Annotated in this window: 98 protein-coding genes and 2 pseudogenes (2 of these 100 running past the window's edge); 44 read left to right on the forward strand and 56 right to left on the reverse strand. The window is 72.4% G+C overall.

The genetic code is table 11. The annotated features are described in order from the left end of the window. Positions 1–1,299, forward strand: the 3' portion of a protein-coding gene (locus O7604_RS20350) for an FAD-dependent monooxygenase (protein ID WP_281577412.1). Its footprint begins 477 nt before the window's first position; only the last 1,299 of its 1,776 coding nucleotides appear in the window; its start codon lies off the left edge, out of view; it ends in the stop codon at positions 1,297–1,299. 137 nt (positions 1,300–1,436) lie between these two features. Here O7604_RS20350 and hemG read toward each other — a convergent pair. From hemG to O7604_RS20375, 5 genes and pseudogenes are all read right to left on the reverse strand, one after another. Continuing rightward, positions 1,437–2,975, reverse strand: a pseudogene (hemG, locus tag O7604_RS20355) (protoporphyrinogen oxidase); the annotation flags it as partial. Positions 2,976–3,014: 39 nt separating this feature from the next. Further along, entirely contained in the window at positions 3,015–4,121 is a 1,107-nt protein-coding gene (locus O7604_RS20360) for a ParB/RepB/Spo0J family partition protein (RefSeq protein WP_332367319.1), read from the reverse strand. Positions 4,122–4,203: 82 nt separating this feature from the next. Beyond that, entirely contained in the window at positions 4,204–5,685 is a 1,482-nt protein-coding gene (locus tag O7604_RS20365; RefSeq protein WP_281577415.1) for an FAD-dependent monooxygenase, read from the reverse strand. After that, positions 5,682–7,163: an FAD-dependent monooxygenase gene (locus O7604_RS20370; RefSeq protein WP_281577416.1), complete on the reverse strand. Its 1,482-nt coding sequence runs from the start codon at positions 7,161–7,163 to the stop codon at positions 5,682–5,684. Before O7604_RS20370 ends, O7604_RS20365 begins: the two co-directional genes overlap by 4 nt. Continuing rightward, on the reverse strand, positions 7,153–7,353 hold the full coding sequence (locus tag O7604_RS20375) for a hypothetical protein (RefSeq protein ID WP_281577417.1): 201 nt from the start codon (positions 7,351–7,353) through the stop codon (positions 7,153–7,155). Before O7604_RS20375 ends, O7604_RS20370 begins: the two co-directional genes overlap by 11 nt. Before the next feature lie 26 nt (positions 7,354–7,379). Here O7604_RS20375 and O7604_RS20380 point away from each other — a divergent pair, with 26 nt between their 5' ends. Together O7604_RS20380 and O7604_RS20385 are read left to right on the forward strand one after the other, a co-directional pair. Beyond that, a complete protein-coding gene (locus tag O7604_RS20380) occupies positions 7,380–8,108 on the forward strand; it encodes an SDR family oxidoreductase (protein ID WP_281577418.1) in 729 nt (242 codons plus the stop codon). A 50-nt stretch (positions 8,109–8,158) separates the two neighbouring features. Further along, positions 8,159–9,028 carry an NmrA/HSCARG family protein gene (locus tag O7604_RS20385; RefSeq protein WP_269705334.1) on the forward strand — a complete coding sequence of 290 codons (870 nt, stop codon included), beginning with the start codon at positions 8,159–8,161 and terminating at the stop codon, positions 9,026–9,028. Between the two features lie 62 nt (positions 9,029–9,090). Here the strand turns inward: O7604_RS20385 and O7604_RS20390 are convergent, their stop codons facing one another. The 3 genes from O7604_RS20390 to O7604_RS20400 all read right to left on the reverse strand — a co-directional run bounded on the left by O7604_RS20390 (position 9,091) and on the right by O7604_RS20400 (position 10,929). Then, a complete protein-coding gene (locus tag O7604_RS20390; RefSeq protein WP_269705335.1) occupies positions 9,091–9,708 on the reverse strand; it encodes a DsbA family protein in 618 nt (205 codons plus the stop codon). 62 nt (positions 9,709–9,770) lie between these two features. Beyond that, complete coding sequence (locus O7604_RS20395; RefSeq protein WP_269705336.1) at positions 9,771–10,100, reverse strand: TcmI family type II polyketide cyclase; 330 nt, start codon at positions 10,098–10,100, stop codon at positions 9,771–9,773. A gap of 43 nt (positions 10,101–10,143) precedes the next feature. Continuing rightward, entirely contained in the window at positions 10,144–10,929 is a 786-nt protein-coding gene (locus tag O7604_RS20400; RefSeq protein WP_269705338.1) for an SDR family NAD(P)-dependent oxidoreductase, read from the reverse strand. A gap of 195 nt (positions 10,930–11,124) precedes the next feature. Between O7604_RS20400 and O7604_RS20405 the strand changes: the two genes are divergently transcribed. The 6 genes from O7604_RS20405 to O7604_RS20430 are packed head-to-tail and all read left to right on the forward strand — an operon-like array spanning position 11,125 to position 18,412. Then, complete coding sequence (locus O7604_RS20405) at positions 11,125–12,162, forward strand: methyltransferase (protein ID WP_269705339.1); 1,038 nt, start codon at positions 11,125–11,127, stop codon at positions 12,160–12,162. Between the two features lie 54 nt (positions 12,163–12,216). After that, positions 12,217–13,728, forward strand: a complete 1,512-nt coding sequence (locus O7604_RS20410) for an FAD-dependent monooxygenase (RefSeq protein ID WP_269705340.1) — start codon at positions 12,217–12,219, stop codon at positions 13,726–13,728. Positions 13,729–13,754: 26 nt separating this feature from the next. Continuing rightward, positions 13,755–14,714 carry an aromatase/cyclase gene (locus O7604_RS20415; protein ID WP_269705341.1) on the forward strand — a complete coding sequence of 320 codons (960 nt, stop codon included), beginning with the start codon at positions 13,755–13,757 and terminating at the stop codon, positions 14,712–14,714. Beyond that, a complete protein-coding gene (locus O7604_RS20420) occupies positions 14,711–16,147 on the forward strand; it encodes an FAD-dependent monooxygenase (RefSeq protein WP_269705342.1) in 1,437 nt (478 codons plus the stop codon). Before O7604_RS20415 ends, O7604_RS20420 begins: the two co-directional genes overlap by 4 nt. Continuing rightward, entirely contained in the window at positions 16,134–17,612 is a 1,479-nt protein-coding gene (locus O7604_RS20425; protein WP_269705343.1) for an FAD-dependent monooxygenase, read from the forward strand. The genes O7604_RS20420 and O7604_RS20425 overlap by 14 nt, the downstream gene beginning before the upstream one ends. A gap of 56 nt (positions 17,613–17,668) precedes the next feature. After that, positions 17,669–18,412, forward strand: coding sequence for an antibiotic biosynthesis monooxygenase (locus O7604_RS20430; protein WP_269705344.1), 744 nt, complete (start codon positions 17,669–17,671; stop codon positions 18,410–18,412). 68 nt (positions 18,413–18,480) lie between these two features. On the opposite strand, the gene O7604_RS20435 is transcribed toward O7604_RS20430, so the two are convergent. The 5 genes from O7604_RS20435 to O7604_RS20455 all read right to left on the reverse strand — a co-directional run bounded on the left by O7604_RS20435 (position 18,481) and on the right by O7604_RS20455 (position 24,539). Next, positions 18,481–20,370: a hypothetical protein gene (locus tag O7604_RS20435; RefSeq protein WP_269705345.1), complete on the reverse strand. Its 1,890-nt coding sequence runs from the start codon at positions 20,368–20,370 to the stop codon at positions 18,481–18,483. After that, on the reverse strand, positions 20,345–20,701 hold the full coding sequence (locus O7604_RS20440; RefSeq protein ID WP_269705346.1) for a 4Fe-4S dicluster-binding protein: 357 nt from the start codon (positions 20,699–20,701) through the stop codon (positions 20,345–20,347). The genes O7604_RS20435 and O7604_RS20440 overlap by 26 nt, the downstream gene beginning before the upstream one ends. Positions 20,702–20,775: 74 nt before the next feature. Continuing rightward, on the reverse strand, positions 20,776–21,570 hold the full coding sequence (locus O7604_RS20445) for a DUF3050 domain-containing protein (RefSeq protein WP_269705347.1): 795 nt from the start codon (positions 21,568–21,570) through the stop codon (positions 20,776–20,778). 36 nt (positions 21,571–21,606) lie between these two features. Continuing rightward, entirely contained in the window at positions 21,607–23,106 is a 1,500-nt protein-coding gene (locus O7604_RS20450; RefSeq protein ID WP_348650994.1) for a glutamine synthetase family protein, read from the reverse strand. Further along, positions 23,103–24,539: an amidase family protein gene (locus O7604_RS20455; RefSeq protein ID WP_269705349.1), complete on the reverse strand. Its 1,437-nt coding sequence runs from the start codon at positions 24,537–24,539 to the stop codon at positions 23,103–23,105. Before O7604_RS20455 ends, O7604_RS20450 begins: the two co-directional genes overlap by 4 nt. A 192-nt stretch (positions 24,540–24,731) precedes the next feature. On the opposite strand from O7604_RS20455, the gene purB reads away from it, so the two are divergent. Both purB and O7604_RS20465 read left to right on the forward strand, forming a co-directional pair. Beyond that, the gene (gene purB, locus O7604_RS20460; protein ID WP_269705350.1) at positions 24,732–26,018 is read left to right on the forward strand and encodes an adenylosuccinate lyase; all 1,287 of its coding nucleotides are present in this window, start codon (positions 24,732–24,734) and stop codon (positions 26,016–26,018) included. Then, positions 26,002–26,403, forward strand: a complete 402-nt coding sequence (locus O7604_RS20465) for a GNAT family N-acetyltransferase (protein ID WP_269705351.1) — start codon at positions 26,002–26,004, stop codon at positions 26,401–26,403. Before purB ends, O7604_RS20465 begins: the two co-directional genes overlap by 17 nt. Before the next feature lie 110 nt (positions 26,404–26,513). Here the strand turns inward: O7604_RS20465 and O7604_RS20470 are convergent, their stop codons facing one another. From O7604_RS20470 to O7604_RS20480, 3 genes are all read right to left on the reverse strand, one after another. Then, entirely contained in the window at positions 26,514–28,280 is a 1,767-nt protein-coding gene (locus O7604_RS20470) for an ABC transporter ATP-binding protein (RefSeq protein WP_281577420.1), read from the reverse strand. Between the two features lie 158 nt (positions 28,281–28,438). After that, positions 28,439–28,621: a hypothetical protein gene (locus tag O7604_RS20475; RefSeq protein WP_281577421.1), complete on the reverse strand. Its 183-nt coding sequence runs from the start codon at positions 28,619–28,621 to the stop codon at positions 28,439–28,441. Between the two features lie 61 nt (positions 28,622–28,682). After that, complete coding sequence (locus O7604_RS20480) at positions 28,683–29,012, reverse strand: non-heme iron oxygenase ferredoxin subunit (RefSeq protein WP_269705354.1); 330 nt, start codon at positions 29,010–29,012, stop codon at positions 28,683–28,685. 243 nt (positions 29,013–29,255) lie between these two features. Here O7604_RS20480 and O7604_RS20485 point away from each other — a divergent pair, with 243 nt between their 5' ends. After that, the gene (locus O7604_RS20485) at positions 29,256–29,666 is read left to right on the forward strand and encodes a VOC family protein (protein WP_269705355.1); all 411 of its coding nucleotides are present in this window, start codon (positions 29,256–29,258) and stop codon (positions 29,664–29,666) included. A gap of 82 nt (positions 29,667–29,748) precedes the next feature. Next, positions 29,749–30,549 carry a VOC family protein gene (locus O7604_RS20490; protein WP_281577422.1) on the forward strand — a complete coding sequence of 267 codons (801 nt, stop codon included), beginning with the start codon at positions 29,749–29,751 and terminating at the stop codon, positions 30,547–30,549. A gap of 80 nt (positions 30,550–30,629) precedes the next feature. Here the strand turns inward: O7604_RS20490 and O7604_RS20495 are convergent, their stop codons facing one another. The 3 genes from O7604_RS20495 to O7604_RS20505 form a co-directional block, all read right to left on the reverse strand. After that, a complete protein-coding gene (locus O7604_RS20495; RefSeq protein WP_332367321.1) occupies positions 30,630–32,180 on the reverse strand; it encodes an alpha/beta hydrolase in 1,551 nt (516 codons plus the stop codon). A 520-nt stretch (positions 32,181–32,700) separates the two neighbouring features. Beyond that, on the reverse strand, positions 32,701–33,822 hold the full coding sequence (locus tag O7604_RS20500) for a nucleotide disphospho-sugar-binding domain-containing protein (RefSeq protein ID WP_281577423.1): 1,122 nt from the start codon (positions 33,820–33,822) through the stop codon (positions 32,701–32,703). After that, positions 33,819–34,826, reverse strand: a complete 1,008-nt coding sequence (locus O7604_RS20505; protein ID WP_348651008.1) for a methyltransferase — start codon at positions 34,824–34,826, stop codon at positions 33,819–33,821. The genes O7604_RS20500 and O7604_RS20505 overlap by 4 nt, the downstream gene beginning before the upstream one ends. Positions 34,827–35,203: 377 nt before the next feature. On the opposite strand from O7604_RS20505, the gene O7604_RS20510 reads away from it, so the two are divergent. From O7604_RS20510 to O7604_RS20535, 6 genes are all read left to right on the forward strand, one after another. Then, on the forward strand, positions 35,204–36,136 hold the full coding sequence (locus O7604_RS20510) for a putative sugar O-methyltransferase (RefSeq protein WP_269705360.1): 933 nt from the start codon (positions 35,204–35,206) through the stop codon (positions 36,134–36,136). A 47-nt stretch (positions 36,137–36,183) separates the two neighbouring features. Further along, positions 36,184–37,185 carry an NAD-dependent epimerase/dehydratase gene (locus tag O7604_RS20515; RefSeq protein WP_269705361.1) on the forward strand — a complete coding sequence of 334 codons (1,002 nt, stop codon included), beginning with the start codon at positions 36,184–36,186 and terminating at the stop codon, positions 37,183–37,185. Position 37,186: 1 nt separating this feature from the next. Beyond that, positions 37,187–37,897: a class I SAM-dependent methyltransferase gene (locus O7604_RS20520; RefSeq protein WP_281577425.1), complete on the forward strand. Its 711-nt coding sequence runs from the start codon at positions 37,187–37,189 to the stop codon at positions 37,895–37,897. After that, a complete protein-coding gene (locus O7604_RS20525) occupies positions 37,894–39,003 on the forward strand; it encodes a DegT/DnrJ/EryC1/StrS family aminotransferase (RefSeq protein ID WP_281577426.1) in 1,110 nt (369 codons plus the stop codon). The genes O7604_RS20520 and O7604_RS20525 overlap by 4 nt, the downstream gene beginning before the upstream one ends. Before the next feature lie 23 nt (positions 39,004–39,026). Continuing rightward, complete coding sequence (gene rfbC / locus O7604_RS20530; RefSeq protein ID WP_281577427.1) at positions 39,027–39,638, forward strand: dTDP-4-dehydrorhamnose 3,5-epimerase; 612 nt, start codon at positions 39,027–39,029, stop codon at positions 39,636–39,638. A 158-nt stretch (positions 39,639–39,796) separates the two neighbouring features. Beyond that, positions 39,797–40,810 (forward strand): Gfo/Idh/MocA family oxidoreductase, encoded by a 1,014-nt coding sequence (locus O7604_RS20535; protein ID WP_269705365.1) that lies wholly within the window; start codon positions 39,797–39,799, stop codon positions 40,808–40,810. A gap of 54 nt (positions 40,811–40,864) precedes the next feature. On the opposite strand, the gene O7604_RS20540 is transcribed toward O7604_RS20535, so the two are convergent. The 3 genes from O7604_RS20540 to O7604_RS20550 form a co-directional block, all read right to left on the reverse strand. Then, positions 40,865–41,599, reverse strand: coding sequence for a hypothetical protein (locus tag O7604_RS20540; protein ID WP_281577428.1), 735 nt, complete (start codon positions 41,597–41,599; stop codon positions 40,865–40,867). Between the two features lie 74 nt (positions 41,600–41,673). Continuing rightward, positions 41,674–42,717 carry a nucleotide disphospho-sugar-binding domain-containing protein gene (locus O7604_RS20545; protein WP_281579991.1) on the reverse strand — a complete coding sequence of 348 codons (1,044 nt, stop codon included), beginning with the start codon at positions 42,715–42,717 and terminating at the stop codon, positions 41,674–41,676. Positions 42,718–42,918: 201 nt separating this feature from the next. Then, entirely contained in the window at positions 42,919–44,139 is a 1,221-nt protein-coding gene (locus tag O7604_RS20550) for a DegT/DnrJ/EryC1/StrS family aminotransferase (RefSeq protein WP_281577429.1), read from the reverse strand. Positions 44,140–44,334: 195 nt separating this feature from the next. On the opposite strand from O7604_RS20550, the gene rfbB reads away from it, so the two are divergent. The 6 genes and pseudogenes from rfbB (at position 44,335) to O7604_RS20580 (ending at position 50,327) form a co-directional block, all read left to right on the forward strand. Next, entirely contained in the window at positions 44,335–45,408 is a 1,074-nt protein-coding gene (gene rfbB / locus O7604_RS20555; protein ID WP_281577430.1) for a dTDP-glucose 4,6-dehydratase, read from the forward strand. Then, on the forward strand, positions 45,405–46,676 hold the full coding sequence (locus tag O7604_RS20560) for a beta-ketoacyl-[acyl-carrier-protein] synthase family protein (RefSeq protein WP_281577431.1): 1,272 nt from the start codon (positions 45,405–45,407) through the stop codon (positions 46,674–46,676). The genes rfbB and O7604_RS20560 overlap by 4 nt, the downstream gene beginning before the upstream one ends. Then, a pseudogene (locus tag O7604_RS20565) lies at positions 46,673–47,987 on the forward strand (ketosynthase chain-length factor). The gene O7604_RS20560 and the pseudogene O7604_RS20565 overlap by 4 nt, the downstream one beginning before the upstream one ends. After that, on the forward strand, positions 47,968–48,213 hold the full coding sequence (locus O7604_RS20570) for an acyl carrier protein (RefSeq protein WP_269707073.1): 246 nt from the start codon (positions 47,968–47,970) through the stop codon (positions 48,211–48,213). The pseudogene O7604_RS20565 and the gene O7604_RS20570 overlap by 20 nt, the downstream one beginning before the upstream one ends. 71 nt (positions 48,214–48,284) lie before the next feature. Then, entirely contained in the window at positions 48,285–49,232 is a 948-nt protein-coding gene (locus O7604_RS20575; protein WP_348651009.1) for an acyltransferase domain-containing protein, read from the forward strand. 117 nt (positions 49,233–49,349) lie between these two features. Continuing rightward, on the forward strand, positions 49,350–50,327 hold the full coding sequence (locus O7604_RS20580; RefSeq protein WP_281577434.1) for an LnmK family bifunctional acyltransferase/decarboxylase: 978 nt from the start codon (positions 49,350–49,352) through the stop codon (positions 50,325–50,327). Between the two features lie 28 nt (positions 50,328–50,355). On the opposite strand, the gene O7604_RS20585 is transcribed toward O7604_RS20580, so the two are convergent. Next, positions 50,356–50,571: an acyl carrier protein gene (locus O7604_RS20585; RefSeq protein ID WP_348651010.1), complete on the reverse strand. Its 216-nt coding sequence runs from the start codon at positions 50,569–50,571 to the stop codon at positions 50,356–50,358. 240 nt (positions 50,572–50,811) lie between these two features. Between O7604_RS20585 and O7604_RS20590 the strand changes: the two genes are divergently transcribed. The 3 genes from O7604_RS20590 (at position 50,812) to rfbA (ending at position 53,707) form a co-directional block, all read left to right on the forward strand. Continuing rightward, on the forward strand, positions 50,812–51,267 hold the full coding sequence (locus O7604_RS20590; RefSeq protein ID WP_269705374.1) for a helix-turn-helix transcriptional regulator: 456 nt from the start codon (positions 50,812–50,814) through the stop codon (positions 51,265–51,267). A gap of 78 nt (positions 51,268–51,345) precedes the next feature. Further along, positions 51,346–52,770 (forward strand): carboxyl transferase domain-containing protein, encoded by a 1,425-nt coding sequence (locus O7604_RS20595; protein WP_281577436.1) that lies wholly within the window; start codon positions 51,346–51,348, stop codon positions 52,768–52,770. A gap of 64 nt (positions 52,771–52,834) precedes the next feature. Continuing rightward, positions 52,835–53,707, forward strand: a complete 873-nt coding sequence (gene rfbA / locus O7604_RS20600; protein ID WP_269705376.1) for a glucose-1-phosphate thymidylyltransferase RfbA — start codon at positions 52,835–52,837, stop codon at positions 53,705–53,707. Between the two features lie 60 nt (positions 53,708–53,767). On the opposite strand, the gene O7604_RS20605 is transcribed toward rfbA, so the two are convergent. From O7604_RS20605 to O7604_RS20650, 10 genes are all read right to left on the reverse strand, one after another. Then, entirely contained in the window at positions 53,768–55,201 is a 1,434-nt protein-coding gene (locus O7604_RS20605) for a multicopper oxidase family protein (protein ID WP_281577437.1), read from the reverse strand. A 187-nt stretch (positions 55,202–55,388) separates the two neighbouring features. Beyond that, positions 55,389–56,129, reverse strand: coding sequence for a phytanoyl-CoA dioxygenase family protein (locus O7604_RS20610; RefSeq protein ID WP_281577438.1), 741 nt, complete (start codon positions 56,127–56,129; stop codon positions 55,389–55,391). Beyond that, positions 56,126–57,160, reverse strand: coding sequence for a GntG family PLP-dependent aldolase (locus tag O7604_RS20615; RefSeq protein WP_281577439.1), 1,035 nt, complete (start codon positions 57,158–57,160; stop codon positions 56,126–56,128). Before O7604_RS20615 ends, O7604_RS20610 begins: the two co-directional genes overlap by 4 nt. Continuing rightward, the gene (locus O7604_RS20620; RefSeq protein ID WP_281577440.1) at positions 57,157–58,599 is read right to left on the reverse strand and encodes an aldehyde dehydrogenase family protein; all 1,443 of its coding nucleotides are present in this window, start codon (positions 58,597–58,599) and stop codon (positions 57,157–57,159) included. The genes O7604_RS20615 and O7604_RS20620 overlap by 4 nt, the downstream gene beginning before the upstream one ends. Continuing rightward, positions 58,596–59,636 (reverse strand): hypothetical protein, encoded by a 1,041-nt coding sequence (locus tag O7604_RS20625; protein ID WP_281577441.1) that lies wholly within the window; start codon positions 59,634–59,636, stop codon positions 58,596–58,598. The genes O7604_RS20620 and O7604_RS20625 overlap by 4 nt, the downstream gene beginning before the upstream one ends. Beyond that, a complete protein-coding gene (locus O7604_RS20630) occupies positions 59,566–61,416 on the reverse strand; it encodes an asparagine synthetase B (protein ID WP_281577442.1) in 1,851 nt (616 codons plus the stop codon). The genes O7604_RS20625 and O7604_RS20630 overlap by 71 nt, the downstream gene beginning before the upstream one ends. Further along, positions 61,416–62,402, reverse strand: a complete 987-nt coding sequence (locus tag O7604_RS20635; protein ID WP_281577443.1) for an alpha/beta hydrolase-fold protein — start codon at positions 62,400–62,402, stop codon at positions 61,416–61,418. Before O7604_RS20635 ends, O7604_RS20630 begins: the two co-directional genes overlap by 1 nt. Continuing rightward, positions 62,399–63,754, reverse strand: a complete 1,356-nt coding sequence (locus O7604_RS20640) for an MBL fold metallo-hydrolase (RefSeq protein ID WP_281577444.1) — start codon at positions 63,752–63,754, stop codon at positions 62,399–62,401. The genes O7604_RS20635 and O7604_RS20640 overlap by 4 nt, the downstream gene beginning before the upstream one ends. A gap of 1 nt (position 63,755) precedes the next feature. Next, on the reverse strand, positions 63,756–65,084 hold the full coding sequence (locus O7604_RS20645; RefSeq protein ID WP_281577445.1) for an SUMF1/EgtB/PvdO family nonheme iron enzyme: 1,329 nt from the start codon (positions 65,082–65,084) through the stop codon (positions 63,756–63,758). Positions 65,085–65,505: 421 nt separating this feature from the next. Beyond that, positions 65,506–66,729 carry an MFS transporter gene (locus O7604_RS20650; protein ID WP_281577446.1) on the reverse strand — a complete coding sequence of 408 codons (1,224 nt, stop codon included), beginning with the start codon at positions 66,727–66,729 and terminating at the stop codon, positions 65,506–65,508. Positions 66,730–66,821: 92 nt separating this feature from the next. On the opposite strand from O7604_RS20650, the gene O7604_RS20655 reads away from it, so the two are divergent. The 3 genes from O7604_RS20655 to ahcY all read left to right on the forward strand — a co-directional run bounded on the left by O7604_RS20655 (position 66,822) and on the right by ahcY (position 71,069). Next, on the forward strand, positions 66,822–68,099 hold the full coding sequence (locus O7604_RS20655; protein ID WP_269705388.1) for an ATP-grasp domain-containing protein: 1,278 nt from the start codon (positions 66,822–66,824) through the stop codon (positions 68,097–68,099). A 340-nt stretch (positions 68,100–68,439) separates the two neighbouring features. Next, on the forward strand, positions 68,440–69,627 hold the full coding sequence (gene metK / locus O7604_RS20660) for a methionine adenosyltransferase (RefSeq protein WP_281577447.1): 1,188 nt from the start codon (positions 68,440–68,442) through the stop codon (positions 69,625–69,627). Beyond that, positions 69,582–71,069, forward strand: a complete 1,488-nt coding sequence (gene ahcY / locus O7604_RS20665) for an adenosylhomocysteinase (RefSeq protein ID WP_281579992.1) — start codon at positions 69,582–69,584, stop codon at positions 71,067–71,069. The genes metK and ahcY overlap by 46 nt, the downstream gene beginning before the upstream one ends. Before the next feature lie 29 nt (positions 71,070–71,098). Here ahcY and O7604_RS20670 read toward each other — a convergent pair whose 3' ends face one another. Beyond that, entirely contained in the window at positions 71,099–72,010 is a 912-nt protein-coding gene (locus tag O7604_RS20670) for a helix-turn-helix transcriptional regulator (RefSeq protein WP_281577448.1), read from the reverse strand. A 165-nt stretch (positions 72,011–72,175) separates the two neighbouring features. Between O7604_RS20670 and O7604_RS20675 the strand changes: the two genes are divergently transcribed. The 4 genes from O7604_RS20675 (at position 72,176) to O7604_RS20690 (ending at position 75,250) form a co-directional block, all read left to right on the forward strand. Then, positions 72,176–73,033, forward strand: coding sequence for an SDR family NAD(P)-dependent oxidoreductase (locus tag O7604_RS20675; RefSeq protein WP_281577449.1), 858 nt, complete (start codon positions 72,176–72,178; stop codon positions 73,031–73,033). A gap of 104 nt (positions 73,034–73,137) precedes the next feature. After that, entirely contained in the window at positions 73,138–74,085 is a 948-nt protein-coding gene (locus O7604_RS20680; protein WP_281577450.1) for a hypothetical protein, read from the forward strand. 7 nt (positions 74,086–74,092) lie between these two features. Then, entirely contained in the window at positions 74,093–74,575 is a 483-nt protein-coding gene (locus O7604_RS20685; protein WP_281577451.1) for an HAD domain-containing protein, read from the forward strand. 42 nt (positions 74,576–74,617) lie between these two features. Further along, the gene (locus O7604_RS20690) at positions 74,618–75,250 is read left to right on the forward strand and encodes a M23 family metallopeptidase (protein ID WP_269705394.1); all 633 of its coding nucleotides are present in this window, start codon (positions 74,618–74,620) and stop codon (positions 75,248–75,250) included. Between the two features lie 7 nt (positions 75,251–75,257). On the opposite strand, the gene O7604_RS20695 is transcribed toward O7604_RS20690, so the two are convergent. Further along, a complete protein-coding gene (locus tag O7604_RS20695; protein ID WP_269705395.1) occupies positions 75,258–75,671 on the reverse strand; it encodes a DUF4260 domain-containing protein in 414 nt (137 codons plus the stop codon). A gap of 140 nt (positions 75,672–75,811) precedes the next feature. Here O7604_RS20695 and O7604_RS20700 point away from each other — a divergent pair, with 140 nt between their 5' ends. From O7604_RS20700 to O7604_RS20715, 4 genes are all read left to right on the forward strand, one after another. Next, entirely contained in the window at positions 75,812–76,351 is a 540-nt protein-coding gene (locus tag O7604_RS20700) for a DUF1697 domain-containing protein (RefSeq protein WP_281577452.1), read from the forward strand. 32 nt (positions 76,352–76,383) lie between these two features. Further along, positions 76,384–79,476, forward strand: a complete 3,093-nt coding sequence (locus O7604_RS20705) for a BTAD domain-containing putative transcriptional regulator (protein ID WP_281577453.1) — start codon at positions 76,384–76,386, stop codon at positions 79,474–79,476. A gap of 116 nt (positions 79,477–79,592) precedes the next feature. Then, positions 79,593–81,287, forward strand: a complete 1,695-nt coding sequence (locus tag O7604_RS20710) for a bifunctional 3-(3-hydroxy-phenyl)propionate/3-hydroxycinnamic acid hydroxylase (RefSeq protein ID WP_281577454.1) — start codon at positions 79,593–79,595, stop codon at positions 81,285–81,287. 21 nt (positions 81,288–81,308) lie between these two features. Beyond that, positions 81,309–83,510: a hypothetical protein gene (locus O7604_RS20715; protein WP_281577455.1), complete on the forward strand. Its 2,202-nt coding sequence runs from the start codon at positions 81,309–81,311 to the stop codon at positions 83,508–83,510. A 37-nt stretch (positions 83,511–83,547) separates the two neighbouring features. Here the strand turns inward: O7604_RS20715 and O7604_RS20720 are convergent, their stop codons facing one another. Continuing rightward, entirely contained in the window at positions 83,548–86,307 is a 2,760-nt protein-coding gene (locus tag O7604_RS20720) for a matrixin family metalloprotease (protein WP_281577456.1), read from the reverse strand. A gap of 164 nt (positions 86,308–86,471) precedes the next feature. On the opposite strand from O7604_RS20720, the gene O7604_RS20725 reads away from it, so the two are divergent. The 3 genes from O7604_RS20725 (at position 86,472) to O7604_RS20735 (ending at position 90,512) form a co-directional block, all read left to right on the forward strand. Beyond that, positions 86,472–88,505 carry a hypothetical protein gene (locus O7604_RS20725; protein WP_281577457.1) on the forward strand — a complete coding sequence of 678 codons (2,034 nt, stop codon included), beginning with the start codon at positions 86,472–86,474 and terminating at the stop codon, positions 88,503–88,505. Positions 88,506–88,579: 74 nt separating this feature from the next. Continuing rightward, positions 88,580–89,815, forward strand: a complete 1,236-nt coding sequence (locus tag O7604_RS20730) for a low temperature requirement protein A (protein WP_281577458.1) — start codon at positions 88,580–88,582, stop codon at positions 89,813–89,815. A 121-nt stretch (positions 89,816–89,936) separates the two neighbouring features. Further along, on the forward strand, positions 89,937–90,512 hold the full coding sequence (locus O7604_RS20735; protein WP_281577459.1) for a hypothetical protein: 576 nt from the start codon (positions 89,937–89,939) through the stop codon (positions 90,510–90,512). On the opposite strand, the gene O7604_RS20740 is transcribed toward O7604_RS20735, so the two are convergent. Then, positions 90,422–91,117 (reverse strand): TetR/AcrR family transcriptional regulator, encoded by a 696-nt coding sequence (locus tag O7604_RS20740; protein WP_281577460.1) that lies wholly within the window; start codon positions 91,115–91,117, stop codon positions 90,422–90,424. The two genes, O7604_RS20735 and O7604_RS20740, sit on opposite strands and share 91 nt — an antisense overlap. 232 nt (positions 91,118–91,349) lie before the next feature. Here O7604_RS20740 and O7604_RS20745 point away from each other — a divergent pair, with 232 nt between their 5' ends. Further along, positions 91,350–92,090, forward strand: a complete 741-nt coding sequence (locus O7604_RS20745) for an alpha/beta hydrolase (RefSeq protein WP_281577461.1) — start codon at positions 91,350–91,352, stop codon at positions 92,088–92,090. Positions 92,091–92,168: 78 nt separating this feature from the next. On the opposite strand, the gene O7604_RS20750 is transcribed toward O7604_RS20745, so the two are convergent. From O7604_RS20750 to O7604_RS20805, 12 genes are read right to left on the reverse strand one after another with little or no spacing between them, the layout of a single operon-like run. Next, complete coding sequence (locus tag O7604_RS20750) at positions 92,169–93,323, reverse strand: pyridoxal-dependent decarboxylase, exosortase A system-associated (RefSeq protein ID WP_281577462.1); 1,155 nt, start codon at positions 93,321–93,323, stop codon at positions 92,169–92,171. Beyond that, positions 93,323–94,564 (reverse strand): ATP-grasp domain-containing protein, encoded by a 1,242-nt coding sequence (locus tag O7604_RS20755; RefSeq protein WP_281577463.1) that lies wholly within the window; start codon positions 94,562–94,564, stop codon positions 93,323–93,325. Before O7604_RS20755 ends, O7604_RS20750 begins: the two co-directional genes overlap by 1 nt. A 17-nt stretch (positions 94,565–94,581) precedes the next feature. Further along, entirely contained in the window at positions 94,582–95,508 is a 927-nt protein-coding gene (locus tag O7604_RS20760) for a 3-oxoacyl-[acyl-carrier-protein] synthase III C-terminal domain-containing protein (RefSeq protein ID WP_269705406.1), read from the reverse strand. Further along, complete coding sequence (locus O7604_RS20765; RefSeq protein WP_281577464.1) at positions 95,495–96,472, reverse strand: transglutaminase domain-containing protein; 978 nt, start codon at positions 96,470–96,472, stop codon at positions 95,495–95,497. Before O7604_RS20765 ends, O7604_RS20760 begins: the two co-directional genes overlap by 14 nt. Next, positions 96,469–97,974 carry an AMP-binding protein gene (locus O7604_RS20770; RefSeq protein ID WP_281577465.1) on the reverse strand — a complete coding sequence of 502 codons (1,506 nt, stop codon included), beginning with the start codon at positions 97,972–97,974 and terminating at the stop codon, positions 96,469–96,471. Before O7604_RS20770 ends, O7604_RS20765 begins: the two co-directional genes overlap by 4 nt. Next, positions 97,971–98,912 (reverse strand): 3-oxoacyl-[acyl-carrier-protein] synthase III C-terminal domain-containing protein, encoded by a 942-nt coding sequence (locus O7604_RS20775; protein ID WP_281577466.1) that lies wholly within the window; start codon positions 98,910–98,912, stop codon positions 97,971–97,973. Before O7604_RS20775 ends, O7604_RS20770 begins: the two co-directional genes overlap by 4 nt. Beyond that, positions 98,906–100,444 (reverse strand): AMP-binding protein, encoded by a 1,539-nt coding sequence (locus tag O7604_RS20780; protein WP_281577467.1) that lies wholly within the window; start codon positions 100,442–100,444, stop codon positions 98,906–98,908. Before O7604_RS20780 ends, O7604_RS20775 begins: the two co-directional genes overlap by 7 nt. Positions 100,445–100,454: 10 nt before the next feature. Beyond that, entirely contained in the window at positions 100,455–101,816 is a 1,362-nt protein-coding gene (locus O7604_RS20785) for an MATE family efflux transporter (protein WP_281577468.1), read from the reverse strand. Then, positions 101,813–102,904: an acyl-CoA dehydrogenase family protein gene (locus O7604_RS20790; RefSeq protein ID WP_269705412.1), complete on the reverse strand. Its 1,092-nt coding sequence runs from the start codon at positions 102,902–102,904 to the stop codon at positions 101,813–101,815. The genes O7604_RS20785 and O7604_RS20790 overlap by 4 nt, the downstream gene beginning before the upstream one ends. Then, a complete protein-coding gene (locus O7604_RS20795; protein ID WP_281577469.1) occupies positions 102,892–103,596 on the reverse strand; it encodes a hypothetical protein in 705 nt (234 codons plus the stop codon). Before O7604_RS20795 ends, O7604_RS20790 begins: the two co-directional genes overlap by 13 nt. After that, positions 103,593–104,468, reverse strand: coding sequence for a hypothetical protein (locus tag O7604_RS20800; RefSeq protein ID WP_281577470.1), 876 nt, complete (start codon positions 104,466–104,468; stop codon positions 103,593–103,595). Before O7604_RS20800 ends, O7604_RS20795 begins: the two co-directional genes overlap by 4 nt. A gap of 3 nt (positions 104,469–104,471) precedes the next feature. After that, the gene (locus O7604_RS20805) at positions 104,472–104,747 is read right to left on the reverse strand and encodes an acyl carrier protein (protein WP_269705415.1); all 276 of its coding nucleotides are present in this window, start codon (positions 104,745–104,747) and stop codon (positions 104,472–104,474) included. 951 nt (positions 104,748–105,698) lie between these two features. Between O7604_RS20805 and O7604_RS20810 the strand changes: the two genes are divergently transcribed. Beyond that, entirely contained in the window at positions 105,699–107,783 is a 2,085-nt protein-coding gene (locus O7604_RS20810; RefSeq protein ID WP_281577471.1) for a S8 family serine peptidase, read from the forward strand. Here the strand turns inward: O7604_RS20810 and O7604_RS20815 are convergent, their stop codons facing one another. The 7 genes from O7604_RS20815 to O7604_RS20845 form a co-directional block, all read right to left on the reverse strand. Then, entirely contained in the window at positions 107,784–108,683 is a 900-nt protein-coding gene (locus tag O7604_RS20815) for a GlcNAc-transferase family protein (RefSeq protein ID WP_281577472.1), read from the reverse strand. Further along, positions 108,680–109,627, reverse strand: coding sequence for a hypothetical protein (locus tag O7604_RS20820; RefSeq protein WP_269705418.1), 948 nt, complete (start codon positions 109,625–109,627; stop codon positions 108,680–108,682). The genes O7604_RS20815 and O7604_RS20820 overlap by 4 nt, the downstream gene beginning before the upstream one ends. 126 nt (positions 109,628–109,753) lie before the next feature. After that, the gene (locus O7604_RS20825; RefSeq protein WP_281577473.1) at positions 109,754–110,674 is read right to left on the reverse strand and encodes a hypothetical protein; all 921 of its coding nucleotides are present in this window, start codon (positions 110,672–110,674) and stop codon (positions 109,754–109,756) included. Continuing rightward, a complete protein-coding gene (locus tag O7604_RS20830; protein WP_281577474.1) occupies positions 110,671–111,171 on the reverse strand; it encodes a type VII secretion system-associated protein in 501 nt (166 codons plus the stop codon). The genes O7604_RS20825 and O7604_RS20830 overlap by 4 nt, the downstream gene beginning before the upstream one ends. After that, complete coding sequence (locus tag O7604_RS20835) at positions 111,168–111,533, reverse strand: type VII secretion system-associated protein (protein ID WP_281577475.1); 366 nt, start codon at positions 111,531–111,533, stop codon at positions 111,168–111,170. Before O7604_RS20835 ends, O7604_RS20830 begins: the two co-directional genes overlap by 4 nt. 65 nt (positions 111,534–111,598) lie before the next feature. After that, the gene (locus O7604_RS20840) at positions 111,599–111,922 is read right to left on the reverse strand and encodes a YrhB family protein (RefSeq protein WP_281577476.1); all 324 of its coding nucleotides are present in this window, start codon (positions 111,920–111,922) and stop codon (positions 111,599–111,601) included. Positions 111,923–112,000: 78 nt separating this feature from the next. Continuing rightward, positions 112,001–115,343, reverse strand: the final stretch of a protein-coding gene (locus tag O7604_RS20845; RefSeq protein WP_281577477.1) for a DUF6531 domain-containing protein. The gene runs 14,141 nt beyond the window's last position; the window shows 3,343 of its 17,484 coding nt (coding positions 14,142–17,484); the start codon falls outside the window, past its right edge; the stop codon is at positions 112,001–112,003.

A 115,343-nucleotide genomic window follows, 5' to 3' on the forward strand; every position in this document is an offset into this window, starting at 1 on the left:
GTGGCCGAGGTCCGCAACGTCGACACCGGTGAGGTCACCACCGTCGTGGCGCGCTACCTCGTCGCGGCCGACGGCGGCCGCACGGTGGGCGCCGCTCTCGGCGTACGGATGGAAGGTCTTCCCGGTTTTCTCCAGGTCACGACCGCGTACTTCACCGCGGACCTGTCGCCGTGGTGGCAGGAGGGCACGCTCCTCACCCACTTCCTCAACCCCTACGACCCCGATCTGTCCAGCAACCTCATCGAGATGGGACCGACCTGGGGCAAGCACTGCGAGGAGTGGGTCCTGCACTTCCCGCCGGGCGACCCGGAGCGCTTCCCGCCGGAGACGATCGTGCCCAAGATCCGCGAGGTCCTCGGACTGCCCGAGCTGGAACTCACGCTGCACCACGTGACGAACTGGGCCGTGGAGTCCCTGGTCGCCGACCGCTACCGGGTGGGCCGGGTGCTGCTCGCCGGCGATGCCGTGCACCGGCAGCCGCCCACCGTCGGCCTGGGGCTGAACACCGGGATCCAGGACGCGCACAACCTCGCGTGGAAGCTCGCCGCGGTGCTCGGCGGCCGGGCGAACGACAGGCTGCTGGACACGTACGAGGCGGAGCGGCACCCGATCGGGCGGCACAACGTCGACTGGGCGGTGTCCGCGGCCCTGCACCACCACGCGATCCTCGAGGCCATCGGCCTCGGGCAGCACACGCCGCAGCCGCGCCGCGACAGGTCGTTCGCCGCGCTCGTCGACCCGTCTCCGCTCGCCGTCGCGGCGCGCGCCCGGTCGGCGGAGATCTTCGCCACCCACCGGGGCGGGTGCCAGGCGCACGACGTGGAGATCGGCTTCGCGTACGAGGAGGGAGCGGTCATCCCCGACGGCAGCCAGCCGCCGCCGCGGGAGCCCCTGCGGGACGTGTACCACCCGACGACGCGGCCCGGCCACGTGCTGCCGCACGCGTGGATCGAAGGTGGCGGCCGCGTCCTGTCCACCCAGGACCTCACCGGCACGTCGACCGGCTTCGTGCTCATCACCGGCCCGCAGGCGGCACCCTGGCAGGAGGCGGCCGCGGAGGTCGCCACCAAGTTCTCCGTCCCGATCGTCACCGCGTCGATCGGGGCCGGCGGGGAGTACGTGGGGACCGACGGCCGGTGGCAGGACGTCCGGGAGATCACGGACGAGGGCGCGATCCTGGTACGGCCCGACAACCACGTCGCGTGGCGCAGCACGGGCGCCGCAGCGGATCCCGTCGGGGACCTGGCCGGTGCGATCGGGCGCCTCCTCGACAGCCAGCCGGGGCCGGCGCTCAGCTGACCTCTCTCTCTGCCACGCCCGGACCATCGGTCCGGGCGTGGGTCGTTGTGCCGGCCGACGTCAGCGAGCAGTGCGCACACAACCGGGCCGGGGTGGCAACCGCCACCCCGGCCCGGCCGGGGACTTCGGAGGAACGATCAGGAGGAGGCCGCTGTCGCGGCGGTCCTCGGGAGCGCGGCGAGCACCTGGTCGACGGCCTTGCGTGCGTCGGCGATGCACGTGCCGACGCCGACCCCGTCGTACGCGGCGCCACACACGGCGAGCCCGCGATGAGCGGCCAGCGCGGCACGCAGCCGGGCCGTCCGGTCCAGATGACCGACTGTGTACTGCGGCAGTGCGCTGTCCCACCTGGTCACCCGCGTCGCCACCGGGGCACCCACGGCGCCCGTGGCCTCGGCCACCTCGGCGGCGGCCAGCGACGCGAGGTCGGCGTCGTCACGCTGCAGCAGCGTCTCGTCGCTGACCCGCCCGATCGAGCACCGGAGGATCTCCACCTCGCCCGCCAGATGCGGCCACTTCACCGTCGAGAAGGTCACCTCGTTCACCGCCCGCCCGTCCACCGCCGGCACGCGGTACCCGCAGAACCCGCGTGCGGCGAGACCGCCGGGGAACGCTCCGCGCGGGTAGGCCAGCGTGACGATCCCGACGCTCGCGTACGGGATCTCCGCGAGCTCGGCGGCGGCCGGGGCGACACCGGGTACCCCGGCCAGAAGCCGGCCGGCGGGCCCGGCCGGGGCGGCGACGATCACCGCGTCCGCGGTCAGATGTTCCGTCCCGGCGGCGGAGGAGACGGTGAGCCGCCAGCCGTGTTCGCCGGGGGAGAGGGCGGTGACCTCCGCGCCGGTCCGCAAGGTCGCTGCCGTCGAGTCGGCGCGCACCGCCGCGGCCAGCACCGTGGCCAGGTTCCCGAGGCTGCCGATCAGGGTGCCGATGCCGGTCGGAGGCTCCTGCCCGTCCGGGGGCGGCGGCGGGATGAGCGAGGCCGCCGCCCTGGTCAGTGACGGGTGCTTCCGGGACGCGTTGGCCAGGGGAGCCAGCATGGCCTCGAAGGACAACTCGTCGGAGCGGCCGGCGCACACGTCGCTGAGGAAGGGATCGACGAGACGGTCCAGCACCTCGCGGCCGAGTCGCTCCGAGACGTACGCCGCGACGGAAACGTCGCCGTTCCGCTCGGTCGGGGGCAGATCGACGTCCCTGCGGGCCCGGGCCACGCCCTCCGCGGAGACGATGCCGGAGCGGGCGAGCGCGTCCATGTCCGACGGCACACCCATGAACTGGCCGGCGGGCAGCGACCGGAGTGCGCCCCTCGTCCAGATCGCCGTGGCGGTGGCGCCGGCCAGGACCAGCTGGTCGCCGAGCCCGGCTGCGGTGAGCAACCGGGTTGTCTTGGGACGCCGCGCGTACAGCCCCTCGGCCCCCTCGTCGACAGTGACACCGGCCACCTCGGACGCGGCCAGCTTCCCGCCGAGCCGCGACGACGCCTCGAGGAGGGTGATCCGTACCGATGCCTCGCGAAGGTAGAAGGCTGCGGTCAAACCCGCGACGCCGCCTCCCACGATGACCACGTGTGGCACCCCGTCTGCCCGTTCCGGTTGGTTGTCCACCATGTCGCCTGCTCTTTCGTCGGTGCGATGTCCGTGGCAGTTTCGCCGAGGCCCGGTGAATCCCGGTCGAGCGCGGGTGGACCCGGCGGTGTGCGGTGTGAACCGCGGCCGTTACTGTCCGGCTTCCTGCTTCCGCTTCAGCTGCTCGGCGAACAGGCTCCACTCCTTGCTGATGCTGTCCGCGATGGGAGCGATCACGCTCAGCCAGTGCGGCGGGATCGAGCCGGCGACGTCGCGCCACCGATCCGGGGCGCCCGCGTGCCATGCCATCCAGCGGATGAACGCCCGGCCGCCCTCGGTGTAGCGGATCGACGGGTCGGTGGCCAGTTTCTCCGCCACGCCGGCCCAGGTGAGTGGGGCGTCCGAGCAGCCCTTGCGTCGTACCACCGCGCGGGGAGCCGCCGGCGAGGCGGCGGTCGCTGTCGCGGCTCTGTCGTCCGGCTCCCCGTCCGGGCGGTCCGCGGGCTGGCGGTGCCCGTTGCGCTCGGGGCTGATGCCACGGCGGAGCCGGGCGCTCACGTCGTGCACGGTGCCGAGGGAGACGTCCGCCTCCCGGGCGACCTGCCGGAGCGGGGCGTTCGGGTGTGCGCTGAGGTACTCGGCGGCGCGGCGCCGGCCCTCCGCGGCGGTGACCGGGCGCCGCCTCCCGTCTCGGCCGATCCGCTTGCTCCCGGGATCGACGGCGCCCGCCGACCGGGCGCGCAGCGAGGCGATGGTCTTCGCGCTCAGCCCGGTGATGCCGGCCAGGGCGCGATCGGACCAGTCGGGATGCTGGGCCAGGACCCGATCGGCGCCGGCCAGGCGGTCGGCCCGGGACAGGGGAAGCCCGTGGGCGATGTTGGCCTTCATCGCCAGGACGAGTGCCTCGGAGGCGGTGCAGTCCAGGAAGCGGGCCTTGATGACCTGGTCGCCGCGGAGCCGGGCGGCTTCCAGCCGGTGCAGGCCGTCGATGACGCACCAGCCGTCCTCCTGGACGAGGATCGGCGGAAGCTCCGCGGTGCCGGCCGCGTCGACGAGCAGTTGCACGTGGGCGGGGTTCGTCCCGCCCTGACGCAGACGAAGGTTGGGTGACAGCGCGTTGACGGGAACGTCCCGCGCCGGGAGCCTCTCGAAGTTCCTCAGATCGAATCCGTCCCCGTCGGTGGACCCGTCGTCGTCCGACACGGCGAGCGCGAGGCTCTCCCTAGCCAGAGCAGCCTGCCCGTTGCGGCGAGACATCCGGTGCGACCCCCCTCTGTTGCGGTTTGCGACGAGGTTGGCAGAGGGATCTTTAGCCGCAGTCGAGACGGGGTGGACAGGGCTAGCCGTCGGCCGGTCGTACCCCGGTGCTGGTGAGGGCGCTGCCGAACCAGTGGGTGAGGGTGTCGGTGAGGGTGTCGGTGCTGCCGGGTGAGGTCCAGGCGACGTAGCCGTCGGGTCGGATGAGGACGGTGTCGAGTGGGGTGTCGGGTTGGTGGGTCCAGGTTCCGGTGACGGTGTCGACGCGGTCGTGCCAGTGGTGGGTGGGTGGTGTGGTGGTGTCGGTGGTGACGAGGACGGCGCGGGCGGGGTGGAGGAGGTCGGCGATGCGGGTGTGGGTGCCGTCGGGCAGGGTGAGTTGTTCATCGGGTGGCATGCGTCGGCCGAGCAGGGGGTGGTCGCCGGGGCCGGTGTCGTAGCGGATGCCCAGCCCGCTGAGCATCCCGGCGAGATGTCCGGCCGAGTCCCGGTAGGTGGCCAGCTCGGCGAGCACACCGCGGACCGGGTCCATCTCCTCGCCGGTGAGCCGCAGCTCGATGGCGGCCCGGGCGTTGCGGGCCAGCTGCCGCCCGATCGGGAGGCGCTCGGTCTGGTAGGTGTCGAGCAGGCCGTCCGGCGCCCAGCCCCGCACCGCCGCTGCCAGCTTCCAACCGAGGTTCACCGCGTCCTGGACGCCCACGCTCAAACCCTGCGCCATTGCCGGTGGCTGCACGTGAGCGGCGTCGCCGGCCAGGAACACCCGGCCACGCCGGTACTCCGCGGCGACGCGCGAGGCGTCGGTGAAGCAGCTGATCCAGCGACACCGTCCGTGGTGGATGGACTCACCGGTGAGCCGCTGCCACGCGTCGGCGAGTTCCCGGTAGCTCAGCGAGTCGCGGTCCTTCGGGCGCATGCCCCGCTCGTGCACGACGACGCGGGTGACACCGTTCTCCAGGTCCATCGCCATCACCATGCTGCCGCCGGGCAGGTTCTCGCCGATGCGCCGGCGGCGGGTGTCGATCCCGGTGACGTCGGCGGTGTAGAACCCGCGGGTGGGTTCCGGGCCGGTGAAGTCGATGCCGGCGAACCGGCGGACGGCGCTGCGTCCGCCGTCGCAGCCCACCAGGTACCGAGCGGCGTCCCGGCCGCTGCCCTCCGGGCCGTCGAAGGTGACGACGACGCCGTCCGCGCTCTCCTCGAAGCCCGTGACCTCGTATCCACGGCGCACCGGCACCCCGAGTTCGGCCACCCAGCCTTCCAGCATCCGCTCGGTGCGGAACTGGGAGATTCCCCGGAAGCCGGCGTGATCCTCCGGCAGCAGGCCGAGGTCGAGGGGCACGCCACCGAAGTGGCTGTCCGCCGGCTCCGTCGCGCCCAGCCGGCCCAGCAGCCCACGCTGGTCGAAGCACTCGGCCGTACGCCGGGTGAAGCTGGCGCCGCGCGACTCCGTCGGCCGCTCGGGCAGCTTCTCGTAGACGACGACATCGGCTCCGCCGAGGCGCAGTTCGCCGGCCATCATCAGACCGACGGGGCCGGCCCCGACCACGATCACGTCCCGGGTCATCGCGCTGCTCCGATCCGGCCGGCGTCGACGCTGCCGAACCAGTGGGTGAGGGTGTCGGTGAGGGTGTCGGTGCTGCCGGGTGAGGTCCAGGCGACGTAGCCGTCGGGTCGGATGAGGACGGTGTCGAGTGGGGTGTCGGGTTGGTGGGTCCAGGTTCCGGTGACGGTGTCGACGCGGTCGTGCCAGTGGTGGGTGGGTGGTGTGGTGGTGTCGGTGGTGACGAGGACGGCGCGGGCGGGGTGGAGGAGGTCGGCGATGCGGGTGTGGGTGCCGTCGGGCAGGGTGAGTTGGTCATCGGGTGGCATGCGTCGGCCGAGCAGGGGGTGGTCGCCGGGGCCGGTGTCGTAGCGGATGCCCAGCCCGCTGCCCAGACCGATGAGGTGCTCCGCCGCCGCCTTCGCGGTGGCCAGGTCGGACAGCACGCGACGCAGGGGTTCCACGCCGTCGTCGCCGAGGTACAGCATCGACGCGGCCTTGGCGTTGCTGATCAGCTGCCGTCCGATCGGGTGGCGTTCGGCCTGGTAGGTGTCGAGCAGGCCGTCCGGCGCCCAGCCCCGTACCGCCGCCGCCAGCTTCCAGCCCAGGTTCACCGCGTCCAGCAGGCCGGCGCTGAGCCCCCAGGCGGCAAGCGGTGGCATCTCGTGCGCGGCGTCGCCGGCGAGGAAGATCCGGCCGCGCCGGTACTCGTCGGCCACCGCTGAGGCGTTGCCGCTGGCCCACAACCACGGTGCCGCGCCGTGGTGGATGGATTCGCCGGTGAGCCGCTGCCACGCGTCGGCGACCTCGGTGAACGTCAGTGCCGCCGGATCGGGGTGCGGGCGCAGCGCCCGGTCGTGGATCACGATGCGGTAGCGGCCCTGGCCGACCGGAGTGCACACCACCATGTTGCCGCCGGGAAGGCGTTCACCGATCGGTCGCGGCCGCAGCGCCACCCCGGTGACCTCCGCGGTGTACATGCCCCGGGTGGCCGGCGTCGCGTCGGCCCCGATACCGGCCAGCGCACGGACGGTGCTTCCCGCGCCGTCGCACCCGACCAGGTAGGCGGCGGTCTCCTCGACGCGTCCCGCGGGCTCGTCGAAGGTCGCCACGACCCCGTGCTCCGTCTGCCGCAGGCCGACCAGCTCGTGGCGCCGGCGGACCGGTACGCCGAGTTCGTTCAGCCACCCCGCCAGCATCTCCTCGGTCCGGGACTGAGGCAGGCCCAGCACACCACTGTGGTCGTCGTCGAGCATGTCGAGAGCGATCCGCACGCCCCCGAAGTGGCCCATCGGGCCCCACCGGAAGGCGCCGAGCCGGGGGAGCAGACCGCGTTGGTCCAGCGACTCGGCGGCGCGCCTGTTGAAGCCGAGCGCGCGGGACTCACCGGTGGGCGCGGCGAGCCGGTCGTAGACGCGGACTCTCGCCCCACCCAGGTGCAGTTCGCCGGCGAGCATCAGGCCGACCGGGCCCGCGCCCACCACGATCACATCAGTTTGCATTGTTTCGGACCTCCACGCGCCGCGGCCAGAGAATCGCGACGCCAAAGTACACATCATTGCCGCGCGGCTCAACGTCGAACCATCGAAACGCGCTCAATTGTTCGACCGTGCATTCCTCCTGGTTGAACCGGTGGCCGCGCAGAGCAATTTCAGAGATGCCGGATGTCGTGCTGCCGATCAGGATGGACACAAAAGCACGAGGGAAGGATTCCAGACGTGCCGGTCGGCAGAATCGCGCTCATCACGGGCGCGAACAAGGGCATCGGGTACGAGATCGCACGCCAGCTGGGGGAGCGGGGATACGTCGTCCTCGTCGGAGCCCGGGACGAGGTCCGCGGCAAGCAGGCGGTCGAGTCGCTCTCGGCCCGGGGCGTCGACGCCGTCCGGCTGCGGATCGACGTGACGGACGAGACCTCCGTCGTCGACGCCGCGGCCGAGATCGAGCGGCGCTACGGCCGCCTGGACGTGCTGGTGAACAACGCCGGGATCGCCGGCGGCTCCACCGGTGCCCCCAGCACGGTGAGCGCGGCCGATCTCCGTCAGGTGTACGAGACGAACGTCCTCGGTGTCGTGTCGGTGACGAACGCGATGCTCCCGCTGCTGCGCCGCGCCGAGGCCGCGCGAATCGTCAACATGTCCAGCCACCTGGGCTCCCTCACCCTGAACTCGGCACCGGACTCGCCGTTCGCCGGCCTCAACATGGTCGCGTACCAGTCGTCGAAGACCGCGCTGAACGCCGTCACTGTCGCGTACGCCAAGGAGCTGCGGGACACGCCGATCAAGGTGAACGCGGCGAGCCCCGGAGTGGTGGCGACGGACCTCAACCACCACCGCGGAAACCGGACTCCGGCTCAGGGGGCGGCGATCGCGGTCCGGCTGGCGACGCTCGACGACACGGGACCGTCGGGCGCCTGCCTGGCGGAGGAAGGCGTCGTTCCCTGGTGACAGGCCCGGGGCGACGGATCGACGACTTGACGACAAGGGGGACAGGGATCGTGGCGGTAGATGGGCCGATTCTGGTGCTGGGCGGTACCGGCCGGCAGGGTGGTGCGACCGCTCGCGAGCTGCTGAGGCGAGGGCGGGTGGTGCACGCCCTGGTCCGCGACCCGCAGGCTCCCGCGGCGCGGGCGCTGGCCGACGCGGGCGCCGTGCTGGTGCACGGCGACTTCGACGACGAGGCCTCGTTGCGGGCGGCGATGACCGGCGTGCACGGGGTGTTCAGCGTCCAGACGTTCCGGACGCCCGGCGGGGTGGCCACCGAGGAGCGGCAGGGCAAGGCGGTGGCCGACGCGGCCGCCCGGACCGGCGTGGCACACCTCGTCTACAGCTCCGTCGGCGGCGCGGAACGGTCCAGCGGTGTCGACCACTTCGAGAGCAAGTGGCACGTCGAGCAGCACATCCAGAAGCTCGGTGTCCCGGCGACCGTCCTGCGGCCGACGATGTTCCACGAGGTCTTCCTGGACACCGGTCCCCGCCTCGTGGACGGCCGGCTGGTCCTCGGCCTGTGGCTGCGGCCCGACGTCCCGCTGCAGCTCATCGCGACCAGCGACATCGCCGGGTTCGCCGCGGACGCCTTCGAGGATCCGGACACCTGGCTGGGCCGGCAGGTGGAGATCGCCGGTGACGAACTCACCGGGCCGCAGATGGCCGAGGCGTTCGCGCGCGTGGCGGGCATTCCGGCGCGCTACCAGGAGCTGCCCATCGAACAGCTCCGAGCCGTTCGCCCGGACCTGGCGGCCATGTTCGACTTCTTCAACGACAGGGGCTACCGCGCCGACCTGCCGGCACTCCGGCGCATCCGGCAGGACCTGGTCAGCCTGGAGGACTTCCTGCGTACCAGCTGGACCGCCCCTGTGGCGGCCTGACCAGCCGGCGCGACAAATGTGCCCGCCCTCCCGATCCGGGGAGGGCGGGCACATCGCGCGGATCAGGTGACGACCGGGCCGCTGGTGCGGCTGCGCTTGAGCTCGAAAAACCCGTCGGTCCGGGCCAGCGCGAGCACGCCGTCCCAGAGCCGGAGCGCGGCGTCGCCACGCGGGACCGGTGACACCACCGGGCCGAAGAACGCGACGTCCCCCACCGCGATGACCGGTGTGCCCACGTCGGTGCCGACCCGGCTGATGCCGTCGTCGTGCGAGGCTCGAACGGCCTCGTCGAACTCGTCGGACCCGGCCGCCGCGGCCACCCCGGGATCCATGCCGGCGGCGACCAGCGCCGCCTCGTAGGTGGCCCGGTCCCGGGACGCCCGGTCGACGTGGAACCGGGTACCCAGTTCGGTGTAGAGCCGTCCCAGCGACTCCGGCCCGTACCGCTGCTCGGCGGCGACGCAGACCCGCACCGCCTCCAGCGAGGACCGCAGACCCGTCCGGTACCGCTCGGGCAGGTCGTCGCGCCCCTCGTTGAGCACCGCCAGACTCATGACGTGCCAGCACGGCCTGACCGGACGGTGTTCGGCGACTTCGAGAATCCACCGAGAGGTGATCCACGCCCATGGACACGTCGGGTCGAACCAGAAGTCCACAGTGGTACCGACACCGTCCGGCATCGCCGGCCTCCTCGCAGTGCTTGTGATCGGAACTCGTACGACTCGCGAGTGCGGCCGGCGGATCAGCCGAGCGGCTCCCAGTGGTAGAAGCGGGTGGCCATGGCGTCCGCGGGGGAGCGCCAGGTCGCCGGGTCGTACGGCTCGATGAACGGCTTCAGGTCCTCGCTGATCCTGATGAACCGGGGGTCGGTGCGGGCCTCGATGATCCGCTCGCCGCCGTACTCGCCGTCGAAGTCCTGCAGGTGGAAGTACAACCCTCGATAGCTGAAGAGCTCACGACGCCGGGTGCCCATGCGCTGTGGCATGTCGGTCCGGTCGAACGCGCCGAACAGTTCGGCCACCTCGGTCGACGACTGCGGTTGCATCCGACCGACGATCAGGGTGCTGTGCATGTCAAGCTCACCGCCTTCGTTGCGGGATCGGGGGTGGACGCGATCAGTAGTTCCCGAGGCCACCACAGACGTTCATCGCCTGCGCGGTCACCGGGGCGGCGGCATCACTGACCAGATAACCGACGAGGCCGGCGACCTCCTCGGGGGTGGAGTACCGGCCGAGGGGGATCTTCGCCTCGAACCGCTCGAGGATCGCCGCCTCGGTCGTCTCGAAGTGCGCGGCGTAGCCCTGCCGTACCCGCTGGGCCATGGGCGTCTCGACGTAGCCGGGACAGACGGCGTTCACCGTGACCCCGGTCTTCGCCAGTTCCAGTCCCAGCGCCTTCGTGAAGCCGACGACACCGTGCTTGGACGCGGAGTACGGGGCGCCCAGCACCACACCCTGCTTGCCGCCGGTCGACGCGATGTTGATGATCCGTCCCCAGCCGCGGTCGAGCGACCCGCCCGACCGGAGCACCTCCCGGGTCACCCGGAAGACGCCGTTCAGGTTGGTCTCGATGACGTCGTACCAGAGTTCGTCACTGATGTCGCTGGTCACCCCGCCGCCGCTGCGGCCGGCGCTGTTGACCAGGACGTCGACACGCCCGTACCTGCGCACGGCGGCAGCCACCAGCTGTTCGACGTCCTCACCGCGCCGGACGTCGGCGGTCACGCCGTCGGCGTCGTGACCGGCCGCGCGTAGCTTGCCGACCGTCTCCTCGACGGATTCGGGGTTCCGCGCACAGACGAAGACCTTGAGGCCGTCACGGGCGAGTCTTTCCGCCACCGCAAGGCCGATTCCGCTGGTTCCACCGGTGATCAGCGCAACTCGCTGTCCGTTGTCCGTCATTCGACCCGCCCCTCACCAATATCGTGTCGCGGCAGTATCTCAGCAATTTCAGAAATCTCACTCGAGCCTCGGTGGAAGCATTTGTTTCAACCGCTCCGGCTCTCCAGTTGAACGACCTCGGCGGAGCTTGCGATCGGAAAAGGCACCGATCTATCGTCTGGCAACCCCGCAATTTCCCATTCCTGGAGGAGAATCATGTCCGCATTGCCTACCGTGCCCGCAGTGCGGGACAACTCGGCGGCCTACGCGCTGCTCGATCTGATCCAGGGTTCGGTGATCACCCAGGCGATCTCCGTGGCAGCCAAGCTCGGCGTCGCCGACGTTCTCGCCGACGGGCCCCTGCCGGCCGAGGAGATCGCCAAGCGCGTCGGATCCGACAGCGAGGCGACGTACCGGCTGCTGCGTACTCTCTCCGGTTGCTCGGTGTTCGCGCTTCGGGCCGACGGCCGGTTCGAGCTCACGCCGATGGGTGACGCGCTGCGCGAGGGCGCCCCGGACTCGATGCGCGGCATCGCCATGCTGATGGGGCACCCGCTGCTCTGGGAGGAGTGGGCGCACCTCATCGAGTCGGTCCGCACCGGCGAGGCCAACATGCCCAAGCTGCGCGGCATGGGCGCCTACGAGTTCCTCATGTCGAACCCCGCGTACGCCGCCGAGTTCTTCCAGGGCATGGGCAGCATGTCCGACTCGGAGACCGACCCGGTCCTCGCGGCGTACGACTTCTCGAGCTTCGGCACCATCGTGGACGTCGTCGGCGGGCGCGGCCGGCTCCTGGCCGGCATCCTCGCCGGGGCAACCAAGACCCGGGGCATCCTGTACGACAACGAGGTCGCGACCGCTGACGCGCCGGCGACGCTCGAGGCCGCAGGCGTCGCCGACCGGGTCACGATCGAGAACGGTTCCCACTTCGACAAGCTGCCGGCCGGGGCCGACGCCTACGTGCTCAAGCACATCCTGCACGACTTCCCGGAGCAGGCATGCCTGCAGCTGCTGCAGAACGTCCGGGAGGCGATCGCTCCCGGCGGCCGGATGCTCGTGATCGAGTACGTGCTCGAGGAGAACAACAAGCGCCACATCGGAAACATCATCGACCTGTGGCTGCTGCTCCTCCTCGGCGCGAAGGAGCGCACCCTGCCGCAGTACACCGAGCTCTTCGCCAAGGCGGGCATGAAGGTCACCAGGGTGATCCCCACCGCCTCGCCGGTCTCGATCATCGAAGCCACTCCCGCCTGAGCCGCGGCGGGCACGCCCCGGCTGCGGGACTCCCACGAGAAGCGAGGTCAGATCATGGATACGGATGTCATCGTCATCGGTGCTGGTCCCACGGGACTGATGCTCGCTGCCGAACTTCGCCTCGGTGGCGCGGAGGTCACCGTCTTCGAACGGCGGAGCGAGCGGAGCTGGGAGTCACGCGGCATCGGCTTCACGGCGCGCGCGGCGGAGGTGTTCCAGCAGCGCGGCCTCCTCGAGAGGCTGGAGAACACCGAGATCACCCGGCAGGGGCACTTCGGCGGCATCCCGCTCGACTTCGGGGTGCTCGAGGACTCGCACTTCGGCGTGCGCGGCGCACCCCAGTTCGTGGTGGAGGAGATGCTGGAGAAGCGGGCGCTGGAACTCGGTGTGACTCTGCACCGCGGGCACGAGCTCACCGACCTGGCCGATTCGGGAGACGGCGTCACGGTGACCGTGCAGGGTCCCGACGGCCGTGCCGAGTACTCGGCCCGGTACCTCGTCGGGTGTGACGGCGGCCGGAGCACGGTGCGGAAGCTGGCCGCCTTCGACTTCCCGGGCCGGGACGCGACGTGCGAGATGTACCTGGCGGACGTCACCGGCTGTGACATCCGGCCCCGGATGATCGGCGAACTGCTCCCGAACGGCATGGTCATGGCGGGCCCGCTCGGCGAGGGCTACTTCCGCATCATCGTCTGCGAGACCGGTACGCCGCCGGACCGCAACCGCCAGGTCACCTTCGCCGACGTGGCGGACGCCTGGCAGCGGCTTACCGGCGACTCCATCCACGGCGGCGAGGCGCGATGGGTCAGCCGCTTCACCGACGCCACGCGGCAGGTCACCGAGTACCGGCGGGGCCGCGTCCTGCTGGCCGGCGACGCCGCGCACATCCACCTCCCCGCCGGCGGCCAGGGGATGAGCATCGGCCTGCAGGACGCGGTGAACCTCGGCTGGAAGCTCGCGGCCGCGGTCCGGGGGACGGGGGACGACGCCCTTCTCGACACGTATCACAGCGAGCGGCACCCGGTGGGCGCCCGGGTCCTGCGCAACACGCGGGCCCAGGGGACCCTGAACCTCAGCGGCAAGGCGACGGAGCCGCTGCGGGCCGTCGTGGCGGAGCTCATCGCGCTGCCCGTGGTGGCGCGACACCTGTCCGGCATGGTGAGCGGACTCGACATCCGGTACGACGTCGGCGCGGAGGGCCACCCGCTCCTCGGCGCGCGGATCCCGGACCGGGACGTGGACCTCGCGGACGGCGGCACCGACCGGATCGCGCGGCTGCTGCACACCGCGCGCGGCGTGCTGATCACCGCCGACGGCTCCGGGGAGACCAGCCGTCGCGCCGCGCCCTGGTCCGACCGGGTCGACGTGGTACGCGTCCGCAGCGTGCCGGTCGGGTCGCGCGAGGACGGGGCCGCGCCGGAATCGGTGCTGGTCCGCCCGGACGGGCACGTCGCCTGGGTCGCGCCGGACGGAGGCGACCTCGACGAGGCGCTGCGGCGCTGGTTCGGCGCGCCCCGGCCGGCCGGCGACACGGCGGACTCCCCGCAGCTCGCGTCCGCCCGATAGACGTCCCGTCGCCAGAGGAGGCAAACGTGACCACCGATACGGTCCACGAGACGGAGCACCTGATCGTCGTCGACGCTCCCGCCGAGCGGGTCTACGCCCTGATCGAGGATGTCGGCACCTGGCCGGAGGTGTTCCCGCCGACCGTGCACGCCGAGTGTCTCGAACGCGACGGCGACACCGAGCTGATCAGGATCTGGGCGACCGCCAACGGCGTCGCCAAGACGTGGACGTCCCGCCGCCGACACGACCCCGACCGCCTGAGCGTGTCGTTCCGGCAGGAGCGGTCGCAGCATCCGGTCGGCGGCATGGGCGGGGCGTGGGTGATCGAGCCGATCACCGACGCCACCTGCCGGGTACGGCTGCTGCACGACTTCTTCCCGGCCAGCGACGAGCCCGCCGACCTCGAGTGGATCAAGCAGGCGGTGGACCGCAACAGCGCGTCGGAGCTGCAGGCGCTGAAGTCCAGCGCCGAGCCGGCGGAGCCGGGCCAGTGCTTCACCTTCGCCGACACCGTGACGGTCGAGGGCAGCGCCGAGGACGTCTACGACTTCCTCAACAACGCCCAGCTGTGGCCGCAGCGGCTCCCGCACGTCGCCCGGGTCTCGCTCGAGGAGGATTCGCCGGGCCTCCAGGTGCTCGAGATGGACACCCGGACCAAGGACGGGTCGGTGCACACGACGCGCTCCGTCCGCGTGTGTGAACCCCACCGCAGCATCGTGTACAAGCAGACCGTCACGCCCGCACTGATGACGCTGCACACCGGCCGCTGGCTCATCGAGCCGCAGGGCGCCGGCCAGGTGGCGGTCACCTCGCGGCACACGGTCCGGATCAACACCGCGCGGATCACCGAGCTCCTGGGCCCGGAGGCCGATCTGGCCACGGCGCAGCAGCTGGTCCGCAACGCCCTCAGTGCCAACAGCCTGACGACCCTGCGGGCCGCGAAGGCGTACGCCGAGGGCGGCGGCGGCAGGCACCCGGTCCCGTGACCGTCTCCCCGGTCGTCGTCGTCGGTGCCGGCCCGGTCGGACTCATGCTGGCCTGCGAACTCGGACGGGCTCGCGTGCCGGTCGTCGTCGTGGAGCGTCTCGCCACGCCGATGACCGAGTCGCGGGCCAGCCAGCTCTCCACGTTGACCGCGGAGTTGCTGCACGAGCGCGGGTTCGACGAGCTGCTCGACGAGGCGGTGCACGAGCCGCGCGCGCACTTCGCGGGTCTCGCGTTCGACCTGTCGCAGCTGGACAGCGACTACCGGGGCGGCTGGAAGGTGCCCCAGTACCGGACCGAGGCCGTCCTCGGGCGGCAGGCCGAACGCCTCGGCGTGACAGTGCTGCGGGCGCAGGAGCTGACCGGGCTCACCGAGCGGCCGGACCACGTGGTGTGCCGGCTCCGGGGACCAGACGGTGATCGGACCGTCAGGGCCCGCTTCGTGGTCGGGTGCGACGGGGCGCACAGCACCGTACGCCGGCTGCACGGGTTCCCGGCGTCGGTCACGCCGGCGACGAAGGAGCTGCTGCGGGCGGACGTGACGGGTGTCCGGATCCGCGACCGCAGGTTCGAGCGGCTGGACGGCGGGTTCGCGGTGGCGGCGACCCGCGACGGTGTGACACGGGTGATGGTGCACCCGCGCGGCCGGCCGGTGACCCGGCGCAGCGGTCCTCCCGATTTCGGCGAGGTGATCCGGGCCTGGCGGGACGTCACCGGCGAGGACCTGTCCGGCGGGACCGCCGTCTGGCTCGACGCGTTCGACAACTCCAGAGGCCAGGCCGACGCGTACCGGCGTGGCCGGGTCCTGCTGGCCGGCGACGCCGCCCACTGGCACATGCCGATCGGCGGTCAGGCTCTCAACGTCGGGCTCCAGGACGCGGTCAACCTGGGCTGGAAGCTGGCCGCGACAGTGCACGGCCGGGCCGCTCCGGGGCTGCTGGACAGCTACCACGACGAGCGGCACCCCGTCGCGGCGCGCGTGCTCGACCACGTGGCGGCGCAGGAGATGTTGCTGCTGGGCGGCGCCGAGATCGATCCGCTGCGCGCGGTCCTCGCCGAACTCGTCGCACTCGGCCAGGTCCGCGCCCACCTGGCGGAGACGGCCGCCAACGTCGGCGACCGTTACGGCCCGCCGACATCGCCGCTGGTGGGGCGGCGGGTGGTGAACCTGCGGCTGCGCACGGACTCGGGACCGCTTCCGGTGGCGAACCCCGGGCCGGTCGTGGTCCGGCTCGCCCCCGGCCCGGACGCCGTCCGCCGCACTGTTCCCACGGTCCACGCACGTCCCGACAAGGGTTCCCTTCCGGGAACCACCGCCCTCCTCCTGCGGCCCGACGGCTACATCGCGTGGGCCGGCGACGACGAGGACGGCCTGAACCGGGCGATCGACAAGCTGCTACTCGCGGAAGGTAGGACGGACAATGCCAGAGTTTGACGCGGACGTCATCATCGTGGGGGCCGGCCCCACCGGGCTCATGCTCGCCGGGGAGCTTCGCCTGGCCGGCGTCGAGGCCCTCGTCCTGGACCGGCTCGCCGAGCCGACGAAGCAGTCCCGTGCGCTCGGCTTCTCGGCGCGCACCATCGAGGAGTTCGACCAGCGCGGGCTCCTGCCCCGCTTCGGCGAGCTGCAGACCATCCCCTTCGGTCACTTCGGCGGGCTCCCGCTGGACTACCGCGTCGTCGAGGGCGGCTCGTACGGCGCCCGGGGCAAGCCGCAGTCCCTCACCGAGGGCGTGCTGACCGGCTGGGCCGCCGAGCAGGGCGCCGCCGTCCTCCGCAGCCACGACGTGACAGGTGTGCGGGAGACCGACGACGGCGTCGAGCTGGACGTGGTCACCCCCGAGGGCCGCAAGCAGCTGCGTGCCCGCTACCTGGCCGGGTGCGACGGCGGCCGCAGCACCGTCCGCAAGCTGGTCGGCGTGGACTTCCCCGGCACCGACGCCACGATCGAGATGTGGTTCGCCGACGTGGCCGGCTGTGAACTGCGGCCCCGTTTCTCCGGCGAGCGGGTGCCGGGCGGGATGGTCATGGTGCTGCCGCTGGGCCCGGGGGTCAACCGCGTCGTCGTCTACGAGCGCGGCATGACCCGGCAGGGCGACGGCGCCCCGAGCTTCGCCGAGGTCGCCGCCGCGTGGAACCGGCTGACCGGCGAGGACATCAGCGGCGGGAAGCCGTTGTGGACGAGCTGGACGACCGACGCGAGCCGGCAGGCGGCGGAGTACCGGCGCGGACGTGTGTTCCTGCTCGGCGACGCCGCCCACATCCACCTGCCGGTGGGCGCGCAGGGGATGAGCGCGGGGGTCGGCGACGCCGTGAACCTCGGATGGAAGCTGGGCGCCGTGATCAACGGTCACGCCCCGGACGACCTGCTGGACACCTACCACGACGAGCGGCACCCGGTGGGCGCCCGGATCCTGACCAACACCCTCGCGCAGCGCATCCTGTACCTGGGCGGCGACGAGATGGACCCGATGCGGGCCGTCATGACGGAGCTGCTCGCGTACGAGGAGGTCCAGAAGCTGCTGGTGGGCATGGTCACCGGCCTGGACATCCGCTACGACGTCGGAGCGGGCAGCCACCCGCTGCTCGGCCGGCGGCTGCCCGACGTCGAGCTCACCGGCGACTTCGGCCCTTCCGGCACGACGCGCGCGTTCGAACTCCTGCACTCCGGCCGGGCCGTCGTCCTGGACCTGGCCGACGACGCGAAGCTGCGCGCCGCGGCCGAGCCGTGGAAGGACCGGGTCGACGTGGTGACCCCGGCGTCGCGGCCGTCCGGCGCGCTGGCCGACGTCGACGCCGTGCTGGTCCGCCCGGACGGCTATGTCGCGTGGGTCCGTCCCGACGCGGCGGACGGCACCGAGCTGCCCGACGCCCTGGCCCGGTGGTTCGGCCGAGCCTAGCCCTCTCGCGGCGGGCGCCGCCGCGATCACGTCCATCAGAGGATGCGAGGAGAAGCATGCCCTTCATCGACCCCGAGAACGGCTACCTGACGGTCATCAACCTGTTCAAGACCGACACCCCGGAGCGTGTGCACCGGCTCGTCGGCGAGATGCGGGCGATCGTCGACGTCGCCGACTACCCCGGCTGGATCTCGAGCACCGTGCACCAGGGGCAGGAGCGGCCCGGCACCGCCAACTTCATCCAGTGGCGAGGCAACCAGGACCTGGAGTCGCGGTACGCCGGCGACGAGTTCAAGCACCGGACGGTTCCGGTGTTCCACGAGATCGCCACGTACATCCGGCTGATGCAGACGGAGGTCGAGCTGAGTCAGCGCCACCCGGCACTGGGTGACGTCACGGAGATCTCACCGGACCGCGACGACTACACGGTCATCGAGATCCTCGGGGTGGCGCCCGCCGACCAGAGTGAGCTGATCCGCGTCCAGGGCGCCATGCACGAGTGGCTGGTGGACGTGCCGGGATACCGCTCCCAGACCGTCCTGCGCGGCATCCGGTCGCGCGGCGTCGGCGGCACCGACGGGGGTCTGACGGCCGTGGGCCAGGAGAAGGACTTCGTGGTGGTCTACTCGCAGTGGGACGGCAAGGAGTCCTACGACGCGTTCCGCGCCCTGCCCTCGGCGGATCAGCCCGCCGCGCGCCGCGCGTCGCTGGACAAGCGGGACTCGCTGGCGACCTCCGCCGAGTGGAACACCTACCGCGTCGTGCACTCCCGGTCCGCGGCGCAGACCACGCCCGCCTGACCCGGTCCACACACCGCCGGCGGCCCCTGGCGTTCTCGCCAGGGGCCGCTGACGGTTGCGGTGTCGTCCTATCGTGCGGTGATCGTCTCCCAGTGCCACCGGCTGTCGAACGCGGTGACGTCGAGGCCGGCGCCGTCGGCGACCAGCCGGGCGGCGCTGGTCGTCGCCCGGGCGATGAAGCCCGACGTGCGATGCGTGGCCAGCAGGTCCTGCTCGTCGAACGGCTTCCCTTCGCTGCGCAGCAGGCGCAGGTCGACGAAGCCGGTGAAGGTACGTCCCAGCACGACGACGGGCTGTGGACTGCGGATGCTGAAGCGCACCTTGGCGGCGACGTGGCCGTGATGGTGCTGATCGGAGTGGTAGGCGATGTCCGGCATCGTGGGCGGCACGAAGTAGTCCCGGTCCACCACCGCCGGCACCTTCGGCAGGTTGCCGACCAGGAAGTGCCACGAGTTGTACTGCATGCGCGCGGCGATGGACCACGCGGTGTCGGCCAGGTGGGCGGGGGAGTCCCCGAAGTACCGGCGGGCCTGCGGCGTGGGAACCACGCAGCAGAAGAAGTGCGGGATGTCCCACGCCGTGATCGTGGACCAGCTCTCCTCCCGGAGTGACGCGACGAGCCGGGTCAGCGAGCGCATGCCGCGGCTCATCGCGAAGTCGGCGTCGAACACCGTGGTCGCCGCGCACACCGTCTCGTACACCAGGGACTCCAGCCCCGTGCCGAAGTCGCCGTGCGGCTCGACCAGCCAGCCGGGTGACGCGTCGATGCCGGCACCGAGTTCCCCGAGTGTCGCTCCGGAGACGGGGAGCCGGTCACGCAGGCGGGCGCAGAGGTCCGCCTCGGCTCGTTCCACCCTGGCGGTGGCGGGTCCGGCGATCCGCTCGACCTTGTGCATCAACGGTCCGTGGATCTCCCGGTAGAGCTGAACCCGCCCGGCGATCTCGCGTCGGCGCCGCGCGACCGCCACCGCGAGCGCGTCGAGGGCCGCCACCCCGGCCGACGCGGCGGCCGGCACCGGGTCCCCGCCGGGGACCGCGTTGTACGCGACCCGCGTGCGTTCCAGGAGGTGGGCCACGTGGTCGAGCGTCAGCTGGGTGCCGTTGGCCTCCTCGATCCGGCCGTACCCGGCCGACCGGACCAGCAGCGTGAGGCAGACCACCATCAGGACATCGCTGTCCGACCACAGCTCCAGCGGTACGGCGACCAGGCTGCTCAACGCGCAGTCGGGGTGCCCGGGCCACAGCGTCTTGCCGGTCAGGGTGTTGTGGTCGCGGAAGTTGGTGTACTGCCGGTCGCCGCAGTAGAACACCACCGGCGCGGTCCGGCGGACCGCCTCGGTGAGCTCCTCCAGCACCTTCTCCCGGCCGTCCGGGCCGGCGTCGGCCAGCCAGCGGCGGCAGTCGGCGACCGAGTCGCGCAGGCGCTCGTCGGCTTCGGCGAGCCGCGTCCGGTAGTCCGCCAGGTCCTGCGCGGACCAGGGTACGCGCAGCACACCGCCGACGAGGTCGTCGGTACTGGTGAGCGGACCCCTCGACGGCACCCGGACGACCACCCGGCCGCCCGTGGTCAGCCCGACCTCGCCGAGGAAGGCCGCCTCGCTGCCACCGGCCGGCTGCGGCGCCACGCCGCCGCCGTCGTCGCGCCACGAGCGGCCGAACAGGATCCGCAGCGCGCACTCCTCTGCGGCGGGCAGGGCCCGGAGCTGGATGTCCGCCGGGACGTGCCCGTCGAGGGTGAGCAGCGTGTCCAGGGCCGCCGCCAGGTCCGGTTCGGTGGCCGCGCGCTGCCAGACCCGCTTCAGCAGACCGGGAAAACCGGCGTCCCCGGCGACCGGATAGTCGGGCCGGGCCGCGGCTCCGGCCTGCCGCCCGAGCCGGCTGGGCCGGCGGCTCTGCCGTGCCTTGGCCAGAGCGGCTCTGCGGGAGAGCCCGCTATCGGGCTCGACCGGCAAGGTCATGCTGCCCCTCCGCGGTGAGGTCGATGTGGTTCCAGAGGCTGTCGTCGGTGGCCGTCCACTGCTCGTCCACATAGATGCAGTCGACCGGGCAGACCATCACGCACACCGGGCACCCGGAGCACAGCTCCGGGATGATCACGACGTCCAGCCCCCGGTCGAAGATCGCCCCGAACTCGGGCGGGCAGCTGCGCAGGCACGTGTCGCACGTGATGCACTCGGAAGCCTCGATGCGGCGTGGCGGCTTCTTCCAGTCCTCGTTCCTGGTCCGCTGGGCGATCCGGGCGGCGCGCGCGGCGTCCGCTCCGGCAGCGGTCTCCTTTGCCCACGGCATGTCCTGTCCTCACCTCGTCTTCCTGGTGTCACCCGGGCACGCCGGCGGCCGCCCGGTACGAAGCGCACGGCCGATCAGCGGGAGCGCTCGGAGATCTCCGCGAGGATGCCGTCCCAGAGCCGGACCCGGGCCGCCAGCGCGGTGTTGATGGTGTCCTCGCACTGCTCCCACTTGCCGTTGTCGTCCCCGCACAGGTCGGCGAGCATCTGCATCGCCATCGGCGTGTGCTCCTCGCTGTCCACCTGGATGTGCCGCCGCAGGTAGTCGACGAAGGTGGAGAGCACGCCGACGCCGGCGTCGAGCGCGGCCACCTGGTCGAACATGTCGGGAATCAGGTCCTCGCGGCCGAACGCGAACGCGGCGGCCTGACAGTGCACGGGCGCGCCCTCGATGATCGTCCAGGTCGTACCGATGAACTCGGCCGAAGGCCCGGGCACGCCGGCCTTCTGGGCGGCGGCCCGCACCGGCTCGCCGGCGCGCAGCAGACCGATGAACTCGTCGATCCGGGTGGTGTCGGCGCCCGCCTGACGCATGCCGTTGACGTACAGCTCGAAGTGGCTGATGAAGCCGTCGCCGAGTTCGTCGCTCTCCTCGACGAGGGTGATGTCGTTGATGAGCCGGCTGCTGCCGGGATGCCCGGACGGCACCCAGGGCACCTCGACGCAGGTGAGCTGCCGCTGCAGCGACTTGAGCAGGGACATGAAGTCCCAGACCGCGAAGACGTGGTGCTCCATGAAGGTGACCACCGCGTCGACGGTGTTCAGCTGACCGTAGAGTGGGTGCCCGATCACCTTCTGCCGGGCGGGCTCGACGGCGTCCTTGAGCTTGTCGATGGCGGGGGTGGACCCTCCCCAGTCGTACCGTGACATGACCGTTCTCCTTTCGAGCGGGTGGGGCCGGCGTGGTCAGAAGACACCGAAGTACTCGCGGTGCTCCCATTCGGTGACGTGGTCGGCGGGCGGGTGTTCCGTCGCGCACCAGGCGCGGAAGCGGGACGCCTCGCTCTCCTTGAGCTTCGTCAGACAGGTCTTCAGCGGCGTGCCGAGCAGCTCCTCGGCTCGGCTGCTCGCCCGGAACGCGTCGATCGCCTCGTCCAGCGACGTCGGCAGCCCGTCGGCCTCACCGCCGCCCGGGGCGGCGCCGGCGTCCAGCCCGGCCAGGCCCGCGTACAGCTGCGAGGCGATGACCAGGTACGGATTCGCGCACGGTTCCCCGACCCGGTTCTCGACGTGCGTCGAACTGCCGCCGCTCAGCACCCGGACCATGGCGCTGCGGTCCTCCTCGCGCCAGTCGGCGGCGGTGGGGGAGAGCGTGAACCGCGGCGCCAGCCGGTGGTAGCCGTTCACGGTCGGGACGGACAGCAGGCACAGCTCCCGCGCGTGGGCCAGCAGGCCCTGCACGTAGGCCTCGCCCGCGGGGGAGAGCGGACCCGCCGTGCCGGCGTCCGGCGCGAACAGGTTGCGGCTCGTCGCCGTGCTCGTCACCGACTGGTGCAGGTGCCAGCCGCTCGGGTCGAACCCGTCCAGCCGGGGCAGCGTCATGAACGACGCGTGGTAGCCGCGGCGCCTGCACTCCTGCTTGATCTGGGTGCGGAACAGCAGCATCGCGTCCGCCGCGTCCAGCGCCAGCATCGGGTCGAACGTCGTCTCGAGCTGCCCCGGACCGGACTCGTGCTCGATCGTGCGCAGCGGCAGGCCGAGTGCCATGAGCATCGCGGCCAACGGGTCGGCGACGTCGGCCACCGCGTCGTAGTAGCTGTCGAGGTTGAACTGGTACCCGGGGTTGACGGCCTCCACCGAAGGGGCCGGGCCCTGCCGGCCGAATCCGTTGCCCTCGTTGCCCACCGGCCCGGCGGTCCGGCGCGTCAGGTACCACTCGACCTCGAGCCCGATCACCGGCACGAGGTGCCGGTCGGCGTACGTGGCACACACCCGGCGCAGGACCTCGCGGGACGCCAGCGGGTGCGGCGTGCCGTCGCGCAGGTATTCGTTGCCGAGGACCCAGGCGGTCCGTTGCTCGCGCACCGGCAGCACCTGGAACGTGCGCGGATCCGGGACCAGCACGAAGTCGCCCGCGCCGAGCAGCTCGCCGACGCCGACGCCGGAGTCGGCGAGGAAGTCCACGGCGACGGCATGGCCGGTGTCGAAGAGGAACGGTCCCGGACTGAAGTCCATGCCGTTGCGCAGCACCGTGCGGAAGACGTTTACCGGTACGGTCTTGGACCGGGCCAGGCCGTGCGGGTCGCAGAAGACGACCCGGACGAGATCCACGTCGTCGAGCTGCGCCTCGACCTTCTCGGCCGCGGCAGCCTGCTCGTCGTCCCACAGGCCGAACTCGGTCACGAACGAGGGGCGCCCGACGCCGCTGCCGTCGCCGAGCAGGGACCATCGCCTGGACATCGTCATCGTCCTCCTTGACTCTCGCAGCCGGACGGCAGCATCGTGTGGGCCAGTTCCGACTCGACCCGGGCGGCCAGCCGAAGCACCAGGTCGTCGTCGCCGGGCCGTCCCACGAGTTGCAGCCCGACCGGCAACCCGCGGGACGTCAGGCCGGCCGGCAGGGACAGCGCCGGCTGACCGGTGATGTTGAACGGGTACGTCGCCGGCGACCACGCGAGCCACAGCAGATCGGCCGGGTCGGCGGCCCAGGGCGGGGCGACGGCGTCGGCGTCGAACGGCTCGATCGGGACGGTCGCCATGGCCAGCAGGTCGTAGCGTTCCATCACGGCGGCGAGCGTCGCCCGCAGCGTCATCCGCACCTCCTCGGCCCGCATCACGGCCGCGCCGGTCAGCGACCGTCCGTACCGCACGACCGCCAGCCGGCCCTCGTCGCAGAGGTGCTCGTCCTCCGGTGCCGTACCGTCGGCCTCGGCGGCGGCGACGACATCCACCAGGGCCGCGTACGGGTCGGCGAACGGGACCTCGATGCGCTCGACGCGGTGGCCCAGGCCGGTCAGCACCGACGGGACGGCGTCGGTCACGCCGCGGACCTCGTCGGACGTTCCCGGGAACTCCAGCCAGCCGATCCGCAGCGACGCGGGCGCCGCCCGGGACGCCAAGGGGCCCGTGGACGAGTCCGGGTCCCGCTGGTCCGGCCCGGTCAGCACGGCCATCAGCTCGGCGACGTCGGCGACGCTGCGGGCCAGCGGTCCCACGTGCGCCAGGCGGTCGGCGCACGGCGGTACGTAGGGGATCCGGGCGAAGGACGGCTTGAACCCGACCACACCGCAGAACGCCGCGGGGATACGTACCGAGCCGGCCCCGTCCGTGCCGATCGACGCGGCGCACAGGCCCGCCGCCACCGCGGCGGCGGATCCGCCGCTCGAACCGCCGGCGGTCCGGTCCGGTGCCCAGGGGTTCCGCGTCGGCCCGGCGAGCCGGTTCACCGTGCTGGCGCTCCACCCGTACTCCGACGTCGTCGTCTTGCCCACGACGATCGCACCCGCCGCGCGCAGGCGCGCCACGGCGGGCGCGTCCGCCGCCGCCCGGCGGTTGGGCAGGAGCGAGCCCCGGCGGGTGGGAAGGTCTCGTGTCTGGATCAGGTCCTTGACGGAGACCGGGACGCCGAGCAGCGGCCGTTCCCGGAAGGCCGCCTCGCCGACGGTGCGGATCATCCGGTCGGCCGCGTCCGCCTCGCGCAGCGCGCCGTCGCCCGCCACCGCGACGAACGCCCCGATTTCCGGGTCGGTGTCGCGAATGGCGTCCAGGACGTTCCGTACGTGCGCCGCGACCGTCGAACGGCCCGTGAGAAACAGTTGTCTCGTCTCGTGGATGCTGCCGCAGACCGGCTGCCTGATACTGGAACCCGTGAATACCGGCACCGCACCACTACAGGTCATCGACGCGTATTCGTGCAAGTGTTCGCGCGCCGGTGGGAGCCGGTCGGAGCAATCGCGGAGAAGAAATGCCTCATCCTTCGGGGTGGGCCCTGTTCAACTGCTGAAAAATGGTCTACCAGGCGAAAGCACGCACGGATAAAACAGAAAACCCGGCTGTACAGCACATCGACGGAATGACTATTCTGCACAGTCATGATTCCCCGTTATTCTCTGCCCGAGATGGCGGACATCTGGTCGGACCAGGCGCGCTACGCGACATGGACCGAGGTGGAGGTCCTGGCCACGCAGGCGCAGGCGATTCTGGGACGCGTACCGGAGAGCGCCCTCAACGACATCCGGAGCGCCCGTGTGCCTTCGGTGGCCCAGGTGGTCGCGCACGAGCGCGAGCGCGACCACGAGATCCTCGCCTTCCTCGCGGCCCTCTGCGAGGGCATCCCGGAGGACTCCGCCCGGTGGGTGCACCTCGGGATGACCAGCTACGACCTCGTCGACACCGCCCAGGGCTCCACCATGGCCCGGGCCTGCGACCTGCTGCTCGGTGCGGCGGTGCGGCTCCGCGCGGTACTGGCGGACCAGGCGGTCGCGCACTGGCACACGGTGTGCATCGGACGGACCCACGGGATGCACGCCGAGCCCACCACGCTGGGCCACAAGTTCGCCGGTTTCGCCTTCGCGATCGACCGGTCCGTGCGGCGGCTGCGGGCGGCACGCTCGGAGGTCGCGGTCGGGACGATCTCCGGGTCCGTCGGGACCTACGCGCTCATCGACCCGTTCGTCGAGGAGTACGTCTGCGCCGAGCTGGGCCTCGGCGTGGAACCCGCGCCGACCCAGGTCGTGGCGCGCGACCGGCACGCGCAACTCCTGCACGTGATCGCCCTCCTCGGCGGATGCGTCGAGCAGATCGCCACCGAGGTCCGCCTGCTCTCACGTACCGAGATCCGTGAGGTGGAGGAGCCCCGGCCGGCCGCCTACCAGGGGTCGAGCGCCATGCCGCACAAGCGCAACCCCACGAGCAGCGAGCGACTGGTGGGACTGGCGCGCCTGCTGCGCGGATACTCGGGGACGATGCTGGAGAACGTGGCGCTGTGGCACGAGCGGGACCTGTCGCACTCCTCGGTGGAGCGGGTCGTCCTGCCGGACGCGATGATCGTCGCGCACTACCAGGTGAGCGCGGCGACGGCGCTGGTGGCGGGGCTCCAGGTCTTTCCCGACCGCATGCGGGCGGCCGTCGACCTCACCAACGGCCTGGTCTACAGTTCCGCGGTCCTGGCCGACCTGCTGGAGCGCGGCACCGAGCGGGAACGTGCCTACCGGGCGGTTCAGGCCGCCGCCGACGGAGCCGGCTCCGGCGACGCCGACTTCGGGACCCTGCTCCGTGCCCAGGGGGTCGACGTCGGCCCGCTTCGGCCGGACCGTTTCCTCGTCCACCACGATGTCGTCCTCAAGCGATTGGAAAGCCTCCGTGAACTGGAAGATTGAACGCGAGACGGGCGCCGACCTGGATATGGAAGCGGTCCTGGGCGTCTACCGGTCCTCCGGGCTGGGCGAGCGCCGGCCCATTGCTGACGTCGCGCGAATGGCCACCATGGTGAGATCGGCGAACCTGATCGTGACCTGCCGAATCGAGGGTGAGCTGGTGGGCATCGCGAGGAGTGTTTCCGACTTCTCGTACGTGACCTACCTCTCGGACATCGCCGTCGCGCGTTCCCATCAGCGCTCCGGTATCGGCAAGGCCCTCATCGAGGCGACCCGGAACGAGGCGCCGATGGCCAAGATCGTGCTCCTGTCGGCGCCCGCCGCGAGCGACTACTACCCGCACATCGGTTTCACCCGGCACGATTCCGCCTGGGTGCTCAATCCGTAGCAAGGCAGGCCCGCGGTGCCGGACCCGCACGGCGAAACGGCCGGTGCGGGTACCGGCGTGCCGCGGGCCGGGCGCGTGATCCGCGCCCGGCTCGACCGGTGGCGGTCCCGTCAGCGGGTCTCGGCGGGAAGCTGGGCGTCGCGGCTGATCAGCATCGCGTAGTGGCCCCCCAGCGCCAGCAGCTCGTCGTGGGTACCGCGCTCGACGATCGTGCCGGCGTCCAACACGATGATCTCGTCGGCGTCCCGGATCGTCGACAGCCGGTGGGCGATCGTGACTGTGGTGCGGCCGGCGCTCGCCGCCTCGATGGCCTGGTGCACGGCCTGCTCGGTCTGGTTGTCCAAGGCGCTCGTGGCTTCGTCCAGCACGAGAATCGGCGGGTCGCGCAGGACCGCGCGGGCGATCGCCAGGCGCTGCCGCTCCCCGCCGGAGAACCGGAATCCGCGTTCGCCCACCACCGTGTCGTAGCCGTCGGGAAGAGACATCAGGTGGTCGTGGATGTGTGCGATCTTCGCGGCCGCGACGAGTTCGTCGTCGGTCGCCCCGGGCCGGGCGAACCGCAGGTTCTCGGCGACCGAGGTGTGGAACAGGTAGGTCTCCTGGAAGACCATCCCGACCGCCCCGGCGAGCGAGTCGGCGGACATGTCCCGCACGTCGACGCCGTCGATGGTCACCCGCCCGGACGTCACGTCGTACAGCCGCGGAATCAGGTAACTGAGGGTGGTCTTGCCGGATCCGGTCTCGCCGACGATGGCGAGCTTGCGCCCGGCGGGAACGGTGATGTCTATGGCGTTGAGCGTGGGCCGGGCGGCGCCCGGGTACGCGAAGCAGACTCCCTGCATCCGCAGTTCGCCGCGCGGCTTCACCGTGTTGGCGTGCCGGGGCTCGCTGATCTCCACCGGCAGGTCGAGGTACTCGAAGATCCGGTTGAACAGTTCGAGCGAGGTCTGCAGCTCCACGGCGACATCCAGCAGGGACACCGCCGGTCGCAGCAGGTTCTGTTGCAGCGTGGTGAAGGCGACCAACGTACCGATGGAGATCGCCATGCTGTCGCCCCGGCCGCTCTGCCCCGCCACCCAGTAGATCACCGCGGGCATCGACGCCATGACGACCCACGTCGTCGCCTGGCTCCACCGGCCCGCCGTCTGCGAGCGGATCTCCAGATCCGACAGGGTCCGGGACTCGGCGGTGAAGGCGTCGGTCAGCGAGCGGGAGCGTCCCATCGTCCGGGCCAGCAGCACGCCACTGACGGACAACGACTCCTGCACGATCGCGGCGATCGTCGCGTACTGGCGTTGCCGCTCCCGGGTGATGCGGCGCCGCTGGTTGCCCACCCGGCGGCCCACCCACACGAAGAACGGCACCATCACCAGCGACACGATGGTGAGACGCCAGTCGAGGATGGCCATCGCGACGACGGTGGCCACCACGACTGTCACGTCGGACACCAGGGTCGTCGCGGACGTGGTCACGGTGGCCTGCATGTCGCCGATGTCGTTGGTGATCCGCGACTGCACCTCGCCGGCGCGGGTCCGCGTGTAGAAGGCCAGCGGCATGCGCTGCAGGTGCGCGTAGACAGCCGATCGCAGGTCGTGCATGACCTGCTCGCCGACCTTCGTCGACACGTACGTCTGCCAGACGACGAAGGAGCTGTTCGCGACCGAGGCGAGGATCATGCCGAGGGCGAGGACGGTCAGCAGGCCCGTCCGTCCCTGGGGCAGGGCCACGTCCAGGATCTCGCGGATCAGGAACGGGTTGACGAGGAAGACCGCTGAGGTGGCGCAGACGAGAGCGGCGACGAGCAGCAGGCTCCATCCGTACGGGCGGAAGAGCCGGAGGATGCGCCGCAACGGCACATGGGGGTCAGCGGTGGTCACCAGGCCTCCTCAGCCGACGTGCGTCAGGCGCGGCGCGCCACCGGAGGCGTCGTCGCGCCCTCGGGCGCGACGGGGCGGCATGCTCCGGACGAGAACCATATGTCGTGCAAGCCCGCGGATCGCGGCGTCGGACGGCAGTGCGCACAGCCGGGGATCCGCTACCGCAGGCGCTGCTCCAGCGCCGCCCACTCGGCGCGTTCGGCCGCTGTCAGCGGCTCGTCCATGTGCATCGTCACGAATCCCGTCGGCACGCCGGCCCACATGGCTCCCGACCAGATCAGGCCCATCTTGAGGTGATGCAGCACGGAACGCAGCCCGTCCGGCAGCCGTGGGGTCTTCATGATGGGCTCTCCTCATGCGAGTCGATGGACGAGGGCGGCGCCGCCGCGCGACCGCTCCCCATCAGGGCTGCCGCTCGGCGGTCCGGGTGAGGGCGACGTAGACGTATCCGTCCTCCACCCGCACGGGGTAGGTGCCGATCGGCCGGGTCGCGGGTGGGTTGGTGGGCTCACCGGTCCGCAGGTCGAAGCAGGATCCGTGCAGCCAGCACTCGATCGTGCCGTCGTACACCTCGCCCTCGGAGAGCGAGACCTCGGCGTGCGAGCACAGGTCGTGGATCGCGTACACCTGCCCGCCGCTGCGGGCCAGGGCCACCGTGGTGCCCTCGATCTCCAGCGCGATCGCGCCCTCATCCGGGACGTCTGCCACCGGACACGCCTTGACGAAATCCATCGAGTCAGCCCTCTCCCGATCGCACCCGGACGGAAACGACCATCGCCACCTTGCGCCCGGGCCCTCAGGCAGGAACGGAGGGCGGGTCGAACCGCGCTGGAGGCGCCGCCGCCGGGGGCGGCGCGGGCTCGTTCGGGTGGTCCCTCGGACGGCGGAGGAGCCCTCGTGGAACCGACGGAAAGGGACCAGAAGCGTCAGGAATCAAGAAGCACTGGTCGCGCGGCGGCCGCTAGCGTTTGCGGTATGAACATCACAATTCACTCAAGCTTCCTGCCGCACGAGGATGCGGACGCGTCGGTCACCTTCTATCGCGACGTGCTGGGGTTCGAGATCCGCAACGACGTGGGCTACGACGGCATGCGCTGGGTCACCGTGGGGCCGGCCGACCAGCCGCAGACGTCGATCGTGCTGCAGCCGCCGGCCGCCGACCCCGGCATCACCGACGAGGAGCGGCGCACCATCCAGGAGATGATGGCCAAGGGCACGTACGCCGGTGTGCTCCTGTCCGCTCCCGACCTCGACGGGGTCTTCGAGCGCGTCCAGGCCAGCGGGGCCGACGTGGTGCAGGAGCCGATCGAACAGGACTACGGCGTGCGGGACTGCGCGTTCCGCGACCCGGCCGGCAATTTGATCAGGATTCAGCAGGCACGCTGAGCCCACCCTCGTTCTCTTCGTCAACCAGGGCCGGGAACCGGTCCCGGCCCGCATCGTCATCTCAGCCAGAGGAGGTCGTCACATGCTGTTGCCCGACGTGATCACGATCGGGGCGACGGACCCGCAAGCCGCCCACGCCTTCTACAAGTCCGTGTTCCTGCCGACCGGGGTCGAGCACCGGGACGAGCGGGTCGAGCTCGACCTGCACGGTGTCGCACAGCTGGCCGTGTGCCCCTCCGAGGCGCTGGCCGCGGAGGCGAACGTGGAGCCCAAGGCGCCCGGTTATCGCGGCTACGTCCTCACCTACATCGTCGACCAGCCCAGCGAGGTGAGGAGCATTCTCGACGCCGCCGCCCAGCACGGCGCGAGCGTCCTCAAGCCGGCGAAGAAGGCCATGTTCGCCGGCTTCTCCGGTGTGTTCCAGGCGCCGGACGGCGCGGTGTGGAAGCTCGCGTCGTCCGAGAAGAAGGACACCGGCCCGGCGCAGGAGACGCCCGTGCCGAGCGAGGTCGGCGTGCTGCTCGGGGTGGCCGACACGAAGGCGTCCACGGCCTTCTACCAGGCCCTGGGCATGACCGTCGACCGCGACTACGGCAGCAAGTACATCGACTTCAAGCCGACCTCGGGCGGCTGCCGGCTGGGCCTGATGGACGGCGGCATGCTGGCGAAGGACGCCGGGGTCAAGGAGAGCGGCGGCGCCGGCTTCCGCGCGGCGGCCTTCGAGCGGGCCGCGGCCTCGCGCGACGAGGTCGACAGCCTTCTGGCCGCGGTGACTCCGGCCGGCGGCCACGTCGCCGCAGCCGGCGCGGAGACCTCGCCGGGGGTCTACTCGGGATACTTCGTCGACCCGGACGGCTTCCTGTGGAGGGCGACCAGCGCATAGCAGAGCGGGCCTCTGGCCGGGATGTCTCCCGGCCAGAGGCCCGGTGCCGTGCTCAGCCGTCAGCCGTCAGCCGTCAGCCGTCAGCCGTCAGCCGGATCCGGCAACGGATTGGCGTTGCAGTGAGCGTCGACGCCGGCGACCGAGTTCGGCCGGGTGCCGTCCCTCAGGTAGGCGATGACGTGGTTGTTCAGGCACGCGTTGGCGTTGGCGGTTAGGGACGCGCCGTGGAAGACGCCGCCACGCTCCAGGACCAGCCGGGAGTTCGGGAACAACCGGTGTACCTCGACGGCGCCCTGCACCGGCGTGAGGGCGTCGTGTTCCGCCTGGATCAGCAGCATGTTCACGTTCCGGTCGCCGACCTTCGTCGGCTTGCCCGCCGGCACCGGCCAGAAGGCGCACGGCGCGTTGTACCACCCGTTGTTCCAGGTCATGAACTTGGTGCCCCTGCGGTGCTGCTGGGACAGATCGGTCCGCCACTGGTTCCAGTTCCGGGGCCAGGGGCCGTCGACGCACTGCACGGCGCGGTACATCGCGTGGGTGTTCTGGGCGGGGAAGTCGGGCTCGAGGAAGTTGTCCCGAAGCCCGGACGGGTCCCCGCGCAGCACCCAGTCGGCCAGCACCCCGGCGTGGTAGGTCCAGATGTAGCTGCGATACACGTTCACCGAGAAGATGTCGCTGTACTCGGCCGGCCCGATCTTGCCGTCGATCGGCGCCTTGCGGAGCATCGCCATGCCCTTGTAGTAGTTCGCCTCGACCTGTGCCGGCGTTCGTCCGAGGTGGTAGTACGAGTCGTGCTCGGCGATCCAGGCGAAGTAGATCTGGGCCCGCTTCTCGAAGGCTTCGTTCGTCTCCAGCAGGGATTTGTACCCGACGCTGCTCGGCCGCACCACGCTGTCCAGGACCATGCGCCGTACCCGGTTCGGGAACAGGGAGGCGTAGACGGAGCCGACGTAGGTGCCGTGGGAGTAGCCCAGGTAATTGATTTTCTCCTGGCCGAGGGCGATCCGCATGAGGTCCATGTCGCGGGCGGTGTCCGCCGTCCGGAAGTACTTGAGCGTGTCACCGTACTTCTGCCCGCAGCTCTCGGCGAATGTGCGCGCCCGGTTCACCCACACCGCTTCTTCGGCGTTGCCGGCCGGAACGTAGTCGGGCCGGGCCCCGCCCGGGTAGAGGTACGTGGGATCGCAGCTGATCGACGGCTCGCTCGCGCCGACGCCGCGCGGGTCGAAGCCGATCCAGTCGTACGTGGAGCCCACGGAGGTCAGCAGGCCGGTGGAGCCGTCCGCGAAGCGGGTCGGCAGATCCCGTCCGATGGTGCCCGGCCACTGGCCCCGGTTCAACAGGACGACGCCCTGGTACTGCGATTCGGGCGAGGTGTGCTTGGCTCGGGTCAGGGCCAGAGTGATCTTCTGGCCGTTCGGTCGGGAGTGGTCGAGTGGAACCTCGAGGGAACCGCACTCGAGCCCCACGAGATAGTCGTCCATCAGAGGGTCGTCGTCCGGGCAAGGTGACCAGGCGATTCCGGCAATCGGCCGGTCGGCCGGCCGGGCCGCCGCCGCGGAGGGGACCACGGTGACCTGTGCCGTCAGACCCAGCGCAACCGCCGCCGCGCCGGCTAACAGTTTTCTCATCCATTCCCCCATTGCTCGAAAGCGAATGCATTCACAGATGCGTGGCCGCTGATTCGACAGGGCTCGACGCGCTTTGTCAAACCAGCTTCACAGGTCGAATCAATGAGTTCGTGCGGCGGCGATTCGGCGGGGGAATGCGGCACGTAACGCTGCAACAGCGCCTATTCGGGTCTTACCTCGCCAGTCCGGCCATTCGAATCGTCCCAGGCTGACGCCGGTGCGGAGGGAAGCGCTGTCGGAGGTCGTGGTGCGGCCATCGATCGGTCGGCCGACGGCGGGGTGCCCGGCCGGCCGACATGGCTGGCGGAAAATGCACAGTGATGGCGACGGGGAGCGGTTCGGCCTGCCGACCCGGTCGGTCGATCATGCGGATCGGGTCGATTCTTCAGTCCTTACGGCACAGGCGTCCGGAGACGGTGACGGCCGAGGGGAATTCAAATAACTCGATGCCGGCGGATCCGGCCCACACGAAGGGACCCGGCCGAGGGCGACTGCCCCGGCCGGGTCCCTGTCGGACCGGTCACCCGGTGACCAGCGACTCCATCCGTCGGACCACATCGGCCGGCGTCGGGAGCGCGGCGATCTCGGCGGCCAGGGCTCGCGCCCGCCGGGAGTACCGCGGGTCGGCGAGGATCTCCCGGCTGTCCGCGGCCATGGCGTCAGCCAGGTCATGGCTCCCCTCCGGCAGCTCCGACCGGATCGTCCGCGCCGCGCCGGCGGCCGACAGGACGCCGGCGATCGCCCTGGTGTGCGTGTTCGGGGGAGTGATCAGCTGGGGGACCCCCGCCGTCATGATGGTCATCGCGGTGGTCGCCCCGCCATGGTGCACCGTCAGGTCGCAGGTGGGGACGACGACGTCCAGCGGGATCCAGCCGACGCGGACGTCGTCCGTGTCCGCCCCGAACTCCGCGGCGACCTCCGCGTGCGCCGCGATCACCACCTCGGCTCCCGCGGAGGTGAGCTGCCGCACCAGGTGGTGCAGCGCGCTGCCGGCGAGCATGCGGTGATGCGTCCCGGAGGTGATCAGCACCCGGGGCCGGTCCGTCGGCCGGGTGTACATCCATCGTTCGAGGCGGCGCTGAGGATTCGTCGCGACGAAACCCATGGGCTGCGCCCGCGCCGACGGCGACGGCCCGAGGGACGGCGGAGTGACGTCGATCAGCATCGCGGGATCCGGGAGCCCGCCCAGGCCCAGGTCCTTCAGCTGCGGCGCCAGCTCCTCCTCGGCCGCCGGATCGATCTCCGCCATCGGGATCTGGAGGTACTCGGCGTGCCGGACGAAGGGGACGCCCAGCCGGGTGGCGAGCAGGCCCGCCGCGTAGCTCATCGAACTCCCGAGGACCACGTCGGGAGCCCAGTCCTCCGCGAGGTCCCGCAGGGTGGGCGTCGCGGCGGCGGCCATCCTGGCCAGGCCACGGCCGGCGACCACCATCTCGTCCGTCGAGCCGACGCCGGTCAGGAAGTGCCGGATCGGCTCCGGCATGATCGACACTCCGGGTACGCCGATGCCCTCCACCGCATCGATCAGCGGTTCGTTCGTGGCCACCAGGAGCTCGTGCCCCGCGTTGCGCACCGCCTTCGCCAGAGCGGCGGTCGCGTAGACGGTGACGTGGCTGCCCGTGGTGAGGAACAGGAATCTCATGCTCGGTCGCCGGCCTTCCGCGCGGGGCCGCCGGCCTCCGGGCGGCACTCGACCACGAACTGGCCGGACGGCGTGCGCCCGTACGCGGTGACCGCCAGGCTGGCCCGCGCCGCCAGGGCACGGAACTCGTCCAGCGTGCGGGGCTTGCCGCCGGTCTGCACCATCATCATCAGCCCGGCCCGGGCGGCCTCCCGCCCGGGGGAGACACCACCGACCACGACGACGCGACCCCGTGGGGCTGCGGCCTCGGCGCACCGGGTGAGCAGGGCGGCGGCCTCCTCGTCGGGCCAGTCCAGCAGCAGGCGCTTGAGCAGGTACACGTCCGCTCCGGGCGGGAGCGGGTCGAAGAAGCTCTGCCCGCTGACCGCGGCCCGGTCGGCGACCCCGGCGGCGGCGAAGACCTCCGCGGCTCGGGCGACCGCACGGGGCAGGTCGACCAGGGTGCCGTGCACGTGCGGCCGGACCCGCAGGATCTCGGCCAGCGTCTCGCCGGTACCGCCGCCCACGTCGACGACGTGGTGGACGTCCGCCCAGTCGTCGTCGACGAGAACGGCGGGATCCGAGGCGTCGCCGGCCCGATGGCCCATCATGGCGTCGTAGCTCTCCGCGATCTCGGGATGAGCCTCGAGGTCCTCCCAGAACGAGCGTCCGAAGACGGTCTCGTAGCCCGGGCGGCCGGTGCGGACGGTCGCGAGCAGCCCGCTCCAGGCGGCGGCGCTGCGACCGCCGTGGCCGTCGAGGGTGAGCCCGCGCAGCGGACCGGGCTCCAGCAGGGTGCGGGCCGCCTCGTTCAACGCGAACTCGCCCTCGGCCGGCTCCTCGAAGACGCCCTTGCCCACCAGATGGCGCAGGACCCGCGCGAGCGCGTCGCGATCGCAGTCCGTCTTCCGGGCGAGCTCCCCGATCGTCGTGACGCCGGCTGCCACGTGCTCGGCGATGCCCAGTGTCACCACCACCCGCAGGCTCCACGGGGTCGCCAGATCACTGAGCGAATCGACATCCACCTTCTCCGACATTTGCCACCTCCAGTGGTCGACGCGGCTCGACAGCCCACGGCTGGGCCGCCTGGAATTCGCTGCCGGAATTTCCCCACCGGCCCTGGCCGAAGTCGGCCCACTGCCACGCCTGCGGGCGGGCGGCACCGGAGCGCCTCACGATAGCGGCATTCATCGATCCGCACAGCTCGTTCAGAACTGCGCGCGATGGTTCCGGATGCCGTTCGACCGGCGAGAACGTTCAGTTGAACACGGCCGACCGCAATCGCGAGGTTGTGGCGGGATCGGCCAGATGCCAAGCTCCGTCGAGGTCGAGTACGTCGGCGCTCACCGAGCGATTAAATCGGCATTTCCGGCTCCTCTCCTCTGGCGAAAGACGAATCGACATGGCAGACACGTACCAAGCCAGCCGGCAATGGGAACGCATCAGCAGGCACTGGGTGACCGAGGAAGCGGCCGTCGACCTCGCGAATTTCAAGTCGGGGCGGCCGAACCACAAGATTTCGCTGTGGAATCCCGAGGTGAACGGCGTCCGGTACCTGAAGACGCTCGTCCACAACCTGGCGACAGCGCTCGGGCCGGCCGACTGGGAGCGGCTGCGCAGGACCACCCACCGGGACGTGGGCAACCCCATCGCCGTCCGCGTGGGCGGCGAGAGCATCTGCCTCGACTATCTGCAGGCCACCCTCGAACTCGGTTTCATCGAGCAGAGCGTCGACCTGGCGGGTGCGAGCGTCCTCGAGATCGGTGCGGGCTACGGACGAACGTGTCACACCCTGCTGTCGAACCACGACATCGCCGCCTACTGCATCGTGGACCTGCGCAGCACCATGCACCTCAGCCGACGGTATCTCCGGGAGGTCCTCGACGACGCCCGGTTCGCCAAGATCCGTTTCGTCCCGGTGGAGGACGAGGACGTGAACGCGGCGCTGCGCGAGAGCGAGTTCGATCTGTGCATCAACATCGACTCGTTCGCCGAGATGGCCCCGGAGACCGCACGGAGCTACCTCGACCTCATCGGCGAGCGGGGCACGGCCCTGTACGTGAAGAACCCGGTCGGCAAGTACTGGGACCAGAGCCTGGACGGGCACGTCGAGGGCGACGACGCCCTGCGCCGGGCGATGGAGACCGGCCTGCTGCGCGAGGTGCTCGACATCCACGACGACCGGGCGGTGCGCGCTGCCGTCCCGGAGTTCATCGCTGCCTACCGGCCCGGTGACGACTGGCGCTGCGTCGCCGACGCCTGGGCCGTGCCGTGGAGCTTCTACTGGCAGGCGATCTACCGCCGGGGGAGGCCGAGCACCGGCCCGCAGCGGTGACCGTGCCGGGGGACGGAAGCAGGCGAGTACCGAAGGTCGGAGGAACAGTGGGTCCACTGGTGAGCGTGCTGGGTGCGTCCGGATACCTGGGATCGGTCGTCACCGCCCGCCTCTCGCAGCTCCCGATCCGGCTGCGTGCCGTGTCGCGCCGGGTCAGCCCGATCCCGGACGAGGTGGTGGCCGACGTGGAGATCCGTACCGCCGACCTCACCGACCCGCGATGTCTCGCCGACGCCGTCGCGGACGCCGACGTGATCCTTCACCTCGGTAAGCACAGCGGCGGATGGCGTGACGCGGACACGCCGGAGGGCGATCGGGTGAACGTCGGCGTCGCGCGCGACCTCGTCGACATCCTCGGCCGGCGACGGCCGGCAGCGGCGCCTCCGGTGGTGGTGTTCGCCGCGACGACCTCGCAGGTCGGCCGTCCGCCCGAGCACCCTATGAACGGCAGCGAGCCGGACCGCCCGGAGACGGCGTACGACCGTCAGAAGCTCCGGGCCGAGGGCATCCTCAAGGCCGCGACCGAGGCGTCGGTGATCCGGGGCGTGAGCCTGCGGCTGCCGACGGTCTTCGGCCAGAGCGGGTTGTCCCGCGTACCCGACGTCGGCGTGGTCTCCGCGATGGCGCGTCAGGCGATCGCCGGCCGGCCGTTGACCATGTGGCACGACGGAACGGTCAAGCGCGACCTGGTGTACGTCGAGGACGCGGCGGACGCCTTCCTGGCAGCCATGCGGCGACCTGACGAACTGGCCGGCCGGCACTGGCTGGTGGGCACCGGCCGGCACGACACGGTCGGCTCGGTGTTCCGTGTGATCGCGGCGTCGGTCGCCGCGCACACGGGTCGGCCGCCGGTGCCGGTGACGTCCGTGCCGCCGCCCGCGCACGCGCCTGTGATCGATTTTCTGAGCGTCACGATTGATCCCGCACCCTTCCAGCTCGCTTCCGGCTGGCGGGCGCGGACGGCGCTCGACGATGCCGTGGACCGCACTGTCGCCGCTCTGCTGGATCGCGGTGAAGCTACCGGAGAGGAGCCCCATGTACGGACGTGACGTGGCCGAGATCCATGACGACCTCAACGAGAGCCGGGGAAAGGACTACCGGACCGAAGCGGAGTACATCACCGAGGTGGTCCGTAGCCGGTTCCCCGGAGCGCGTTCCCTGCTCGACATCGGGTGCGGCGCGGGCGGCCACCTCGTGCACTTCGCCGAGTTCTTCGACACCGTCGGAGGGATCGAGCTGTCGGAGGACATGCTGGCCGTGGCCCGGGGCAAGCTGCCCGGTGCCGGGCTGCACCAGGGCGACATGCGGGGGTTCGACCTCGGCCGCGAGTACGACGCCGTGGTGTGCCTGTTCGGGTCCGTCGGCCACACCCATGACGAGGACGAACTGCGGCAGACGCTGCGCTGCTTCGGGCGGCATCTCTCCGCCGGTGGCGTCGTCGTGGTCGAGCCGTGGTGGTTCCTGGAGAAGTCGGTGGACGGATTCATCTCCGGTGACGTCGTCCGGAGCGGCCGGTCGACCATCGCGCGGATGTCGCACACCGCGCGTTCCGGGCACCGGTCGACAATGGACGTGCACTTCCTGGTGGCCGACCCGGAGACCGGGGTGCGGCACTTCGCCGAGACGTACACCCACACGTTGTTCAGCCGGGCCCAGTACGAGGCGGCCTTCGCCGCGGCCGGCTTCGACGCCGACTACATCGAGGACGTCCAGGGCGGCCGGGGACTCTTCGTCGCCGTCGCCGTCGAGGAGCGGCCGTGACGATCCGGGTGTGGGACTACCTCGCCGAGTACGAGAGTGAGCGTCCGGACGTCCTCGACGCGGTGGAGACGGTGTTCCGGTCCGGCCAGCTGGTGCTCGGCGCGAGCGTCCAGGGCTTCGAGGAGGCGTTCGCCGCCTACCACGGCGTCCCGCACTGCGTCAGCGTGGACAACGGGACGAACGCCATCAAGCTGGGTCTGCAGGCGCTCGGCGTGGGCCCCGGAGACGAGGTCGTCACCGTGTCCAACACCGCCGCACCGACCGTCGTGGCGATCGACGCGGTGGGCGCCACGCCGGTGTTCGTCGACATCCGGGCGGACGACTACCTGATGGACACCACGCAGGTGGAGGCGGCCCTCACCGAACGGACCCGCTGCCTGCTTCCGGTTCACCTGTACGGACAGTGCGTCGACATGCGGCCGCTGCGCGAGGTCGCCGACCGCCACGGCCTGCTGATCCTGGAGGACTGCGCCCAGGCGCACGGGGCACGCCACGGCGGTGTGCTCGCCGGCACGATGGGCGACGCCGCGGCGTTCTCGTTCTATCCGACGAAGGTGCTCGGCGCGTACGGTGACGGTGGCGCGACGATCACCGCGGACGACGCGGTGGCGGCCAACCTGCGGCGCCTGCGGTACTACGGCATGGAGAGCCGCTACTACGTCGTGCAGACGCCGGGGCACAACAGCCGGCTGGACGAGGTGCAGGCCGAGATCCTGCGTCGCAAGCTCACACGTCTCGACCGGTACATCGCGGACCGGCGCGCGGTGGCGCAGCGGTACGCGGAGGGCCTCGGGGACACCGACCTGGTCCTGCCCCGGGTGGCCGACGGGAACGACCACGTGTACTACCTCTACGTGGTGCGGCACCCCCGCCGGGACGAGATCCTGACGCGGCTGCGCGGCTACGGGATCGAGCTGAACGTCAGCTACCCCTGGCCGGTGCACACCATGACCGGGTTCGCCCACCTCGGCTACCGGGAGGGCTCGCTTCCGGTCACCGAGGCGCTGGCCGGGCAGATCTTCTCACTGCCGATGTATCCGTCTCTCCCGGTCGACGTCCAGGAGAAGACGATCAGTGCCCTCCGAGACATCCTCAAGACGCTGTGAACGGCCGGTTCTAGGGAGATCAGGTGAAGGTCGAAGAGCTCGCGGTCACCGGTGCGTTCGTGTTCACGCCCGACGTCTACCCCGACCATCGTGGATCGTTCGTGTCGCCGTTCCAGCAACGGGCCTTCGCCTCGGCGAAGGGTGCGCCGTTCCTCCCCGTCGCGCAGACGAATCACAGCGTCTCCCGCCGGGGCGTCGTGCGGGGCATCCACTACACCGTCACCCCGCCGGGCACGACGAAGTACGTCTACTGTGCGGCGGGTGAGGCCATCGACATCGTGGTCGACATCCGGGTCGGCTCGCCGACGTACGGCAAGTGGGACGCCGTGCGGGTGAACCCGCGGGACTTCCGCGCGGTGTACTTCCCGGTCGGGGTCGGGCACGCCTTCGTGGCCCTGGCCGACGACACGGTCATGTCGTACATGCTGACCAGCGCCTACGTGCCCGAGTACGAAAAGGCGATCTCCGTGTTCGACCCGGACCTGGGGCTGCCGATTCCCGGGGACATCGAGCCGATCGTCTCCGAGCGGGACAGCGTGGGCCCGCGGCTGGCGGAGGCGGCCGAGGCGGGCCTGCTACCGGACTACCAGGAGTGCCGGGCCATCGAGGAGCGGCTGCTCCGCTCCGCCTCGTGAGCTGCGCCGGGACGTGGCGGAACCGCACCCGCGGGCCGGGTCCGCCCCACGACGAGCCGGCCCGGTGACCGGAGGTCCGGTCGCCGGGGTCCCGGCGCCGCCGCGCACCCGTTCGCCCCGCTCGCTGCCCACCCGGTTCCGGTGAAAGGACGCACCGCATGCCATCTGTGGTTCGCATGGGAGTCCTGGGGTGCGCGAGCATCGCGCTCCGCCGGGTTCTGCCGGCGATGATCGAGGCGGACGGCATGGAGCTGCGGGCCGTCGCGAGCCGCGATCCCGCCAAGGCGCACGCGATCGCCGAGCGTTTCGGCTGCGTGGCCGCCGAGGGGTACGACGACCTGCTGGACCGGCCCGACATCGACGCGGTCTACATCCCGCTGCCCACCGGCCTGCACGCGTACTGGGCGAGCCGCGCCCTCGCCGCCGGCAAGCACGTGCTCTCGGAGAAGCCGCTCACCAGTGACCACGCCACCGCCCGTGACCTCGTGAACCAGGCGAAGGGCGCGGGTCTGTGGCTGATCGAGAACTACATGTTCCTCCACCACCGCCAGCACGACATGGTCCGTGACCTCGTCGCGCAGGGCAGGATCGGCGAGCCCCGCGTCTTCACCGCGAGCTTCGGCATCCCCCCGCTCGACGCGGCGAACTGGCGGTACCACGTCGAGCTCGGTGGTGGGGCGCTGCTCGACGTGGGCGTCTACCCACTGCGCGCCGCCACCTACTTCCTCGGCGCCGACCTGGAGGTCGTCGGGTCGGTGCTGCGCATCCATCCGGTCCGGGGCGTCGACGTGGCCGGGCACGCCCTGCTCAGTACCCCGTCGGGTGTGACGGCCGAGCTGTCCTTCGGTTTCGAGCACGCGTACCGGTCCTGCTACTCGCTGTGGGGCGACCGGGCCCGCCTCACCCTGGACCGGGCCTTCACACCGCCGGTGACCCGGCAACCAGTGGTCCGGATCGAAGCGGAGGACCACGCCGAGGAGGTCGTTCTCCCCGCCGACCACCAGTTCAAGAACATCGCGGAGTTCTTCGCCCGGTCCCTGCTCGACGGCGGGGACTACACGCCGCACGCCGAAGCGATCTGCCAGCAGGCCGAGCTCGTCGACAAGGTGCGGTCCAGCGCGATCCGCATCACCGAGCCCCGCCGGGTGCAGTGGAGCGGGATCGCCGGATGACAGGGCCGGCGGTCCTCGACGGAGAGGAACCGCCGGCCCGCGCCGGACGTCCGGTCACCGGGACGGTCGCGCCCCGCCGGTTCTCGACGCCATGAACTCCGCGACCGTCGCCACGAACGTCGCCTTGTCGGCGTCCGGCAGGCGGAAGTACGGCGCGAGGACCTCGGACAACCCCGGCCGGACGAACGTCATCGGCTGGTCGCGCCGGTGCAGCGGTTCGATCACGCACACGTCCCCGGGCCCGGTGCCGCGGTACGCCATGTCCGTGGCGACCGTGAACCACTGCTGTTCCCCGGCGATCGTTCCGCGCGCGCGGGCCACCGACTGTTCCTTCAGGCAGCGCGGAGCATGACTGGCGGCGGCGATCTGCAGCACCGTGTCGACGCCGTGCGCGGCGAAGATGCCGGCGGCCGCCTCGATCTCGGCGACCGTGTTGTGCACCGGCTGCGTGATGACGATGTCGTGCAGGGCCTGGCGGAACGCCGCGCGCTCCGCGTCCGACAACCGGTCGAGCAGGGGCTTCAGGCGGCTGAACCCGTCCAGTCTGGATAGGTTCTCCAGAAAGAACCTCTTGGTGTACTCGCCCTCACCGACGCCGTCCCGCCGGGAGAAGCCGCCGCCGATGACGATGCAGGCGAGTTCGTGATCGCTGCCCAGTGTCAGGACGGCTCGCGCCAGCGTGCCCAGGTCACCCAGACGGTCGTCCTCGGGCACGCCGACGACCAGTTCCGCCCACCCGTCGGTGGCCAGATGGCGGCTGTGCAGGAGCACTCCCACTCTCGTCGTCAACACGGAACTCCTCCCGGTGGGGGCACGACGGAGGCTCGCCCGATCCGGGCGGCGAGAAGGGTGAGGGCCGGCGGCTAGCCGGCGGCGGCCAGCTGCTCGATCGTGCCGACCATCTCGGCCGTCGTGGGCAGCTTACCGATCTCGGTGGCCAGGACCCGCGCGCGCTCGGCGAACCGGCGGTCCGAGAGGATCTGCCGGCAGGCCGCGGCGACGGCGTCGACCGCTTCCCGGTACGCCTCCTGGCCGGCCTGGCGGGGGGCCGGCGGCACGGCGAGGGCGGCACCGAAGTCGCCCAGGGCCTTCGCGATGGTCCTCGAGTAGTCGTTGTCCGGGGTGATCAGCTGCGGCACGCCGGCGTTCATGAGCGTCATCGCGGTGGCCGCGCCGCCGTGGTGCACCGCGAGGTCGCAGGTGGGAGCGACGACGTCGAGCGGCACCCAGCCGATGCGCACGTCGGCGAACTGTGCGCCGAACTCCTCGGCGGCACGGTCCGGTGCCGCGATCACGACCTCCGCCCCGGCTGCCGTCAGCTGGTCGACCAGCTGCCGCATGACCCCGGTGTGCGAGTGCAGCATGAGATTGCGCGTTCCCGCGGTGACCAGCACCCGTGGGCGCCCTGCGGGCCGGGTGTACATCCACGGGTCGAGTCGGCCCTGGCGGTTCCTCGGGATCCAGCGCATCGGTCGCGCGCCCGGGGTGGGCGACGGCCGCAGGCACGGCGGGCAGACGTCGATGAACAGGTCGGCCTCCGGCGGCCCGGTGAGGCCGAGACGCTCCAGGTCGGGCTCGATTCCCGGCTCCGGCCGCAGCGGGACGATGTCCCAGTAGTGGCGTACGTACAGCGCCTTCAGATGGGTGGCGAGGATTCCGGGGACGTGCGACAGGCCACCGACGACCACATCGGCCGGCCACTGCCGGGTCAGCTCCAGCAGCGCCTGCAGCCTGGCCGCGGGCATCCCCGGATGAGGTGAGGGGACCACCGGCAGTCCGATCGCCGTCGCCGTCTCCAGCAGCGGCTCGTCGGCGGTCACGAGGATCTCGTGGCCCGCGCTCCGGGCCGCCGTCGCGAGCGGGGCGATGGAGAACACGGTGGACTGGCTACCGCCTACGGTGAACAGGAATTTCATCGTGATCCGTCTTCTTCTCGACGACTGCGGACAGGTGCACCACGACGGACCGGCGTCCTCGCGGCGCGTTCGGGCACGTGCGGGGGGCCACGCGAGACGCGCGGGCGGCGGCGGACCGGCCCGGGAGCCGCGGCCGCCGGACGATCCGCAGGCGGGGCCGGGGGGACAGCGCGGTGGCCGGGGACGGACGCCTCACGTCCCGCTCCCGGCTGTGGAGGGCGGGGCCGCGCGGCGACGCAGCCGGTCGGTGAGTTCCGGCCCGTGGGAGATCGCGAGCCGCACGATGTGACAGATCCGGTCGATGTCCGTGGGGGAGACGGCCGGGCCGGTCGGCAGGGCGACCACCTGCTCGGCCAGGCGCTCGGTGTGCGGCAGCGAGGTCGGACGCTCCGAGCGGTAGGGCTCGAGCTGGTGGCAGGCGGGCGAGAAGTAGCGCCGCGCACCGGCGTTCTCCGCCGTCAGCACCTCGATCATCAGGTCGCGGTGGATCCCGGTGACCGCTTCGTCGATCTTGAGGATCACGTACTGCCAGTTGGGATCCTCCTGCTCGTCGAAGTCGACGACCGAGAGCCCGTCCACCCCGCGCAACGCGGAGCGGTAGCGCGCGTGGTTGGCGCGGTTGTGCCGTACGGTCTCGCCGAAGGCGTCCAGCGAGGTCAGTCCCATGGCCGCGGAGGCCTCGGTCATCTTGGCGTTGGTGCCGATGCCCACGCTGCGGCCGTCGGCGGTGATGCCGAAGGTCCGCAGGACGCGGAGCTCCTGCGCCAGCCCGTCGTCGTCGGTGACGACGGCGCCGCCCTCGAAGCAGTTGACCACCTTCGTGGCGTGGAAGCTGAACACCTCGGCGGAGCCGAAGCCGCCGACGCGCCGGCCCTGGAAGCTGGACCCCAGCGCGTGCGCCGCGTCGAAGGTGAGCGTGAGGCCGTGCCGCGCGGCCACCTTCTCCAGCTCGTCGGCCCGGCCGGGGCGGCCCCACAGGTGGACGCCGACGATGCCGGAGGTCCGCGGCGTGACGGCCGCCTCCACCTGCTCCGGGTCGAGGCATCCGGTGACCGGATCGACGTCGCAGAAGACCGGTGTCAGGCCCAGCACCCGGGCGGCGTGCGCCGTGGCCACATAGGTCATCGCGGGCATGACGACCTCACCCGACAGCCCGGTGGCCATGTAGAGCAGTTGCAGCGCCAGGGTGCCGTTGCACGTCGCCACGCAGTGCCGGACGCCCGCCAGGTCCGCGATGCGCTCCTCGAACTCGCGGACCAGCGCGCCGTTGGTGAGCCATTCGTTGTCCATCGCCGTGTTCAGCCTGTCGAACAGACGCGACCGATCGCCGACGCTGGGCGTTCCCACCTGCAGGAACCGTGAGAACTCCGGGGTCCCGCCGAGCGCAGCGAGATCAGCGAGTGTGTCTTTCACGCGCGGGCCTCCATCATGCCGTGCGACGTGCCATGGGCCGGCGGTGTGCCGGAACGACAGCGTCCCGGACGGTGCTCGCACCTCGGTTGAGCGCAACTGGGGTGACGCCCGCCGGGGCTATCAGGCGGAACCGCTCCACCGCCCTTCCAGTGGACCTCCACCATGGGTCGGCCGTGCCCGGCGACGCTCGGAAACATGAAACTTCTCGTGACCGGGGGAGCCGGCTTCGTCGGCTCCGAGTACGTACGCAGCATGCTCGGCGGCGCCTACGAGGGTTACGAGAACGCGGAGATCACCGTCCTCGACAAGCTCACGTACGCGGGCAGTCTGACGAACATCCCGGCGGACGATCCGCGGCTCACCTTTGTCCGAGGCGACATCGCCGACCGCGAGCTGCTTCTCGACCTGCTGCCGGGACACGACGCGGTCGTCCACTTCGCGGCCGAGAGCCACGTGGACCGGTCGCTGCTCGACGCCTCGCCGTTCACGACGACGAATGTGCTGGGGACCCAGACGCTGCTGGACTGCTGCCTCCGGACAGGCATCAGCCGGGTGGTGCAGGTCTCGACCGACGAGGTGTACGGCACCATCGCCCACGGGTCGTGGACGGAGGATCACCCGCTCCTGCCGAACTCCCCGTACGCCGCCTCGAAAGCGGCGGCCGACCTGCTTGCGCGCTCGTACCACCGCTCGCACGGGCTGCCGGTGGTGATCACCCGCTGCTCGAACAACTACGGGCCGTACCAGCACGTCGAGAAGATGATCCCGCGCTTCGTCACCAACCTGCTCAGCGGCCGGCCGGTGCCCCTCTACGGCGACGGCCGCAACGTCCGGGAGTGGCTGCACGTCGCGGACCACTGCCGGGGCGTGCAGCTGGCGCTGGGGAAGGGTCGTGACGGCGAGGTCTACCACCTGGGCAGCGGCACCGAGCTGACCAACCGGGACCTGACCGCCGAACTCCTGCGCCTGTGCGGGGCGGACTGGGACGCGGTGCGGCCGGTCGCCGACCGCAAGGGGCACGACCTCCGGTACTCCCTCGACGACAGCAAGGCCCGCCGCGAGCTCGGCTACGCCCCGCAGGTGCCCTTCGAGTCGGGCCTCGCCGAGGTCGTCGCCTGGTACCGGACCAACAGCGACCGGTGGGCCGACGAGTCGGAGCGGCACCACACGCAAGCCGCACCAGAGCCGGCAATGCCCGGTCCGGACACAGAGGAACAGGGGTCGATGAACATGAAGGCTGTCGGGACGACCGCGGCGGTGTCGCGGTGAGTGTTCGCAAAGTGGTGATCACCGGTCTCGGCGTCGTGGCGCCCGGCGGCGTGGGTACCAAGGCGTTCTGGCAACTGATCACCGCCGGTCGCACCGCGACCAGGCCGATCACCGCCTTCGACGCGTCCGCCTTCCGGTCCCGGATCGCCGCCGAGGTGGACTTCGAACCGGCCCAGGCCGAGCTGTCCCACCGGGAGATCAGCCGGCTGGACCGGGCGGCGCAGTTCGCCCTGGTCGCCACCAGGGAGGCGATGGCCGACAGCGGTCTGGAGACGGACCGGTCCGATCCCACCCGCGTCGGCGTGAGCCTCGGCACCGCCGTGGGTGCCACGTGCAACCTCGAGTCGGAGTACCTCGCTCTCAGCGACACCGGGCGGGAGTGGGTGCTCGACCACCACTACGCCGGCCCGCACCTGTACGACTACTTCATGCCCGGCTCCATGGCGGCGGAGGTCGCCTGGGACGTCAACGCCCAGGGCCCGGTCGCCGTGATCTCCGCGGGGTGCACCTCCGGACTGGACGCGGTCGGACACGCGGTGGATCTGATCCGGGAGGGCGCGGTCGACGCGATGGTGACCGGTGGCACCGACGCGCCGATCTCACCGATCACCGTCGCCTGCTTCGACGCCATCCGGGCGACCTCGTCGAGCAACGACGACGCGGCCCACGCGCTCCGCCCCTTTGACCGCACCCGCAACGGCTTCGTGCTGGGGGAGGGGGCCGCCGTGCTCGTCCTCGAGAGCGAGGAGCACGCCCGCGCCCGCGGCGCCCGGATCTACGCCGAGGTCACCGGATTCGCCTCCCGCAGCAACGCGTACCACATGACCGGCCTGCGGCCCGACGGCGCCGAGATGGCCGCGGCGATCACCGCCGCGCTGGCGGAGAGCAAGCTGTCACCGGAGGACGTCGACTACGTCAACGCGCACGGCACGGCGACGCAGCAGAACGACAGGCACGAGACGGCCGCTCTCAAGCGGGCACTCGGCCACCACGCCTACTCGACACCGGTCAGTTCCATCAAGTCGATGGTGGGCCACTCCCTCGGTGCGATCGGCTCGATCGAGATCGCCGCCTGCGCGCTCGCCCTGGACCAGGGCGTGATCCCGCCGACCGCGAACCTCCACGAGCCGGACCCCGAGCTGGACCTGGACTACGTCCCGCTGCACGCGCGGGAGCAGAGGCTCGACACCGTCGTCAGCGTCGGCAGCGGCTTCGGAGGCTTCCAGAGCGCCATCGTGCTCGCCCGTCCCGGGCGGGGTGCGGCATGACCGCGGCGGTGATCACCGGGATCGGCGTCGCGGCGCCGAACGGCTTCGGGACCGAGAACTTCTGGGCCGCGACGTTGCGTGGCGAGTCCGCCATCCGCCCGGTCCGGCGATTCGACGTGAGCGGGTACCCGGCCCGGCTGGGCGGCGAACTCGACGGATTCGATCCCGCCGACCACATTCCCAGCCGGCTTCTCCCGCAGACCGACCGGATGACCCAGTTCGCGCTGGCCGCGTCGGCCTGGGCGCTCGCCGACGCCCGGGTGGAACCCGGCGCCTACGAGGCGACCGAGACCGGCGTGGCGATGGCCGGGGCGTTCGGCGGCTTCGAGTACGGCCAGCGCGAGCTGGAGAACCTGTGGCGGTCCGGTCCCGAGCACGTCAGCGTGTACATGTCGTTCGCCTGGTTCTACGCCGTCAACACGGGGCAGACGTCGATCCGGCACGGCATGAGAGGCCCCGCCGGCGTCATCGTCAGCGACCAGGCGGGCGGGCTCGACGCGGTCGCGCAGGCCCGGCGGAACATCCGCAAGGGGTCCCGGCTCATGCTCTCCGGGGGCTTCGAGAGCTCCTTCTGCCCGTACGGCTGGGTGGCCCGGATGAGCGGCGGCACGCTGAGCACCGGCGACGATCCGCGAACCGCGTACGTGCCCTTCGACGTCGGCGCCCGTGGGTACGTCCCCGGTGAGGGTGGTGCCGTCCTGGTGGTCGAGGACGCCGCCGGCGCCCGCCGCCGGGGCGCGCACATCCACGGGGAGATCGCCGGGTACGCGGCGACGTTCGACGCCGCCGCGCGCCACGGTGGTGCGCGGGGACTGCGCCGCGCCGTGGAAGGCGCCCTGGCGGACGCGCACATGACGGCCGCGGACATCGGCGTGGTCTTCGCCGACGGCTCCGGAACGCCGGACGAGGACCACGCCGAGGCCGAGGCGATCGCCGCCGTGTTCGGTCCGGGCGCGGTTCCCGTCACCGTCCCGAAGACCATGACCGGACGGATGAGCTCCGGCGGCGCGTCCGCCGACCTCGCGTGCGCCCTGCTCGCCATGCGCGACGGGCTCATTCCGCCGACGGTCAACGTGCGCACGGTCGCGGCCGGCGCGCAGATCGACCTCGTCACCGGCGGGCCCCGCCGGTGGGAACCCGGGGCCGCGCTGGTGATCGCCCGGGGCAGGGGCGGATTCAACTCCGCGATGGTGCTCCGGCGCGGCACCGCGTCCCCGGACGTCTCCGCGGAAGCGACGAGCAACGACAGTGACATTCGAACCGGATCAGGAGGGGAGTAGTCGTGCAGCGGATAACTCTGCCGGACCTTGAGGAGATCATGCGCAGGTGCGCCGGGGACGACGAGTCGACGTCCTCGTTCCAGCAGGCTCCGGACCAGGCGTTCACCGACCTCGGATACGACTCGCTCGCGTTGCTCGAGACGCAGAGTGTCATCAAGCGGGACTACGGCGTCGAGATCTCCGAGCAGGCCCTGAGCGAGGCCACCACGCCGCGGCAGCTGGTGGACCTCGTGAACCGATGGCTGACCGCGGCCTGACCGGCGCCGGGGCGCCGGCCGGCCGGGACACGCCGGCCGAGGGCCCGCCGCAACCGCCACCTGCCCTGCTGATGCCGGGCCAGGGTTCCCAGTACCAGGGCATGGGCACGGGGCTGTACCGGGATGTCTCCGCCTTCGCGGCGATCATCGACGAGGTGTTCGAGCTCATGGGGAGGGCCGGAGAGCAGCTACGTTCCGACTGGCTCGCCGCCTCCCCGCAGCTTCCGGTCGACCATGCCAGCCGTTCGCAGCCGCTGCTGTTCGCCATCGACTACGCGCTCGGCAGGCTGCTGCTGGACCGCGGGCTGCGGCCGGCGGTCCTGCTGGGACACAGTGTCGGCGAGATGGCCGCCGCCACCCTCGCCGGCATCTTCGACCTGCCCGGCGCGACCCGCATCGTCGGGCAGCGGGTCGGCCAGTTCACCCTGGTGCCGCCGGGCGGAATGGCCGCCGTGGCGGCGTCCCGGGCCGAGGTCGAGCCGTACCTGCGGCCGGGTGTCGACGTCGGGGCGGTCAACACGCCCCGGCAGACGGTGATCGCCGGTGCGGACGAGCCGCTGCGGACCACAGTGGACGCCCTGCGCCAGGCCGGCTACACCTGTGCTGCGGTGCCGTCGACGGTTCCCTTCCACAGCGAGTGGCTCCGGCCGGCGGTCGACCCGGCCTGCTCCCTGCTGGCGAGCCTGCCGGCGAACCCGCCCCGGATCCCCGTGGTGTCCGGGTACACCGCCGGCTACCTGACCGAGGCCGAGGTGAAGGATCCACGGTACTGGGCCGAGCACCCGGTGAACCCGGTGCTGTTCTGGCCCGCCCTGGCGAGACTGGCGGAGGCCGGGCCCCACCTGCTGGTCGAGTGCGGCCCCGGCACCAGCCTGACCACCTTCGCCCGCCGGCACCCGGACGTCCGTTCCGGGCGATGCGAGGTGCTGTCGCTGATCGGGCCGGCGGCGTCGGGCCCGGCCCGGGAGGCCGAGCACCTCGCCGCCGCGGCGGCCCGGCTGGGAGTCTCGCTGCCCTGATCCGCGGTGCCGCCCCCGGGTCAACCGCTGCTCGACCGGACCTGGTGAGGCCGGTGCCAGGCTGCGCAAGCACGATCCACCCAGGCGGTGGCCGTCCCCTAGGACCGCGGAGATGACATGGAGACCAACCAGCACGCCCTGTTTCCCCAGGTCGGTCGTCCGGCGCTGGTTCGACGCCCGGGTGACTGGCTCGAACGCGTCGAGCTGATCACCCCCGCGATGTGCGGCCCCAACTCGCTGTTCATCGGCCAGCTCGGCGACTGGACCTGGGACGCGGTCGGCGCCGCCTGCCACATCGATCCGTACTCCGCGGTGGATCCCGAGGGCAACCCCGTCTACCTGTCCTTCGCCTACTTCCGGGTCAAGGCCTGCAGCGACCTGTCCGTCGAGCAACTGACCTTCGGCGACCGGCTCCGCGTACGGTCGAAGGTGCTGTCCTGCGGCGGTGACTCGTTGCTCACCGTGCACCAGGTCAGCCGCTATCACGGGGACGCCGGTACGGAGGCCGCGTACGGCGACGGCCTCGCCATGGACGACTTCTTCCGCTACGACTCGCCCGGATGTGTGCACGTCGAGACGTTCAACCGCTGGATCCAGCGTTCCGGCGACGGCACGAACCACGGATTGCGGCGGGCGACACCCATCGGCTTCCAGTCGCACCACCTGGACCCGATCGCCGACGAGCACACCCCCCGTCGCGTCGTGTCGATGGCGCGCCGGGCAGCCGGCTTCCGGACCGAGGGGGAGCCGCCGCCGGAGGCCGGGCTCACGCTGACCTACCAGGTGAGCGCCAGTCGCGACCTCAACGGCGTCGGCCTGCTGTACTTCGCGTCGTACTTCTCGATCGTCGACTGGGCGGTCCTGACGTTGTGGCGCAGCCTCGGCCGGTCGTCCGACAGCTTCCTGCGCCGGCGGGTGCCGGACCGGCAGGTCTGCCTGTTCGCCAACGCGAACGCCGACGACGTCCTCGACGTCGCGGTCACGACATTCCCCGACGCCGGGGGTGAGGACGTGGTCGACGTGACGGTGCGCCGGCAGGACGGCAGCCTGCTCGCCGTGGCGCGTCAGCGCATCACCCAGAACCGGGCGGGATGAGCACGGCACCCCGCCACCGGGTGGGGCGTCACGCCGGCTCCAGGCGGCTGTTGACGAACTCGACGAGTTCCCGGGGGGTCCGGACGAGGCCCAGGTCGTCCTCGGAGATCGGCACACCGTAGTCACGCTTGATGCGGCTGTGCGTCTCGAGCAGGGCGAGCGAGTCGTACCCCAGCTCGTCGAAGGGTTGGTCCGGGGCGTGCTCGAAGGACCGCCAGTCCCCGTCCCAGACGTACTGGCGCATGAGGTTCTCGAGCTCCCGCAACGTGATCGGCTGCACGACTGGCTCCTTGTCCTCGCAGATCGGGGCGCCGTCCGCCGCGCGGCCCCGCCACACGCGCTCGGCGCGGCGTCGCACCGCCGGACGTCTGGTCGAGTGTGCCGCCGTCCCCCGGAGGGCCGCTCAAATGTGAATGGAACACGAAAGGGGGAATCGCGAGAGCGTCGGCTGGACGGGCCGATCGAGTTTCGGCACGATAACCGCGTGCTCCCGCAGCAGCAGACGCCCGAGGAGGCCGCCGCCACGGCGCGCCTGCGCCGTCTCGCGCGGCTGCGCCGGGTGCGTGACCGGATCGACCGGGAGTACGCGCAGCCCCTGGACGTGCAGGCGCTGGCACGCGGGGTGGCCATGTCGGCCGGTTATCTCAGCCGCGAGTTCCGGCTGGCGTACGGGGAGTCGCCGTACGCGTACCTGCTGACCCGGCGGGTGGAACGCGCGATGACCCTGCTGCGCCGCGGTGACATGACCGTCACCGAGGTCTGCTTCGCGGTCGGGTGTGCTTCTCTGGGCACGTTCAGCAGCCGGTTCACCGAGCTGGTCGGGGTGCCGCCCAGTGCGTACCGGCGTGCGGCGTCGCAGGCGACGGCCGGGATGCCGTCGTGCGTGTCGAAGCAGGTCACCCGGCCGATCCGGACCCGTGAGGAGCGGCAACCGGCCTGACGACGCGAGCTTGCCTTGAGCGCTGCGTGAGCGTTGCGGACGAAACTTCTGCCGCATCGCCAACAGAGGAGCCTCATCGTGGTTCTCGCCGCCGGCCCGACCCGGATCCAGGACAGTGACCGCCGGGATCCGGTGGTCCGTCTCCGCCAGCTGTTCGACCCGGGCACCCTCCGGCTCGTCCACGGGGACGACGACACCGGCGTCGCGGTCGTCCGCGGCCGCGTGGCCGGCGGACCGGTGATCGCGTACTGCACCGATGCCCGGATCATGGGCGGCGCCCTGGGCGCGGACGGCTGCCGCCGCGTCGTGGCCGCCATCCAGGCGGCGGTGGACGAGCACTGTCCGGTCGTCGGGGTCTGGCACTCCGGCGGTGCCCGTCTGTCCGAGGGCGTGGCGGCACTCGACGGCGTCGGCCGGATGTTCGCCGCGATGGTGCACGCGTCCGGCCGCGTTCCGCAGATCTCCGTCGTGCTCGGCCCCGCCGCCGGTGGTGCGGCCTACGGCCCGGCGCTGACCGACGTGGTGGTGATGTCGTCCGAGGCGCGGGTGTTCGTCACCGGTCCCGAGGTGGTCCGCCGCGTCACCGGGGAGCAGGTCGATATGGAGAGCCTCGGCGGTCCGGACACCCACGGCCGCCGCTCCGGCGTCGCCCATGTGGTCGTCCCCACCGAGAGCGACGCGTTCGCGCGGGCGCGTGCCCTGACGACGCTGCTCGGGCAGCAGGGGACGTACGAGGTGGCCGCCGTGCGGACGCCGTCGAACCTGTCGGCGCTGCTGCCGGAGAACCCCAATCGCGCCTACGACGTGCGTCCCCTGGTCCGGGCGATCCTCGATCCGGCGGAGGAGCACGGTTTCCTGGAGTTGCAGCCCCGCTGGGCGCCGAACGTCGTGGTCGGGCTGGGACGCCTGGCCGGTCGCACGATCGGGGTCGTGGCCAACAACCCGCTGCGCAAGGGCGGATGCCTGGATGCGCTCGGCGCGGAGAAGGCGGCCATGTTCGTCCGGCGGTGCGACTCCTTCGGCGTGCCCCTTCTCGTGCTCGTCGACGTGCCCGGTTACCTGCCCGGCCTCGACCAGGAGTGGACCGGTGTGGTGCGCCGTGGCGCGAAGCTGTTGCACGCGTTCGCCGAGGCGGTGGTGCCCCGGGTCACCCTCGTGACCCGGAAGTCCTACGGCGGCGCGTACATCGCGATGAACTCCCGCTCGCTGGGTGCGAGCGCGGTCCTGGCCTGGCCGCAGGCGGAACTGGCGGTGATGGGCGCGGAGGCCGCGGTGGCCGTCCTGCACCGCCGCACCCTGGCCGCCGCACCCGACGACGAGCGCGAGGCCCTGCGGACGCAGCTGATCAAGGAGTACGAGCAGGACTCGGGCGGGGTGCGACGCGCCCTGTCCATCGGTGTCGTCGACGAGGTCATCGATCCCTCGCTCACCCGGTCGAAGGTGGTGACGGCGCTGATCGCGGCACCGGCCCGCCGGGGAGCGCACGGGAACATCCCGCTCTGACCGCGCGGACCGTGACGCCCACGTACGGACCGACCCACAGCCACAGCTTGCGAGGAGGACTCGAGTGAAGGGCATCATCCTGGCCGGCGGTTCGGGAACGCGCCTGCACCCGGTGACGCTGGCGATGTCGAAGCAGCTCCTACCCGTCTACAACAAGCCGATGATCTACTACCCGCTCTCGGTGCTCATGCTCGCCGACATCCGGGACATCCTGATCATCTCCACCCCGCGTGACCTGCCGCTCTTCGAACGGCTCCTCGGCGACGGGTCGCAGTTCGGGCTGTCGTTGACCTACGCTCCCCAGCCGGCTCCCCGGGGTCTGGCCGACGCCTTCATCATCGGCGCGGAGCACGTCGGCGACGATCCGGTCGCCCTGATCCTCGGCGACAACATCTTCCACGGCTACGGCTTCTCCGAGGTGCTGCAGGCGGAGAGCCGCGACATCGACGGCTGCGTCCTCTTCGGCTATCCGGTGACCGACCCCGAGCGGTACGGCGTGGGCGAGACCGACGCGACGGGCCGGCTCATCTCCATCGAGGAGAAGCCGGAGAAGCCGCGGTCCAACCGCGCCATCACCGGGTTGTACTTCTACGACAACGACGTGGTGGACATCGCCAAGAACGTCCGCCCGTCCGCGCGCGGCGAAATCGAGATCACCAGGGTCAACCAGGTCTACCTGGAGCGCGGCAAGGCCCGGCTGGTCGACCTCGGGCGGGGCCTGGCCTGGTTGGACGCCGGCACCTACGACTCACTGCTGCAGGCCGGGCACTACCTGCAGACCCTGGAGCAGCGGCAGGGGATCCACATCGCCTGCCTGGAGGAGGTCGCCCTGCGGATGGGCTTCATCGACGCCGACGCCTGCCTCAGCCTCGGCGCCCAGCTGGCCCACACCGAGTACGGCAGGTACGTCATGAACGTGGCGGCGGGAGCCCGCTGACGGGAGTGCCGGACGGCCCGGCCGGTGCGATCCGGCCGGGCCGTCCGGCGGGTGACGCCGTCACACCACCTCGAACTGCGCCATCTGGCCGAGCTGCGAGTGCCGCAGGTAGTGGCAGTGGTAGACGTAGCGCCCCTTGAACCCGGTGAACGTGGCCTGGATGCGCACGGTGGAACCGGGCGGCACCGCGACGGTGTCCTTCAGGCCCGCCTCGCCCGGCGCCGGCGGGACGCCGTCGCGGTCCAGCACCCGGAACTGTACGAGGTGCAGATGCAGGCTGTGGTCGATCGGGAAGTCCACGTCCACGTTGGTGACCCGCCAGATCTCGGTCGTGCCGATCGGGATGCGGGCGTCGACGCGGGCGGCGTCGAAGACCTCGCCGTTGATGGTGAACGTCGCCTGGCCGGGCCGGCGGCTCAGCGTCACGTCGCGGACCGTGGTGGCCCGGGGCAGCGGCGGCAGCGGCCGGAGCTTCGCCGGGAGCCGGCTGTTGTCGGCGGCCGCGCCGACCACGTCGAACGCGAGCACCGGACCGGTGGTGTCCGCCAGGACCAGGCGGCTGCCGACCGGTGACCGGCGGAAGTCCACGACGATCTCGGCGCGCTCGCCCGGCGACAGGGCCAGTTCGGTACGGGGCACCGGCGCGGGAAGCAGGCCGCCGTCGGTGGCGACCTGGATCATGTCGGCGCCGGTCAGGCTCAGCTGGAAGTTCCGCTGGATGGCGCCGTTGAGCAGCCGCAGGCGGTATCGGCGGGCGGCCACCCGCAGGACCGGCTGTGGTTTGCCGTTCGCCAGGGTGGTCTGCTGGACGAAGGGATCCGCCGGGTCGAACGCCAGTGTGCCGTCGGCCGCGATCCGGGCGTCCCGCAACATGATCGGGATGTCGTACCGGCCCGTCGGCAACCCGAATCGCCGTTCGGCGTCGTCGTCGATCAGGTAGAACCCGTGCAGGCCGCGGTAGACGTGCTCGGCTTCCATGTGGTGGCTGTGGTCATGGTACCACAGCGTCGCGCCGTGCTGCCGGTTCGGATAGTGGTAGGTGCGCAGGCGCCCCGGCTCGACCACGTCCATCGGGTGCCCGTCGCTGGCCGCGGCGACCGATGCGCCGTGCAGGTGGACGTTCGTCGGGTGGTGCAGGCCGTTGTTCAGCCGGACGATCGCCGGCCGGCCGCGCCGGGCGCGGATGGTCGGGCCGACGAACCGGCCGTTGTAGCCGAGCACCGGTGTCCTCACCCCGGGCAGGATCTCCGTCGTGGTGGACCGGACCGACAGGTCGTAGACGTCGGTGCCGCCCACCACCGCGCTCGGGCGCAGTACCGGAGGAACCGGAAGCGGGACGGTGAAGGGGACGGGCGGGGTGCTGGGGTCGCCGGTGCCGCCGCCCGGGTGCGGGCCGTGTCCGGCATGGATCGCGGCGCTGCTCTCGTTGCAGGCCGAGAGGAGAGTCCCTCCCGCGGCCAGGCCCGCGAGACGGATGAGGTGTCGTCTGTCCATGTCTGCTCCCTGTGCCGTCGGGCGTGTGGCCCGCTGACCGACTGATCCCGCCGGTCCGGCCCGCCGGCGGTCGTGGCCCGAGCGGCCGGCCCCATGCAAGCAAGGGACGCTCGGCGCGTGCTCGGGCTGCGCTGGTTGTCGGAGCCACCGGCCGCGCCGTCGTCGAGCAGGACGGCGCTCCGGTCCGTCAGCGGCGGTGCAGCGCGAAGACGAAGCTGAGGGCGCGGCGTGGCGCGGCCGAGGTGTTCGGTGCCGAGCGGTGCACCATCAGCCCGTCGAAGACCGCACCGGCGCCGGGATCGAGTGGGGCGTGCACGGGCGTGCCGAGCGTCGCCACAGTGGCCGGCTCGACGTGCGGTTCCACCGCGCGCTCGCGCGGCGGATCCCCGTCGGCGCGCTCCGGGTCGCCGACGTGCGGGAGCACGCCGAGCCGGTGCGATCCCGGCACGAACTGCAGGCAGCCGTTCTCGGTGGTGGCGGGGTCGACGGCGATCCAGGCCGTGACGACGTTGGCGTACCGGTCGTGGAAGCCGTCCGGCGCGAACGCCATGTCCTGGTGCCACGGCTTCTCCGAGCCGACCTTCGCCGGTTTCGCCCAGAGGAAGGTGTTCACCACGTCCACGTCGGTGCCGGTCGCCGGCACGATGTGGGTCTTCGCCACGGTTTCGGCGATCCCCGTCAACTCGGGGCAGTGCCGGTGGGCGCCGTCCACCGAGCGCAGGACGCCGGATGCCGGGGGCAGGCCCTGCTGCCAGGCCACCCAGCCGCCGACGTCCGGCGCCTCGAGAACGAAGCCGTCTCCGCTCGCCCGGCGGCGCCCGGCCATGTCCTCCAGGCGGGCCACGCAGGCGCGCATGACGTCCAGGTCTGTCTCGTCGACGATGCCGTCGACGACGGCGTACCCGTTGATCCGCAGGTCGTCTCTCACGCTGGGCCCCTTCCGTTCGGTCGGAGTGCGAGCGCGGCACGTACGGTGACCGCCTCGATGTCGTCGTCGGTGTGCTGCCGGTGCACCACGAGCCGCACCGTGTCGTCCCCGACCGGCAGTACGAGCACCCCGTTCTCGGCGAGCCGGGTCGCGGTCACCTCGGCCGGGGTCCCCACGCGCCGGAGGAACACCATGTTCGTGGGCCGGTCGACCTCCACCACGTCGACGCCGTCGATCCCGCCCAGTCCTTCGCGCAGCCGGTCGGCCCGCTCGTGGTCGCGGGCCAGCTCGTGCCGCCGGCCGAGGGCGACCAGCCCGGCCGCGGCCAGCACCCCCGCCTGGTGCATCGTCCCGCCGAGCATCTGCCGCAGCTCGCGGGCTTCCGCGATCGCGCTCGCCGGGCCCGCGAGCAGGGCACCGGCCGGGGCGCCCAGGCCCTTGCTCAACGACAGGGCCACGGTGTCGGCCGGCGCGGCGAGATCGGCCAGCGACGACCCGGTGGCGACGGCGGCGTTCGTCAGCCGGGCGCCGTCGAGGTGCACCCGCGCACCACCGGCGCGGCCGGCCCGGGCCGACGTGGCCAGCTCGGCCGGGGTCTGTGCGTGCCCGCCGGCGAGGTTGGCGGTGTTCTCCAGCCAGAGCAGCGTACGGCCGGCCGGCCCGGGCAGTGCCGCCGTGACGTCCGCGGGGCTGAGGTGCCCCGCCGGGTCGGCCAGGGTGACCAGGTGGGCCCGGGCGAGGCGGCGTGCGCCGTCGTTCTCCAGCGTGACCACGTGGGCCCGGCGCCCGACGACCAGCACGCCCCCGTCGGTGCCCAGCCACAGCAGGACGGCGAGCAGGTTGCTCATGGTCGTGCTCGGTGTGAAGACGGCGGCGTCGGTGCCCAGAAGCCCGGCGGCGGTCTCCTCCAGCTCGGCCACCGTGGGATCGTCACCGTAGCTGTCGTCGCCGACCGCGGCGACGCTCATCGCCTTGCGCATCGCGTCGTCCGGCACGGTCCGGGTGTCGCTGCGCAGGTCGACGGGCGTCATTCGTGTCTCACGAACATCGCGCGGGTCGCCGTGTAGCCGTCGCGGGAATGGACTCCGAGTTCCCGGCCGTACCCGGACATCGCGAGGCCGCCGACGCTGACGTGCTCCTCGGTGTCGCCGTAGGTGTTCACCCAGACCATTCCCGCCCGCAGCCGCCGGGCGGACCGGTGTGCCCGGCCGAGGTCGCGGGTCCAGACGGAAGCGGCCAGCCCGTACCCGGTGTCGTTCGCCAGTGCCAGCGCCTCGGCCTCGGTGTCGAAGCCGGTCACCGTGAGAACCGGACCGAACACCTCCTCCCGGGCGGCGGCCGCTCCGGCCGGGACCGACTCCAGGATCACCGGCGCGACGTAGAAGCCCGCCGAGTCGGCGGGAATGTCGGCCGTCACCGTCGCCCGCGCGCCGGCGGCGACCGCCTCGTCGACGAGCCGCCGGACGCGGTCGCGGCCGGCGGCGTTCACCAGCGGGCCGAGCTGGGTGCCGGGGGCGAGCGGGGGACCGACCCGCAGCCGGCTGAGTTCGGTCACCGCGGCCACGAACCGTTCCCGAACCCGGTGGTCGACGATCAGCCGGCTCGCGGCGACGCACATCTGCCCGGTGTTGCCGGTGTACCCGTCGACCAGGGCGCGGGCCGCCGCGTCGAGGTCCGCGTCGGCGAACACCACGAACGGGCTCTTTCCGCCGAGCTCCAGCAGGATCGGCTTGATCCCGCACTCCGCGCGGATGAGGGCACCGGTCGCCGTCGATCCGGTGAACGACACCAGCGCCACGTCGGGGTGGGCGCAGAGGTGACGGCCGACCGCCGCCCCGCCCGTGACCACACCGAGCGCACCGGCGGGAAGGCCCGCGCCCGCGGCGATCTCGGCCAGCCGCAGCAGGGACAGCGGGGTGTCGTCGGCCGGCTTGACCACGACGGTGTTGCCGTGCGCGAGCGCCGCGGCGACCTTCCAGACCGCGAGCAGCAACGGGTAGTTCGACGGTGCGATCGCCGCGCAGACGCCGAGCGGAACCCGGTCGGTGATCGACAGGGTGCCCGCGCCGACCGGATTCACCTCGCCCGAGGGCTGCATCGCCAGCCCGGCGAAGTACCGCAGGGTACGCACGGCGAACCCGACCTCGCCCTGGGACCGGCCCGGTGGCTTGCCCCCGTTGAGCGTCTCCAGGGTCGCCAGCTCGGCGGCGTTGCGCTCGACGGCGTCCGCCAGGGCGAGCAGGGCGTCCTGCCGCTCCCGCGGGTGGGTCTGCGACCAGTGCCCGAACGCCTTGGCCGCGTGGGCGACAGCGAGGTCGACGTCGTCGGGGGAGGCGTCGGTCAGCTCGGCCAGCGTCGTACCGTCGGCGGGGTCCACCAGCGTCCGCGCGGATCCGCGTCCGGGCGTCAGGTCGCCGCCGACCGCGACCCCGCCGAGTCGCTCCCGCAGCGGTGCGGGCAGGCCAGTCATCGCGTCAGCTCCCGGATCGCGCCGAGGAACGCGTCCCGGTCGAGGTGCACGGAGGTGCCGGCGAGGACCATCAGCTCCAGCGCGCCGGTGGCGAGGACGGCGTGGAAAGGGCCGTGGCGTTCGTCGATCCAGGCCAGTTGCACCGGTACGCCGTCCACGTCGACCTGGTCGAAGGTCCCCGGGTGCTTGTCCGGCTTCGCCGGCACCGATATGCCGCCCTGCTGCGGACGCTGGGCGATGACCCGGATCTCGCGGCCGCGCAGGCGGCCGCCGGAGTAGACGACCTCGGTCTCCTCCCGTCCGTCCGGGCGGGTGAAGGTGCCGACGCTGTCGACGGGGAGCCCGGCCAGGGTGTCCGGCAGACCGAGCGGCGCGGCGACGTCCGGCCGCCAGGCACGGCGATGGTCACTGGGCCGGTGGAAGGCCCACAGTCCGACCGGCACCCGTACCGCGCTCGCCTCCGGCTGGCGTGCCCAGTAGCTCAGTTCGGCCAGTGGCGTCGCGGCGATCTGCCGCGCCGCGTCGTCGTCCACCGGAGCGAGGGACCGGTAGACGGCGGCGATCTCGGCGTCCTCGAACTGCCCGTCGAGAACGGACAGCTCCACAGTGGTGCGGCCCAGCCTTGCCGACGCCGCCGCGTTGCCGATGTAGTCCACCCCCAGCCACAGGACGTGCTCGTCGTCGAGAGGCACCGCACGGGTCTCGCTCTGCCACAGACAGGGGTGGTCGAGGGCGGGGAACGCCCAGTCGTACAGGAACTGCTTGACCCGCAGCCGGCGGGCGCCGTCGGTGAGCTCGAAGCGGTGGGCCGCCGGGTTGTTCGCCGACCACGGGGTGCGCCCGGCGGTCGGGCGGGACGGTACGCCGGGCGGGGCCTCCTTGCGCAGCGTGCCCGGCGTGCTGCGCAGGCCGGGCACCGGCTCGTCCGGCCACCAGAGGATGAAGTTGCACCACGGCTGGGCGGCGTCAGGATCCAGCGACGGTGGCCACTGGTCCAGTTCCTCCGCCGAGGCCAACGTCCGGTGTCGCCACGTCATGGTCTCCACTCCCGTGGGTCGGTCCCCCGTCCGCGCGGGGGAGTTGGCGCAGCCACATCTGGCTGGAATACAGGAACAGCAGTTCACCGGTTCCGGCGGCGGCGAGCAGCTCACCGCTCAGCGGGGCGTCGGCCGGCAGGCCCACCGATTCGACGAGGCCACGCAGCCGGGCCAGGAAGGCGGTGTCACGCGGCGCCGGGAAGCCCTTCTTGGGCCGGTGCAGGACACTCGGCGGAAGGTACGGCGCCAGCGCCTGTTTGAGGAACGGCTTGGAACCGCCGAGCCCGCCCCGGTTCTTCCGCCACTCCGGCATCGAGAACGCCAGACCGGCCAGCGTCACGTCCTGGAAGACCGGCCGGTCCTCCAGCGAGTACGCCGACGAGCAGGCGTCGACCATCTCGTTGACGTACACCAGGAACCGCCGCATCAGGTGGTACCGGCCGCGCTTGTGCGGATCGAGGGTGGCCAGCTCGCGATACGGCCGCAGGGTACGACTCCAGACCCGGTCGGTGACGTCCTCCTCGGACACACCGACGTGCCGGCACAGCTCGTCGACCATCCGGTGCCACAGCGGTCGCTCGTCGCGGTAGAGCCGGGTGCGCAGGTAGTGCTCACCGTGGGTGTCGGGAGGGCGCGTCGGGTCGACGATCGGGAAGTAGGTGCCCTCCTGGTAGCCCCACAACTCGTCGGAGCCGTGCCCGGAGAACACCACCACCCGGCCGTCGGCGGCGATTCGCTGGTAAGTGCGGAGCAACGCCAGCTCGGCGCCGTGCAGGAACGGCCGTTGCAGGTGCCGGACGGCGACCGCGGTCAGGCCCTCGACGTCGGCGACGGCGACATCGCAGTGGACCGGCTCCACGCCGGCCGCCCGAGCGACCTCCAGGGCGTACGGCAGGTCCTCGTTCTGGCCCGCCTCGGTTCCCTCGTAGCGCACCACGTAGGGGGTGACGTCGCTGTGCAGGGCCCGCAGCGCGCCGAAGACGGCGGAGGAGTCGACGCCGCCGCTGACCACCGCCGCCATCGGCACGTCGGCGGGGCGCCGGATGTCCACCGCGCGCCGGAACGCCTCGGCGACCTCGTCGACGGTCACCTCCCGTTCCGCCGGCGCCGGCATCCAGTAGCGCCGGTGGCTGACCCGGTCGCCGTCGATGACCATCAGGTGGCCCGGCTCGACGGAGTGGATCCCGGCGAGCCAGGTGCCGTCGTCGATCGCGTCCATCCGGACGTACGCCCGGTGGAGGAACGCCGTCCAGTCCACCCGGGGTTCCACCAGGCCGCCGGCGAGCAGCGTGGCCACCTCCGAGGCGAACAGGATCCCCCCGGCGACCCGGCACCAGACCAGCGGCTTGACGCCGAAGTGGTCCCGGGCGAGGACCGTCCGGCCGGTCCGCCGGTCGTACCAGGCCGCCGCGAACATGCCGTCCAGCTCGCCGACCACGGTCGGCGGGCCGGCGTGGACGGCCTGCAGGAACTGCTCGGTGTCGCACCGGCTGCGCGCCGGCCAGCCGCTGATCCGGGTCCGGCTGGCGTACAACTCGCCGTTGTAGGCCAGCGCCACCTCGCCGTCGGGGCTGACCATCGGCTGATGCCCCGACGGGCTGCGGTCCCGCACGGCCAGCCGGGTGGCCGCGAGCAGGACCCGGCCGTCGTCGGAGAGGTGCAGCCCGCTGTCGTCCGGCCCGCGGTGGTGCATGGCCCCGACGAGGCGGCGTCCCAGCCGGTCGAGCCACCATGCCGGCCGTGGGCCGTCCAGGCTGACGAAGCCGGCGATGCCGCACATCACGCGCTCCACTTCGCGCCGCAGGCGGCCAGCGACCGCTCCAGGCGGTGGTCGATGCCCTGATGCCCGTACGGGTGCTCGTCGTACTCGTGCGGCACCGAGGCGGCCGTCAGCTCGGCGTGCAGCGCCCGGGCGCCCCACTGCATGCCGTACTCGTCCTGCTCGCCGACGTCCAGGTAGAGCGTCTCCAGCGTGGCGAGCGCGGGGGCGGCGCCCGCGACCAGCCGGACCGGGTCCCGGTCGAGCCAGGTCTGCCACACGGCGTCCCGGAACCGTCCGGTGCGGGGGTCGCAGGGGAACCCGTCGGCGATGTCCGGCAGGACCTCCGGCGCGTAGCAGACGCCCATCGCGACGATGCTCATCGCCTCCATGAACGCACCGTCGACGGTGCCGGCGTACCCGGCTCGGCTGAGCGCGGCGATGCCGCCGCGGGCCCGCAGCGTGTTCAGGGCGCGGACCAGCAGCGACAGGTACGTGTGCTCGAATCCGCAGTCCGGCGTGTGCGCGGCGACGTGGCCGAAGACGCCGGGGCGCTGGATGGCGGCCATGAGGGCGCCGTATCCGCCGCTGGACTTGCCGACCACCGCCCGGCCGCCTGCCTCGGCGACGGTGGGCAGCCGCTCGTCGACCAGGGCGACCACCTCGTCGACGAGGTATCGCTGGTACGGACCGCACATGGCGGAGTCGAGGTACTGCGATCCGCCGTAGCGGGTGGCACAGTCGGGAAGCACGACGTGCACCGGCGGCAGCACCCCCTGCGCCACCAGCCGGGACAGCCGGTCGGGAAGGCTCTCACCGAGCGGACGAATACCCAGCAGGTCCCGGCCGCGCGAGCCGAAGCCGGCCAGCAGGTACACGACGGGCAGTGCCCGCCGCGGTGGATCCGCCGGGGTGAGGACGACCACCTCCCGGCGGCTCGGGTCGCCCAGCCGATTCCCGCGTAACACCGAGCTGTCATGGGTGAAGGCGTCGACCCGATACCTCATCGGCGCTGCTCCAGCAGAGCCCGGTCCACGTGCCGTACGTACCAGACGGGGTTGTGGAACACGGCGGAGAGCAGTGCGTTGTCACTGGTCCAGAGTCCGTACGAGCTGCCCATCAGCAGGTCCGCGTCGAACAGCGCCTGCAGCGTGCTGCCGGCGATCGCGGTGTGCGCGCCCCCGTCGCCCGCCTCGCTCGGCAGCGGCCGGACCCGCTCGCCGGTGAAGTCGAGGACGAAGCCACGCGCCTTGCCGCCGTCCTCGTACACCGTGATCGTCTGGTCGGCCCCACCGTCGATCTCCCGGTACCAGAAGTCGGTCCCGACCAGGTGGTCCATCAACCGCTGCACGAGCCGTTCGGTCGGTTCCCGCTGGCGTCCGACCTGATCCGTCTCCGGGTCGAACGCCGGCACGCCGGCCGCCGGGTCGAGGGTGACGGCGGCCGAGACGGCGGCGAAGTCGAAGTCGCCGGTGGACATCACACTGCCGTCGTGCGACACGTCGAGGGTCTGACCGGGACCCCACAACGCCCCGGGACGCCCGACGGACTCCAGGTGCCGCAGCGCCTGCCAGGGGGTGAACGGGAACAGGGCGGTGTTGCACCACGCGAAGCTGTCGCGCACCCGCCAGCCGAAGGACGACGGGATCGTCAGGCCGGCGCCGACCACGTCGGCCCAGCGGTCGAAGTTGGCCGCGGAGCGCGCGACGAGGTCGTCCGGCGCGCCGACCTGCCGGCGCTGGGTGAGCACCCCCGGCGGAGCCAGGCTGTGCGCCGGGATCAGCGCGACGTCGACCGCCGGGGCGTCGGCCCGGGCGAAGAAGCTCTCCGTGTCGGGATGCAGCACCGAGTCACCGGCGATCATCACGGTGGCGTCGGGCGTCTCGAACAGCAGGCTCATCTCCGGGAACGGCACCCGGGAGGCCAGGGTTCGCAGCCGCGTCCGGCCGAGGTTGACGACGTCACCCGGCCGGACACCGTGGCTCCGGCTGTAGCCGAGGCGCCGCTGGGTCCAGGCGATGGCCTGGTGACCGAGGCCCGAGTAGGACAGCAACGGAAGACCGTCGCCGCGCGGCCACACCGTGACGGTGTCCGGCGCGCGCAGCGGCGCCTCGTCGAAGTCGACCTCACGCGCCTCGGCGAGCCGCACCAGGCTGGGGAAGTGGTGGTGGTCGTAGTGGTGGTGACTGAAGACGACGTAGTCGACTTCCTCGTCGAGCATCGACAGCAATTCCGGTGGCTGTGCCGGGAAATGCTCCCAGAATCGGTCGAGTTCAGGAGTCAGCCACGGATCGACGAGAATTCTTTCGGTGCCGGTTTCGATGAGAACGGTGGCGTGGCCGAAACTCGTCAGCCTCATCTCACCCTGCCGCCGGGTAGACGCAGCGGAAACCGATCTCGTTGTGCTTGTCGGTCAGCAGGTCCTTACCCCGGTAGTAGGTCGTGAGGCACACCGGCGGCGAGGTCCACGTGCCACCACGCAAGCTGTAGAACGCGTCTCGCCGATTCATGAACTCGACCGGCTGCCGGCCCTTGAAGAACGGGTCCAGGTCGGCCTTGGTGAAGAAGTTCGTCCGGGTCATCTCCCACACGTTGCCGGCCATGTGGAGCAGCCCGTACGGGCTGGCGCCCTCGGGCAGGCTGTCCGCCGGCATCACCGGCTCCGCGGGCGTCGACGGCCCGACAGTGACCAGCACGCTCTCCAGACTGCGCAGGTCGTGCACCGAGTTGCCGAACGACCGCTCGACGTAGTTGGCCCGGCTCGGATCCCAGTCGTTGCCCCACGGGTACCGCCGGCCGTCCGCGCCCCGGGCGGCCTTCTCCCACTCGTCCTCGCTCGGCAGTCGTCCGCCGGCCCAGCGGGCGAAGGCCCACGCGTCGTACCAGTCCATCCCGGTCGCCGGGTGCTCGGGCCGGTTGAAGCGGGGGTCCCGGCGGTGCGCCGAGGCGTGGTCGGGCCGGGGCGGCTGGTCCGGGTGGTCGAACTCGGTGGTTCCCGCGGTCTCCTCGACGAACCGGTTGTAACGCTCGTTCGTCACCGCGGTCCGGTCGATGTAGAAGGCGGGCAGGTCCACGACCCGCAGCGGGTTGTCCTGGTCGTTCATCTGGAACGGCCCGGGCACCGTTCCGGTCGCCCCGGCGATGAACGGACCGGCCGGCACCAGCACCGCGTCCGCCAGCTGGGCGGACCGCTGCTTGACGGCCGCCACCCGGTTGAGGACGTCGGCGAAGTGCTGGTCCTCCAGCCGCCGCAGTTCGTCGGGATCCTCGCTGCCGAAGATCGCGATCAGGGCCCGTTTGGTCAGTGCCGCGCCACAGCCGACCGGCTTGCGCAGGTAGGCGGGGCGGGTGAAGTTGCTGGGCCAGCCGGAGATGCCGATCAGGTCGCGGGCCGCCAGCGCGATCCGGTGCTCACCGGCCACGGTGATGGCGGTGAAGGCGACGCTGTCGACAGTGTCGTGGGTGGCCGCGGCGATGGCCCGCTGGGCGGCCTCGCGATCGGCGAAGCTCGCGCCGAGGATGCGGACGCAGGCGGCGCGTACCGGCCACTCGGGATGGGTGGCGGAGAGCTCGCAGAGACGGTCCAGGTCGGCATGCCGCTCGAGGTCGGCGGTCACCTGCTGGATGGCCAGCCAGTACTGATCGTCTGTCGTGCCGTCGAAGACGGCAGGATCACTCGTGACGGTCATGGACCCTTCCCTTCCTGATCACGTGGTGGGTGCCCGGCCACCCTGGGGAGGTGGCCGGGCTGCGATCGATCAGCGATCGCGCGGGGGCACGGACGTCACCACTTGGTGACCTCCTCGTCCTCGCGGGTCTCGATGAAACGGTCGTCCGACATGTCAGCACCTCCTCCCGGGGGAGAACCGGAAATCGGATCCGCGGTTGCGGCCCGAAACTCGAGGATCAGCCCGGATGGCGAATTGCTGGTGTCGGGAACGGTGCGGATGTGCCACCGGGGATGCGACCGAATGCGGTCCTATTCCCGTCGGTGGACCCGGGCCTGCGATGTCGACGAGTCTATGGAGGGCCCGCGAGGATCACTCAAGCGCGACTCGAGGCGCCGCCCCGTGGGGACAAGAATGGCGTCTCTATTGCAGAACGGTTCATTCATTCCTGCCGTGTGACGGCGGTTCGGTTCCCTTTGTGCGCCTGGTGCGGGACCTGGTCCGGGTCCGCCGCCGGGGCCGGGCGGCCCGATCCCTGGGCCGGCGGTCTCCACAGCAGGGTGCCGAGCGTGACTCCGACGGTGAGCACGACGACCAGTACGGTCGCGGTCACGGTGCTGGTCAGGTCCGCGGTCAGCCCGATGCCCATCGTCGACACCACGACCCCGAGGGGCAGCAGCGTGGCCCGCAACGTGGCCACCGTCGCCACCTCCTGCTCGGTGGCGGTCGCCACGACCAGGTTGTTGTACTGGACGAAGGCGACCTCGAAGAACAGCAGGAAGAACGCGTACGCGGTCAACGTCGGAATCTCGGCCCCGGCGAGGACCGCGGTGAGCAGGAAGGGCAGCGGCACCAGCGTCCAGATGAACGACGGCAGGCGATGGGCGTGACGCTGGACGGGAAGCGCCACGAACGAGCCCGCGAAGACGGCGAAGGCGGACACCGTGACAAAGGCGGCCACCAGGTCCGTGCCGCCTCCGAGCACGTCCCGGGGCACGGCGTTGACCGCGATGGTGTGGTAGCCCTGCAGGCACGCGACGAGGACGAACAGGACGAACAGGCGCCGCAGGTGGGGGTTGGCCAGGCGCAGCCGCGGTGGGCCGTCACCGCCCGCCGCCGGCGCGGGCACGGCCCCGGGGAGCGTGACGGCGAGCGCCGCCGAGAGCAGCAGGCTCGCCGCGTTCAGGGCCAGGATGGTCCGTACGCCCAGCGCCGGGTCGGCCAGCCCGGTGAGGACAGCGCCGATACTCGTTCCGCCCAGCTTGCCGATCTCGGCCAGGGTGTTGACCCGGCCGAGCCGGTCGGCCGGGATCGTCAGCTTGATCAGGACCGTCGCCGAGGACCGGGTCACCGCCTCCCCGAACCCCCGGACCATCAGCGCGACAGCGGCCACGAGGAAGAACGGGTTGCCGGACAGGGGCGTGGCGACGACGGCGAGCGTCAGCACCAGACTGGCGACCTCGGCGACGAGGATCAGGCGGGCCGGCGCGCGACCGGCGAGGAGCCGGTTGAGCGGCCGGACGAGGATCAGCGCCGGCAACCACGGCGCGGCGAGCACCAGGGCGGCCAGGAGGGTGGACCCTGTCACCTCGCTGACCTCGGTCGACAGGCGCAGGAGGACGAAGAAGCTGCCGGCGGTGTTCAGGAGCAACAGGGTCGGCACCACCGCGCCGACTCGATGCCTCAGGAGATCAGACACATGAATCCCTTACGGACAGTTGTGACTCGGAGGCGGGGCGTCGGCACTATGCTCGCCGCATGTCGCTCGATATCCCGGTAACCGGCGATGCCGAACGCGTCGTCGTCGTGGACGCGTACCTGCCCGTCCGTCCGCTGGTCACCGCGCTGCGCGATCGTGGCTACGCGTGCGTGCGGGTGCTCAGCACACCCGACGTACCGGAGGTGTACGCCGACGCGCCGTCGATCGCCGAGGACTTCGTGGCCGACATCGTGCACACCGGTGACTTCGACGCCACAGTGGCGGCGGTCGCCGCGCACGCCCCGGTCGCGGTCATGGCGGGCGGGGAGATCGGGGTGGAGTTCACGGACCAGCTGGCCGAGGCGCTCGGTCTGCTCACGAACGGCACCGCGACGAGCGCCGCCCGGCGGGACAAGTACCTGATGGTGGAGACGGTCCGAGCAGCCGGGTTGCGCGCCGCGGAGCAGGTCCGGGCCACCGACGAGGAGACGCTGCGCGAGTGGCACACCAAGCACGGCGGCCGGGTCGTGGTCAAGCCGTTGAGCAGCGCCGGCGGTGACGGCGTCTCCTTCTGCGACGACCCGGAGGAGTCGGTGGCCGCCTTCCGGCGGCTGGTCGGCAGCCGGAACATCTTCTCCGCCACGAACACCGGCGTGGTGGCCCAGGAGTATCTGGGCGGGCCGGAGTACATGGTGAACACGGTGAGCCGCGACGGCCGGCACTACGTGACGGACGTCTGGCGTACCACGCGGGTTCAGGCCAACGGGATGATCGACCTGGCCGATGCCCTCTGCCTGGTCGACTCGGGCAGCGAGGTGGTGCGGGCGTTGTCCCGCTATGCGTTCGGCGTGCTGGACGCGGTCGGCATCCGGCACGGCGCGGCCCACGTGGAGATCCGGCTGACCCCGTCCGGCCCCTGCCTGGTGGAGGTCGGCGCGCGTCTGCCCGGCGGCGGCATCGCCGTGCAGGCGGCCCGGGCCATCGGAGAGTCGCAGATGGACCTGGCGATCTCGGCGTACCTCGAGCCGGAGAGGTTCCTGGCGAAGGTCGGCACCGAGTACCAGGTGTCGCGCTTCTGTGCGATCGTCGGGATGGTCTCCCCGGTGGAGGGGGTGCTGCGCGCCTATCGTGGCCTCGACGAGATCCGCGCGTTGGAGGGTTTCGACAGCCTCACGTGTCTCGTCGCCCCGGGCGAGCGCATCAGCCGGACGGTGAACGACCTCGGCTACCCCGTGCTGGTGATCCTGTTCCACGAGAGCGAAGAGGTGGTGCAGACCGCCCTCAACAGCGTCCGGCTCATCAACGGCACGGGCTTCTACGAACTGGAGCCGAACTGAGCGGCAGCACCACCGGAGGCCGGCATCAGCCACGACTGGCCCGTCGGTGATGAACAGGATTCCTCCTCCTCGTGGCTGCGGGGCGCTCGCCCACCAGTCCGGCCACGGCGGAACCCCACGGCCGGGCCGGCCACGGCAGGCGGGGAACGGCCATGAGATGAGCAGTATCCCGAGCCCCGTGGGTCACGTCAACGACCGTCGATCACCCGTCCACTGTGGTGGCGCGCCGGGCTCCACCCGTTCCCGACCGAAACGCTGATCCGGTCTCCTACCGTCGGTGCCCACGATCGAGTCGTCCGTGTCGGTGTGCCGGCCCGGGCCCATCCCTACCGGAGGTCACGTGGCTTCCCGCCTGTTCACGTCCGAGTCGGTCACGGAGGGCCACCCGGACAAGATCGCCGATCAGATCAGCGACGGCATCCTCGACGCGCTGCTCGCCCAGGACCCGCACAGCCGGGTCGCCGTGGAAACCCTCATCACCACCGGTCAGGTTCACGTGGCCGGCGAGGTCACCACCAAGGCGTACGCCGACATTCCGACGATCGTCCGGGAGACCATCCTCGGGATCGGGTACGACTCGTCGAAGAAGGGTTTCGACGGGGCGTCCTGCGGAGTGAACATCGCGATCGGCGCCCAGTCCCCGGACATCGCGCAGGGCGTGGACAACGCCGTCGAGTCCCGCACCGGCGCGTCGGCGCACGCGCTGGACGCCCAGGGCGCGGGGGACCAGGGCATGATGTTCGGTTTCGCGTGCTCGGAGACGCCGGAGCTGATGCCGCTGCCGATCGCCCTGGCCCATCGGCTGGCCCGGCGGCTGTCCGGGGTACGCAAGGACGGGACGATTCCGTACCTGCGGCCGGACGGCAAGACGCAGGTGACCATCGAGTACGAGGGCCTGCGGCCGGTGCGGTTGAACACGGTGGTCGTGTCGTCGCAGCACGCGGCCGGCATCTCGCTGGAGTCGCTGCTCACCCCGGACATCCGCGACCACGTGATCGCGCCGGAGCTGGAGGGCCTTGGCCTGGACACCGAGGGCTACCGGCTGCTGGTGAACCCGACGGGCCGGTTCGAGATCGGTGGGCCGATGGGTGACGCCGGTCTGACCGGCCGGAAGATCATCGTGGACACCTACGGCGGGTACGCCCGGCACGGTGGCGGCGCGTTCTCCGGCAAGGACCCGTCGAAGGTCGACCGGTCGGCGGCGTACGCGATGCGCTGGGTGGCGAAGAACGTCGTCGCCGCCGGGCTCGCGGAGCGGTGCGAGGCGCAGGTCGCGTACGCGATCGGCAAGGCGCACCCGGTGAGCCTGTTCATCGAGACGTTCGGCACCGAGACCGTGCCGGTCGAGGCGATCGAGAGGGCCGTTTCCGAGGTGTTCGACCTGCGGCCGGCCGCGATCATCCGGGACCTCGACCTCAAGCGCCCGATCTACGCGCAGACCGCCTCCTACGGGCACTTCGGCCGCGAGCTGCCGGACCTGACCTGGGAGAGCACCGACCGGGCCGGCGACCTGAAGGCGGCGGTGTGAGCGTCAACGAGGGCGACTACAAGGTGGCGGATCTGTCGCTTGCCGAGTTCGGGCGTAAGGAGATCCGGCTCGCCGAGCATGAGATGCCCGGTCTGATGGCGATTCGGCGTGAGTTCGCCGAGGTTCAGCCGTTGGCCGGTGCCCGTATCACTGGTTCGTTGCACATGACGGTGCAGACCGCTGTTCTGATCGAGACTCTGGTCGCGTTGGGCGCGCAGGTCCGGTGGGCGTCGTGCAACATCTTCTCCACCCAGGACCACGCGGCCGCGGCGATCGTGGTCGGCCCGGAGGGCACCCCCGAGGCCCCGGCCGGTGTGCCGGTCTACGCCTGGAAGGGCGAAACGCTGCCCGAATACTGGTGGTGCACCGAACAGGTGCTCGCCTGGCCCGACGGGCAGGGCCCGAACATGATCCTCGACGACGGCGGCGACGCCACCCTGCTCGTGCACAAGGGCGCCGAGTTCGAGAAGGCCGGTGTCGTGCCGCCGGTCGAGTCCGCCGACTCGGAGGAGTACGCGGTCATCCTCGAGCTGCTGCACCGTTCGCTGGCCGAGGACAACCAGCGGTGGACCCGGATCGCCGCCGGCATAAAGGGCGTCACCGAGGAGACCACCACCGGCGTGCACCGGCTCTACGAGATGCACCGCGCCGGGACGCTGCTCTTCCCGGCGATCAACGTCAACGACTCGGTGACGAAGAGCAAGTTCGACAACAAGTACGGCTGCCGGCACTCGCTGATCGACGGCATCAACCGGGCCACCGATGTGCTGATCGGCGGGAAGATGGCCGTGGTGATGGGCTACGGCGACGTGGGTAAGGGCTGCGCGGAGTCGCTGCGCGGGCAGGGCGCCCGGGTGGTGGTGACCGAGGTCGACCCGATCTGCGCGTTGCAGGCGGCGATGGACGGCTACCAGGTCGCCACCCTGGATGACGTGGTGGAGCAGGCGGACATCTTCATCACCGCGACGGGCTGCTTCGACGTCATCACCAACGAGCACATGGCGCGGATGAAGCACCAGGCGATCGTGGGTAACATCGGGCACTTCGACAACGAGATCGACATGGCCGGTCTGGCCAAGCGCAGCGACGTGACGCGGGAGAACATCAAGCCGCAGGTCGACGTGTGGCGTTTCGACGACGGCCACGCGATCATCGTGTTGTCCGAGGGCCGTCTGCTGAACCTGGGCAACGCCACCGGTCACCCGAGCTTCGTGATGTCGAACTCGTTCGCCAACCAGACGATCGCCCAGATCGAGCTGTTCACCAAGACCGACGAGTACCCGATCGGTGTCTACGTGCTGCCCAAGCACCTGGACGAGAAGGTCGCCCGCCTGCACCTGGACGCCCTCGGCGCCAAACTCACCACCCTGACCAAGGAACAGGCCTCCTACCTGGGCGTCTCCCCGGAAGGCCCGTTCAAGCCCGACCACTACCGCTACTGAGCGCGGCCCGAGATCGACGGGCGGCGGCGTCAGGACGGGTCGGCGCGTTCGGTGCTCGCGTCGGCCGCCCGCGCCGGAGTGGACGGGGCAGTGCCGGGCACCGGCCCGGTCCGGGCGGCCAGCGAACCCAGCAGGCGCAGGTTGTCGTGCGACGGGCTGCCCGGATCGGTGGTGTAGACGAACAACGTCTGGTCCGGGTCGCCGGGCAGGGCGAGGGCCTCGTAGCGAAGGGTGATCGGTCCGACCGCCGGGTGGTTCATCCGCTTGGTGCCGTGCGTGCGCTCGTGCACGTGGCGGCCGTTCCACCAGGTACGGAACTCGGCACTCTTGATGGTCAGCTCGCCGACCAACTCGCTGAGCTGCGGATCGTCGGGATGGCGGCCGGCGTAGAGGCGCAGCGTGCCGACCACGTCGGCCGCCACCGTCGGCCAGTCCAGGAAGGCGTCGCGGGCGTCCGGGTCAAGGAAGATCCACCGTACGTAGTTGCGGTGCCTCGGCGGCAGGAGCGTCCAGTCGGTGAGGAGCGCACGGGCGAGGGCGTTCGAGGCGAGCACGTCGGTGCGGCGCCCGAGGATGAGCGCGGGGTGCTCGGTCATCGAGGCGAGCAACTGGTGCATCGCCGCGCGTACCCGTTGGGCCGGCATCTGCCGGTCGCTGCGCCTCGCCGGCCGCGCGAGGTCGGCGAGGTGGGCGCGGGCGGCGGCGTCGAGCTGAAAGACCCGCGCCAGGGCGTCGACCACAGCGGGCGACGGGCTGGTGTGCCGGCCCTGTTCGAGCCGGGTGTAGTAGTCGACGCTCACGCCGGCGAGCATCGCCACCTCCTCGCGGCGCAGTCCGCGGACGCGGCGTCCCTGCGTCTCCGCGGCGATGCCGGACGCCTCCGGAGTCAGATCGGCCCGGCACTGACGAAGGAACCGGCCGAGGTCTGAGTGTCCCGCCATGCCCCAATGATCCGCCGCGAGGTCGTCCGGCGACACCGCCCGGGTGGGTACGCCGTTCCCCGGCAGCGCTGGGCCTGCCACGCCGTGTTCGCGGCCCTCCGTCGTCCGCAGCATGGGAGGTGTTCCCAGCCGGGGACGGCACGACATCGACACGTAGGAGCTCTCATGTCCTTCCCGACCGCCGGTCCGGCCACCTGGTTCGTCACCGGCACGTCCCGCGGTATCGGTCTGGAACTGGTCCGGCAGCTGCTGGAGCGGGGCGACAACGTCGCGGCGACGACCCGCTCGGCCGAGCGCCTCGGTGCGGCCCTCGGAGCCGTCGACCGCGAGCGGCTGCTTCCCCTCGAACTCGACCTGACCGACGAGGCGGCGGTGGCAGCGGCCGTCCGCGCCGCCACCGGCCGCTTCGGCGGGCTCGACGTCGTGGTCAACAACGCCGGGTACGGCTTCCTCGGCGCGGTCGAGGAAGCCGCCGACGCCGAGGTCCGGGCGATGTTCGAGGTGCAGATCTTCGGCGTCTGGAACGTGCTTCGCGCGGCCCTGCCCGGCATGCGCGTCGCCGGCAGCGGCCACGTCATCAACGTGTCCTCGATCCTGGGCCTGACCGCCTTCCCCGGCTGGGGCCTCTACTGCGCGGCGAAGTACGCCCTGGAGGGCCTGTCGGACTCCCTGGCGGCCGAGGTCGCGCACCTCGGCATCAAGGTCACCGTCGTGGAGCCCGGGTACACGCGTACCGACTTCCTGCGGCCGTCCTCCCTCGGCCTGCCGGCCGGCACCATCGACGGCTACCAGGCGATCCGCGAGATGACCGAGGCGCACCTGGCCATGCCCGGCACCCAGCTCGGCGACCCGGTCAAGGCGGCGGCCGCCATCATCGAGGTGGCCGTCCGCGGCGACGCCCCGCTGCACCAGGTGCTCGGTTCCGACTCCTACGACCTCGCGAAGGCCCGCGTGGCGGCGCTGCTCAGCGACATCGAAGCCGGCCGCGAGCTGGCGCTCACCACGGACGTCGACCAGGCCTGACCGCGATCGGGGGCGCCCTCGCGCACGCGTCGGCCCGTCTCCGAGGTGGAGGCGGGCCGCCCGGCGATCCGGACGATGTCGGAGCCCGTGGCTATCCTTTCGCGGTGCCGTACGCCGATCTCAGCTTCGCGCAGTGGAACGACCTCTCCGAGGGCGCCGCCGGCCGGTTGACCCGGGACATCGCCGCGCGGCACGAGCTGACGGTGGTCGGCCTGCGGGACACCGCGTACGCGGGGCGGACGCACCGGACGGCGCTGTTCGACCGCGGCGGCATGCGGTTCGCTCTCGTGCCCGGCGGCCGGCCGACGCTCGGCTACGACGCGGGCCGGTTCCGGCCCGCCGTGCACCAGGCCGCCGACTACGCTGACAGCGCCGCCGAGTTCGGGCTTCCTTCGCTGACCGAGTTCGTCGACGCGATGACGTCGCCGGTACGCGACGTCGACATGCCGGCGATGCTGGTCGCGGTGGACGCCTTCGACCCGTGTGAGGTTCCGCTGGCGCCGGACGACCCTCGGGTGCGGGAGCTGGTCGCGTCGGCCGGGAACCGGTTCGGTGGGGTGCGCACCTTCCGGTCGGGTGACGGGCTTTCCGTGGAGTTCGACCGGGCGACCGGGCAGGTGGTGCGTGCCCGGGCGATCCGCGAGGTCTCGTACGACGAGGCGATGGCCGGCCTCGCCAGCCTCGGCGTGCGGACGACCACTCCGGACGAATGGGAGTGGGCGTGTGGTGCCGGTGCGACGACGCTGTTCCGCTGGGGTGACGACTGCCCCGGCGACGGCTATCCGTACGACCACAGAACCGGCCCGCACCGGCGGGAGAACCTCTGGGGACTGGCGATCGGGCAGGATCCCTACCGGCACGAGGCGACGACCGAGCGCACCGTGGTGTGCGGTGGCGACGGCGGCGGTGCCACCTGCGGCGGGAGCGGCTTCTTCCTGGGCTGGCTCACCCTGGCGACCGCGTACCGCGACGAGGACTTCGGCCGGTGGTTCGCCTCCGACGACGGCTACGCCGACGAGATCCTGACCCGGCCGGTCGTCGAGCTGAGCTGAGGCCCGGATGGCGACCGGACCCGCGGGATTCGATCGTCCGCTGCTGTTCCTGGACGTCGACGGGACGCTCCTGCCCTTCGGCGGCTCCGCCGGGCCGTCGGAGGCCGGCGCCAACCCGCTGCTGGCCGGTCTGGAAGCCGGCCACGGCCCCCGGCTCGCCGCGTTGCCGTGCGATCTCGTGTGGGCCACCACCTGGATGCACGACGCCAACGAGGTGCTCGCGCCGCGGCTCGGCCTGCCTCCGCTGCCCGTCGTCGACTGGCCGGACGACGACGAGGACGACGGTGGCCGACTGCACTGGAAGACGCGGCGGCTCGTCGAATGGGCCGCGGGACGCCGGTTCGTCTGGCTGGACGACGAGATCACCGACGCCGACCGGAGGTGGGTGGCGGGGAACCACGACGCGCCGGCGCTCCTGCACCGCGTCGAGGCGCGCCGCGGCCTCACCGACGCGGACCACCGGCTCGTCGCGCGATGGCTGAGCGGATAGACCGGTCATCCTGTCCCCAGCCCGCCTGTCATGCTCGAACCGATGACCACCGAGCGTCCCCACGGCCCGCGTCGCCGCCTCCCACGCGTCCTGCTGATCGTCGGCGCCCTCGCGGTGCTCGTCGCCGGCGCGGCGGTCGTGGTACCGCTGGTACGGCCACCGGGCCCACGACCGGACTTCCAGCTCCCGGTGGCCTGCGGCGAGACGTGGCGGCTGTCCACCTATCCGGGGCACGACGACTACGACGTCGACCTGTTCCCGACCTCCGGGGACGCGTGGGGACGCCCGGTGCTCGCCTCCGCCGCCGGCACCGTCACCGTCGCGGGGATCAACGGCTCGCTGGGCGGTCGTACCCCGGACGATCCCGACGGGCCGCGCGGTCGTGGCGGCGGCTACTGGGTCAAGATCGACCACGGTGGCAAGTGGGAGACGCAGTACCTGCACCTGCTCGAACCGCCGTCGGTGAAGGCCGGTCAGCGGGTGGCCCGGGGCGAGCGGATCGGGCGGGTCGGCAGCACCGGGAACTCCGGCGCACCGCACCTGCACTACGAGCAGCGCCGCGGCTGGGAGAAGGTGGAGGCCCACTTCGACGGCGTGCCGTCCGGGATCACGTCCGACGACCGCGAGTACTCGGTGCGGCTGACGAGCGCGAACTGCGACCCGGCGCGCCCGTGACCGGACGTCAGCGTGCGTCAGTAGCGGTCCGGGCGCGGCGGGCCTTCCCGATCAGGCCGAGGTGGGTGTGCTCGAACCCCTCGCCCGTCTTGAGCCCGTAGCCCAGCGCGCGGTCGACGGCGATGTGGAACGCCCACGCGACGGCCAGGACGCCGAGCCAGTCGATCCGTTCGCCGGACGCGGCCGCCGCCACGGCCACCGCGCCGAGCGCCGCCGGTAGCGCGTACGAGTGCGCCAGGTTGTAGCAGGCGGCGCCGACGCGCGGCCCGCGCAGGTAGCCGAGCATGGACAGGTCGAACACGAGGAACAGGGCGAGCAGCGACCACCACGGGTATCCGGCCGCGACGGTCACGACGACGGCGAGGACGGCGACGACGGCGGCCTCGACGCGCTGCGTCACGACCGGGTTGAGCTGCGGCATCTCCCACCTCGATGTCAGTGCGGGGACCGGCTGGCTCACGCCGCGACCGGCCCGGACAGCGTACGCAGGCGGCGGCCGGCCGGTGCGTCGAGGTCACGGACGTACCACGGGGACGCCACGGGCGGTTACCATCCCGAGTCATGGCCAGGTACGTCGCCCTGCTGCGGGGCGTGAACATCGGTGGCGCCAGTTCCATGGCGATGGCGGAGCTGAAGGAGGTCTTCGTCTCCTGCGGCTTCGACCGGGTGGCGACCTACATCCAGAGCGGCAACGTGGTGTTCGGCTGCCCGGAGACCGACGAGGCCGCGATCCTGGCCCAGATCGGCTGGGCCGTCACGCGGCGGTGGGGCCGGGACGTACCTGTGGTGCTGCGCAGCCTGGCCGAACTCGACGCGATGATCGCCGCGAATCCGTACCTCGACGTGCAGACCGATCTGACGAAGTTGCTCGTCACGATGCTCAGCAGCGACCCGGGGGCGGACAAGCAGGCGGCGCTCGCGTCCCCGCCCGGCGAGACCGGGACGCTGACGCTCGTCGGCCGGGATGTGTTCGTGCACGTCCCCGACGGGTACGGACGCAGCAAGCTCGGCAACGCCTTCGTGGAGAAGAAGACGGGTGTGGTCGGGACGACACGCAACTGGCGCTCGGTGCTGAAGTTGCGCGAGATGGCGGCGGCCTGACCCGGCCCGGGACACGACGGGTCGTTGCCGAGGTGGCGGTGCAGTTCCGGGTGCTGGGCCCGCCGGAGGTCGTCCGGAACGGCCGGGTGGTGCCCCTCGGCGGGCCGAAGCAGCAGGCACTGCTGGCCCTGTTCCTGCTGCGGCCGAACCGGTTCGTCGCCGCCGACTGGCTGGTCGACGCGCTCTGGGACTCGCGACCGCCGGCCAGCGCCCGGACGACGCTGCGGACGTACGTCGCGGGGCTGCGCCGGGTGGTGGAAGCGGAACGGCCGCACGGCGAGCCGGCCCGCGTCCTGCGTAGCCACCCGCGAGGGTACGAACTGCGGGTCGCCCCCGAAGCCGTGGATGCGATCCGGTTCGGTGCCCTGCTGGACCGGGCGGCTGACGCGCTCGCGGCCGGAGCGCCGGCAGCCGCCGAACAGTGCTACACCGAGGCGCTGGCGTTGTGGCGCGGTGAACCGCTGGCGGGCGTGGCCGACCTGGCCGCGGTGCGTCCGGAGGCGGTCCGGCTGGCGGAGCTGCGGTTGAGCGCCGAGGAGGGGCGGTTGACCGCCGCCGTCGCGGCCGGACGGCATGCCACGCTGCTGCCGGAGCTGCGCCGGTTCGTGTCGGCGAACCCGCTGCGCGAGGGCGCCCGGGCGCAGCTGATGCTGGCGCTGTACCGCTCGGGGCGGCAGACCGAGGCGCTCGCCGTCTTCGACGAGGGGCGCCGGATCCTGGCCGGCGAGTACGGGATCGACCCCGGTGAGCAGATCCGGTCGGTGCACCGGCTGATCCTGGACCAGGCCGTACCGCCGGACCGCCCCGCGGACGCGGGCGGCCCGGTGGCGGCCGGGACACCGCCGCAGCGGGACGGCGGACCGCTCGTGGGGCGGGACGCCGAGCTGGAGCGCCTGCGGGCGGCACTGGACGCGGCCACCGGGCACGGCGGGCGGGTGCTGACGCTGGTGGGGGAGGCCGGTATCGGCAAGACCAGCCTCGCCGTGGCGCTCGGCGAGCGGGCCGCCGCGACGGGCGTCCCGGTGGTCTGGGGTCGCTGTCCGGACGTCGGGCAGGCGCCGCCGTTCTGGCTGTGGAGCCGGGTGGTGCGCGCGCTGGTGGCGATGCCGCAGACCCGCGCCACCGGCTCGGCGGGCCGGCTGGACGGGTTCGCCGCGGACGCGCCGGGCGGACCGGCGGACGGTCGCGGTCCGGACCCCACGGCCCGGTTCCAGGTGTACGAGGCGGTGGCGGACCTGGTGCACGGGGCGGCCCGGCAGCACGGACTGCTGATCGTCCTGGACGACCTGCACGCGGCCGACCCGGACTCGTTGCTGTTGCTGCGCTTCCTCGCCACCGCTCTGCCGGCGTCCCGGGCGCTGGTGGTCGCCACGCTGCGGCCGTACGACCAGGATCCGGCCCTGGTGGCGACGGTGGCCGAGCTGGCCCGCGGGCCGGGCTTCGGCCAGGTCCGGCTCGCCGGGCTGGACGCCGCGGCGGTCGCCGACCTGGTCCGGGACCGGACCGGCGTGGCGCCGCCGGAGCCGGTGGTGACCCGGCTCGTGACCCGTACCGGCGGGAATCCGTTCTTCCTCACCGAGCTGCTGCGCTCGCGGACCGACGCGGGCTCCGCCGGGGAGCTGCCACCGAGCATCCGCGACACGGTACGGCTGCGGCTCGACGGGCTGCCCGGTCCCACCCGGCGCTGCCTCGACCTGCTCAGCGTGGCCGGGCACGAGCTGGACCTGGCGGTGCTGGCGGCGGCGCTGCACCGCACCGCCGAGGCGGTCGCCGAGGACCTCGCCCCGGCGTACCCGGCGGCGCTGGTGGTCGAGACCGGGCCGGGCGCGCTCGCGTTCCGCCATCCGCTGATCGCCGAGGTCACCTACGCCGAGCTGGTCCCGCCGCGCCGGGCCGCGCTGCACGCCCGTCTGGCCGCCGCGTACGAGCGGACGGCCGGCACCGCACCGGCGGAGCTGGCGCACCACTACGGCGAGGCGATCGGGCTCGGCCACGGCGAGGACCACCTGCGGTGGTCGCTGCGGGCCGCCGACGACGCCACCCGTCGGGTCGCCTACGAGGACGCGCTGGGCCACCTCGAACGCGCCGCGCGCCGGCTGGCCCCGGCCGCCCGGGCCGCGCCCGGCGCGGCGCGCACCGAGCTGACCGTCCAGCTGCACCGGGCGGCCCTGCTCCAGATGACAGTGGGCGTCGGCAGCGACGCCGTCGACCGGGTCTGCGCCCGGGCCCGGGAGCTGCTGACACTCGTCGGGCCGGACGCGGACATCCGCCACGCGCTCTGGGCGCTCGGTGAGCTGGCCGCCAACCGGGCCGAGTTCGCGATCTGCGCCGACCTCGCCGGGCGGCTCGTCCGCGCACCCGACGACGGCAGCGGGCTGATCGCCGTGGCCGGTGAGTACCTGCTGGGCGCGGTCGGCTACTTCACCGGCCGCCAGAGCGAGGGCGAACGGCGGCTCACCGCCGGGATCGACCGGCTGCGTACCGTCGAGCGGGCGCTGCTGCGCCGCGAGGTCGGCCGGCGTCCGGTGCTGGCCTGCCACAACTTCCGGGCGCTCGTGCGCTCGATGCGCGGCGACCCGGCCGGCGCCCGGTCGGACATCGCCGCGGCCGAGGCCCTCGCCCAGGAGCTCGACGACCCGTACGGCCGGGCCAACGCGGCGCTCTACGCCGCCTGGCTGGCGATGCAGGAGCACGACGTCGCCGCGGCCGACGCGGCGGGACGGCGGTGCCGGGACATCGGCCGGGCCACCGGGCTGCCGCACATGACGGCGACCGGCGCGTACTTCCTCCACTGGGCCGCGGCGCGCGGCGGCGACCACGGCCGGCTCGACGCGATGCGCGCCGCCGCTGACGATTTCTACCGTCCCGGACTGCGGTCCACCCGGACCATCACGTGCGCGGCGATGGCCGAGGCGTACCTGACCGCCGGCCGCCCGGAGACCGCTGCCGCGCTGGCCGAGGAAGGGCTGGCCGTGGCGGACCGGACCGGCGAGCGCGTCGTCGTCGCGGAGCTGCACCGGATCCGCGGGGTCGCGCGCGGTGACCGCGCGGAGTGGGATCTCGGCGCCCGGATCGCCGCCGAGCAGGGCGCCGGGCTGCTGCTGCCCCGCTTCGCGGTCTTCTGACCGGTGTGGAGGCCCACCTCCACACCTTCTCCACACCCCTTCCACGCCGCTGCGGTGCCCTGGTCGGTGTGGGACGGCCGGAGCCGTCCGGGACCACGTTCCGAAGGGGCAGCACAATGGAATCAGTTCAGCCGCCGGATTCTCAGGCGGTCCAGGAGGTCGAGGTCGCCGTCATCGGCTGCGGGCCGGTGGGCGCGCTCACCGCCAACCTGCTCGGCGCCCGCGGCGTCACCACGCTGGTCGTGGAGCGCAGCGCGACACCGCACGGCCAGCCGCGGGCCTTCTCCTGCGACGACGAGGCGCTGCGCATCTACCAGCAGGCCGGCCTGCTCGACGAGATACGCGACGCGACGATCGCGCCGCCACTGGTCGAGTACGTCAACCGCGCCGGCCGGGTCTTCGCCCGGATGAAGCTGTCCGAGACGGACTTCGGGTACGGGCACGCGCCGCTGCGCTTCTTCGACCAGCCGCGACTGGAACACACGCTGCGCACCGGGCTGGACCGCTTCCCGCACGTCCAGCTCGCACTCGGCACCGAACTGGTCGGCCTGACCCAGGACGACGACGGCGTGACGGTGCTGTTGTCCGACGTGGCCACCGGGCAGCGGCGGGCCGTCCGCGCCCGGTACGTGCTCGGCTGCGACGGCGCCCGCAGCGCCACCCGCACCGCGGTCCGGATCCCGCTGTCCGGGGCGAGCTACGCCGAACCGTGGCTGGCCGTCTCCGGCGACGTGCCGCCCGACGCGGTACGGGTGCCCGACACCACGTTCGTCTGCGACTGGCAGCGCCCGGCGTTCGTCTCTCCGGGCGCGGCCGGCAGCTACCGGATGGAGTTCATGCTGCGCCCGGGCGAGACCGAGGCCGAGATGCAGCGGCCGGAGACCATCGCCGCGCTCGTCTCGCCGTACGTGGACCCGGACCGGTTCACCGTCACCCGGGCGGTGGTCTACACCTTCCACCACCTCGTCGCGCAGCGGTGGCGGGAGGGGCGGGTGTTCCTGCTCGGCGACGCGGCCCACCAGATGCCCCCGTTCATGGGCCAGGGCCTGTGCAGCGGCCTGCGCGACGCGGCGAACCTGTCGTGGAAGCTGTCGATGGTGCTGTCCGGCGCCGCCGGCGCCGAGGTGCTCGACACGTACGAGACCGAGCGGCGCCCGCACACTGTGGAGATGGCGCGGACGAGCGTCCGGCTGGGGCACGTCTTCCTGGCCCGCAACCGGGTCGCCGCCGGGCTGCGCGACGCCGCGCTGCGGGCGGTCCAGACGATCCCCCGGATACGGCGGTTCGTGGAGCGGTTCGAGTTCAAGCCGGTCCCGGCGTACCGGCGGGGCCTGATGGCCGGCGGGCGGCGCGCCGGCGTGGTCGGGACGATGTTCCCCCAGCCGCGCGTCCTCGTCCCGGGCGCCCCCGGCGATCGCCTGCTCGACGAGGCGCTCGGCGACGGCTTCGTCGTGCTCGGCCGCGCCGGCGTGGACAACCCGCTCGAAGTGTGGCGGCCGGGGCTGCCGGTGCGGTTCGTCGCGGTCCATCCGTCCGGTACGCCGCTGGCCGACCTGCCGGACGTGTCCGGGGACGGTGGGTACGACCGGATCGACGTCGTCGACGCCGACGGGGTGCTCTGCGCCTGGCTGCGGCGGCACGGCGCCGACCTGGTGGTGCTGCGGCCGGACCGGTTCGTGTTCGCGCTGGTGCGGCCCGGCGGCGTCGAGCAGGCCGCCCAGGACCTGTCGGCCGCCCTCGGCGTGCCGCGGGACGGGCGGGACGACGACCGTCCTCGCTCACTGGGCGGAGCGCACCCCACAAGATGTTGATGCTCGCCTATGGTTGACGGTGTGGCGGACGACGTACGGGGCGCCGCACCTGACGGCGAGCCGGTAGAGGCGGTACGGCAGCTCCTGCTCGGCGAGATCCGGGACCGCAACAGCGCCGACGAGACCGGCCGGCTGCTGGGGTCGCCGCCCGAGGCGCGGTTGGCCGCGACTCACCAGATTCTCGCCGACCTGATGGACACGGCCGCGGACCACGAGTCCATCCACGGGGTGGGCACCTTCCTGGGCGGCTGTCAGGCGGCGCTCGCACGGTTGAGCCAGGCCGCGGATCCCCACGACCCGCCGGTGGCGGCGCTGCTGGCCTTCCTCTGCCTCAACGTCACCCTCCTCGACCGGCGCTTCGAGCCGCCGGAGCGCGCCAAGCAGGACGCCTCGGACGAATACTGCCGCGAACTGTTCCGGACCACGCCGGTGTCGGCGGCGATCCGGGCCCTCTACCGGCCGGGCGGGCGTCCGGGCGCGAGGCGGCCGATCTCCGAGATCGATCTGCGCCGGTGGCGCGAGATCGACTTCGACTCGCTCGTGTACCACCGCGCGGGGACCACCTCGTTCATCCTCAGGGCCACCACGCTCGAACCGGTTGACGAGTCCGGTCTGCATCCCGAGTTGGTACTCAAGTGCGTGCTCTTTCCGTGGAGCAAGCTGACGTCGGTGGCGCAGGCCACCGACGAGTACGCGGTCCGGTACGGCGCCGGCAACACACCGAGCGTGGTCGTGCACCCGCTCGCGTCGACCGACCAGTGGGTGCTGATGCCCTACCAGGAGGGCGAGACACTGGGCGACCACCTCATCGCCTTCGAGAGTTCCGGGCCGTCGCCGGGCGCCCGGGTGGCCAAGGCCCGCCAGGTCGGGCTTCTGCTCGCCGAGGCGCTGCACAAGCTGGCGCGGTCGGAGCCGGTCGACGTGAACCATCGAGAACGACAGCACCTGGATCTGTCGCCCGGGAACATCATCCTGTCCGACGGCCGGGTCCACTTCATCGATCTCGGTGTCAACCACCTGTACAGCCGCCAGGTCGGCATCGCCGAGCACGACGACGCCGTCTACATCGCGCCCGAGGTGAAGAACCGCGGCCAGTCCGAGGTGGCCGACGTCTACTCGTTGGGAATCATCCTCATCCAGGTGATGGTCGGCAGCGCTGCGCGCGACGGGCGGGTGCCGGACCGCGTCTACGCGATCAGCCCCACCATCGCCCGGATGCTCGACGACTTCATCGAGGAGCAGCCGAAGGACCGGTTGCTGCTCCTGCCGGACCGGCCGTTCCGGTTCGACGACCTGCACCGGCTGATGGTTCTCACCTTCGACCTGGCGGCGCAGGAGTCCGAGACCAGCCGGTCGGCGCTGCGACGCTGGGTCGCCCGGCTCGCGCCCGCCTCCCGGGAGGTCCGGACGCAGTACCGGCAGTTCCGGGTGGCCCGGGCGGCGAAGGTCACGCACGACACGTACCTGATGGGGTTCGCGCTCGTCGCGACCGCCTGCTGGTGGTTCATCTGCGCCAAGACGGCTTTGTGGAAGGTCGACGACGTGTTGACCTTCTCGGCCAAGCCGCTGCCTCCGGCCGACCTGAGAGCGGCCGTGATCATCGGGTTCGGCCAGGCGCTGGTCGGGGCGAAGTACTACCAGAGCGTGCTGGCGCGGCTCACCGCGCGGCACATTCCCGGCGCCCTGGCCCGCTGCACGGAGGTCGCGGTACGGGCGATGTGCGTCGTCGCGCTGCCGACCGTGCTGCTGTCGGTGTTCTGGAAACCCACCCTGTGGGCATGGGGCTGCGCGGCCGGGGCGGTGGCTGTCGCCGTCACGAATCTCCTGCTCCTGCTGCTCAGCCGACGGATCCTGCGGGCTGGGGAGGCCAGCGGGCTGTCGACAGTGCCGCCCGCCGGCGACGGGGTGGCGCGGGGCTTCGAACAATGGTGGTGGTCCATGTTGCTCTACGCGGCCGTCATTTGCGTCATCGCGGCCGGTCTCCAAGCCGGCTTCCTGCACGACCGCGACGCCTACGTCTTCGGTCTGGTCGTGATCAGCGTCGGCATCCACTACCTGTCGAAGTTCGTCACCGCCGGGTACGAGGTGCGCGGGGGTCTGTCGCGCGCGCTGTCGGTGGGGGAGCGTCTGTCCGTCCTGCACCGGGCCGATCCGTCCCGGGTCCGGAACTGGCCGCCCCGGCTCGTCGCACCCCGGCACCCCGCCGACCCGGCGATCGGGTGACGACCCGCGCCGGGCCGGCGGAGCGCCGGGACCCGCGTCACACCACGTCGGACACCCGGGTCAGGTTGGTGCGCTGCCAGTCGTGGTCGCCGAGCGAGCGGGACAGCAACTGGATGTTGCCGTTCGCCGCCGTGTAGGTGATCTGGAGCCGGCCCCCGGCCGGCCACACCGACAGCAGGCTGCGGCCGACCGGCGGCATGCCGTCGATCTGCACCCGCTCGGCCTGCCACGTGTCACCGTCGCCGGTCAGCTCCCACAGCCCGCCGTCGACGTCGGCGACGACCACCAGCCAGGTGTCGGCCGCGCCGTCCGGGCCGGGGAGCCGCTGCACCGCCGACGAGACGCACTCGGGCAGGCCGAGTTCGGCCGTCAGCGACCGGGTGTGCCAGGCACCGTCGTCGCCGACGGCATACATCCGGACGTCCTGCCGGTGGTCGACGCCGAACACCCGGTGCCGCTCGCCGGCCCGGTGCTCGCCCCACAGCGGCAACATGGTCAGCGGCAACGGGTTCTCCGCCTGGGTGGCCCAGGTCAGCGACATCTGCCCCCAGCCCTCGGGGCCCTCCCACAGCATCCGCAGGTGCTCCTCGGCGTCCCGGTAGACGATCACGTCGAGGCCGGTGACGCCGTCGACGTACCCGAAGGGGGTGCCGTCCGGCACGGCCGCGCCCTCCACCGACACGTCCTGCCAGACCCAGCCCTGTCCGGGGGCCTGGGACAGCCGGATCACCCGGCCGTCGGTCGCGCCGTACACCACCCGCTGGGTGTCGCCGTTGCGGTAGGCGTGGGTGCCGTAGCGCACGGCGGGCGGGCCGCCGCTGTCCTGCGTCAGGTCACCCCACCACCACTGGCCCTGGTCGTACCAGATCTGGTGGACGTGGCCGCCCTCGCCCGGGTAGACGTACGAGGGCACGCCGTCGTGGGCGAAGAACGGCGACGGGGCGATCCCGCGGGCCATCCGGGGCGCGCCCACGTCCGCGGTGAGCCGCGTCCACGTCCACCCGTCGCCCTCGGGGTAGTGCACCACGAGGTGCCGCTCACAGTCGGAGTAGGCGACGTGGTCCACAGCGGGCAGCACCCGGATGCCGACGCCGTCGGTGAACGGCAGCCGCCCGTACATGGCGAACAGGCCGTTGCGGTCGTCGGACTTGGGCACCCGGTACCAGCTCGCGTTGCGGTGCATCACGTTGCCGCTCTTGCCGTGGTTGAGCCCGAACGCGTGGCCGATCTCGTGCGTGGCGACGTGCCGGAAGTCGGGTCCGTGCAGGTCGACGTCGAAGTACCCGTGCGCATCCCAGTTGATCTTCCGGTTGAAGATGACCGGGAGCTGACCGGCCGCGTCGGGCCAGCCCGGGGCGGCCGACCACTTGGTCACCGCGTACACGGTCCGGAACCAGCCGGTGTCGTGGAAGACCGGATCGTCGCCGACGGAGAAGACGATGTCGGCCTGCGCCGGGTCGAAGACGCGGGTGAACTCGAACGGCCCGTTCCAGTTCTCACCCAGCACCTCGCGCCACACCTCGAGCGACACCTGGATCAGTTCGTGCTTGAGCGCGTCGGTGAAGTCGTCCCGGGCGTACGGCATCGTCATGTCACCGAGGTGGTAGGTCAGGTTCGTGTGCCGGAAGTGCTCGCCCTGGAGGACGAAACCGGCGGTGTCCGGCCGGTCCGGGGTGCCGCAGCCGGGCGCGGTCAGGTGGGCGGCGGTGACGGCGTCGGGCCGCCCGGTCACCGGCAGCTCGTGGAACGTCTGGTAGGCCCGGATCGCCGCGCCCAGCCCGGTGACCGGGGCGAAGCCCGCCTCGGTGAGCAGCGTGGCCACCGCCTCCAGGGGGAGGTCCGCGACGTCCGGCCGGATCAGCGACACGGTGCCGTCCGCCACGTCGCCCACGTACGCCGTGCCGTCGGCGGTGACCGCCACCGCGTACGGGCCGTGGCCGGTGGTGATCGGTTCGAGCGTGCGCGGCGCGTACGGGTTGGTGGTGTCGACGAGCTGGACGCCCTTGTCTGTCGCCAGCCACGCCCGGGACAGTCCCGGTACGGCCGCGAGATCGCGGACACCGGCCGCGCTCCCCACCGCGCCGAGGCGCCGGCCGGTGTCCGGATCGTGCACGCCGAACAGCGGGTGCACGGTGCCGCCACCGAGCGAGCCGAGGTAGACCATGCCGTCGTGCGCGACGGCCAGCTCGCCCGGCTGGAGGTGGGCGGGTTCGATCGGCGCCACGGTGAGCGTCCCGTCCGGGCGCAGCACGGCGAGCGCGTCGTCGGCCGGCACGAGGCCCTTGACGTACAGCGCCGCGTAGACGGTGCCGTCCGGGGCCACCGCGAGGCGGTTCGGCGCCGACGGCAGCGACACGAAGCGCCGCTGGGTGGTGTCCGCCAGCTCGATGACCTGCAGGCGTTTGTGCGCCCAGTCGGCGACGTACAGCAGGTCGGCCACCGGGTCCACGGCGATCGCGATCAGCCCGAAGCCGATCGGGATGTCGGTGACCGTTCCGGTGGCCAGGTCGCACCGGGAGACGCTGTAGCTCTGCACCCCCCGGTTCATCACGTATGCCTGCCCGCGTCCGGGGTGCCAGGCCACCGCGCGGGGCTCGTGGCCGACCGGCAGGGACGGCCGGACCGGGGCGAGGGTACGGGGGTCGAGGACGTGCAGCCGGCCGGCGCCGGACGTGGGGTAGTGGGCGACGAGCAGGGCCGTGCCGGTGTCGGTGATGGCGTGCACCGAGCCGGGGTCCCCGGGGGTGCCGAGGGCGACCTGGAGCTGAGGTGGTGGGGTGGGAGTGGGAGTGGTCATGACGTCCTCCACTGGACGTGAGTGCTTCGCCACCCACCGTAGGGCTGTGCGCCTGACCAGCGGATTCTTCGTCGTTGATCCGGCAGCGTCGATGTCCGGGCCCTTGCCGAGATCCGTTCACGAGCGTAGGAAGAACACCACCGTCCGATGTCGAAGGAGACGCCGTGCCCACCCCCAGACGGCTCCGTCTCGCCGTGTCCGCGTTGGTGACCGCGTCGGCCGTGCTGCTCGGCTCCGGCGCCGCCGCGGCGCCGTCCGTACCGCCCGCGCCGGCCGGTCAGCGGTCCTGCGACCCGATCGATCCGGCGGCCTGCCTGCTGCCGTTCCCCAACGACTACTTCACCGTGCCGGACCGCAGCACCCCGACCGGCAAGCGGGTCCGGTTCGCGGCTTCCGCGATGCCCGCCAACGTGCTCGGCGTGCCGATCGACCCGGCGGAGTGGAACCGGCAGGACGGATTCAGCCCCGGCTCGCCGATCCTGGCACGCGTACCCGGTCTCGACGTCACGCGGACCCGGATCGCGCCGGTCACCGACGTGGGCCGCTCGCTGGCGCCGGACGCGCCGATCGTGCTGCTCGACGCCCGCACCGGCAAACGTACGCCGTACTGGGCCGAACTGGACGCGCACGCCGCGGGCAGCCCGGACCGGCAGGTGCTGATCATCCGGCCGGCGGTGGCGCTGACCGAGGGCACCCGGTACGTCGTCGGCCTGCGCGGCATGCGCGACGGCGACGGCACGCTCATCCCGGCGCCGAAGGCGTTCCGCGCCTACGTCACCGGAACCGGCCTGGACCGGCGGGATCCGCGCGCGCCGCAGATGAAGCGGATCCTCGCCGACCTGACCCGGGCCGGCGTCAAGCGGCACAGCCTCTACCTGGCCTGGGACTTCACGGTCGCGAGCCGGCACGGCCTGACCGGGCGGATGCTGGCGGTCCGGGACGGCGCGTTCGCCGCGCTCGGGCGCCGCGCCCCCGCGTTCACCGTCACTCAGGTCACCGACTACACGCCGGAACAGGACCCGCTGATCGCCCGGCAGGTGACCGGCACCGTCGCCGTGCCGTCCTACCTGACCGGTGACGGCGGACCGGGTTCCCGGCTGCACTACGGGCCGCCCGGCGGCGACGGCACCCCGCCGACGCCGAACGCGCTGCCCACACCGTCCGGCGCGACGGTGGCGGCCGACTTCGTCTGCAACATCCCGCGCAGCGCCTCCGCCGCGAAACCGGCCCATCTGTCGCTCTACGGCCACGGGCTGCTCGGCCGGCCGACCGAGATCAACGCCGGCAACGTCAAGACCATGTCGCAGACGTACGACTTCACGTTCTGCGCGACGAGCTGGATCGGCATGGCGGCCGCCGACGTCCCGTACGTCGCCGGTGCCTTCACCGACCTCAGCGCCTTCCCCGCGGTGGCCGACCGGCTCCAGCAGAGCTTCCTGAACTTCCTGTTCCTGGGCCGGACGATGATCCACCGCAACGGCTTCGCCGCCCACCCGGCGTTCCGCGACGCCGCCGGGCGGCCGCTGATCGACGTGGCCGGCGGCCTGCACTACGACGGCAACAGCCAGGGCGGCATCAACGGCGGCGCGCTCACCGCCATCGCCCAGGACTGGACCCGGTCGGTGCTCGGCGTGCCCGCGATGAACTACTCGACGCTGCTGCAGCGCAGCGTCGACTTCGCTCCGTTCCAGACGGTGCTGGACGGCTACTACCCGGACAAGGTGGACCAGCAGCTGATCTTCGCGCTGCTCCAGATGCTGTGGGACCGGTCCGAGGCCAACGGGTACGCCCAGCACATGACCGACCGGCCGCTGCCGCGTACCCCGGCGCACCGGGTGCTGATGCACGTCGCCTTCGCCGACCAGCAGGTCTCCACGGTCGCGGCGGAGGTGCAGGCCCGCACCATCGGCGCCCGCCTGCACACCCCGGCGCTCGCCGACGGCTGGTCACCGGACGTGCGGCCGTTCTGGGGCATCGCGCCGATCCGCCGGTACCCGTACGCCGGCTCGGCCATGGTGGTGTGGAACAGCGGCGCCGCGTACGCGCCGCCGCCGACGAACCTCGCCCCCGCCGGACCGGAGTACGGCGAGGACTCGCACGAGTTCCCGCGCGCCCAGGCCGGCGCCCAGCGGCAGAAGGCGGTGTTCCTGCTCACCGGCAAGGTGATCGACGTCTGCGCGGGCGGCCCCTGCCCGTGACGTAGCGCCGCGGCCGACGCAACTCCGACGCCGACCGGCTCGTTGGGGCCACGAGGGGTGGGCGGAGGAGGGCGATGGCGGCCGGACGGGGTGCGGAACTGCTGCGCCCACCGTCGAGTTCGGGCCGGGCCACGCTCCTGGAACTGTTCTTCGACCTGGCCTTCGTGGTGGCCCTCGCCCGGGTCTCCCAGCGCTTCGTGGCCTTGGCCGACACCACCGGGTGGGCGCTCGTCACCGGGTTCGGCCACACCCTGCTGCTGTTCCTGGCGCTGTGGCTGATCTGGTCGCACACCGCCTGGATCACCAGCCGCTACGAGCCCGAGCAGCCGATCATCCAGGCCGTGGTGGTCGGCACCATGTTCGCGAGCCTGGTCATGGCGGTGACGCTGCCCCGCGCCATGGAGGAGCGGGCGGTGCCGTTCGCTGTCGCGTACCTGATGGTGATGGTGGTGCGGCCGCTGACGATCGGCGTCGCGCTGCGCGGCCATCCGCGGCGGCTGGTGCCGTTCCGGCTCGCCGCGTGGGCGGCGGTGAGCGCGCCCGTCTGGCTGGCCGGCGCGCTGGGCCCGGAGCACCTTCGCCTGCCGCTGTGGACGCTCGCCCTCGCCGTGGACTACCTGGCCTGGACGCTGGGCTGGCCGCTGCCCCGGGTCGGTGCCTCGGCGGTGGGCCGCTGGCGGATCGCGGGTACGCATCTCGCCGACCGCTACCAGCAGATGTTCCTCATCGCGCTCGGCGAGTCGATCCTGGTCATCGGGTTGGTCTTCGGCGGGGTGGACTACTCGGCCGAGCGGGCGGCGGCCTTCGTGGTCGCGTTCGCCACCACCGCGTTGCTCTGGCGGATCTACTTCCACCGGGCCGGTCTGCTGCTGCCCGAGGCGATGGGCCGGGCGGCCATGCCCGGCCGGCTGGGTGCCACGTCGGAACGGACGCATCTGCTGATCGTGCTCAGCGTGCTGGTCACCTCGGTGGGTTACGAACTGGTGATCGACAACCCGTACGGCCCGCCCCGGCCCGGCTGGCTGCTGTTCGTGATCGGGGGTCCGGCGCTGTTCCTCGTCGCCCGGATGCGGCTGGAGTACGAGATCTTCGGCCGGGTCTCCCCGTCCCGGGTCGTCGGCCTGCTGCTTCTGGTGGTGGTCACGCCGGGCGCGGCGCTCGGGACGCCGATGGCCGTGTTGATCGCGGTGGGCGTGGTGCTGGCCCTGGTGGCCTGCCTCGACACGGTGCGCGACCGCTGGCGGCCGCCGGAGGTGCGGGTCTCGCCGGTCGGGCGGGAGGAGGGCGGCGAGCGCGACGCCGAGGCGTGAACCGTCGCCTGGCACCGGGGGAGAACGATCGGTCTTGACGGCGGGTCGCCGCGCGGTCATGCTTGCGCAAGACAGAACGTTCGTTCTCCCCAGCGGCGCCGACGGCCGCCGAGAGGAAGTCATGACCTCCGTTACCGCCCCCCGAATCCCGACCACTGCAGCCGGCCTGCGGCGGCTGTACGTCGTCCGGTTCGTCTTCGCCGCCGTCTGGGCAGCCGTGACGTTCCCGCTCGCCGGGCACCTCGACCCCGTGACTGTGGCGCTGCTCGTGATCTACCCGCTGTTCGACGTGGCCGCCGCCGTGGCCGACATCAGAGCCTCGCGGGCCACCGGATCGCCGGCCCTGCTGTACGTGAACGTCGCGGTCAGCCTGCTGGCCGCCGCCGGCCTGGCCGTCGCCGGCGCGTCCGGTGTTCCCGCGGTGCTGCGGGTGTGGGGCGCCTGGGCGGTCGTGGCCGGTCTCGTCCAGTTGATCGTGGCCGTGCCGCGCCGCCGGATGGGTGGCCAGTGGCCGATGATCCTCAGCGGCGGCATCTCGGTCCTCGCCGGGGTGTCGTTCCTCGCCGCCGCCTCCGGGCCGGATCCGGCCCTGGCCGGCGCGATCGGCTACGCCGTCCCGGGTGCCGTCTTCTTCCTCGTCTCGGCCGTCCGCCTCGGCCGCGCCGCGCGGGCGGGGGCGTCGCCCGAGGCGGGCTGAACGCCGGAGCCGGCCGGACCGCGCCCGGTGCCGGCGCGCAGGAGCCCTTCGACCCCGCGCAGGAACGTCTCCGACACCAGCGCGGGGTCGAAGAGGCATCCGGCCGCCATGGCGCCGTCGCGGAGCATGACGAAGTGACGCGCGGCGGCCTCCGCAGTCGCCTCGTGGACCTGCGCCATCTGGGCGGTGAGCGTGTCCAGGAACCACTGGCGGTGAGCGATGATCTCCTGGTGCACCGGATGCTCGTCGTCCGGGTATTCCGCTGCGGCGTTCAGGAATGCGCACCCGCGGAATCCGGGGGAGCGGATGAGCGCGGCGATTCCCTCGGCGACGGCGAGCAGACGATCGACCGGCCCCGGATGGCCCGCGATCGCCGCCTCCACGGCGGTGCGGTCCATTTCGTGCACCCGGCGCAGATAGGCGAGAATGAGATCGTCCTTGCCGGGGAAGTGCCGGTAAAAGGTGGCGCGGGTGACTTTCGCCTCGGCGATGATCCGGTCGACCCCGACGGAATGGATGCCCTCGGCGTAGAAGACCCGGGTCGCGGTGTCGAGAAGCCGGAGTTGTGCCTCCGAGGGCCGGGTGCCAGAGCTCTCACGCGCCATGGGCCCATGCTAACGAACAGAACGTTCGGTCCGGGACTGCCCCGCCGGCGGCCCTGCGCGGGTACGGCTCTCAGCATTCTCTCAGCCGGGTGTTCCTGGGAATCGGTTGCACGATTCGGGACCGTCCGATAACGCCCGCAGCCGTTCTCCGACGTTTCCGTATTCCGCTGACAGCGATTCCGCGCGTGCCCGATATTGGAGACTCCACCGTGCCTTTCGGAAGGAATGACAGATGAGCGCAGCAGCCATGCCGGGGACCGGAATGCCGACTGTCGTGCTCGTTCACGGGGCATTCGTGGACGGGTCGAGCTGGAACGGGGTGATCGCCGATCTCCAGCGCCGGGGCTACCCGGTCATCGCCCTCGCGAACCCGGTGCGCAGCGTGCAGCGGGACGCCGCCTACCTGCGTGCCCTCGTGGACAGCCTGTCCGGACCGGTCGTGCTGGCCGCCCACTCGTACGGCGGCGCGGTCATCACCGAGGCCGCGGAGGGCGCGGCGAACGTGCGGGCCCTGGTCTACGTCGCCAGCTTCAGCCCGGACGTCGGCGAGTCGGTGGCCGACGTGAACGCGAAGTTCCCCGGCAGCCGGCTCGCCGACAACATCCAGGCGGTGCCGATTCCCGCCCAGGACGGCAGCGCGGACATGGATCAGTACGTCAAGCAGGAGACCTACCCGGACTTCTTCGCCCCCGACGTCCCCCGGGAGCAGGCGGTGGTGATGGCTGCCACGCAGCGGCCGGCCGCGGCGAACACGCTGACCGACGCGGTGACGCGGGCCGCCTGGAAGATCATCCCGTCCTGGACGCTCGTGTCCACCCAGGACCTGGCGATCCCGCCGGACCTGCAGCGCTTCATGGCCCAGCGGGCCGGGTCCACGACGGTCGAGGTCGACGCGTCGCACGCGGTGACGGTCTCGCAGCCGGGCGCCGTCGCGGATTTCATCGACACCGCGGCCCGAGCCACCGCGCAGTAGTCTCCGGCGGCCGGCACACCAATGTCCTAGGACGGTCTAGCGGGTGTGCCGGCCGTCGCGGCGGGGCGTCGTGTGCGCTCAGAGCAGCACCTCGACCGGCGCCGGGTGGCCGAGGAAGTGCACCGGACTGGCGGTCGGCCCGTACGCCCCGGACTGGTGCACCACCACCAGGTCGCCGACCTCGCACCGGGGCAGCTCCACCCGGCGGCCGAGCGTGTCCAGCGGCGTGCACAGCGGTCCGACCACGGTGACGGTCTCCCGCTCGTCGGCCGGCTTCGCGGTCACCGCCGACACCGGGTAGTTGCGGCGTACCACCTGGCCGAAGTTGCCGGAGGCGGCGAGGTGGTGGTGCATGCCGCCGTCGACCACCAGGAACGTCTCGCCGCGGGAGTGCTTGCGCTCGACCACCCGGCTGACGAAGACGCCCGCCTCGCCGACCAGGTACCGCCCCAGCTCCAGCACGACGGCCGTGTCCGGGTGGCGGCGGCGCCACCGCTCCACCTCCACGGCCAGGTGCCGGCCGTACGCGGCCAGGTCCAGCGCCTCGTCGCGGGGGAAGTACGGGATGCCGAGCCCGCCGCCGATGTTGACGTGGGCGAGGTCCAGCCGGTGCTCGCGTACCAGCCGGTCGGCCAGCGCGAAGGTCTGGCTGACGCCGGTGGCCAGCGCGTCCAGGCGCAGGTTCTGCGACCCGGCGAAGATGTGCAACCCGCACAGTCCGCGCCGGCCCGGCCCGCGCAGCACCTCGCCGACCGCCTCGGCGTCGATGCCGAACTGGGTCGCGCCGCCGCCCATCGTCATTCCGGAACCGGAAAGCTGGAAGTCCGGGTTGACCCGCAGCGCGAACCGGGCGGACCGGCCGACCGCCGTCTCGATCCGGCGCAGCCGGGCCAGCTCGTCGCCGGACTCGACGTTGAGGACCACACCGGCGGCGATCGCGGCGGCCAGCTCCGGGTCACGCTTGCCCGGCCCGGCGAAACTGATCTGCTCCCGGTCGACGGCGGTGCCGAGCGCGGTGAGCAGCTCACCGTGGCTGGCCACGTCGAGCCCGTCGACGAGCGGCGCGAGGCGCTGCACCAGGGCCGGCATCGGGTTGGCCTTGATCGCGTAGTGCAGCAGCACGCCGCCGGGCAGGGCGGCCCGCAGCTCGGCGACCCGGCGGCGGACGGCGGCGAAGTCGTACAGGTAGAAGGGCGTACGGCCGGCGATGTCGGCGGCGAGGTTCAGGTCCATCAGGGCTCCACGCGGTAGAGGGTGAGGTCACGCAGCAGGTCCATGTCGTGGCCGAAGGCGGCCCGGTCGGCGCCGAAGACCATGAACTCGGCCGACGGCGGCTCGACGATGTGCGCGCTGGCGCGCGCGACGGTCTCACCGACCGACACGTGCACCCGCACGGTGTGCTCGCTGCGCAGCGCGGGCACGTCGACGGCGCTGACCCGGCCGGCGCGACGGGGAGTGATCACCCAGGCCCCCAGCTCGCCGGTCGGCCGGGGCCGCACCGCGTACGGCTCGCCGGCCCGCAGCAGGTAGTGCGCGAGGTCGATGTCGACGCCGTGGGTGCGCAGGTAGACGGCGCGCATCTCGCCGCCGGGCGGCCGGGCCGCGACCTCCAGGAAGACCAGCTCGCCGTCGGGCGTGCCGAACACCTCCATGTGCACGCCGCCGTCCGGTGGCCGCAGCGCCTCGAGTGCCCGGTGGCCGAACTCGGTCACCCGTACGGCCGCCGGGTCGTCGGCGGGCAGCGTCCACACGCCGAGCGACCGCCCGGCGGCGAATTCCATGCAGGGGTTGAGGTTGGCGCAGACGTTGCTCCACACCACCCGGCCGTCCTGCACGAGGGCGTCGAAGTTGTAGAGCGTGCCGGAGACGAACTCGTCGACCTCGTAGCTGTTGCGATCCTTGGGGGAGGACGCCCAGCTCGCCCAGGCGCGTAGCGCCGCCGGGCCGTCCAGCCGCCGCACGTCCATGCTGGCGTACCTGTCGACCGGCTTGACCACCATCGGGAAGCCGATCTCCGCGGCGATCCGCTCGCAGTAGCCGCGCGGGTCCGCGGCGTGCTCGTCCCGGTCGAAGCGCAGGTGCCGTGGCAGCCGCAGTCCGCTGCCGGCGAGCGCGGCCTTGCTGGCCATCTTGTCCACGAACGGCAGCAGGCGCGCGGCCGGCCAGCCGTCAGTGCCGAAGTGCTCGGCGAGCCGTGCGCAGAGCAGCTCGCAGGACTCGTCGTTGGTGAGGAACCGGAGCTGCTCCGGCCGGGGGCGGGGCAGCTCCCGGTCCAGCAACGCCACCAGGTCGGTCGTCTCCATGTCGTCGGGCACCACGACGCGGGCGTACGCGGCGCGCTGCTCGTCGGTGAGCCGGCGCGCGTAGTGCGGGCTGGAGACCAGCCAGAGTTCCGCGTCCGCCAGCCGGCCCAGGTCGGCCAGTCCGGAGCGGATCACGTTGTCGTTGATGAGGACGACGTACAGCTTCTTCACGCGACTCTCCTCGCGGGTCAGTGTTCGAGCAGGACGGCGCCGAACGTGCCGCCGACCCCGACGGACGCCATCAGCGCCAGGTCACCCGGGCGCAGCCGGGGCCGGACGGTGTCCAGGTTCAGGAAGATGTCGGCGCCGAAGCAGTGGCCGTACCGGGGGACGTTGTCGAGCACGATCCGCTCGGCCGGTACGCCGATCACCCCGGCCGCCGCCCGCCACACGTTGACGTTGACGTTGTGCGGCAACAGGACGGTCAGCTCGTCGGGCCGGCGCCCGGCCCGACGCAGCGTCCGGTCGACCACGTCGCCGAGGTGCTCCTGGAACCGGCGCTCGTACTCCTGGCGGCTCGGCGCGCCGGGCTCGGTGTAGATGCCGCCGGCGTAGCGGCCGTGCGTGGCGACCGCGTGGGCGAGCACCCGGTCGCGGGGTCCGTCCCGGCGCAGCAGCACCGCGCACGCCACGTCCCCGGCGATGCCGGTGTCCAGCACCCGCAGGTCCGGGCTGTCGGCGGTCTCGCCGATCAGCAGGACGCCGACCGCGTCGCCGGGCCGCCCGGCGAGCAGCCGGTCCATCAGGTCCAGCGCGGTGATGCTGGAGACGCACTTGTTGGACTGGGTGCCGAAGCACAGCGGGTCGCCGCCGAGCTGCCGGGCGACCAGCCGGGGCAGGCCGGCGCCGACCGGTCCGATGTACGGGCCGGTGTGCGCGTGCACCACGACCGCCACCCGCTCCGGCGTCACCCGTGCCTCGTCGAGCAGCCGCGCGACGGCGTCCAGGAGCATCGGGAACTCCTGCCCGGCGGCGGCCACCGGGATCCGGTCGTAGCCGTAGAGCCGGCCGTACACCCGGGCGCGGGCCGGGCTGAGGCCGAGCAGCGCGTGGTCGTCGGTGACCGACAGCCGCCGTTCCGGTTCCACCCGTACCACCGCGTCAATCGCGATCATCGGGTGTCCTCCGGGCGGGCGGCGCGGCGACGACGCGGCGGCCGGTGACCGGGCTGCACGACAGCACCCGGGCCGGCACCCGGACCAGGCGGGTGGCCCGGTAGCGGCGCAGCAGCTCGCGCCACTGCTCCGGATCACGGTCGTCGAGCGCGGCGAGCCGGTCGAGCTTGCGGTACTGGAGGAACCCGCGCGGGCGGGCCTGCGGGCGGGCCCGGCGGATGTACCCCCAGGCGTCCCACATCAGCGGTTCCCAGCCGGCGAGCGCGGCCAGGTCGTACAGGAACAGGTTGCGGGCCTGCCAGCGGCCGGCGTCGGCGTTCAGCATCAGGCCGCTGAGCCGCAGCGCCGCGCGTTCGCCCTCCTGGGCCCGGCGCCAGGCGCGGGCGCCGGTGAGGAACACCGACTCCGGTACGTCGTCGCGGTAGTGGTCGGGCAGCTGGAAGGTGTCCCGGGCGGTCCGGTACATCCGGCCGTCGGCGTACCGCCACCGGCCCTCGGCGGCCGACCAGTACTCGACCACCACGTGGTCGTGCATCGGCCGGTAGGGCACGTACAGGTGGTGGGCGGTGCCGTACCGCAGCCGGGCCGGCACCCCCTGCTCGCGCAGCACGGCGCAGAGCAGCAGGCTGGCGTCGCGGCAGACGCCCAGCCAGCGGCGGTGCAGCGGCCGGGCCCGGGTCAGCGGCGCCGGATCGAGGGCGAGCACCCGGTCGAGCATCCGCCGGGTGGTCCGCAGGTCGACCTCGGCGAGCCGGTCTCCTCCGGGCTGCCAGCCGGCCGCCGGCGGGTCCAGCTCGTAGTGGGCGAACAGCCCGCCGATGACCTCCACGAGGGCCGGCACGTCGGCGGGCAGCCGGCGCAGCGCCTCGGCGTGCGGCCCGGGTTCGGTCATCGGTGTGTGCCGGCGGTAGGTGGCGAGCATCCGGTCCAGCCCGGCGGCGGGCGTACGCACGGCGGCGGTCACAGTCCCTCCTCGAGCCGGCGCCGCAGGTGCGGGTAGTCCACCTTGAGGCTGCGGTTCTGCGGCAGCGGACCGACGTGGATCTGGCTCGGCCACAGGTGTTCGGGCAGTTCCCGGCTGATCCGCCGGCGCATCTCGGGCACCGGCGTCGCGGTGTCCGCGACGAACGCGACGAGACCCTGGACGAGGCCGCCGGGCGCCACCGGCCAGCCGACCACCGCCACGGCCTCGGTGCCGAGCACCTGCCGCAGCAGGGTCTCCACCTCCAGCCGTTCCACCCGGTGGCCGCGGACCTGCATCTGGTCGTCGCGGCGGCCCTTGAACACCAGCCCCCAGCGCGGGTCGTGGGCGACCAGGTCGCCGGTGCGGTACCAGCGTCCCGGCGCGTCCGGCAGCTCGACGAACCGGGCCGCGGTCTGCTCCGGGTCGCCGTGGTAGCCCGGGACGAGCTGGCTGCCGCGCAGCAGCAACTCGCCGGTCTGCCCGTCGGCCACCCCGGCCAGGTCGGCGCCGACGACGCGGACCTCCTGCCGGGGGTACGGCCACCCGATCGGTACGACGTCCGGCAGGTCCTGGTCCGGCCGCCAGCCGAAGGAGGTCACCGCGATGGTGCACTCGGTCGGTCCGTACACGTTGAACAGCTCTCCGTCGGGGTTGGCGGCGTGCCACGCCTGCGCGAGCCGCCGGGGCAGCGGTTCCCCGCAGAACAGCGTGCGGCGCAGGCTGGGCAGCGCACCCGGTCGGAGCAGGCCGAGGTCGAGCAGGCTGACCCCGGTGGTGGGCACGGACAGCCAGAACGTCAGCGCGTGCTCCCGGACCAGCGCGGGAAGCTTGTAGACGGCCTGGTCCGGCAGCGCGTACACGGCCGCGCCGACGGTCCACGGCAGCACGATGTCGTGCACCGACAGGTCGAACGTGAAGTTGTTGACCTGGGCGAACCGGTCGTCGCAGGTCGGGCCGAACAGCTCGATCGCGCCGTCCAGGTACGCGGTGAGATTGTCCAGCGTGACAAGGACCGCCTTGGGCACCCCGGTGCTGCCGGAGGTGAACATCAGGTACGCCCCGCCCTGCGGCCGCCGGGGCTCGCCCTCCCACCGCGGTCCGGGGCCGTGGTCGAGCACCGGCGCCGGCGGCGCCATCATGGTCCGCAGCCGGTCGTCCTGGTCCGGGTCGCCGCTGTCCAGGACTGCCACCACCTGTCCGTCGAGCCGCTTGAGCACCTTCTCGCAGTAGGCGGGCGGCGAGGTCGGGCACATCGGCACGAACGCCTTGCCGGCCAGCAGGCTCGCCAGGATCGCCACGTACCGGGTCAGGTTCCGGCCGCAGTACACCAGGCAGAACGGCTCGTCCCGCTCGTCGAGCCGGCCGGCCAGGGCGTCGGCGCGGGCGAACAACTCCCGGTACGTGTACGCGCGGTCCTCGACCCAGAGCGCCGTACGCTCCGGGTGCCGGCGGGCGGCGGCCAGCAGCCGGTCGCGCAGTTCGGCGCGGTATCCGATGGTCATCTGTGACTCCCGTATTCGAGCACCACGGCGGCGAAGACCGCGCCGAGCCCGACCGTGGCGAGCATCAGCCGGTCACCGGGCCGCAGCAGGCCCGCGCGGTCGGCGGCGGCGAGGTTGAGGAAGATGTCGGCGCCGAAGCAGTGCGCCGTGTGCGGCACCTGGTCCAGGTAGACCGACTCGATCGGAATGCCGGCGCGCGCCGCTACCTGCTTCCAGGAGAACGTGTTGACGTTGTGCGGCAGCACCAGGCGGACGTCCGGCCAGGTCAGCCCGGCGTCGTCGAGCGCGCGGCGCATCACGTCGGCGAGCCGCGCCGGATACTCGGCCTCGAACTCGGCGTTTGCCGCCTCGTCCTGCCACTGGCAGGCGGCGTGCCGGCCGTACGTGTCGATCCGGGCGGCGAGGACGCGGTGACCGGGGTCGCGGCGGCTGAACAGGCAGGCGACCCCGGCGTCGCCGGTGACCGAGCTGTTCGGGATCACCTGCATGATCGGGGTGAAGGCGACGTCGGCGGTGACCACGACCGCCACGTCGGTGGCCGAGCCCCGGGCCAGCAGGCGGTCGACCACCCGCATGGCGGACACCGTCGACGCGCAGTTGTTCGTCGTCATCCCGAACGACTGCGCCCGGTCCAGTCCGAGCCGGCGGCAGATCCGGGCCAGGCCGGCGCGGCCCACCACGTCCTGGTGGGTGCCGGTGTGCGCGTGCACCAGCCAGCGGACCCGGCCGGCGTCCACACCGGATTCCTTGAGCAGGTTCGCCACCGTCTCCTCGACCAGGGCGGCGGTGTCGCCGGACCACACCGGTACCCGGTCGAGGCCGTAGATCCGGTGGAACACGGCCAGCTCGGCGCGCGGCATGTCGTACCGGTCGGCGAGGGTGAAGAGGCTGGGCCGGTGGTCCGGCACGACGGCCTGCACGGCGGTCAGGTTCAGCACGGCGCACCGGCCGGGGCGAGGGCCGCTGCGGGCACCGGGTGCCGGCGCAGCAGCTCGGGCTTGTCCACCTTGCCGTTGCTGTTGCGCGGCAGGGTAGCGAGCACCTCGTAGCGGGTGGGCCGCTGCCAGGTCTCCAGGCCGGACCGGCAGGCCGCCCGCAGCGCGGACGCGTCGACGGCGGCCGGGTCGGCGGCGACGAACGCGGCGATGTCGTGGTCGCCGTCGTCGAGGGCAGTGCAGACCACGCTCGCCTCGGTGACGCCCGGCACGGCCCGCAGGACCTCCTCGACGTCGCGGGGGATCAGCTTGCGTCCCCGGACCTTGATCACCTCGTCGATCCGGCCCTTGAAGAAGAAGTGCCCGTCCTCGTCGAGGTAGCCGTAGTCGCCGGTGTAGAGGCAGCGGCCACTGCGTACCGGGTGCTCGCGGATCTTGCGGGCGGTCTCGTCCGGCAGCCCCCAGTAGCCCTGCATGACGGTGCCGCCGCGCACCACGAGCTGCCCCACCTGGTAGGGCGGGCAGGGCCGGTCCTGTTCGTCCACCACCAGGATCTGGGTGTTCGGGATGGCCCTGCCGACGCTGCCCGGCTTGGCGTCGAGCAGCTCCGGCGGCAGGTAGGTGCAGCGCTTGCACTCGGTGACGCCGTACATCGAGTAGATGTCCGCGTCGGGGAACAGCCGGCGGATCGCGGCGATGTGCCGGGGCAGCAGCGCGGCGCCGGTGTTGGTCAGGCAGCGGACGCTGCTGACGTCCGGCATGCCGAAGCGGCTGAACTGCTCTACCAGCTCGAACAGCACCGGCACCCCGGGCACGACGGTGCAGCGGTAGCGGGCGATGTCCTTGATGACCTGCAACGGCAGGCTCATGTCCCGCTCCAGGACCAGCGTCGCGCCCTGCGAGAACGCCATGATCATCTGGTAGAGCCCGTAGTCGAAGGCGAGCGGCAGGGCGCAGAGGAACACGTCCTCCGGGCCGTTGCGCAGGTACTCGTTGAGCGAGTCCAGCGCGGTCAGCATGTTCGCGTGGCTGAGCATCACGCCCTTGGCGTCGCCGGTGGAGCCGGACGTGTAGACCAGCGCGGCCAGGTCCTCGCTGATCACGTCCACCGGTGCCGGCGTACCGGCGAAGACGGTGTCCTCGGCGCCGACCGGCAGCACCGCCCGGACCGACGCCGGCAGGCCCAGGCCGGTCAGGGAACGCGCCGTCGGCTCCAGGGCGAGCAGGACGGTGGCGGCACAGTCGGCCAGCACGTGGCGGATCCGCTCGGGCCGCTGCTCGTGGCTGACCACCACCGCGACCCCGCCGGCGGCCAGCGCCGCCCAGAAGGCGGTCACCGTCTCGACCCGGTTCCCGGCGCAGATCACCACCCGGTCGCCGGGCCGTACACCGTCGGCCTGGAGGCGGCCGGCCAGGCCGGCCACCCGTGCGGCCAGGTCGCGGTAGGTCAGCCGGTGCCCTCCGGCGATCAGGGCGAGCTTGTCGGGATGGCGGTCCACGGTGGCGGTGAGGACGTCGTACAGGGTTCGGCGCATCGTGTTTCCTTCAGCTCGTGGGGATGGCGCTGACCCGATCGCCGAGGCGGCGGGCGCGGAGCAGCTCGTGGACGACGAAGCCGACGGCCGGCAGGTGGGCCACGGCCAGCGCGAGGTAGACGTGGGACACCGGATGCCCGGCGCGGGCCAGCCCGGCGGCCAGGGCGAGCTGGAGAGCGGTGAGCGTGGCGTTCACTACCAGCGCCCGGACACCGTTCCCGGTCTCCTCCAGGAAGATCGACAGGGTGAGCAGCGGACCGGCGACCAGATAGGCCGGTGCCAGGTACCCGAGGTAGTCGGCGGCGGCCCGGGCCACCGCCGGATCACCGGTGAGCAACCCGGTCGCGGGCCCGCGGACCAGCCAGACCAGGGCTGCCACGACCGCGAACACCGCCGCCGACAGCCCGACGGCGGCGACGACCGACGGCCCGACCCGCCTGCCCCGGCGTTGCGCGGCGAGCCGGTTGACGGTGATGCCGGCGCCGACGCCGAGTGCGATGGCCGGCAGGAGCACGAGGTTCTGCACCCGGTACGCCACGCCGTACCCGGCCACTGTCAGCGGGGAGTAACCGGCGAGGATCCGGGTCAGCGCCAGCCCGCTGCCGAACAGCAGCAGGTAGCCCAGGCTCACCGGCACGCTGATCCGGCAGACCTCCCGCCAGGACCGGCGGACCGGTGCGCGCAGCCCGATCCGGGCCCAGGGCCGCACCCCGCACCGGGCCAGCCGGCGGGACGCCCAGACCGCGGTGGCGGCCGCGGTCGTGGCGGTGGCCACCGGCAGGGCGAACACGCCGAGCCAGCCGACGAGCACGGCGGTGAGCACCACCCCGGAGCCGAGGCTCACCAGGGTGCCGACGGTCACCGCGCGGACCTGCCGCAGCCCGTAGAGGCTCGACATCAGCGCCACACTCACCGCCAGCACCGCGCCGCTGAGCGTGTTGAGCTGGACGAACGCGTACACCAGGGTGCGCGAGCCGGCGGGCACCGCGTACAGGTCGAGAAAGAGCGGATGCGCCACCAGGAACAGCAGCGCCACGCCGAGGTTGACCGCCACGCCGAGCACGAGCACGGTCCGCTGCCGCCGGGCGTACGTGTCGAGGTCGCCGCTGCCCGACGCCTGGGCGGCGAACGCCACCGACGCGACACGCAGGCTCTCGTTCACCGAGTTCTGCAACAGGATCATCGGCAGCACCAGCGCCAGCGGGTACAGGTGGGCCGGGTCGTGCCGGCCGATCACCGCGGTGTTCAGCAGCGGCGCCACCAGGCTCGCCAGCGACGCGAGCAGCACCGGAAGGGCGATCGCCAGCACCGGAGCGAGCACCGGCGGCGCCGCGCTGTCCCCGGCCGGGCGCGACTGGTCGACGGCCGTCATACCGGCACCTCCTGGCGCAGGTAGCCGGCGTGCACATTGGCGAGCTGGATGGGCGTGGTGCCCTCCATGAACTCGTACGCCACCACGTCGGTCAGGGACCGGGCGAGCCACGGGTGGTCGACCAGCGCCGCCACCGGCAGCTCCCGGGCGAGGACCTCGGCGACCTCCTCGGCCGCCGCGGTGGCCCGCTGCTTCGCCAGCGACACCAGCGCGCCGCGCAGCGGCTCCTCGTCGACCTCGCGGGCGGCGGCGGCGTTCAACTCGCGCGACCGCTCCAGCATCTGGTCGAACCGGTCCAGCTCGGCACGGGCGGCGCCGACGTGGTCCCGGACGTAGTCGACGAGGGCCTGGGCGTGGCCGAGCGCCATCGCCGCCACCCCGGGCCGGAAGCGGTGGAACGTCTTGAGCATGCCCATCATGCCGCGCTCGGTGGCCTTGAGGTGGCTGCCGAGCACCGCCTCCGGCGGCACCCGCAGCCCGTCGACGCGCAGTTCGGACAGCTGCGCGCCGGGCAGGGCGAACATCGGGAGCACGCGTCGCCGTACCGCGCCGGACTCGATCAGCTCCGGCGTCAGCAGCACCGCCACCAGGTCCAGCGGGCCGTCGCCGGTGCGCGCGAGGACGGTGCCGACGGGCGCCACCGCCCCGTTGCCGAACAGCAGCTTCTCCCCGGTCAGCCGGCCGTCGCGCAGCGTGGTGTCCAGGTGGGCGGCGTCGGAGCCGCGTCCGGGCTCGGTGACCGCGAAGAACGTGCGGCACCGGGTGGTGGACACCAGCTCCCGGAACCAGGCCCGTTGCCGGGGCGTGCCCAGCGCGTCCAGCAGCACGCCGGACAGTGACGGGCCGGGGGTGGTGAGCAGGAAGCTCGCGCTGCCGTAGCTGAGCGCCTCGAACATCGCGGCCCGCCGCCGGGTGTCCGCCGTGAACTCGGCCTCGATCTTCTGCGCGACGGCCGGGTGGTCGAGGTGCCGCAGCACCAGGTCGGGGTCGTCCGGCACGGCCGGCGAGTTCTCGCGGTACCAGTCGGCCGCGGCGAGCCACTCCGGGCCGTAGCGGGCGGCGAAGCGGTCGGGATTCAGTCGGAACACGGGGCACCGTCCAGGTAGATCCGGTTGGCGTAGAGCAGGGCGGTGCGCATCTGCGCCATCTGCCCGGTGAGGACGGACCGGCCGCCGGCCATCCGGATCAGGTCGCGGGCCAGCCCGTCGACCTCCCGGACCCACCAGGCCCGGCCGGCCGGCACGGCGAGCGCGGCGGCCGCGTCGGCCTGGCGCAGGGCGGCGGCCCGGGCCACCAGCCCGGCCATCTGGTAGGCCACCACCGGGTGGGCGCTGAGCCGCTGACCGGCCGAACGCCGGCCGGCGAGGAACCGCCGGCACCAGCGGACCGCCTCGCCGAGCGCGTCCCGCTCGGCGTCGGCGAGGGCCTGCCGGAACAGCCGCAGGGCCGGCGCGTCGGCCGGTCCGTCGGCCGTCCGGTACCGCAGCACCACCAGGTCCGCGCGGGTCAGCAGCTCATGGGGTACGACGGTGAGCCGTTCCGCCCCGAGGACGGCACCCGTGGTCAGGTCGAACGCCTCCACCGTCGCCGCGTCCCGGTCGGCGAGCACCAGTCCGGCGTACCCGGCCGCCGGGCCGCATCCGGCCGGCAGCGCGCCGGTCTCGCGGGCCCGGGCCACGGCGGCGCCGACGGTGAACCGGACCGCGACCGGGTCGGCGCCCGGCTCCCCGGCGGCGGCCGTCCCGGCGGGCCGGGTGGGCAGTCGCAGCACGTTCGTCACGGCGTCACCGCCCGGGTCAGCACCACGGCGGCGGACAGGCTCTCCACGTCCTCCTCGACGTAGGCGACGTGTCCGCCGGCCGGGGTGGTGGACTCGGCGCCGAGCCAGCGGAACAGCCCGGTGCAACTGCGCTCCGGCGGCACGAACTCGACCCGGCACGGCCACGAGTCCGGCCCGTACGCGTAGGCCCACCGCCGGTAGAGGAACGTGGCCCGGTTGACCCGCACTGTCAGCTCCGCCGGGTCCACGTCGTACTCCGCGCACCAGCGCGCGACCAGGCGGGACAGGTCCCCGTCGTCGCCCAGCACCGCCGGCTCACCGAGCGCCGTAACGGTCAGGATCTCCGTCCCGGCCGGCCGGCGGCCGATCCGGACCGCCCCGGCGGTGGACCGGCTCGGGCCGGGGAAGTGGGTGCCCACCGGGGCCGGGACGGTGGTCTGCTCGACGCTGAGCAGCAGGCCGTCGCGGTCCGCCGGACCGGCCCGCAGGAAGTCGCAGAGCACCAGCAACGCGAGCGCCGGGGAGATGCTGCCCTGGTCGACCAGGTCGAACGAGGTGCAGTCGAGGCGGTGCCGATGGTGCAGGTACGGGCCGAACGCGGACACGTCCGGGTCGAACTCCGGCGTCCAGTAGCTGGTGACGAGCACACCGAGGTCGCGGAAGAGACCGGGTCCGGTGCGGTCGGCCAGCGCGTCGGCCAGGTCGACGAACGTGTACTGGTCGCCCCGGGTGAGTGTGGCCTCGTCGAGGACCACGCCGGCCATCCGGTGCAGGTCCGCCTGGTACTCGACGAAGCGCGGCCGGGGCGGGTGCCGGTCGTCGCGGGTGGGCAGCACCGCGTGGTGCGCCGCCTGTACGTAGAGGCCGGTCATCGGTCAGGCGATCTTCGCGGCGCTCAGCTGCGTGCGGACGTACTCGTAGATGCTGCCGATGGTCTGGAAGTGCTCGGCCTCCAGCGTCGTCGCGTCCACGAAGAACCCGTCGACCGCGTCCTCCAGCGCCATGAGGAACGTCAACGACGTCATCGAGTCGATCCCGAGGTCCTCGCGGAGCTGGGTGTCGAGATCCATGTCGAGGACGGCGTCGTTGTGCGTCACGTCGGCGAGCACGCGCTTGACGGTGTCGATGAGCTCGGATTCCTGAACGGGCACGGAGGTGCTCCTTCGTTCGGGTCGGAGACGGCCGGAACCGGCCCGCGAGCGGGCGGGCAATCGCCCGGACGGGCGCACGGTTGTCCACCGACGATGGTGATTCGGTGTGGAAAGGATTACGGGGATCGAGAAAGGCCGCCGGAAAGTGTCCTCCGGTTGCGGTCGGCGGAAGAAACTTTGCCGAACGACGATCCGGGGTGTCAATGCCTTTCCGACTCGCCGGGTGACGGCAGTACGACTGAGTGTGTCGGTCGGAAATGCGGCAGCGCGGCGATTCGTACGGGTGCCGCCGATTCGCCTTTCCGGTGTTCCCGGCCGACCCGGCCCGGATCGGCGATGTCGGACCTGGCCGTCCGTACCTGATTCGCGGTATCTGTCCACCTTGCCGGGACGGACCGGCCGGCGGCCCAGCTCACCCGCGCGGACGTGTGGTGGTGGCATGTCTTCCCGGCCGGCGCGTGCCTCGTGGCTGCTACGTCATGAGGGCGTGTGGCGCTACCCGGTAGCCGACAGTCGTATCCGGCGGTGATCGCGTGTGACGAACCTCAACAACCGCCCTTCCGATGCGCTTTCGGCTGATCGTCGGGGGTCGAAAGGGCAATTCGGAGTGGGCTTTTCGCCCGGCTGTCGGAATCCGCATTGACCGCCGCGCGGTCCGCACGCGCCTCGCTTTTGCGAGAATGTGTCGCGGTGGGAATTGCGTAACGCCGGGCATGCCGGGGCGGCGTCGGCTCGGTCGACGGAAGCGGGTCGCGGTGACGCCGCGCCCGGATGATCCGGCGTCCCGTCGAGGGCGGGGGAAGCGCGATGCTAGCCTGCCCGTCTGAAATGGACAGTCTTCTCGACCGGGTTCAAGAGTGGATCGATGACGGATGGTTCGCACGCCCGGCGTTCGCCGCACCACGCGACGTCCGGGACCACGCCCGTGACCGGCACCCGGGGCGGTCGCGGGTGACCAGGACCGTACGCGCAGCCGCCCGGGCCGCGCTCACCGCCGTCGTCGCGTCGGCGGTGCTCGCGCTGACGCCGCTGGCGTCGGTGGCCCGCGCCGACGGCGACCGGGTCAAGTACTACACGGTCGAAGCCGCCCACCAGGGCGAGCCGGAGAACCTCACCGCGATCGCGGAGCGGTTCCTGGGCGACGGGTCCCGGGCCGCCGAGCTGTTCGCCCTCAACACCGGGCGGATCCAGCCGGACGGCGGCACGCTCACCGACGGCTCCCGGCTGCGGGCCGGCTGGGTGCTCGTGCTGCCCTGGGACGCGCACGGCGGCGAGGTACGCCTCGGCGTCCCGCCGGCCGCGAAGCCGGCACCCGGCGCGTCCACGCCGGACGGGCGGCGACCCGCCGCCGCCGACGACGCGGCCGTCCGGGCGCCGAAGGGATGCCGCCCCGCCGCGACCTCGGGCACGCAGTCGCCGTGGGCCGGGCCGCGGGTCGCCGCCGACCGGGCGTGGCCGCACAGCCGGGGGCGGGACCAGCTCGTGGCCGTCGTCGACTCCGGCGTCGCCGGCAACCTGCCCCCGCTCGCCGGCCGCGTGACGACGGGCGTCGACCGGGCGACCGGCGGCGCCCGCGGGGACACCGACTGTCTCGGCACCGGTACGGCGATGGCCGCGCTGATCGTGGCCCAGCCGGCGAAGGGGTCGGCGGTGGCCGGGGTCGCGCCGGACGCCGCGGTGATGCCGGTCCGGGTGGCGGGCCGGACCGCCGGCGCCACGGCCGCGGCGAGCGTCGCGGGCATCCGCGCGGCAGTGGACTCCGGCGCCTCCGTCATCGCGATCGGGCCGCACGTGGACCTCGGCCGGGCCGAGGTGGTGGCAGCCGTCAACGAGGCGGTCGACGAGGGCGTGGCCGTAGTGGTGGGCGCCGCCGACGAGCAGACGCCGGAGGAGCCGGACGTGCCGCTGCGCGACGCGGTGCTGCGCGTCGGCGGGATCGGGCCGGACGGAGCCGCCGCCGGCAGCTACCGGGCCGGAGACGTGGACGTGGTCGCACCCGGCGTCGACGTGGCGAGCCTCGGCATCACCGGTACGCGACCGGTCAGCGGCACCGGCACGCACCTCGCCGTCGCGTACGTGGCGGGCCAGGTGGCGCTGATCCGGTCGGCGTACCCCGATCTCGACCCGGCGCAGGTCCGCAACCGGGTGCTGAAGACCGCGAAGACGACCGGCGGTGTCGCACCGGAGATCGACCTGACCGCCTCCGTCACCGCCGTGCTGCCCGAGGAGGCGCCCCGCGCGCAGGCGGCCGAACGGACGTCCGGCTCCACCGGGATCGGCCGCCGGGGGGTGCTGTTCGCGCTCGCCGGGCTGGCGGCGCTCGCCGCCGTCCTGCTGGGCCTGCGCGCCCGCAGGTCGGCGCGGACGGGTGCGGACCGGCCGGAGGCGGTACCCGCCGGGGCCGTGACGGCATCTCCGTCCGCCCGCACCGTCATGGCGAACAGCGCCGCTGTGCCGGCCGCTCCCGCCGCCGATCCGGTCGTCACCGCCTCTCCCGACGCCGCTCCGGTCGGCGCCGCTCCGGGTGATGCCGATCCGGGCAGCGCCGCTTCGGATGACACCGCTCCGGATGGCACCGCTCCGGGTGACACCGGGCCGGCCGTGACGGCGGCGGTGGCGGAGCTGAGCCGTGACCCCGCGCTGCGGCACCTGGCCGCCGACGAGGCGGGGATGGCCTACCTGGCGGAGACTCGGCCGGAGGCGCGGGAGAAGGCACTCATCGGCCTGGTGCCGGGCATGGACGACGAGACGGTGGCCGCGTTGCCGGCCATGGTGACGGCGCTGCCCGGCACCGACGAGCAGGAGCAGTCGCTCACCGGCGTCCTGGTGGACGTCCGGCGGCACCTGCGCGGCGACCCGCTCGCGCTGGACCGGGCGCTGGTGCGGGCCGGGAAGGTCCGGTGGCAGTCCCAGTACGAGCTGGCCGAGCACGTCACGTCGTACGCGCGGCAGCACCCCGAGCTGGCCCGGCTCGCCACCGCGATCGCCGAGACCCGCTGGTCGAGCGGCACCGGCGAGCCGGCGCGGGGACACTGATCAGAGCAGTACGAGTTCCTGGGCCAGCATGTCGGTCCAGGTGCGCCGGGTGAAGTTGCAGCCGGTGTGCGCGACGAACTGCTCCAGGGTGCGTACCGGCCCGATGCCGAGCCGGTCCACCGGCGGCGTGTGCAGCATGTAGAGCACCCGCCGGCGGCTCAGCTCCTCGTAGCGGGCCCAGTCGGACTCGACGTGGTCGCTCCAGTGCCGCGGCCTGTCCTGCCGGATGTAGTAGTGCCAGGTCAGCACCTCGGTGGGGTGGAACAGGTCGTAGCCCCACGTGTAGGCGCGCAGCGCCAGGGTGATCTCCTCGCCGTGGAAGTAGATGCCCGGGTCGTAGGGCACCTCGGTGACGAACGAGCCGGGTGCGAAGAGGAACCCGGCGGCCAGGAACAGCGCCGGCTTGGGCGGTACGCCGGGCGCGGCCCCCTCGATCAAGCGCTGACCGAAGACCGGCACGCCGAACACCGTCCAGTCGCTGACGACGATCTCGGCGGGTGCGCCCGCGCCGGTGAACTCCTGATCGGGCTCGTAGCTCGGCGGGTACGCGGTCAGGACCGGCTTCGCCGCCCCCGTCTCCCGCGCCATCCGGATCATCCGTACGTCCCAGTCCGGCGCGAACCGGGTGTGGCTGTCCACCTGCAACAGCCACTCCTCGCCGCGGTACCGCTGGAACGTCCGGTCCCGGGCCCAGCAGGCGCCCCGGCTGTCGCGGGCGTCGTACTCCTGCACATCCACCTGGGGCAGACCCTGGATGGCGGAGATGTCCTCGTCGCCGAGGTGCTGCCAGCACACCGCGATCCGGACGTCCTCCGGGTGCGCCGCCTTGGCCAGGCAGTCCAGCACCGTCGGCACCAGTTCCCGGTCCCGGTACGACGCGATCGCCACGAAGATCGTCATGCGCCCGCCTCCGCCGCCGCCGTCTCCGCCGGGACGAGGGCGTACGACTGGAACAGCAGCGCCAGCGCGCGGTGCTCGTCGGCCGGATCGGTGACCGGGAGCCGGTCGCCGCGCGACCGGATGTGGGCCAGGAGATCCGGCTCGGGCGCCAGGCCGTACGCCCGCAGGTAGTAGGTGACGGACTCGGGCCAGAGCCAGCGCCCGTCGGTGCGGTAGGTCATCGGCACGACCCGGCCCCGCGCGGGCTCCACCACGTCGGGCCCGCGCCCGGTGGTGGCGAGCACCGGCGTGCCCGCGTCGAGGTACGCCGCCGCCCACGCGAGATCCTCGCCGGACAGCCGTTCGCGGTCCGGCGCGAAGCGTGCCCGGTCGTCGTCCACCTCGTCGAACACGCGGGCGATCCGCAGCGGCCCGGTGTCCCGGCCGACCCAGAGCAGCGCGCCGCGGTGGCGGGCCGCCGCCGGGTACGGCGGAAGCTTCTCGCCGGAGCGGTACACCTCGACCAGCGGGGCCGAGATCCCGGCCGCGGCGAGCGCCCGCATCACCGCCGCCGCCGTCTCCGCCTGCGGCCCGTTGGCCTCCAGCACGTACACCGGCGCGGGCGGGATCACCGCGGCGGCCCACTCCGGGGCGATCCGCCATCCGCGCCACAGCGCCACCGCGCCGGGCTGGTGCCGCGCGGCGGCGACGGCGACCCGGTCGGTGTCGTCCATCAGGCCGTCGCGGCCGGTGAGGTCGGCCAGCGGCGGCACCCGTCCACCGAAGACACGCGGATTCGGTACGGCCGACGCGAACGTGAACGGCAGGTCGACCGGTCCGGGCGGCTCGGGAAGGGACACCGTGCCGGTGTCGGCGAGCCGCATCCGCGCGTCGGCGAGCGTCGCGTCCGGTACCCGGCCACCGAGGTGCAGCAGCGCGGTGTGCAGCTCGTCCTGCTCCGTCATGGCGGCCTCCTCGCGTCCTCGTCGGCGGTCGTCGGCGCATTCGACCACGCCGGCGCACGGGAGTGCCGCGCGGCGTCGGGGCTCGTGCCCGAAGGACACCGCGACCCGAGGCGTTCGTGCACGCGGTCAGAGCGCCCCCGCGCGTACCAGGGCGGCCAGGGCCCGGTGGACGGCTACCGCGCCGGCCGGCGCCGGCGGGTCGGCCCGGCACCGCCGCAGGTGCCGGAGCAGGCCCTCGTCGGCCAGCGCGCCCTCGTCGAGCAGCCGGTCCGCCAGGCCGGCCGGCCAGACCCAGGCGCCGTCGGTACGCAGGTGCGCGGTCAGGGCGGGCGCGGACCGCAGGTGGGTGACGAACGGCGCGACCTCGTCGTCGTCGACCGGCAGCCGCGCGTCCCCGTCCGTGGCCAGGCGCACCTCGCCGGGCGGCTGCGGCGCCCAGATCAGCGCCGACCGGGACCGGGCCGCCCACTGGTACGCGGGCAACGGCAGGTCGGGCCGGTAGACCTCGACCGGCGCGGCGTGACCGGCGTCGGCGAGCGCACCCTGCCCCCGGTCGGCGATCGCGGCCAGCTCGTCGTCGGGCACCGTCGCCTCGACCAGGTAGATCCGCACCGCGTCCGGGGTGCCGGCCGGTCCGGGTGTGATCCGCCAGCAGCGCCACACCCCGGCGGTGTGCGCCGGATCCAGCACGTCGAGCAGCGCCCGGTCGAGGTCGTCCACGGTGCCGCCGGCGGTCTCGTCCACCACCGGCGGCGCGTTCGTCGCGTACCGCGGCAGGTCGGCCGGGGGGAACGGGACGAACCGGGCTGCCGGGTCGGCGTCCACGTCCTGGTCCGCCGCCGGGTCGGGCAGCAGCGGCGTCTCCGGGGGCAGCAGGGCGGTCAGCGCGGCGATCTCGGCCGCGGACTGCGGGAACGCACCGAGCAGCCGGGCCGCGCAGGCGCCGTGGTCGCCGTCGGCGAGCAGGGTACGCAGGCCGGCGACCTCCTCGTCCGGGATGCGGCCCGCGGCGCGCAGGCAGAGCAGGTGCAGCTGCCCGGTGCTCATCGCGTCGCCGCCGTCTCGCGCAGGAAGGCTGCGGCCAGCCGGGCGGGTGCCGAGCCACCGGGGTTGACCAGAGCGTCGCGCTCACCGGCCACAGCGGCCAGTTCCGCCAGGTCCAGCGGCCGCCAGCCGGGGGCCGGCACCCGCTCCCGGTGCGGCTCGCCGGTGGCGACCACCACGCACCGCTCGTCGTCGGGGGCGGGTACGACGAGGGGCCGCCCGTCGCCGTTCACCGCCAGGTGCAGGGTGGACGCGCGCAGCACCGCCCCCAGGTGCGCCGGCGGCGCGGCACCGGCGGCGATCAGGCGCAGCAGCGCGTCGACCGGGTCGGCGGGGGAGTCCGGGAAGTGCGGGCGGTAGTCCGGGTTGCTCCGGAACTCGCCCACCTCCCCGTCCTCGCCGACCTGCCAGACCCCGAGGACCGCCTCGAACGGTGCGTCGTCGTTCTCGTCGGCCGGCCACGCCGGGTCGAGCAGGAACAGGAACTCCTCGTCGGTCATCCCACAGTGTCCTCGTCGGCGACGTGCAGCGCGGACCAGACGATCGCGGCGGCCAGCCGTACCGGCTCGGGACCGCCCGGGTCGACCAGGACGTCGATGCCGTCCGGGAGCAGCTCGGCCAGCTCGGCCGCCTCGACCCGGCGCCACTCGGGCGCGAAGATGTGCTCGCGCTCGTCGGCCGAGGTGGCCACGACCACGCACCGCACGTCGTCGAAGGAGCGGACGACGAGAGGGCGGCCGTCGCCGTTCATCGCGAGGTCGAGCGGGGAGCCGCGCAGCGCGGACTGCACCTGCTCGATCGTGGCGTCACCGCGCATCATCCCGCGCAGCAGCGCGTCGAGCGGCTCGGCGTCGGGGGTCATGGCTCTCCTCCAGGTGGCGGCGGCCCGCCGCGACGGTACGGTCGCGGCGGGCCGCCCGTCCGGGCTCAGGCGAACGGGTCCGGGGCGGCCGGTACCGGCACCGCCGGCAGCCCCTCCCGCGCGGCGTACTCGTTGAGCCAGCGCTCCAGCGGCGGGCCGGACGGCGCCACCCAGGGTTCGGCGCCGTTCTTGGGCACCACAAGCGGGCCCACCGCGAGCGTGTCCATGATGCTGCCGGTCTCGATGGCCCGGACCGTGTTGAACGGATACACCCAGCACCACTCGTACTCGGTCGGCGCATCCGGGGCGAGCAGCGCCAGCGGCTGCGCCGGGTTCTCCAGCCGGCGCAGCGCGTCCTGCGCCCGGGTGCGGGCGACGTCGGCGTTCATCGGGTAGTCCTTCTCTGTCGTGTGTCGTCTGACGGGGTGCCCGCCCCGGCCGCCGGAACGGCCGGGGCGGGCGGCGGGTCACCGCCGGGGTACCGGCGCGGTGCGCGGTTCCGGCAGAGGGCCACCGGACGAGGCGGACGCCGTGGCGCCGTTCACCGCCCCGGTGACCACCGGGCCGGAGGCGTCGCCGGTGCGCCGCTCCACCACCCGGCCGAGCAGGTCGTACGTGTAGCGCGTGACCTCGCCGGCCGCGTCGGTGTGCTCGACGAGCTGCCCGGCGGCGTCGTAGACGTACCGCTGGGTGCGGCCGTCGAAGTCGGTCTCGGACACCAACCGCCCGTTCGGGTCGTACGCGTAGGTCCGCGTCGCGCCCGCCGGGTTGGTGACGGAGACCAGCCGCAGCTCGGTGTCGTACGCGTACTCGGTGCGGTTGCCCTCGTCGTCGATCTCGGCCGTGACGAGGTCGAACGCGCCGTACTCGCGGATCGTCCGGCGACCCGTGGCGTCCACCCACTCGACCAGGTTGCCCTCGCCGTCGTAGAGGAACTCCTCGACCGAGCCGTCCGGGTTCTCCCGCCAGGCCAGGTCGCCCTCCAGCGTCCAGCCGAACTCGGTGAGACCGGTGTCGTCCCGCATGCTGAACAGGCGGCCGAGCGCGTCGTAGACGTACTCCGTCTCGCCCTTGCCGGTGCGCACCGAGGTGATCTGCCGGGCCGCGTCGCGGACGACGGCGGTCGGGCCGACGTGGGTGGTGACGCCCCAGCCGTCGGCGGCCGGCTGCTCGTACCGGACCACCTCACCGGAGGCGTCCACCTCGGCGATCAGCAGGCCGTCCGGCCCGAACTGGCGGTTGCGGGTGCTCCCGTCGAAGTCGGTCCAGGACACCGCGCGACCGAGTTCGTCGTACGTGGTGGTGGACCGGCTGCCGTCGGGCCGGGTGACCGAGACCAGCCGCCCGAGGGCGTCGTACTCACTGGACGTAATGCGGCCCAGCGGGTCGGTGGTGGACCGCAGGCGGTACGCCTCGTCCCACTCGTTGCGCGTGGTCGCGCCGAGCGCGTCGGTCTCCGCGACCACCTGGAAGCGGTCGTTGAGTTCGTAGACGCGCACCGCGCCGAGCGAGTCGGTCACCACGGTGCGGCCCGGCTCGTAGTCGAACCGGTAGCGCAGGTAGCCGCCCTTGCCGTCGGTGGCCACGCAGCGGCCGGCCTCGTCGTAGGTGTACGTGTACCACTCGCCGTTGCGGTCCTCCCAGCGCACCAGCCGCCCGTCGGCGTACGTGAAGCGCTCGGGGTCGCCCGAGGAGTTCGTCACCTCGACCAGGTTGAGGTCGCCGTCGTAGCCGAACTGCGACGCCGCCATCAGGTCACCCGACGCGTTCGGCAGCGAGACCATCGTGATCAGCCCGGTGGACGAGGTGATCGCGATCACCGCGCCGGTCGACGACAGCACCTGCGTCGGCGTACCCCGGCGGTCGCGCTGGATCGTCCAGCTGACACCGCCGTCGGTGACGTCGGTGAGCAGCGACTCGGTGCGCGACGCCGCGGCGAACAGCAGCCTGCGGCCGGACGCCGGATCGGTCAGCAGCCAGCCGCCACCCACCAGCCGGCGCAGCGGCAGCGTCCGGCCGGTCTCCGGCTGCGCCACCGCGCCCTCGGCGGGCAGCGGGTACGTGAGCAGCGAACCGTCGGCGGCCAGGTAGCGGACCTGCTCGCCGTCGACGACGATCCGCTGGTCGAGCGTGGAGGCCCAGGCCCGGCCGAACGACCGGCCCCACCGGTAGTCGGAGCGGTAGGTCCGCTCCAGGGTGAGCCCCGGCAGGACCGCGTCGGTGTGGGTGAGGATCATCCGGCCGGTGGTGACGTCGATCGGGTCACCCACGGTGGGCGTCTGCGCGGTGGTCTTCGCCACCGCCTCCGGCGCCACACCGGCGAACGTCTCGGTGGTCGGCGAGAAGTCCGCCATGTCGACGTCGGAGTCGGCGTCGCGGACGGAGGTCATGTCCACGTCGCTGTCCGCGTCCCGGACGGAGGTCATGTCCACGTCGGAGTCGGCGTCGCGCACCGATGCCATGTCGACGTCGCTGCCGGGAGCCGGGTCGCTGGTCCGGATGACGAACACCGAGCCGTCGGGGGAGATCGCCGGGAGCGTGGCGAGCCCGGGGACCTGGGCGTCCTCGAAGGTGACCCGGCCCTGCCCGTCCTTCGACACGTTGATGACGTGTCCGACGGTTCCCGGGCCACCGGGCCGCAGGCCGACGATCGCGGTGGTGCCGTTCGGCATGGCGCCGAGGGCCTCCATCAGGCCGGGGATGCTGCCGACCTCGTCCACACTCCGGCCGGGGTGCCGCTTCATGACCTCGCCGATCTCCATCGGCTGGGTCTGCGCCGGCACCTGGGTGACCGCACCGGTCTGCCGGTACGCGTCGACGGCCAGGGTGAGCGGCACGCAGTCGACGTTGGCGGCGACGCTGCCGGCGTCCCGGTGGTCGTTGATCCAGCGCAGGTGCGCGCGGTCGGCGGCGTTCAGCGTGGCCAGGTCGGCGTCGGTGTTGGCGGTGTCGCCGTGCACGTTCGCGGCCAGCACCCGCAGCGTCGAGCCGTCGTTCAACGTGTACCCGTACGACAGCTGGTCCCGGAACGAGTCGAGAATCCGGGCCTGCGCACCCGGGTCGCCCTGCACCGCCGTCAACTGGTCGGCGAGTGGCGTACGGAACTGGTCGGTGACCGGCGCGGTGGCACCCCGGACGTCGGTGGTGCCGGTCTGCGGGCCCTGGAAGCCGAACTGGTGGCGGCCACGGCGACCGCCGCCGCCGCGGCGCTCCGGGCTTCGCGACCGGTGGCCGCGCTGCCGGCTCGGCCCGGCCTGGGCGTTCGAGGAACTCGCCGGCGGAGGCCTCTCGGTGATCTCGACCATGTTGTAGTACGAGCCGGTCCGGGTGACCCCGTCGGGCCGTTGCGGCGGCATGATGCTGGCCACCGGAGGCCGGTCCTCGCGCGGCACGAACTCGTCGCTGGCGTATCCCCGCGCCGCCGGGGGGAACCACGGCGGGATGTTCTGCCACATGGCGGCGACATCCGCGTCGTTCGTCGCGTTGGCGAGGTGGTCCAGCGCGATCGGCAGCGTGCTGACCTCGGACTCGTAACCTCTGGCGTTCTCCGCGAAGAGCACGATCCGGGCGAAGTCCTGCCCGGCCACGGAGTCGATCTGGCCGTGGGTGATCTCGCCGCGCAGGAAACTGGCGATCTGACGTGCGGTCTCCCGGCCACCGTCGGCCTCGGTGGCGATCTGGTCACCGAGACCCTGGTGGGTCCTCGTCACGCCCCGGCGCCTGGTCGTGGCGGTGTTGTAGTAGTTGAGCCCGCCGACGAGTGGTTCGTTGAGGTGGCCGATCGCGTTCGACCGGAAGCCGGTGCGAGGC

The sequence above is a fragment of the Micromonospora sp. WMMA1947 genome (assembly GCF_027497355.1).
Classification (GTDB): domain Bacteria; phylum Actinomycetota; class Actinomycetes; order Mycobacteriales; family Micromonosporaceae; genus Micromonospora.

What these genes read in the sequence shown, in the direction of transcription:
- O7604_RS20360 (WP_332367319.1), bottom strand. Translation starts at nt 4,121, where the DNA reads ATGTCTCGCCGCAACGGGCAGGCTGCTCTGGCTAGGGAGAGCCTCGCG.
- O7604_RS20365 (WP_281577415.1), bottom strand. Translation starts at nt 5,685, where the DNA reads ATGACCCGGGACGTGATCGTGGTCGGGGCCGGCCCCGTCGGTCTGATG.
- O7604_RS20370 (WP_281577416.1), bottom strand. Translation starts at nt 7,163, where the DNA reads ATGCAAACTGATGTGATCGTGGTGGGCGCGGGCCCGGTCGGCCTGATG.
- O7604_RS20390 (WP_269705335.1), bottom strand. Translation starts at nt 9,708, where the DNA reads ATGCCGGACGGTGTCGGTACCACTGTGGACTTCTGGTTCGACCCGACG.
- O7604_RS20395 (WP_269705336.1), bottom strand. Translation starts at nt 10,100, where the DNA reads ATGCACAGCACCCTGATCGTCGGTCGGATGCAACCGCAGTCGTCGACC.
- O7604_RS20400 (WP_269705338.1), bottom strand. Translation starts at nt 10,929, where the DNA reads ATGACGGACAACGGACAGCGAGTTGCGCTGATCACCGGTGGAACCAGC.
- O7604_RS20405 (WP_269705339.1), top strand. Translation starts at nt 11,125, where the DNA reads ATGTCCGCATTGCCTACCGTGCCCGCAGTGCGGGACAACTCGGCGGCC.
- O7604_RS20410 (WP_269705340.1), top strand. Translation starts at nt 12,217, where the DNA reads ATGGATACGGATGTCATCGTCATCGGTGCTGGTCCCACGGGACTGATG.
- O7604_RS20425 (WP_269705343.1), top strand. Translation starts at nt 16,134, where the DNA reads ATGCCAGAGTTTGACGCGGACGTCATCATCGTGGGGGCCGGCCCCACC.
- O7604_RS20430 (WP_269705344.1), top strand. Translation starts at nt 17,669, where the DNA reads ATGCCCTTCATCGACCCCGAGAACGGCTACCTGACGGTCATCAACCTG.
- O7604_RS20435 (WP_269705345.1), bottom strand. Translation starts at nt 20,370, where the DNA reads ATGACCTTGCCGGTCGAGCCCGATAGCGGGCTCTCCCGCAGAGCCGCT.
- O7604_RS20440 (WP_269705346.1), bottom strand. Translation starts at nt 20,701, where the DNA reads ATGCCGTGGGCAAAGGAGACCGCTGCCGGAGCGGACGCCGCGCGCGCC.
- O7604_RS20445 (WP_269705347.1), bottom strand. Translation starts at nt 21,570, where the DNA reads ATGTCACGGTACGACTGGGGAGGGTCCACCCCCGCCATCGACAAGCTC.
- O7604_RS20450 (WP_348650994.1), bottom strand. Translation starts at nt 23,106, where the DNA reads ATGACGATGTCCAGGCGATGGTCCCTGCTCGGCGACGGCAGCGGCGTC.
- O7604_RS20455 (WP_269705349.1), bottom strand. Translation starts at nt 24,539, where the DNA reads ATGACCTGTAGTGGTGCGGTGCCGGTATTCACGGGTTCCAGTATCAGG.
- purB (WP_269705350.1), top strand. Translation starts at nt 24,732, where the DNA reads ATGATTCCCCGTTATTCTCTGCCCGAGATGGCGGACATCTGGTCGGAC.
- O7604_RS20475 (WP_281577421.1), bottom strand. Translation starts at nt 28,621, where the DNA reads ATGAAGACCCCACGGCTGCCGGACGGGCTGCGTTCCGTGCTGCATCAC.
- O7604_RS20480 (WP_269705354.1), bottom strand. Translation starts at nt 29,012, where the DNA reads ATGGATTTCGTCAAGGCGTGTCCGGTGGCAGACGTCCCGGATGAGGGC.
- O7604_RS20485 (WP_269705355.1), top strand. Translation starts at nt 29,256, where the DNA reads ATGAACATCACAATTCACTCAAGCTTCCTGCCGCACGAGGATGCGGAC.
- O7604_RS20490 (WP_281577422.1), top strand. Translation starts at nt 29,749, where the DNA reads ATGCTGTTGCCCGACGTGATCACGATCGGGGCGACGGACCCGCAAGCC.
- O7604_RS20495 (WP_332367321.1), bottom strand. Translation starts at nt 32,180, where the DNA reads ATGAGAAAACTGTTAGCCGGCGCGGCGGCGGTTGCGCTGGGTCTGACG.
- O7604_RS20500 (WP_281577423.1), bottom strand. Translation starts at nt 33,822, where the DNA reads ATGAGATTCCTGTTCCTCACCACGGGCAGCCACGTCACCGTCTACGCG.
- O7604_RS20510 (WP_269705360.1), top strand. Translation starts at nt 35,204, where the DNA reads ATGGCAGACACGTACCAAGCCAGCCGGCAATGGGAACGCATCAGCAGG.
- O7604_RS20535 (WP_269705365.1), top strand. Translation starts at nt 39,797, where the DNA reads ATGCCATCTGTGGTTCGCATGGGAGTCCTGGGGTGCGCGAGCATCGCG.
- rfbB (WP_281577430.1), top strand. Translation starts at nt 44,335, where the DNA reads ATGAAACTTCTCGTGACCGGGGGAGCCGGCTTCGTCGGCTCCGAGTAC.
- O7604_RS20575 (WP_348651009.1), top strand. Translation starts at nt 48,285, where the DNA reads ATGCCGGGCCAGGGTTCCCAGTACCAGGGCATGGGCACGGGGCTGTAC.
- O7604_RS20580 (WP_281577434.1), top strand. Translation starts at nt 49,350, where the DNA reads ATGGAGACCAACCAGCACGCCCTGTTTCCCCAGGTCGGTCGTCCGGCG.
- O7604_RS20585 (WP_348651010.1), bottom strand. Translation starts at nt 50,571, where the DNA reads ATGCGCCAGTACGTCTGGGACGGGGACTGGCGGTCCTTCGAGCACGCC.
- O7604_RS20605 (WP_281577437.1), bottom strand. Translation starts at nt 55,201, where the DNA reads ATGGACAGACGACACCTCATCCGTCTCGCGGGCCTGGCCGCGGGAGGG.
- O7604_RS20615 (WP_281577439.1), bottom strand. Translation starts at nt 57,160, where the DNA reads ATGACGCCCGTCGACCTGCGCAGCGACACCCGGACCGTGCCGGACGAC.
- O7604_RS20620 (WP_281577440.1), bottom strand. Translation starts at nt 58,599, where the DNA reads ATGACTGGCCTGCCCGCACCGCTGCGGGAGCGACTCGGCGGGGTCGCG.
- O7604_RS20625 (WP_281577441.1), bottom strand. Translation starts at nt 59,636, where the DNA reads ATGACGTGGCGACACCGGACGTTGGCCTCGGCGGAGGAACTGGACCAG.
- O7604_RS20630 (WP_281577442.1), bottom strand. Translation starts at nt 61,416, where the DNA reads ATGTGCGGCATCGCCGGCTTCGTCAGCCTGGACGGCCCACGGCCGGCA.
- O7604_RS20635 (WP_281577443.1), bottom strand. Translation starts at nt 62,402, where the DNA reads ATGAGGTATCGGGTCGACGCCTTCACCCATGACAGCTCGGTGTTACGC.
- O7604_RS20640 (WP_281577444.1), bottom strand. Translation starts at nt 63,754, where the DNA reads ATGAGGCTGACGAGTTTCGGCCACGCCACCGTTCTCATCGAAACCGGC.
- O7604_RS20645 (WP_281577445.1), bottom strand. Translation starts at nt 65,084, where the DNA reads ATGACCGTCACGAGTGATCCTGCCGTCTTCGACGGCACGACAGACGAT.
- O7604_RS20655 (WP_269705388.1), top strand. Translation starts at nt 66,822, where the DNA reads ATGTCGCTCGATATCCCGGTAACCGGCGATGCCGAACGCGTCGTCGTC.
- O7604_RS20670 (WP_281577448.1), bottom strand. Translation starts at nt 72,010, where the DNA reads ATGGCGGGACACTCAGACCTCGGCCGGTTCCTTCGTCAGTGCCGGGCC.
- O7604_RS20675 (WP_281577449.1), top strand. Translation starts at nt 72,176, where the DNA reads ATGTCCTTCCCGACCGCCGGTCCGGCCACCTGGTTCGTCACCGGCACG.
- O7604_RS20685 (WP_281577451.1), top strand. Translation starts at nt 74,093, where the DNA reads ATGGCGACCGGACCCGCGGGATTCGATCGTCCGCTGCTGTTCCTGGAC.
- O7604_RS20690 (WP_269705394.1), top strand. Translation starts at nt 74,618, where the DNA reads ATGACCACCGAGCGTCCCCACGGCCCGCGTCGCCGCCTCCCACGCGTC.
- O7604_RS20695 (WP_269705395.1), bottom strand. Translation starts at nt 75,671, where the DNA reads ATGCCGCAGCTCAACCCGGTCGTGACGCAGCGCGTCGAGGCCGCCGTC.
- O7604_RS20700 (WP_281577452.1), top strand. Translation starts at nt 75,812, where the DNA reads ATGGCCAGGTACGTCGCCCTGCTGCGGGGCGTGAACATCGGTGGCGCC.
- O7604_RS20710 (WP_281577454.1), top strand. Translation starts at nt 79,593, where the DNA reads ATGGAATCAGTTCAGCCGCCGGATTCTCAGGCGGTCCAGGAGGTCGAG.
- O7604_RS20720 (WP_281577456.1), bottom strand. Translation starts at nt 86,307, where the DNA reads ATGACCACTCCCACTCCCACCCCACCACCTCAGCTCCAGGTCGCCCTC.
- O7604_RS20730 (WP_281577458.1), top strand. Translation starts at nt 88,580, where the DNA reads ATGGCGGCCGGACGGGGTGCGGAACTGCTGCGCCCACCGTCGAGTTCG.
- O7604_RS20735 (WP_281577459.1), top strand. Translation starts at nt 89,937, where the DNA reads ATGACCTCCGTTACCGCCCCCCGAATCCCGACCACTGCAGCCGGCCTG.
- O7604_RS20740 (WP_281577460.1), bottom strand. Translation starts at nt 91,117, where the DNA reads ATGGCGCGTGAGAGCTCTGGCACCCGGCCCTCGGAGGCACAACTCCGG.
- O7604_RS20745 (WP_281577461.1), top strand. Translation starts at nt 91,350, where the DNA reads ATGAGCGCAGCAGCCATGCCGGGGACCGGAATGCCGACTGTCGTGCTC.
- O7604_RS20750 (WP_281577462.1), bottom strand. Translation starts at nt 93,323, where the DNA reads ATGGACCTGAACCTCGCCGCCGACATCGCCGGCCGTACGCCCTTCTAC.
- O7604_RS20760 (WP_269705406.1), bottom strand. Translation starts at nt 95,508, where the DNA reads ATGATCGCGATTGACGCGGTGGTACGGGTGGAACCGGAACGGCGGCTG.
- O7604_RS20770 (WP_281577465.1), bottom strand. Translation starts at nt 97,974, where the DNA reads ATGACCATCGGATACCGCGCCGAACTGCGCGACCGGCTGCTGGCCGCC.
- O7604_RS20780 (WP_281577467.1), bottom strand. Translation starts at nt 100,444, where the DNA reads ATGCGCCGAACCCTGTACGACGTCCTCACCGCCACCGTGGACCGCCAT.
- O7604_RS20785 (WP_281577468.1), bottom strand. Translation starts at nt 101,816, where the DNA reads ATGACGGCCGTCGACCAGTCGCGCCCGGCCGGGGACAGCGCGGCGCCG.
- O7604_RS20800 (WP_281577470.1), bottom strand. Translation starts at nt 104,468, where the DNA reads ATGACCGGCCTCTACGTACAGGCGGCGCACCACGCGGTGCTGCCCACC.
- O7604_RS20815 (WP_281577472.1), bottom strand. Translation starts at nt 108,683, where the DNA reads ATGACGATCTTCGTGGCGATCGCGTCGTACCGGGACCGGGAACTGGTG.
- O7604_RS20820 (WP_269705418.1), bottom strand. Translation starts at nt 109,627, where the DNA reads ATGACGGAGCAGGACGAGCTGCACACCGCGCTGCTGCACCTCGGTGGC.
- O7604_RS20825 (WP_281577473.1), bottom strand. Translation starts at nt 110,674, where the DNA reads ATGAGCACCGGGCAGCTGCACCTGCTCTGCCTGCGCGCCGCGGGCCGC.
- O7604_RS20830 (WP_281577474.1), bottom strand. Translation starts at nt 111,171, where the DNA reads ATGACCGACGAGGAGTTCCTGTTCCTGCTCGACCCGGCGTGGCCGGCC.
- O7604_RS20835 (WP_281577475.1), bottom strand. Translation starts at nt 111,533, where the DNA reads ATGACCCCCGACGCCGAGCCGCTCGACGCGCTGCTGCGCGGGATGATG.
- O7604_RS20840 (WP_281577476.1), bottom strand. Translation starts at nt 111,922, where the DNA reads ATGAACGCCGACGTCGCCCGCACCCGGGCGCAGGACGCGCTGCGCCGG.